This is a genomic window from Leptospira licerasiae serovar Varillal str. VAR 010 (assembly GCF_000244755.1).
Classification (GTDB): domain Bacteria; phylum Spirochaetota; class Leptospiria; order Leptospirales; family Leptospiraceae; genus Leptospira_B; species Leptospira_B licerasiae.
Map to the genome: position 1 here is coordinate 1 of NZ_AHOO02000007.1, position 103,186 is coordinate 103,186.

Genomic DNA, 103,186 nt, shown 5'->3' on the forward strand with positions numbered 1-103,186 from the left:
CATTATACGAAGTTATACGTGCTATCGTAAGCATTTTGGGAATTCATTAATTCCGAACGAGCGAGCTCTAAGGCTTTCCTTTTATCTTCTAAAACCTTATTTGCGGCTTCGAGATCCGTTAAGATACTTGTAGGACTTGTAGTTGTCGAATTTGCCGTTGTAGAAGAAGTAGAGTCTAATCCGGTTTGAGAATAGGTACTTGTTGCGCTGCTTCCATTTAATTCGGAGAGAAGTGCTAAATATGCGCTTTGCTTTGCTTCAAAATCGGCTTTTACGGATGTAAGTTCCTCCTCTAATTGTGCAGCAGTTTTGTTTCCGACATTTGCCACTGCATAATCGTAAACTGATTGTGCTCTAGTTTGATTTTCTTGTAAGACTTTTAATTCAGCCTGTGCAATACGTAGCTCCAATTCTTGGGAAGTATATATCCCGGTGGAACTTAAGAGACCGTCCGTTCCTCTAACGTCGTCGTCATGCAGAGTATTTTGAGAATTTTTTACTAAATCACGAATCCTAGTTTCTAAACCTTGCCAGTATGTAAGTTGTGATTTGTATTCTGTGACTACAGAGGCAGGATAACCGCTATTTGGTTTTTCCGCCCTAGCAATAGCTCCTTCAAAGAATTGAATATTCGATTGAATTGTAGTTAGAGTATCTGCTCCGCCAACTACAATACTTTCAATTCCTCTTACATGAGCTTGCCACTGTTCAGATTGAGTCGCAAGTGTTCTATCTAGTTCAGCAAGTGCTTGTTCTTTATTCGCTTTTAACTGCGCTTCAGATTCATCCCAGGATTGCAATCCTTTCTGAATTTGAGCATTTACAACTTGAGTCCAGTCTGCTTTTGCTTTCAAGATTTGGTTGTACGCGTTTGACCAATCTGCCTCACCTGACTTCCATTGGAGTTCTACTTCTTTATCATATCTAAGTTTTCCTAAAACCAACTGATCGATTGCATCTTGCCATTGTTTTTGACCGGATTGAAGAGCAGCTAGAAACTTAGATTGGTAGTCATCCCCATTTGTAACGATCGTATTTGGATCCACATTGGATGAATTTGGTGTTGTAACAAGCCCTGAAAGATCACCTGCACTTTTTTGAGCTTTTTCGATTAATAGTAATGCGAGTTTATTTGGATCTGTTTCTTGAGCAATTTGACCATCTATATCGTCTGCCGCATTTGCCTTAGAAACAAAGTTTGCCCGATAAGCAGCGACAATTGAATTTTCCTCATAATAATATTCAGCTAGAATACTCTTCTTTATATCTGCTAAAGCTGTCTCAAAGCCTTGTTTTTGTGTATCTGTTAAGAGATTGGAATTACTTTCAATGCCTTCTATTTTAGAGTTTAAGTCTGATTCCCAATCGGAACGAAAACTAGTAAGAAAGGTTTTCATAGTTGAGTCGAAAAGACCTGCTTTTTCACCCGCATTCGTTCCAGCTTGCGCAGCAACTCCGGCTTGTAATACAGCTTGGATGAGCGCATTTTTATCAATGGTCGCAAGAGTTTCCTCAAGGCCATTGGAAGCAACTTTAGCTTTCCATTGACCTTTACGGTTTTCTATTTCTTCTTGAACGTCTTCTTCCCATTCACTCCTGACAAGGGCCTTCTCTTGTAAAAGCTGATCTTTAAGCGTGGTATTGGAACTTCCACCGTTCTCAAGTAAGTTTTTCTCTATAGCGCTATCGGCTGCCGCTTCCCAGTCCGCGCGAAGTACGGAAAAACCTCTATTTACCGAATCATTCCAATCAGCTTCCGAATTTGAAGAGCTTGCCCTGTCGTATTGTCTTTCTAATTTTCCATCCGATCCATTTTTCCAAAGATCTCTAAAAATGGTTGGGTCCGCGCTTAGAGGTGCGACGCCAATCTCTAACATTAAAATTGTAACGAATAACTTTCGGAAAAAAGAAACTGCTAATTGAATAGCTGATCTATAAATGAGTCTTCTTGTCCTAACATTCTTAGATCTCTTTATAAATTTCAGATCTGAGGATAGAATATTATGAAAATAGAATTCCAACCTCTTGAGATTATATTTATTTAAAGCTACTTGAAATTCTTGATTCATGCTAATTGTTCCTTTTGATCTAAAGGCAAAGTTAATTTATAAATGCGATTCAAAGTCCAGGCTCGGAAAAGAGTCTGTGCCAACACGCCTACAGGGATGTAGAATTTATTGTTTCGTTGGAAACTTAAGGAAGAGAAAGATTTTAGAAAGAAACTAGATTTGAATTTGGAAGAGCAGGAAGGAGGGAAAGAAAAATTAATTTTACAACCATCCGGATCTGAATGAGTTAGTTTCGCTAAATATCTTCTAAATTTCTTAAATGATTTTAATTGATGATTCGTTTGCGAGAAATGATTACTTAGTAAGATTGAATTCGAATTAGGGAATTGGGTTCGAAAAAGAGAAGATACCTGATCTGGATTCTTTTCTTTAAAGAATTTCCCAGTTAGCATTTCAGACAAAATCAAACTAATCGATTCAAAGTCCCCTAACGAAGAGGAAGAATTCTCTTTTTCACTCGTGTTATCTAATTTAATATTATCTACTAGACTTACTGGCCTAATGCTTGCTTCTCTTTTGTGAGTTAAGTTAAATTCAAAAGCTTCCTCAGCTAAAAGAATCACAAGTGAAGTAGAGTTATCGATTCTTTTGATATCATCTTCACTAAGAACAAAAGTGGATAGATTCGAATCCTTTATCTGATTGAAGGATGCCTCAATTCGGTCTTGAGCTTCTTCTTCCCAAGAAACTCGAAGCGGACGCTCGTAATTTTCCGAAGAGGCACTTAATTGATCAATCGAAGGAAGTAAAATGGCAATTGAACAGAACGCAAATATGGCAAAAGCCAATGTCCTAAAATACCATCCTATTCTTCCCAAAATCATATAAAAACGGATTCGCCCTATAACCTTCGACTTTTATTGCAAGAATGACAAAAATAAGCAAGAAAAACTTCATAGTGACCGACAATTTTATTGTATCATTCAATTTGAAATATACACTTGTTTAGTATGTCTAGTTACTTTAGGGATAATTTTTTAACGAAAAACAGGCTTAATTGCAAAGGATTATAACGCTCGTTACGTTAGCTCCCTGTATTGATCCGTTTTGATTTGCCAATGAACAAGTTTGTCCCGACGGCTGACTAGTAATCGAGACCGCGTAAGTAGCATGATTTTCATAGGAGAAAGGGAAAGAAAAAGGGCCGTTAAAAACGAATACGGAAACTTCAAATAAGTTATTCGCTAGTGTGATAGTTTTACCACCGTCCATTCCGGAGATAGTTCCGCCGACTGTGAAGAGACTGTTGTTACTACCGGAAGAACCGCTGGAAGATGGGGTAGCGACACCATTTACGAATTCTTTAAGAAGCTTATCTGTGGAATTACTATCGTCTTTCAATTCACACTTAACGCTCAATGCCAAAACGAATATGATAAGTAAAAGTTTTATACAATCAGCTCCTTTTGTAACCGGCATGGAAATGTGTAAATTCATACTAAGTAAGATCCTTCATTTATCTTCGATTGCTAAACAAATTTTCAATCAGAAAAAATACGAACTTCCGAAAATTAACTAAATGGTAAGAAGGAATACTTTAAACGGAATATTTATGAGAACAAATAATTCAATTTCTTATTTTTTGATCTTTTTAGTCTTACTCTCCACGTCTTGTTCGAGTTATCAAACAGCCAAAGTCCGGTTCTCTTCCGAGATTATAGAAGCTAAAAATCCTTCAGAGAGATTCCCAAACATTAGACGAATCGCCATAAATAGAATTCAGACAAAACCGAATTCCTTTGCTACCTTTGCAGGCGAGAATTTCACGAATAATCTTCGTTTCTATTTGCTAAAGGAAGGCATCGAGGCCCAAGTCCAAGAGGTTCCAATAGAAACCAAACACCCTACTCAAACCACAAGTGAAACAGTCGGAAATACTATTAGTCCCTCCCCTTCGGCTACTCCCACTATGTTTTCCTCCAATTTTGTACTTGAGACAAGCGATAAGCCTATCGAGCTCAAACCCGAAGTTATTCAAAAAGTGTGCGCTCTAGCTAAGTGCGATATTTACGTCGATGGTTACATTTACGAAAAGAGATTAGGGAACATTTTAGACGAGGAAATCACAACCGGCATTTTCATCCGGATGTATTCGCAAAACGGTACTCTTTTAGGCCAATTAAAACTTAGCTCACCCGTCACAACGGAAATCTTTTCAAATAACTCGATTCTTGCCGAAATGATGGCTTCGAAAATTGCGATTACAGTTGGGGTTTCCAATAAGACCGGCTTTAAGTGGAAGTTTTGGGAATAATTAATTTTTTAATTCTATATCTTGTATATGCTTAGAATGAATAACCAATCATTAAAAGTTAAGTGCATTAGAAAAATAGTTCTTCTTTCCATTTTGTTTGGATCATTATCAATACTTGGGGAAAATGAAGTCCTTGTACTCGATCAGCAAAGAGCGGAAGATATCGCTATAGAAAATAGTCCAGAGCTACGTCTATTAGGCGGCCAACAAAAAATCAAAGCGTTACTTGTGAAGGAGAATTGGAGATCGTATTTCCCAACTGCTTCCGTTTCTTGGTTTAGAAATGCAAACGTAGTAGAAAACGATTCAGAAAGTAGGTCCCAAAGGCTTGCACTCACTATGGACCAAGTGGTTTATGACGGTGGAAGGAGATCCTTGGCCCTACAAGCTGCCTTAAACGATCTGAATTTATCGAAATACGACTTTCTTCTTGGAATTAACAATTTAAAGTTTAAGGTTCGATCCGCATTTTATACACTTTTAACCAACAAAGCCCAAATGGAGATCCAAAAAAGGTCTATTGATAGGCAAAAGGAACAGTTACGGTTCGCCAAAAGAGAGAAGCAACTAGGGGATTCAACTGAATTACAAGTTCTTCAAATAGAGAATCGTCTAAATGAAATCCAACTACAATACCAAAAATCCGAAACAGCCTTACTGAGCGGAATAGAAGAATTCAAAATCCAATTAAGACTACCAAGCACTACAAATATTATTCTCGGTGTTGATATTCTTAAAGGAATTCAATTTTCATATAAAGAGATACCTCTCGATCAATTGGTAAGCCTAGCTTTCCAATCTAGAGTAGAATTCGAACGAAACAAGGCTGCCGAATTACAAGCTTTATCCGAATTTGAAATAGCAAAGTCATTTTATATCCCGACGTTATCTGTCGGTGGATACTATGCAGGATCCGGAGATAGATTTGAGCCTAAACAAAGAGAATATGGCTTCAATTTTAAACTAAGTATGCCTATTGGAGCTAATACTCTCCAAGACACCTCCAATTATATTTCCCGTAACGACGACACAAATAAGTCCCTAACATCCACAACCACTATGAATATCATGGATAATCTTCAATATAAAAGAAAGATTGCTTCTACCGGAATAGCTGCTGAACAAGCTAAGATTACTCGAAGACAACAGGATGATATAGTAAGAAATGAAGTATTCAAAGCCCTACAAAACTATCATCAGTGTTGGAAATCTATGCTATTAGCTGACGAAAACGCAAAAACCTTCGAAAAAAGATTAAAAATTAAAGAGAAAGAAGTTTCTCTCGGGGACGCTAAGCGAGTGGACTTAGCTGAAACAGAAATCTTCTATTTGCAAGCTTTGAATACGATGATTACAAGCCGTGTTCAATATTTGACTGCAGTATCCCAGCTTGAAATGGCAGTAGGCGCAAGCCTTGATAGCCTTGAACTAATAAAGGTTAATAAATAAAGGAAAAACCAATTCAAATGATACAATCAAAAACAATTCTTGTTATTATACTTATTTCACTACAAATACTAAGCTGTGGAAAAAAGAAAAAAGATACTGTAGAAGAGGATATTACCTCTCCCTTCGAAATGGTTCCACTGGATTTGAAAAAACAACAAACGATTGTAAGCTTACTTGGAAGTGTTTCTCACTTTCAAAAGGCAGAAATTTCCTCTAAAGTATTAGGAAGGGTGGAGAAAATATTTCGCGAAGAGGGAGATAGAATTTCTAAAGGTCAACCGCTTGCAAAGATCGAAACTCTAAATCTAGAAATTCAGCTTAAAAAAGATTTAGCATCGCTAGAAGTCCAAAATAAACAAATCGAACTAAGTAGATCCAGGTATATTCAGGCCAAACAAAGAGTAGAAAGGGAAATTTCGAACATTGAGAAAGCAAGAGCCGATGTAAACGAATCGAAAGCTACTCTAGAGAACCTACAACGGACTTTCTCGAATAAACAAGAGCTATTTAAAATAGGTGCTGTTTCAGAAACCGAACTTAAGGGAGTGGAAACTGCTTTAATTTCTGCTCAGACAAATTATTTCAAAGCCCAAAAGAGTTTAGATACAATACAAATTGGATATAGAGCCGAAGATTTAAAAAAAGCAGGAATTCCAATTCCGAAAGAGCCAAGTAAGCTGAATGAAGCCCTCTTAGAGTTAAATACAATCGTTGAAAAATCCGAATTAGACATCGCTATTGCAAATCTAAGAAGTATTCAGGCAAGCATTGACTCTACAAATCTGCTTATAAAAGAGTCCACTATACTTTCACCTATCAAAGGAATCGTTGCGGCCCGTTCGATATTTGTCGGAGAGGCTGTAAAAGAAGGGCAAGCAATTTTTGTAGTCGTTGATGATTCCGAAGTTCTCTTGAAGTTCTCCGTAAACGAATCTGATCTTAGTAGAATTACACCAAACCAAGAAGTTGAATTCACTATAGATGCCTTCCCTAAAAAGAGATTTAAAGGTAAAATTCTAATCATTAGTCCTCTTGTGGATCCGCAAAGCCGGACTGCAGAAATAAAGGTCATTTATAGAAATGAAAAAGATGTATTGAAACCAGGAATGTTTGCACGGGCTGAAATTCAAGACTTACATCCAGTCCCAGCATTTTACATACCTTCTAAGAGTATCCTGTCTGGCAAAGAGAAGGATGAAGGATTCATATTTGTAGATAATAAGGGATTGTTATTCAAAAAGAGAGTAAACATTGAAGGAGTAAGCGGAGAGCTTTCTCGAATTGCAGGAGATTTATCCGTAGGAGAACTTGTGGCAATTGGTTCTGTAGGAAACATAAAAGAGGGTGAACCAACGCCCAAACCTAAAGACAAAAGCCCGGTTTCCAAATAAATCTAGTGAATTGGAATTGTCCGAAATTGTTTTTTCCTGCGAAGGAAGCTGAAAAAACTAAATCCCCCTCCCCTATTAATCGTTCTTCCTTGAAAGTGGAAGAACATTACAGGAACTATAAGCAACGTTAGAAACGTAGAAATACTAAGCCCCCAAAAGACAGTAATAGCAAGGGGTCTCCAAAGCTGACTTCCTTCTCCGAAATCAAGCATGGTAGGGATAAGGGCCGTTGTCGTAGTAAATGTGGTCATTAGTATCGGCCGTAACCTTTCTGAGGCAGATTGAACGCTAGCTCGAAGTAAGGAAAAATTCTTATTTTTTGCCAAGCTATTTCTAAAATGGTGTAAAGCCTGATCCACAAGCATAATCGAGTTATTGATTGCTATCCCCGCCAAAAGTATAAAGCCTATATAAACAGATATATTTAAACTCATCCTAAAACAAAATAGAATGATTAGATCTGCGAATATTCCAAGTGGAACGGAGATCATCAAAAGCCAAGGAAGAAGAAGATCCTCAAACAAAGAAGCTAAAATACAAAAGATTAAAAACACCGCCAAAAATATCATGAATAACATTTCGATTCTATTCTTTTGTAGCTTTTTAAAAGAACCTCCGAATTCGAAATAGTAATTGTTAGGTAATTCCAAGGAAGATAAGGAAGCTTTGATTTTCTCCACAGCCGTCCCAAGATCCAAGGACCCCAACTTTGCCGTTATAGTAACCATCCTTCTTTTATTCTTGCGATAAATTTTCGTTTCACCTTCCTTTTCTTTTTGAATGGAAAGCTCTGCTATGGAAATGGAGGTTTTATCTCCGGGGATTCTATAATTTGGAATTTGTTCGATATTCAATCGGTCTTCTTCTCGAAAACGAACCCTAATATCTACTTCCTTAGAATCCTCTATAAACTTGGTTGGAATTGAGCCTTGGATTGCTGTGCGGATATAATTTCCGACCTCTTCGGAAGTTAATCCTGTTAATGCCATTTTATCTTGATGTATATTTAAGAGAAATTCCTGCTTTCCATCCCTAAATCGTAATACAGTCTCCTGGATCCCGGGTATTTGTTTTATCGTCGAAGCTGCATTCTTGGCGATCTTCTTTAAAGCCTCTGTATCATCCCCGATAAATTCAAGGTCCAGTTCTCTGCTACTATCCATAGAGGAATTTTCAACGTAATAAACGAAAACATCCTGTAATGGAGAAGTAAGTTCCTTGAATTCAGAAATTAATTCTTCGGAAGTTTTACTCCTTTTATCCAAAGGTTTTAATTTTATATAAAGATCTGCGTGCCACTTCTCAATTTTAGAATTTATTTTCTCCACCTCAGGGATTGTTTTTAGAAGTTCTTCTATTCGCTTGACTTGCTGGCTTGTTGCATCCAAGTGAGTGCCAGTTTCCAATTCAACGCTCGCCCGAATCTCTCCGGCATCAACTGGATCGATATATTCCTGTTTCAAAAAAGGAGTGATCCCAATGCCTACTGCACAAAGGGAAATTAAAATTACATAAGTCCATTTTGGTCGTCGAAAAAACCAGGTGAGTAATCTAAGGTACTTTTTTCGAACATAGTCCAATCTGAAATATTTTCGAAATCGTTCGAAAGTTCTCATAATTTTAGAATTCGAACTTTGACGAATGTTGAAATTTAGATTAATGCCTACGGTTTTAAGAATGGAATTTATTTTATCTCTAATTTCGATAAGGCCAGTATTTTCAAAGTGTTCTGGCTTATTTAAGAACAATTTTGCTAGTTGAGGTAGAAAGAAAAGTGAAACTACTAAAGAAATTAAAATGGAAAAGCTTACCGTTAAAGCCATTCCGCCGTACAATTGCTTTAACTCTCTTGATCCAAAAAAGAACGGCAAGAATACTGCAATATTTGTTAAAGTAGATGCTGCAAGTTCCTTGTATAGACTAAGTACCGATTCGTCTGCGATTCCAGATAAATCTACTTTTTTGTTTGGTTTTTCTCCGCTAACGATTGATTGTCTAATTCGAAAAATTCGATCCAATACAACTATAGAATTGTCAATAAGTAACCCTGCCCCAAGAGCAAGACCCGCCAAGGTCATTACGTTCAATCCTATTTTCCATATAAACATAAACGCAAATGTTATTATTATGGATAATGGGATAGAAGCTCCAACGATAAGAGTCGCTCTAATGTTTTTCAGGAAAAGGAAAATTACGATTACAGCCATAATGCCACCTGTCAAAGCAGATCCCGCTACTCTATCTATAGAAACCTGAATATATTCCGATTGGTCGTATGTGATTTCTTTTTTTACTTCAGGGAAAGTTACTTGAGAGAGTTCCTCTCTTAATCCTTCGCATACCGAAATTGTATTGGCATCCCCCGCTTTTTGAACATATATCGTTACGTTTTCATTTCCGTTTTCCCTGGAAATATCTTCGCGGTCTCTATGACCATCGTAAACGCTTCCTAATTCTTTAAGCTTAACCCATTTATTTTGCGAAGGAGATCTGATGATAATTTCCTCCATAGTTCGCAGGGCGGAAAATTTACCAATTACTCGAACATTAATCCAACCGTTACCTTCCCCTATTCTACCAGCCGGAAGATCCACATTGGATGTACGAATGCTCTCCATCACTTCGGACAAGGATATTCCAAGGAAATTAAGATAGTTTCTGTTTACTTCTACGAGGATTTCGCGGTAGCGTCCTCCACCCACGCGGACTTCGCTAACTCCATCGACTCTTTCTAACCTTTTTTTAATTTTGTTTTCTGCTATTTCTCTTAGTTCTTTTAAGGAATAGGCAGATGATTCTAATTTTACAATGAATATAGGCCGATCACTTGGATCATAACGGATAACTGTGGGTTCTTGCACTTCTCTCGGGAAAGTGTGCCGAATTAAATCGATCTTGGATTTTAGTTCTACAGATTTTAGAGTAATATCTTTTACATCGGAAAAGATGACGTTAATTCGTGACTCCCCTTCCTCCGAAGTGGAGTAAATAGATTCCAAACCTCCAACTCCGACAATCTGTTCTTCCATCGGTTTAGTTAGAATTTCTTCAATTCTAGATGGAGCGACACCCGGATATTTTGTGACTATACTTAAAGCCGGAGAATCCGTCGGAGGCATTAAGGAAACAGGAAGAAGTTTTACAGAAAGTAATCCCCAAAAAAAGAATCCGCCGAATAACATGAACGTCGTTATTCTTCTTTTAAGAAAGAAAGATAAAATAGAGTTCACTTATTACTTTCTTCCCTTTAGAAATCGATTAAAGTACCATCTATAAGCCACGGGGACAAAAAGAAGAGTAAGGGCGGTAGATACTAAAAGACCACCCATAACGGAAGCTGCCATTGGACCTTGAGGAGAACGAGGCCCAAAAGTAATTAGGAGCGGAAACAATCCGAAGATCGTTGTAGCCGTAGTACTTAAAATAGGGTTTAAGCGTCTTCTTCCACCTGCTATTACAAGCTCATCGATACTTTTATAGTCTTTTTCATGCAATTGGTAATATTCGATTAGTATAATTGCGTTATTTACTACAACACCTGCGAGCAGTATTATTCCCATCAAGGAAATGATATTAAGAGTATTTCCAGTTAAAATGAGACCAATCCCTACCCCTGCCCCGGAAACAAAGATTGAGAATAAAATAATAAATGGAAGACCGAGGTTTTCCATATTCGAAGCAAGAACCATGTAAACTAGAAGAATTGAAAGTAATACTGCGAAGGTTAAAGATTGAATCGATTTTTCCATGATCTTTTGTGTTTCACCTGGAAGAATGGATATGTCTTTCTTTTTGGAGTATTTATCAATTATTGGTTCTGCAATTTTTAAAGCTTCGGAGTAAGTTATTGAGACAAGCGGAGCTCTGACAAGCCCTACTCTTTTACCATCGTATCTTAAAATTTTTCTGTTCGAATTCCCTGAAACAATCGTTGCAAAGTCTTGTAACCGAATTAGTGCTCCCGAAGAAATTTTGAAAAGTGTATTGCTTAATGAATCCGTTCCTGTCCGATCATTAAGCCGGTGACGAATTAGTACTGGTATCTCTTCATCGTTCCGTTTAAATCGAGTGGCAGCCTCCCCTTTTATTACAGACCTTAAGGTCTTAGCCACCGCCTCAACAGATAACCCAAAGGTAGCCATTTTATCTCGATCGATTAAAACTCGAATTTCCGGGGTGTCTTCACCAAAGGATGTGGTAACCTCTCCGAACTTTCCAGTCTTTTGTATTTCTGATTGGATTTCCTTACAGATCTCACGGACTAAGAATAGATCCTGACCAGAGACTTCTAATACCAAGCCTTCATTTGTTTCAGGAAGAAGATCGGAAAGTAAGTCCTTAGCTGGTATGAAAATAAGCTGGGCTCCTGTTCTTAGTTCGATCTCCTTAATTTGATCTTTGGTAGACTCAAAGAGATCTTCTGCGCTGTCATATCGAACCAATTGTAAAAAAAGTTCGGATCTATTTAATCCGAAGTCTCCTTTCGGGTTAATTACAAGATCTCTTTCTTCGTACCCTACTTTCAAAAAGGCATTTTCCACGAAGCCGGAGTTTACTAAATCATTTAGAATTTCTTTGGATACTTCTTCGGTCTTTTGCAAAGAAGATCCAGGAGGTAAAACTACCTTCGCGTTTAAATCCGCTTTTTGAACCTGGGGCATTAATTCCGTTGGAAGGAATTTGAAAAATACAATAGTTGCGAATATTAATCCTAAGATCGAAAGTAAGATCAACTTCGGTTTTTTTAATATTGTCTCTATTCCGAATACATATAGCGTTTCTAATACATTTAAAATTCTTTCTCTAAAAGCCCAGAATGGACGAAAGATTGCAAATCCTTCGGAGCTGGAAGAAAACATCGGCAACGTAGTAAGTACCGGAATAAAAGTGACGGAGACAAAAAAGGACGAAATAAGAGAGTAAGTAATAGAGAGTGCAAATTCTCTAAAGATTGAAGCCGCTATCCCTTCTAAAAATAATATAGGTGAGAAAACAACGATACTTGTTAGGGTAGATGCAAATAAGGAGCCAAAAACATCCTTCGTACCTTCCAAAGCACTCTCAAAGGCAGTTCTTTTAGTCTTTCTAAAGGCATAAATAGACTCTAACACTACAATAGAAGAGTCCACCATCATACCGACCCCGACGGACAATCCACCGAGAGACATCGTATTTAATGTCATCTTTTGAAAATAAAAGAAAACAATCGTAACTAATATCGATATAGGTATCGAAAGAGTAACAATTGCCGATTCTCGGAATGTTCCAAGAAAGAAGGACAAAACAAAAAAACAAATTACGATCGCTTGAATTCCTGCTAGTGCTACTCCTGAAATGGACTCTCGAATAAATTTACTTTGATCTGCGACTACAATTAGTTTTACTTTGTTTCCGAATTCTTTATTTAAAGAATCGATTAGTTCTCTTGCTTCATCCGCAATAATTACGCTATTTTTTCCTGCCTCTTTCTTTAGAATGATCGCAACACACTCATCAGTATTAAAATAGCTAACACTGGTTCTTTCTTTATAAGAATCTAAGACCTCAGCGATATTTCGTAAATAGACTGGAGCGCCTTTTTCGGATAAGTTAACGACAAGTTCGGAAATCGCCTCCACGTTTTCATAGGCACCCATAGTCCGAACAAGGATTTCACGATCATCTCTCTTTATATTTCCCGCGGGAAAATTGAAATTGTTCGAAGCAACTCCTCGAACGATTTCTTGTGGACTCAAACCATAAGCATCAAGTTTTCCACGATCTATATTTACGAGAATTTGCTTTTCGTATCCCCCAGTGATAGATACTGCAGCAATTCCATCTACCCGCTCGAAATAAGGTGAAAGGTTTTTCTTTATAAAACTTCTTAGTTCCTTTGGATCTAATCCAGTTGAGACAGCGGCAACTTGGAGTAAAGGAGCGTCATTCGGATCAAATTTGAGTACAATAGACTTCTTAGCATCGATGGGAAGGCTCCCCTTCACAAGATCCACTTTCTCTCGGGTCTGGATAGAAGCCGTGTCCATATTTGTACCCCAGCGAAATCTTATTTTCACTAAGGATACACCTTCTAAGGATTCAGAGGTGATACGATCCACTCCGTTAACCGAAGAGACTATTTCCTCGATAGGTTTTGTTACCAGGGTTTCGATTTCGGAAGGAGAAACATTCTCATATACCGTAACCACAGTCAAGGTTGGATAAGAAATGTCCGGTAATAGATCGATTTTAAGATCTTTTAAACTTACAAATCCAACTAAAAGGATTAAAAGTAAAACAACGAGTGTGGTAATTCGATTCTTTAAAAAATAAAGGGTCATTTATTAAAAATCAAAATCTAACCCGGACTGTATAATCCTGGTCCATAAGATTTCCAAAATTATCAGTTATTCCGGAAGACCCACCTTTTACTCGGATTAGATAAGTGCTTCCTATATCCAGACAAGCGGCCGTTGTGTTAAACACGAGAACACTGGCGGGTGTATAAGTAACGGGCGTTGCATCTGTGATATTACTTATATATTCCAAACAACCAACAGAGGTTGGCCCAAATTCCTTTTCGACAGATACTTTAAGTGAACTCAAGAATATAACAGAACCAGTTGTCAAAGTGAACGGAGAAGCCGGACAATTTCCCGTACCATCGTCATAGCAAAAATGAAGGTAAAGTTGCTGGGTACATTCTATCGCGGAACAAGTGCCAGTTGTCAACTGAGGAGCGCTAGTATTAATTTGGTTCGTAAAAAGTGAGTTTGCAAATCCAGAATCCGAAAAGATCGCTCGCATTCTGATTTTCTGAGAAAATGACCCGTTTATCTTAAAAAAGTAACTATAGTTTTTATCTAGCTTATTGTTTTGCAGATCCACTATTGAAGTTGTAATTTTGAAATTATAAACCTGATAAACATCCAATGGGTCGTCAAAAGTAATCGAATAAGAACTTCCAGGACCGTTTAATTGAGTAACACGATAACTTTGAGATGGAGAAATGGAAATTGCTTCTAGTAATGAAGAAGGTCGAACAGGCTCCGAAAAATCTAAAATTATAGAATCTGTCTTATTCATGCCAGATATCACGTTAAATTCATTGGCTACATGGTTCGTTGGAAGGCTTGAAAACTGGATAGAAGATAATGTGGGAGGTGTAAAATCATTCCCAACAGTGAAACTAATACTTTTGGATTGAGCCATTTGGTTTCCAGAAGCATCCTTTACACTCGCAGGAATAGTTACAGTATATCCAGTTCCATAAGCCAGATCGGCGGAAGGATGAAACTCAAATCGTGTATTATTATTTGTGATTACAGTAGCCGGTAATTGTAATCCCATATCTGGACTTGTGCTAATTCCGCTTAGAACGGAAGTCACATTCATTGGCTTATCAAAAATAACTGTAAAGAAGGTATTAGGGGCAACTGCAGTTGCGTTGTCCGCTGGGATTGTTTGACTTATTTTAGGCTGTGTAAGATCCGAATTATAACTAAAATTGATCCTCACATCATCCAGTAAGTTTACACCCGCTGTACTTTCAGCTCTGGATTTTGAAAGCACGTATGTGTACAATCCCGGTGAAGACAACGGTTTTGCTGGCTTAAACACCATAGTATTATCTACCCATTCGAAAGAACCGTCTATTGTCTGACCGTTATTCGTAAGAGTGAAAGAACTCTCAGTATAGTCCTTATTCATCGCCTTCGAAAACGTAACTATAACGTGGCTTCCAGGATCGACTCCAGTTGATCCTTGCACTGGAGAAGTGAATTCGACTGTAGGTGGGTTCATATCACCTAAAACATCTACTGAAGGTAAAAAGGAAAAAGGTCCATCCGCATTATCTAAGAACTGTGAGCAATTAAATATAAGCAAAACTGCAAGAATGGAAATTGCTTTTTGAAAAGATTGCATTGGCATTATAAATTTAGCTTTAGTTTCCATAAAATAAAAATTCCAAATTCTGATTTAAGAAATTTCCGTATGTATCTTGGATACCGCCGGTACCACCTTTTAAAGAGAACTTATATCTTAGTCCACTGCCTGGGTTTCCTGTGAGTAGAATTCGAAGAACTTGCGGGTTAGCTGTCGGGATATAATTAATTTGATAAATATTTAAAGCCGGAGAGGCTGGGCCGCCAAACATGTAATCTACAGACACATTTGCATTTGAGAAAACGTCCCCGTCTCCCGAAGTTTTCAATGCAACGCCACCCGCTGTATTTAGCCTTACTTCAAATTGATACACTGCAGTGCAGGCGATCTGCGGATTGATCACATTTTCAATCGATTGGCTTGGAAAGGTGGGGCCTGTGATCGTCAGGTCTGAGATTAGAGTCACACAATCCGCAATGGCATACGATCGTCCATTTACGCTACTAAATGCAATGGGAACGCTTGTGAATGGATCATCTACGACGAAATCAATCACATAGCCATTTTGTAAAAGTTGCCCTTGTGATGACTTCGCTGTTGAATCAATTTTCAACCGATACGTTTTTCCTTGAGTTAGCGGATCGTTCGGAGTAAATCGCAACAAGGACGGACCAATCCAACTATAAACGCCAGAAATAGAAGGTTCGAAAGCGATCGCATCCAGAACACTTTGTCGATCCATTGTTTCTGTGAATTGGAACGTAAAATTATCGAACTTCGAAACCCCATGATATGGAGCGTTCACTGCTGGAAGAGGACTTGGTGCAGGAGAAGTCCATGAAGTTCCAAGAGTCACGTCTGGTGCTACATCAGGTCTTGTAAAAGTAGATCCAGTGCTAAAGACAACTAAATACTCGGATGCGAGTGCTATGCCGGCACTGCTTTTAGCCGTAGTTCCTATCTTTAAAGTGTAAGTGGTCCCTATTTCTAAATCTGACTTCAATTGCAGTGTCATTTGAGTCCGATTAGCATTCCAGACAGGAATATAAAGGGCTGCTCCACCACTTAAGGAAACAGCCGAATTAGTGGTCGCCTCGTCCATTGGCTCGGAGAAGGTTACTATTAAATTTCCATTTACAGGCCAACCAGTAACTACGCTCCCGTTAGGCTGAGGACTTGAGGAGAGAATCGTAGGTACATGCCCTCCCCCTTCGGTATAAAAATGAAAAATGAAATTTTTCGGTAGGAAGTTGCCATCCGAGTCCTTTACACCAGATCGATTTAGAGTGACCTCGTATCTCTTGCCCTCTGTAAGACCACTCGGAAAATCAAGAATCAACCTGGAATCAAAAACCCAAGACGGAGTAAAGGTTGTATTTCCGCCATTTGCCGTAACGGAGACGCCACCTGCCGTGATGATTGTGTTCATTGATTTACTAAAATCGATGACGATTCTTGAATCAGAGGAGATTTCCAATGCTCCATTTGAAGGGCTAGTTAATAAGACCGCAGGGTACTGGAAAGAATCCGTCCATTGCAAGCCAAGTTTTGAAAGCATTTCAGTCTCATTCAAACCGCCTTTGCAAGTCATAAAGAGGAGAAAACAAAACATCAAGCTTACTAGTTTATTTATTTTATTAATTAAATTTCGCATAGTCCACTCGCCCTCTTCCCTTCCGCCTATTTAGAATTTTTCTTTTTCCCTTTCTTTTGATTAACCTCGGCTTCGTAACCTTCTTCCGAAGAGGATACAACTCGGTCAGACGCAGAAGTGGCGCGTAAATGTTCTTGTGCGCGTTCATCCATGCCCGATTTTTTATAAAGAACGGCCAAATCTTTATGAACTCTGCTAAGCTGGCCCCCAAGTTTTAGAGCATTATTATACTCTAATAGCGCACTAACAACATCGCTCTCATATTCAAATAGCTTTGCTAGATGATAATGCGCGTCAGGGTTAGAATCGTCCAATTGGATCGCTTTAAATAAATGTTCCTTTGCTTCTTTTACTTTCTCAGGGGTGGCATTTTCATACATTAATATCCGAGCAATCCAGACATGTGCAGATGAATTCCCAGGGTAATCTTTGAGAAAGTTCTCAAAAATCTTCTTTGACTCTTCGAATTTCTGAGTGTAATAATAAGATTTACCAAGCATAAGCCGGGCCGAAATATTCTTTTTATCAGAATCTATCGCATTTTCAAAATTCTCAGTAGCTACTTTTAGATTTCTTTCCGCGTAAGCCTTCAAGCCAGCGTTATAGAATTTTTGCGCCTCTTCCTCGGACGAACACGATATTACAACAACCGATAAAGAAACTAATAGAACCAAATGAATACGATTAAATAGTATCATTTTTCAGAACCGATCCTATTGAATTCACCTTCGCGGACTTGAACTGAGTGTCTTTTTCTTAGAGCACCAAGTATGTCTTTCTTTGATTCGTTTTTCAAATCATAGAGCTTTTTCCATTTCGCAAAACGGGCGGTATTCGAAATTCTGAGTAAGGATTCCTTTTCCGACATCCCTTTGAATGAAGATGAGTGCTCTTTATAGAACGCTTCCAATTCCTTCTCGGGAATTTGAATATCCTGGTAGTTATTGTTTAAATCGAATACACCAGACTTTTTATCTAAGTAATAGGAAACTAAGCCTTTCCTAATATAGGGCCAAAGATAGGCAGCGACCTCGGGATTATTTAGATCTAAATCGGATATAGCTTCATCTATAATCACGGATTCTTCGATATATTGATCCAAATATCTCCGTAATTCTTGAGGTGCAGGAAAATCCTGTTTTGTTTCAAAATGGCTTCGTTCAAATAATAATTCAGATCTAAAGATATCTGCGGAAAAAGCAGTTCCGTCTAAGATAAATAAATTTGGTTTGCCTTCCCTATTCTTTAGCTTCTTCTCGACGAATTTCTCTACATCTAAGCCACTATTACAGCCTATAGAAGCAAAAAGGACGAGCGTTGCTTGCACTATTATGATTATTTGTTTTCTATTCATTTTATATAATTTTACTTTTCTAGTTCCGATATTTTCAACTTAGCATCTTGTACCGGCCCAGACATTTCAGGCGAAGCGATTGCAATGAATTTTTTATAAGATAAAACTGCCTTCTTCTTGTCTCCAATTCGCGAGTATACAATTCCTAAGTTGTATAAAGCTTCCGGCCAATTAGAATTAAGCGAAACGGCTTTTTCATAATTTGAAATCGCCTTTTCATTTTCCCTTATTGCTTGATATGCAACGCCGAGATTATAGTAAGGTCTAGGAAGATTTGGCTCAACCTCTGTTGCTTTTATAAAATATTCAATCGCTTGTTCCAACTGGCCTGAGTTTAAATACGATACACCAATGTTATTCACATATTCACCTGCCACGGGATCCGTTTTGGCAGCTTTCTCAAAACTTTCTCTTGCGCCCTTGAAATTCTTTTCCTGCAAAAGCTTTATGCCATTGTAATTTAATTCTGATGCCTTTGCTCTATCTTCCATACTAGGTTGCGATTGACCAAAACAATCCACTCCAAAAAGAATAATTCCAACTAACGCTAATTTTAAATAGGAACTCAATTATTTACTCCAATGTTTCATTAATTCAATTTCAGTTTTGAATTAGTAATTACAAATTTTTATATCAAGGAACATTCGTCCTATTTTATCGCACCGGTTTATAATATTATCGATGTTTACATACAAGGGTTTGAACTTCATGAGAGAAATATTGCGCAATTCTTTTAATAAAATATTGGAACTTATCAAATCCACGAGCAAGCTATCGCTGAAACAAAATGTATTCGCACTTGTTTCGATTTCATTAATAGGTAGTCTCACATTAGCCCTCATAATCTATTTAAAATTTAGTCCTAAATGTATTTACGGAGACTGTAACATTGGCTTTGGAGCTTTGAAGCAACCTGACGATACACTGTATACCGGAAACTTCTATAAAGGCAAATATCAAGATTACGGAATATTGAAATCTCCCTACGGCTTCATTTACGAAGGAAATTGGAAACTTGGGAAAAAACATGGATATGGAAGACTTCATAATCCAGACAAAAGCTCTTTCGAAGGAAGTTTCATAGATGACCGTGCCGAAGGAAAAGGTACTTATACTTGGCCGGATAAAACAATGCTTTCAGGTGTGTTTGTGCAAGGGAAAGCTGAAGGCCCATGCCTACTTGTTTTAGGTAACGGAATATCGTTAAAAGGAATCTACAGTGGCGGCCGCATAATTGAAGGAAGCGGTTTGTATATTTTTGAAAATGGAAGCAAATACCTTGGCCAATGGAAATCAGGAAGAAGAAATGGAAAAGGGACTTTATTTGATTCTCAAGGCGGAATAATTGCAGTAGGAGAATGGAAGGAGGATCGTTTAGAAAAAAGTTATGCCGAGAAATTTTTTCAAAAGTAACTTTCGACCCTATCCGCAAGATTGCTATTTTTTCCATAATCATCAAAGAAGCAAAAGGCGAATCGTTTTCTAAAACGATTTACTTATACAAAGAACGTCATTACTTCTTGCCCATTTTCACAATGGGTAATCGAAAGTCAAATTTATTCACCCTGAATGAAGGCAAATATTAGTCATTTTTGACAATTTCGGATGAATTTCCTTAATATAATCTTTTTACTCTTAAGTGATAAAACGTAATCAAACTAAATAAGTTATCTAAATTATGTCCTAAATGGTTATTGATATTTCGTTACAGAACACAGGTAAATTTCAGTATGATTATTTTTTTTTCGTTACCTTCGATAGTGATTCTTCCTCCATCTTTATCGCATCTTTTAAAAGTGCTTTTTGGTCTTTGCCTGGAAGGACAGATATGATTGATATGAGACTTCTGAGAGCTTTTTCTTCGGGATTATTAATTAAAGAATTCGCTACTTGTATTATTATTTCCTGATCGGAAAATTCAAGAAGGCTAGACTTATGATCGATCCTGTTTAATTGAATGTTCGAATACAATTTCGATCGATCAAAACCCATGTTTTGGAGATTCTCTAAAACTTGTATATATTCCTCTTCGGATGCAATAAACCTCCCCTTCCCTGTCCGGACATAGATTATAGATAACCCAATTGAAAGTAATAGGATTTTCAATTCAGGATCTGGGATTCGATGAGATCCCATTTTCCATCTAGAAACAGTGGATTGTGATGCTCCGGTTATATTTTGTATATCATGAGAAGAATATCCTAGCTTCTTTATCCCCTCATTAAATCGCCTCGATTCTTCTAATAAATGGTCCGGATTCATTATGTCGCTTAATTCCCTTTTATTCAAAGTGGGTAAATATTGATTGCATATATTCAGAGTGAATAACTCTTGGATCTGTTATTTACTAGCTAGATTCTAAGATTTCTCAGAATTCTTGCCCGACCAGCAATATCGAACGAGGATTTTCCGGGATCAAGCTTTTAATCATGTCTAGACAGCGAAGTTTAGCTTTGCGTAATGTGAATTCTAAATTGGAACATTTTTTCTAAAGGATAAGAAATCAGAATCTTTTCGCAATAATTCGATGAAATGGCTGGATCTTACATATTTTACTTACGAAACAGGTCACTACTCAAAGTCCTCAAGAGGGCTTCGTAAGTCTGCTCTTGAAAAAGAGAAATTTCGATCCAAATGGCCTAAATTACGTTATCCGAAATCGATAAAGAGAAACTTATTTATTTGGAAACTTATAATTATTATAAAGGTCCTTAAAAATGATCTAAAGTTCGCTCGAACTGAATTAAGACTGAAATTATTTGAAATAAGAACACTAAGGGACAAAATCGAGCTACTCGAAAAGCAATGCGGAATAGAAAGGGATTGTTCTAGAGAAGAAAATGTTTAGTAGAAAGAAAATCTTAAAGTTCCTTTTATATTTGTTTCGAAAGCCATACAATTTTGGAAAATCGAAAATATTCTCTGAAATAATAAGAAAATTCAATGCTGACAATTTAGTGAGGGCTCAATTGAGATTATGCTCTGACGACTGGAAATCATTTAAAAGTGGTTCTTGTATTACGCCCATTCCTTTTCTTTTAAAGGAGCCCTTAAAAAGGGAGGGAGTCTATGTTGTCATGGAGGTATTTGAAACTCCATTGCTTGAATTTAAGGAAATAAAAGGCCAAATCATTAAAAGTACTTTCCACGGGACGGTTCTTTCCTATGAAAAACTAGGAAAAGAATTCAGCGTTGAAGAAGTCCTCGTCGATTTTAGGAAATTCACGAAGCTATTTAGTGTTCCCGGCAATTCTTTGTAACCCTCGCAATTTTAAAAACGCGGTTTTATAAAAGTTCTGAGGAAATGTGAGAATTAACGATCCCAAGGACCTTAAAGTTTTGTTTTTCTTTTCCTGAAGCAATTTATGGGAAACACTTATAATTAATTCCCGATCTTCCGAACTTAGTCTTTCGGCCAATGCAATAATTCTATTGTATTGAAAGTCCTCGCTCTCTCTGTGAGCATTGATATCATCGAGTAACAATTTCTGGTAGAGTTCAATTCGCTCTTTATCCGTTACCTTCCAATGCCCTATTCCAGTCCTTATATACTTGATCGATACTCTGTATTGAATCAAAAGCTCCCTTAAAAGAATATCCTCTATACTTTCATTATTTCGAGCCCAGCGTTGAAAAGTATGTTGTGTTATTCCAGTTTTAGCTTCAACGGCCTTCATACCAATTTCTTTAACAACGGAAAGCAATCGCTTTGCTTCGGATACCGGTTGTCCCGATTTTCTTGGTGTTACTTTGCTTTTTGTTGTCTTCATTTATTTCTCAAAAACTTAGTCGCAGCTATTTGATGACCTTACTTAGAGTTGAAAATGAAAAGCTGTCAACGTATTTAATCAATATACACCAAACCGCGATCGGGGAATCGGAATCTTAGATCTTATTAATTCATGCAAATTCGTTTTTATACTCTTATGAGAGTCATTGTAATAACTCCCTAGGTAGTAATTCCCGCTTTCGAAAACCCTTTCGGCTTTGCCATTCGAAATACTGATGTATTGAATTTCGGCGACTTCGGGAAATTTTATAACCACTGATTTTTCTTGTTTTGGATCCTCATTAGCGTTAAGAAGCAATGGTTCAAAGAACTTATCTATTTCTTCCTGGTTTGCATATAAGTTCTCTTTGTTTTCACTCTTAGTATTTATTTTATCGTTCTCTTGAGAATCTATAGTACCGGAATTTCTCATGGTATCTAGTTGCATACTTGGAACAGCAAATAATACTTTCATGGGTATTCGAACTTTTTCAGCGAAGAACTTCGTAGTAACCATTTGTAAAGTTTCCGGAAGTTCGCTACTAATAGAAATATTGTTTTCGGCGGAACTGTAGATTACTTTTTCGAGAACTTCAACACTGGATCTACTTAGATTTGATTTTGACCAATCAATAAGAGAGTCCCATGTTGGTTCGTATAATTTTGGCTTTTGCAGATCTATTTGATTTGTATTATCTCTTTTATTTGAAACTGGTCTTGCGGGTTCTTGAACAACTGGTTTTACTCTTTCGGCCTGAACATTTTTACATATCCCATTGATATAGCTTATATTTGTTCCCATTCCTTGTAAATTTGCTCTTCTTAGAGATTCAGAAAAAATTTCTATCCCATAAAGAGAAACTAAATAATCAAAGGTCAATGGGTTGCTTTTTGTTTTTTGTACTATAGTGGGATCTAAATTATTATGGGAACTAGGTACCTTGGGCGTTTGATTGGAATCAACCGATTGGGAAGTATCGATTGACTGCCGTCCATCAACTTGATTGATTCCTATCAAACTATCATTGGATTCATTCTTCGTGTCTTTGAAAAAGAATTCAGAATATTTTGATTTAATTATTCGTTGTTTCTTTCCTTTTTTATTCAAAGTGAATGTAATATTGATATCCCCGTTTTCTTTCAGGATCATAAGGTACTTAGAAACAGTTTGTTTTTTGATTTTAAATTGGTTCGCAAGATACATGTTTCTGGCGAAACATCCGGCTTCTGGCGAATTATATTTACTTTGGGCTTTCTGGTCTAAGTAAGCGATCTTTGCTAGAAGCAATCTCATCTGCGGCCAGTAATCGAGTGCATTGATTTCGGGCGGGATGTAGTCCCCCCTAACCTCTTGTTTCTCAAGGTCCATATTCGAATCCTGCTCAAATCGGTGCGGACATACCTACGGCCATAGGCGCTAACCCTAATTTTCAAGATAGCCTGAGTTGGATTCTTTCGAACCCGCAAAAACGATCCTGCGAAGATCGGACTGAAATTATGTCTCTTTCAGACGGGTACAGCTAGTCCCGTACATCAAAAGAAAATGCAAGCAAAAAATTATGTCTCTTGAGGATTATTTTTTAAAAGGGCGCCCGAGAGAGTTTCGCAGGCTCTTCTCGGGCTTTATTTGATTTGCGGGTTCGTTAAGTATTGCACTTAACAAATTCAAAATAGCATATCTTCTATTTGAGTACCAGCACTTTTTTATGAAAATAGAAGATTTTTGCATCTAAAGATTGAAACAAAATTGCGGAGCTAAAATGAAAATTTATTGTACTTAGAGCGAGTATAATAATAGTTAAAATAAATATAAGAATAGTTTCTTTGAGAGCAAAAGTGGTGAGCGCTAAGAAAAAAAAATCAGTTACAAAAGGAAGACCTAAGAATGAAAACCCGGAGCCTAAAAGAGGGATAACCATCTTCTTGCCTTTGCAGCTTTCAGAAAAGCTTGATGAAGTAGCTCGATTAAATGATCGCTCGAAAAGCCAGGAAATTATTCATACATTGAAGCAAGTCCATTTGCCGGAGGGTGTGGAATGACTATTTTAATTTGGAATTCAAAAGGAGGTGTATTAAAGACATCTTTAACTATGCTCTTTTCGTCTTTTTTATCTTCTAATAATAAAAAAGTTTTAATTATAGATACGGATCCTCAAAGCTCAACTTCTCAACTGCTTGGAGTGAATAAAGATAAAGAGAGAAATTTATACAAATTTCTTATGGGAGAAATTCCAATTTCAGAGTCGTATCTTCCAACGGAGCATAAAAATATATATATTATTCCCGGGAATATAAATGTTTTTAAAATCGATTCTAGGATTCTGCCGAATCAGTTATCTAAGGCTATTCAATTTATTAAAAAGGAATTCGATTACATATTAATCGATACGCCTAGCTCATACAATACAGTAATTATTTCCTCAATATTTGCTGCAGATAAAGTAATTATACCTACCCCATTTTCAGGCGTCGATTTATCGGAACTTTCGTTTGTGCTTAACGAGATTGCAGAACTTAAGCCTAATATGGAGAAAATTATAGTAGGAACAAGAACAACCCATGCTGACAAGCTTTCGAATGAAGAGAAGGAATATGTAGACCAATATAAAGAAATAATAGGCCCCTATTTATCGGAATATTTCATACCAGATACAAAATTAGTTAGGAGGGCTTTTGATAGGGGGGAGTCATTAAACAAAGATGATGAATCTTCTCGGAAATTCAGGCAATCCTTAAAGAGCTTAGTCGAAAAGGTGACTGGAGAGAAGTTTGGAAATGAGTTTGTGGAAGTGTGAATTATGAAGAAGCTCAAATCAGAAATTATCGAAAAATCAGCAGAATCAATAAGAGATGGGTTGCGGGAAGTTTTATTAAGTGAGATTATAGCAGACCCTAAAGCCCAGCCGAGGCAGAGCTTAAACGAAGCATTGGTTCAAGAATATGTTTTTGCTTTAAGAAATGGAGATAGATTTCCGCCAGTAGTTTTGTTTGGAGAGAATAAGCGTTTCTATTTAGCTGATGGGTTCCATCGATTAATGGCTCATAGAATAGCTGGATTGAAAACCATTGAAGCCTATGTAAAAGCGGGCGACTTGCGTGGCGCTATATTGTTTTCAACTGGAGCCAATGAGGATCATGGGCTACGACGGACGCCGGAAGATAAAAGGAAAGCGGTATTTACATTACTAAAGGACGATGAATGGTCCCAATGGTCGGACCGAGAAATTGCAAGGATCGCAAAAGTTTCGAATACGTTTGTTTCAAACCTTAGAGGCGAGCTTCGAGACTCCACCGTCAACGTTGACAGTGAAGGTTTAATCGAAGGCGCAAGAGAATTTGATATAGTCAGATTTCGGACTAAATATGGCACTGAAGCAAATATGAAGGTGTCTAGACAAAACAAAAATAAAACGAAAAAAGAAGCTGCAAATAAGAACGAAAAGACTCCATTAACTCCCAAAGAACAAAAAACGTTTTTGAGACAGGAGATAAAGAATCTGAATTCAGAAAAAGTTCAACTTAAAAAAGATTACACATCTGAAATTAAGAGAATAAATAAAGAATTAAGTTTAGCTAAAAAAAAGCTAAAGGCCATTGTCTGAGCCTTATGCAAATTTTCACTGTCAACGTTGACGGTGAAAATTTTGGATCATGTTTTGTTTAAAAATTGGTCTCATTGATGCTTTCTCTTAATAATAGAGTTCTTGCAAAGTTTGAATATTTAGGGAAACGTTGACTAAATAGTTTATAAGCGGAGTCCCTTTCTGTGTTCTTGCCCTTGTTGTCGTTTGCATTATTGTTTTGTTCAGCGTTATTCTTTTATAAACATTCAAAAAGAAATGCGTTAACTCTCTCGTTTATATTCCTGACTTTGACGATTGCTTTCTGGTGCTTCTTGCTATTTGTGATGGAATTGCCTCTTCCATACTGGCTAAGAATTCCTTTAATTAATGCGCTTCCTATTCCTACGCTTTTCTTGCCCCTCTGTTTTAATTATATTGTACTGAATTATATCCGTCCGTATGATTTAGTTTCCATTCCGATGCCGCTTAGAATATTCCATACGATTTCAATAGTTGCTTTTTCAGTCTATGCGGTAATCGGTATTGGATCCCCATACGAATTAATTGGAAACGAGGTCATGTTTCGAGGCGGAACCATTCATTATCTTTCCCTTGTTTATATCTATGGTACTTTAACCGGGGGCTTGACTCTAATAGTTAGGAATATGCTTAGAGGTAGTTATTTTGAAATTTTACATTCTATATTTCTTTTTGCAGGTATTTTGTTAGGTGCAATTGTATCTTCGATATTTGTGTTAATTCTTCCTTTAGCCGCGGACATTAATTTGCATTCCCTTGGAGCAGTTGGTTTGTTATTTTTCCTGTGGTTTACATGGGTGCCAATCGCGCATTATCGACTGTTCAATCAGGCGCTTCCAGATTTTGGTCGTGATATCAGAAGTCCCAAGTTTTCAAATATGATCTTGGAGTTTAATAGAAAGATTCTTCAAATTATAAACCCTGTTGATTATAAAAAAATGTGTGATGAATATGAGAAAGCTAAGTTGAGGGAATTGAAAGAAAAAGTGGAGAACATTCAAATTTCTTCTCTATCGATTTTCTTTTCGCATGGAAAACAAGGTCCTTTGAGATTTATAAGATCAACGTCCGAACGGATCTCTAAATTATTTTTTGGCTGATTTTTCTTCTAGCTTCTTTTTGAAGTGTGCTTTTTCTAGTTTTATACAATAACGCATACAATTTTCTCGCTCGTTATTGGGCAAATCCAAAACAATAGATAGTAACGACCATAACTGATTATTGTCATCTGTAAGTTGTAGTTCCGAGGCAATTCTTCCAAGAAGATCCAATTCGCCTTCTTTTAAGTTTTTGCATAGGTAGAACATTCTTGCAAAATTCAAATTCTCTTTAATGGATTTAGACAATCTTAGGGAATTGATGTCTTTATCAAACAAAGAGATCATCTCCGCTGCAGAAGCTTTCCAGACTCCCTTGCCTTTTGAGATGAATAGTTTTGAAATAGATTCTTTTTGGAGAAGACGGTCTAGAAAAGCTTCTGGTATAGCGGAAGCATTACGGCTATATCGATAGATAGTTGATTCACTTTTGTTGTGCTTTTTTGCAAATTCGGAAATTTCTTTATTGGAAGAGTATCCTTTCATTCGAAGTGCATACATAAACCGCCTGCCGATAGTGTCTAATTGTTCTTTAGAATTCATTTGCCTTTCGTCGACCCCTTTCTGTCATAATGACAAAAAAAATATAAAATCTGGCAAAATGAAAGAGTTTTTCTGATTGCTTGAAAAGAAAAAATTGAAAGATGAAGGCTTTCTAATATTTCCTGTCAGTCCCACAGGGGGTTGAAAAATATTCGATTATGGGATATTTTCAGAGAAATTTGTATTTTATAAAGTAAATAATACAATTCTGGCTTATTCTGTTTCCCTTGAATAGGAGTTTCTAGTTTAGAAAAAAGGCTTAGGGAACAAAGAGAAAGAGAATTGAAATTAATAATAAATCTTTGTCTTCCATTCCAATTAAAGGAATTGAAGGGGGTCTTATGCTAGAAGTTTTATTTGGATTGATATCGATAATTGCCGGTTTTTTCCTAATTTATTTTGTAAGCAACCGCATTCTAAGCAAAGAGAAAACGGAAGAGTCGATCTTGAAAAGAGTGAATAAACATTACCCGGAGAAAAAAGTTTCGGAGAGATAGAGGGCATTTTTAAGATTTCCAAAAAGTTTAGGGAATAGAAAAATTCTAAAGTACCTCTGGACGATAATATTTGAGTCTCGGTCGTAGAATTTAAAGACAAAAGGCGAACTACCTTTTGGAGAAGGACTGAAATGTTTGGATCAACCAGAGAAGAATATCATATATACCAGCACATCAAACGTGATTTTGATCGTGAGGCATGGGGAGCAACGGGCCGATTCTTTGCAGGGGCTTCAGCAAGAAGCCTTGCTATCAAAGAAGCAAAGCGGTTACAAGAGGAAGCGAGTCCGGGGGTAGAATATTCAGTCCAAATTCATCTATTTGGGATAAATGGAAATCACCGGCCTTGCAAAATAAAAATCTGGAGAAATGGGATCGAATATGAAATCCCGAAAGATAAATTCCAATCTCAATCAAATTCGTTTTCTCGCACGAAAGAAGAAACTACTCCAAAGAATTCACTAGAACTAGCCTACCGATAAACTGAAATAAAATACATTTAGGGAAGGGGAGGGGAAAGTAATCCCCCTTTTACTTCCTATGATAAAGACTCCTGCCGACCTGCAAAATAAAGTAATTGTAGGAGATGCACTTCAAGTTCTTCAAAAAATCCCCAGTAATTCTGTCCATACAGTGATCACATCGCCTCCTTATTTTAATTTAAGGGACTATGGAATGAAAGGTCAGATCGGACATGAAAACACACTCGAAGAGTATGTGGAAAAGTTAGTCCTTGTCTTCCGTGAAATTAGGAGAGTCCTAAGAGATGATGGAACTGTTTGGATAAATTTAGGAGATTCATATAATAGCAGTTGGAAAAATAAAAGAAACGTAGATTCCTGGGACAGAAATAAAGAATTTGGAAAAAGAGTTACTGAACCCTCCAAGCTTACTGGTGCTCCAAGAATTGAGACACTAAAAAGAAAGAATTTGCTTGGAGTGCCTTGGAGAGTGGCTCTTGCATTGCAGGCCGATAGCTGGATACTCAGACAAGATATTATCTGGCATAAACCAAGCACTAAGCCTAACCCCGTTCAAGATAGATGTGTAACAAATCACGAATACATTTTCCTATTATCTAAGAATCCCCTGTATTTCTACGATTTAGAAGCTGTAAGAGAACCGGCCGATACAACAAATCCAAATCACCCAAGCTATCGACCAAAAGCATTGGAGAAAAGAAGAAGTCGTATCTTAAATCAAAATACCAAATATAAAACGAACTTTAAGACAGTTTTAGAAACACGCAACAAGCGCTCTGTTTGGACAGTAACAACAAAAAGATTTAAAGGAGCGCATTTCGCAACTTTCCCTATCGATTTAATTGAACCGTGTGTGAAAGCTTCGACTTCGGAGAAGGGTGTTTGCGGTAAATGCGGAGCTCCTTGGGTTCGAAAGAAAAAGAAATTGGACGCGTGGGAAAGGGGATGTACTCACAAAGGACCGATCAAGCCAGCACTGGTTTTAGATCCCTTTGCTGGGGCTGGGACAACTGCGCTCGCCTCTAAGAAGCATGGTCGCGATTATTTGCTAATCGAGTTGAACCCAAAATACGCAAGCATGTCCCGAAGACGAATTAAAAAATACCTTAGAGGTTTAGATAAGGTTCCCTAACGAATTTCAATAAGCAAAACGCAGATTTCAGGACTAAAAATGCACTTTTTCAAATTAGGAAGTGGTGCAAGTCTCGAATGATCTAGAAGATCCTCAATTAAGAAACAATGAAAGAACTCGGATAACGGTTTCACTACCAGTAAGTTCTCTTTTTTTTCATCCAAAGAATGAAGAGCTTTTTGGAGTAAAGTCGGAAGAAACAATCTTCTCCTTAGCCGAAGATATTCGAATCAATGGACTCCAAGAACCAATCTCGGTTAAACCAACACCCGGGAATAAGTATTTAGTTTTATCAGGAGAAACAAGAGTCCGGGCAATTCGCCTTTTGGGTTGGGAATTGTGTCCGGGATACTTAGTAAGTCCGAAGGATGAACTTTCTTATCTTATATCTAGAAATGCAGGGAGACTACAGTTAGTATTTTCAATACGGCTTCGAATCTATAAAATCGTTTGTCCAGATTTCTTAGAAGGAAAGAAGATTACACAGAATAGACTTCTAGCCGTTTCGAAGAGAACGAGAATATCAATTGCGACTCTCAAGTCAGACTTGAAAAAGATTCGAAAAGGTGATGCGAAGGAAGTAACGATAGAACAGCTTCGAGAACTTTGGGATAAAAAGAGAATAAAAAATGTCCGAGTGAATATTTCGGATATGGGTGCAAGTGGTTTTGAACTTCAAATTCTCGGAAAGAACATTGAGTATAAATTTGGTCCGGGGAAATTTAAGAAAGTAGTACGAGAAGCAGCGGAAGCAGCACAGTCCGTATGGTTCGAAAAGAATTACAAACAGTCAAATTTAGAAACGGCCGGCCGAATTCGAGAAATAAGAAAAGAAGCCAAACTTACACAACTGCAGTTAGCTCAGCTTTTAGGATATTCTCAAAGTTATTTCGCGGAGTTAGAGGGGGGAAAGTGGGAATGCTCGAATACTCTCTTTAATGATATTTGCCAGGTCTGTGAAGAATATATAGAGAAGCGGGGAGGGTAGGGGTGATCCCAAAGAAATCCGTTATTCTTAACTTGGAAATTGCAGGGAACTTAAAGCTTTGAGAATAACTTCAGCGAATGGAAGAAATCTTTGCATATACGATCGTTTCCTTATTAATTATTTCTATTATATCAACCTTTGTATTTGGATTTATTGCGGTTCGAACCTTGTTGAAGCTCCGTGAAATTCATCTAAAGGCAACCGGTGTAATGGTTCCATGCACATTTCGAATCTTCGGGGACGAAGAATACTTCGCTGTAAAAGCAGACGATCTTATAGAAAATAGCAAAATTAAAGACGAAGAAGAAATATCCTTTTTTAGCGAGGATGAGTTAAAAGAAAGAATCCAAATGCTAATTCAAGAAGACTTTAAATTACCAAGAGAAAGAAAGGCTGGAGCATTGAACCTTTAGCAATGCAAGGAGAATGGTTTCCAAGCCCAAGAATACAAAATCAAAAACACTCAATCCTCAAAAACTGGATAAAGTAAAAGCCGACTATTTAAAAGGTCTATCCAGAGAAGAAATCTGTTCCTTATACAAAATCACATACAAACAATTAGACCACTATATTAGATCTCAAAACTGGAATGAGAAAAGACGGGAAATCACGAGAAAAACCGAGGAAAAATTCGCGGATTTAATCGCTGATTCGAAAGCCCGAGCGCTCGCAGAAATGAATGAAGAAGCGAGAGAGATTATTCAAAATTGCATGAAAGAATTTAGGAACGCCTCGAATTGGCAGACTAAATTTTCCACCGATGATAACGGACGAGAGACAATCACAATACCATACGCTCAATTGGCTGCTTTAGGAAAGCTTTGGAGAGATGCTTGGAATCGAAGACTTAGGTCACTCGGTGAAGCAGATTCGATCAAGGATGTATCTGACTTTCAGGGAGAAGCTACAAGACCAATCTTACAAGTACTTACGATGGTCGGGATAAAACCAGAGGCGGTGGAGAAGGTGATCCACCGTGCGGGGCAAGTCTCAGACAAAGAAGACTGAATATAAAGATCTTGAGGTTAAAGAGGAAAACGATCTTACAAAGTATTTCTCTCCAAAACAAATCACCGCTCTTATAGAGGACTGGCAAAGCGATCTTATACAAGAGATTTGTTACGACGGAGGCGCAAGAAGCGGAAAAACTTATCTCATAGTTAAAGCAATTATTTCCAGGGCATGGCTTAGTCCTGGTTCAAGACATTTAATTGCACGGTATAGACTAAACCACCTTCGAATTTCTGTTTGGAGACAAACCCTTCTTCCTTGCTTGAAGGAAATGGGGTTTATCCGTGGGAGAGATTACGAACTAAACGAATCAGAATTTCTAATACAGTTCTCAAACGGTGCAGAGATCTACGCCGCCGGTCTAGATGACTCAGACCGCGTGGAAAAGATCATGGGGACCGAGTTCAACACGATCTTTCTGAACGAGGCCACTCAGCTTTCCTTTGCGACCTTTCAAAAAATGAAAACAAGGCTCTCGCATGTTAGAGAGGGCCTTACAAACAAAATGATCGTGGATTGTAATCCTAGGAATCGTTTTCACTGGATCTATCGCTACTTTGTACTAAGACAAGATCCTGAAACAGGCGAGGCACTTCCGCTTCGCCGGATGCAAAGAATCGCAAGGAGGCACTGGACTCCTTTAGATAACCCATTCATTTCAACAGAATACAAAGAAATGCTCTCAGAGCTTACGGGAGTTGAAAGGGACCGTCTTTACTTAGGGGAGTGGGTAGACACTGAGGGCCTCGTTTACGGGGGATTTGAATCTGCAATCGTTGAACCATTCACAATACCGAAGCACTGGGATTGTGCAGGTGCGGTTGACTTTGGATATACGAACCCGTTTGCGTTTCTTTGGCTTTATTATGATAAGTCGAACGAGACTTGGTATTTAGCAGATGAATACTATGTAAGAGAAAAGACAGTCCGAGCACACTGCGAGGAATTAAGAAAGAAACGAAGACCAAATCTCTTTATAGTCGCAGACCACGACGCGGAAGACCGGGCCACAATGGCCGAGTGCGGGTTTCCGACGGTCGCCGCTGATAAGGATGTAACGACTGGAATCCAAGCAGTTCTAAAACTTCTTTTTTCAACGAAGGGAGTTAAACTTCGAATCTTTAGAAGCTGTGTCCATATCATAGAAGAACTATCTGTATATTCTTGGGAACCAGCCAAGGAAGGAAAAAATACAAAAGAGATTCCAATCAAATACCTAGACCACGCTCTTGATGCACTAAGGTATTTTGCACTTAAGATCGTAGGAAATAAAAGAAGAATTGTTACAAGGGAACTAGATAAGATAAAAGAAGAGAAGAAGGCAAAAGGAAAAACGTTGTCAGACATTCGATCCGATCGACTGAGTAAAATGGGAATCGATCCAGGTCTATTCTTAGGGAAGTCCTAAGAATTTTTAAAGAAATTGTAAAATCCGAAGAATCTCAACGAACCGATACAAAGATCTTATCTTACGATTTGGAAAACATCTGACAAAAGAGGAAATACATCCATGTCCGAAAGTTCCATAGCTCCTACAAGTATCGAGTTGCACGATGAAATAGAAGTTCCTTTTCCAAAGGGAGAAGTCGTTGCGAACAATGAATCTAATTCGACCACTATTAAATCGAAAGAAAAAATCCAAGGTGGGGGAAGAGATACAAGCTTGGCTCAGGCCGTAATGAGTCTTTCCGAAGAGGATAGGCAGTCTATCGATGATAGTATAGTTTCCTCCGTTAATAGCAAACAGGACAGAGATACAAGATTACAGATTTTCTGCTGGAAAGTCCAAACCCTTCTATTGAAACAAAAATTGATTTAAAAGAAAAAGGAATCCCCAAATGCAAAGGGAGTCACCTTTTTCAGATTATAGAGTACTTCGAGAGCTGCAATACATGTGGCTCTTTTATTTTCTAAGTCTGCAATGGAATTTAATTGGAAACTCATCCCAAGCGATCCGAATTGAAATCAGGAAAGCAAACTGGATGGATGCTATTGGATCTATTCGCAGAAAGTTCTTCGGCACTCTATTGGATCGACCAAGGTTCTTCGGTAAAACGATCAATGTAAAACTACCCGAAAGCCCATATTCGAATAAAGAAGAACGAAATAAAATTAGAAGCTTAGAGTTTCCCGAGGGGATCATCTCTCGCGATGAATTAGAAGAAGCAGACCAGGGGGTATTTGATTTCCTGGCCCAAGATTGGAATCGGATTTATAAAGAGGAAAGGGATAAAGCGACGATCCTCGGTTATATTGCGGAGTATTTACTCGGACAAGGAGAAGATCCAGACGAGTTAAAAGCTATGTCTATCCCTGAGTTTTCGCAAAAAGCAAAGGAATATAATCTTCCAGGTCTTGAGGACATCGACGAATTGGAAGAACGAACCGGACTTACTCGCGACCAAACTTACGCTTTAATCTATGGTCAAGCTAAGGGAGCCGAATGGCTAGCTATTTATGATAAGAACGGACAGAGAAGCGGAAAGGCGTATGATCTGATTACCAGAATGTACCGTGAACAAATCGCGGAAGCTCTCGTTCGGGGATCCACGATTTCAGATATTCGGTCCCTCATGGTTTCGCCGGATGACGACGAGATAAAGGAAGCTTTCGGTTTATTTGAAGAAGGTATAAGCGACTTTCAAAGGAGTCTACGAGAAAGGAGGTATGAAAAGTTAGTCACAGACCATCTAAACCGGGAAATGCAGAGATTCGCTTTCACCGAATGCAGTATCAATTTCAATAACGGGAAATTGTTGAGGCTTGTAAATGAAGGAGGAAGAGAGGCTCAATACGTTCAATTTACAAAGGGTTCGTATGCTGTAGACAGTAGTTCTCATAATCACTCGCCTGTTTCTTGCAGAAAGTGTATAGAAATGCTTGGTCAAGTTGCCCGGTTATTTCCTTCGGAAGATTCTCTTCGGGACAAAGAGTATATGAGGTCCCTTGGGCTTATATGGCTTGGCAGAGATCAATTTTTTGGAGACTCAAAGACTACAACAGCGGTATGGCCTGGAAAAACGAATGCTGAACGTTCTATGGACGAATGGTGGTTATGCTGTCCTATGCACCCAAACTGTTCTTGTGTTTATGAAGATCTTGGCGAAGAGATTTCCGAGGACCAGACTGAAATCTCGGACGAAATCCTAAATATATTCGATTCCGGACAAAGAAGAGAGAAAGAGTTTCAGGAAAGATCCAGAATTCGTTATGAAGCCGACCTGGAAGCAAATAGAGAGGCAAATCGTCTAGAAAAGATATACGGCCCTATTCACAAGGCTGGAGTTTATGAAAACGGACTTTGGGAAGAACCAACATGTGACCATTTACCCGAGGAATCTACTGATCCTTGGCTATGCTCATACATTGATTGGAGAGATGCGATTCTGAAGTTAGAAAAAACCTAATTTCAGATCTTTTCCGATAATCTGGAGATTCGGTATTTTCTCTGTATGAAAAAAACCGGCCTTGGTGGCGAAACACCTTTTCCAATATCGACAAAACCCAATATGTTCACTCCTCTTAGTAATGAGGAGTTACTGACAAGAAGAGGTGAGTCTGCTCTTTGGTATCGGCTAAGTCCTTGTCCATGTCCAAGTGGAGATAAAACCCCAGACTGCCCCTTTTGCTTTGAAGGCCAGATCCGAACCTTTCAAGAAGACTTAGAAATACGAGAAGAAGTGTCCTGGAAGGTTTCTGGAAGTTCTATCTGGACCCGTTATTCTCCAATTTCCGAAATAGAGGAAGCGATACTTGTAACGAGAGGTGAAAGAAGACCTCTACACATTAAGGATATACAAAGCGAATATTTCAATGTCGAAGAAAACCTCAAATATTGGAACATTGTAGAACTTAAATATAAAGTTTCGATGCTCGAGGAAACAGTCATTGAAGCGATTGGAGACAATGACTTTACTCTCTTTCCAAAGCTTCCTGACGGTGTGATCGTCGATGTTTTAGAGACTTACAAGATTGAAGTGGATGGAAGATCCACTCGAGTCAAGCACACTGCTTTCTCCTTAAATTCTATCACCTTTGCAAATAGAACAAACGGTTTGTATCGGATAAGAATTCGGTATTTCTCACCGATAAAAATTGCATACAGAACTTTCAATGTAGATAATAGAAAGGCTTTTGAAAAAAGCCAGATCCATTTCCAGGACGGTGAGCTCATGGGAGTTATTGGTTCCGGCTACCGCCTTGGTCAAGGAGATATATTCACGCTGTTAAAATCGACACTACGACACTCGGATTTTGTTCAACCTACGAATAAAGAGATCGATCGTCTTTCTTATTCACCTATTGCTTATATCGATAGTGTAATTTCAAAAGGACCAAACGGACTAATTGAACATAAGAAGGGTTTGGAATACGTTCAGTTCGGAGATTCTAAGATTCGCTGGATCGACGATAAGCCAAGGAATGGATACACTGTAATATATGATTATTTCCAAACTTTCAGGGTCACTGGATTTATCGAAGCCGGTTCCGGAGAAGATCGACCTAAGCCCAGAGTATTTAAAATGAAACCAGTTCCTAGTTTTAATGCTCGGGAATAAATCAATTTTGGAAGGGAATAATACTTTTACATTTTAAATTTGATGGATGGCTTTTATTGCTTCTATTCGAAATTTCCTAACTAAAGCGGTTCTATTTATCAAACACCTTTCGGGTTTTGTTGTCTTTCTCATCCAGATGCAAAGACTTTCATACCGATTATGGATTGGCAAATTAAAGTTCCAAACTGCTCCGCTCGCTCACATTATCGCTGTTTATTTCGATCCTGAAAAAATCAAAGATCCATATACACTGTCCATTGAAATTGAGCGTTCAATTAGGGAGCCATTCGAACGAATCCACGGATTTCCTCCTATCGTCATTTTCATTCCCGAAGGATTGTCGATTGAGACCGGATTCTTTGAAGACTTTGTTCGGTCTCTAAATCCTAAACAGAGAAATGAATTCAAAAACGCTCTCTATAGAGCCAAGGACATTGAAATAGTTTCTGCCTAATGCAAATTCTTTCTAAGGAGGATATAACTCCGGAACTTGCAGAGACGATCCTAGACAAGATCCACCTCGCTTTAACTAAGGAAAACCCCGATTGGCAAGAGATCGCCATGTCGGACGCGGTGACTGACGAGGATGAGAATTCTCTAAATTCATCGAGTAGGAACGCTCTGCATAAGGTTCTATTGTCTTCGGATAAGGAATTAGACAAAGAAGCAAAATTATCACTTTCAAAAGAGTTTAAGAAACTCAAATCCAATTTCTTATCTCAGTATTTAAAAGCTTGGGCAAATTACGAAATTGATCTACCCGTTGAAAAAGCATTTCTTCCTTACTTAGAATGTTTGGACGTTCAAAAATCCACTTTCACCGCTCAGATACAAACAGGACCGCGAAAGAAAATTCCAAATCTATCTTATAGAGGGCTAGAAATCCTTTTACAGAGAAAGAAAGGTTCACCTATTTCCGGAACAGACTCGAAAGGGAAAGCTTGGCATAAAAGAACTTCATGTGATTTCGGAATCCTTGAAAGAAGTAAGCCAGATGGAGAAACGGATTCCATTGGTGTTTTTGTAGGCCCGAATCCTAATTCCGAAACGGTATTCGTTGTAAATGAAGTTCTTTCAGATACTACTTTCGATGTTCACAAAGCGATTCTCGGTTTTAAAGATGAGAAAGAAGCTAGAACGGCTTACCTTTCTAGTTCAGATAAGACTGCAAAAGAGACCGGTTCTATCCTAAAACTCTCTTTCTCTCAATTCGTAAAATGGATTGAAATTGGAGATTTTTCCAAAGAGTTACAGAACCCAGAACTAGAAATAAGAAAATCAGAATTACAGTGCCTTCGTTCATCCGTTGACTTGAGCGATACATTTCAATCAGGGCAAATCTATATTTCTAAATCGGCTTTGTCTGCTGAACTAGTCCGAAAACCAATTCAAGTCCATACAAAACACGGAACCTACATTTCTAATCGGCTTGTGCGAAATGGTGAGCTCGAGCCTAAATCTGTTCCAAGAAGTATAGAAGAACCTGTAAGTAAAAGAAAACGAGGAAGACCGAGTTTTCCTGAAGGTCACAGACGAGTTTGGAGCGATGGAAAAGAAAGGGAGAAAACGCAAACAGGATGGAAGTTAACTCGAGCATCCTCACAGGTCGGAGAAGTTGTACAGAAAACGAGAAAGAAGCGGGAAAGCGTACAGTCTAAGCCTTCGAAAGGAGAAACGGTTCCTCCGACTGCTCTTTCATTCTCACAAATAAGAACTATAAATCAGTACACAGATAAAAAGGATTACGATAGAAAACAAATCGAATCTTTAAAAGTTCGGATAGATCAAGATGGCTATGACCCAGCTTTTCCAATCGTTGTCGATAAGAAAGACGGCGTTTGGACTGTCGTTGCGGGCCATCACAGATTCGAGGCTGTCAAAGAACTCATTGAGGAAGGAAAACTACCATCCGTCTTTAAAATTCCCGTAGTTACAAAAGAATTCGCTTCCGAGAACAAAAGACTCGCCGCCCAGGTCGCAGAAAACCATAGGCGCAGCGTTTTACCAACCGATGAAGCAAAAGCCTACGGGAAAATGCAGGAGAATGGTTGGGACGCTAAAACTATATCGCAAGAACTTGGAATTTCTGTTGGAGAAGTAAATAAGAGACTAGCTTTAAATAACCTAACTCCCGATCTATTTGCACTAGTTCAAAAGAAAGACAGATCCTTGCCTTTGGGTGTCGCTGAAACCATCGGCATGTTTGCCACTGACGCGAATGGTAAACCGAATTCTACGATTCAGATCAAAGCGTTTAAATGGTTTGTAGAGAACAGAAACAAATATCCCGGAAAAGGTCCAGCGGTCGTCCAGGAATATATAAAAGAATTACAATCCGGCGAACTGGAGAATTTCGATTTTGATAACGTAGCTACAGATATTCAAAGAGAAGCCCTACGTTCAATCGAGTCTATGGACAAAGCAAAAGCGAATCAGAAAATGTTAAATGTCATGCTCGATTCTCTTTCCAAAAGTTACCAGCGGATCCTCGGGGATAATATAAATTCTCTTTCACAATCCACTATGAAAGAACTGGCCGCCTCTCTGGCTCTTACAGCAGAAAAAGGGGTAAATTCTTCATCAGTTCTTGGAAGATTGGACGTAATTATCCAAGATCTTTCGATTATTAAAGATTCTATTCAAAGCAAAATGAGAGAAATCGAAGCCAATGCTTCTATCCCGACTTTGTTTGCTCGGTCTTTTCTTGCCGATATAGAATTTACAATCCAGCTTGCAGAGGAAATCCGGGTAGGTGAGAAAATTCAAATTCTAAAAGCAAGGTTACAGAGTATTGCCGCATGAGTAAAGAAAGGAGTAATCGAATTCATCCGGAAGTCTTTGAACTTCGAGCTATATTTACAGAAGCCATAGCTTTCAATCAACTCACGCACAATACTTTTGATACAATCTTTTCAGACATAGATAGGGTTTATAAAGAACGTGATAAATTTCGGAGATTTATCTCTAAACGAGAGTTACTTGGAGATTTTCAAAAGGAAGACCAATTTGGTGATCTGGATTAAAATTCTTTTTCAATATTCTAATCTAAAAGCCCTGAATTTTTTGTAAGGTCCTCTGAAATTCTCAGAATACTCCCGATCGTAGTCGCTGCCTCATTTACGGATTGGTTTGGATCAGCACCGCTTAGAATTTTTCCAAATGCCATTTGGGACATTTGTTGAAAAACTAGCGTTTGATTTAGGTTTTTAAAATTGGAAAGAAACTCTTTCGTTTTATTTAAAATGTCTTCTATTATGTTACTAGCTTCTTCGATCGCTTTGTTCGGGTCAGCACCACTTAGGATTTTCCCAATTGCTATTTGAGATAATTGCTGAAATACTAGTGTTTGATTTAAGTCTTTAAACTTCGTCGCAAATTGTTTTGATTTACTCAAAATGGAATCAATTGTTTTCTTCGCCTGCTCGGTAGATTCTTGTTCACTAAGTCCACGATGTATTCCGTTATGGGTTAGTTGAGAAGCTTGTTGGAAAATGATTTGATCTAGCATGTTATTACCTCCGCAGCACGACATTTTTATTCACCTATTACCACTTTGATAGCGGACAAGATTCGTTCTGAAATTTTGTCTTTTCTCGTACGAAACAAAAGCAAACAGAGCACTGCTCTAATTTCGGGATTAATTTCCACAGCATTTCGCAAGAGAGGCATATTCCCAATCTTTTAGAAGCAATCGAATCAATACTTTTAGGGAACTGGTCAGGCAAAGAACTGTCCTGGTATTGTGTATTCGTTTATAAGCTCCCAATTCATAAATCGGTAATGATAAACTTTGTATTTTGTATACCAGTTTGGAATGTGACAGCTATTGCATGAATGAATACAGCAAGTTGAAATACAACACTGTACGAACTGACTTCCATCGAAGCAAAGAGTTAAGTGGGGTGTTTGAGTATATCCCGAAGGACAAGAAGGACATGTGAACCAAGGCCCTAAATTAAAACAGTGATTTAATCCTCCGCATATATTACAGTCCGATACTATAGTCCCGTTGTCGATATGCTCACTAACAACATGCCATTCATCACCAATGGAATATGATCCCGAAGGAAATACATCATATCTATCACTTCCTAAATTCCCCACCCAATGTCCTGATGCTCCCGAGATAGGGGAGACGGGTCCATTAGGTGGGGTTACCCGAAAGGGTACCAGTTTTCTCCGTTTTTACTCCAATACGCATATATTCCTTGGGTTCGAAATCTAATTTGTGTATCATCGAATCCAGGGCTTGGAGATGTTCGTAAGAACTGCTTTTGTTCCATTCTTTGAAAAAGCCAGTTTATAGCATCCGCAAGTGATTCTTGGTTTAAGATTCCAGGATCTAAAGAAACATCAATCCCAATCAGTCCAGGGTCATATACTGGAAGAATTCTTTTTATTTCTGCAATCGGCCCGTCAATTACTGATCTTTTATATGAAAGTAATCCGATCCTTCCATTCGTTACTTCCGGAAGCCCGGGTGTGTTTACCCATTTCTCAAAAAGATTAATTCGATATGATTTTCTGGTCGGTCCTGTTCCAGGTTGGAATCTTTCGGACTCTGTATCCCAAAACATTAAGGTACTCTGATCGGTTAGGGACTCTTCCAGTTGGATTTCAAATATTCCCTCTAAAGAACCTGAAGTGGGTGTAATGGAGACTTCAGGGAATCGAAATACTGCGTCCTGTCGGATAATGAGTCCTGACTCTACTGTAATAATCGTTGGGTTCGTATTTGGGATCTTGAATCCAATTGCAGTATCCGTTAGACGTCCTATAGTCGCGAGGAGGGCAGTAAGGAGAGCCGGAATTCCGGAATTCTCGGGGGTTGCTCCGGACAACCGATTTATATCCTCAGCTTTAATTTTTTGAAACTGGTTTTGGAAATATACTTTTACTTCGTTTCCGTTTAAGGGAATTTGGGTTTCGTTCGCCACAATTGGTATATTAACATTAGGTAAAATATCGGCTAATCCTAAAAATTGTTCTTGAGTAGCATAAGCCCATTGATTCATTATATTCTAAATTCTTGCATAATTTCGAAAAGTGAAGGATAAAAAATCTTATGAAACCGCTAATTTTTGATTACGCAATATCTCAACAGGATACTCCTTGGCCAAATTTAAAGTACGATCGGGATCTAGGGTTGAATTTCGTAAACAATAATAAGTTCGTAGATTTGTTTTCTTCGTCGTCAGCTTTAATTACAAAAACAAATACTCGGAGAGAAACAGATGACGATTTACAATCAACAGATTCTATTAACTCAATATTTTACATAGCAACTAAGACGGACACAATTAAAGAGACAGATGATGAATTGAACAGTTTTCAGAAATCTTTATATTTATTAACCAAAACAGAACAGAGAAGAGAAGAAGATGAATAATGTCCTTATCATCACGAATAAGGAAGATATCACTGTAGATTTTGTTATCAGTAGATTAATCGAATTGGGAGTAAATTATTTCAGATTTAATACTGAGGAAATAGGTTCGGAATTATCTATAAAGATACATTCTGTTAACTTTGGAATATCGATATATGACAATATAAAGAACAAAGAGATAAATTTATCCTATTTCGATTCGGTTTACTATAGAAGACCTAAGCTACCTATAATTCCAATTAATACAAGCCCAGGTGAAGCTTTGTTTTTATCGCAAGAAATAACTGTAATATTGGAATATGTGAATCTATCCTTAGCTAACAAGAAATGGCTAAATACAGTCTCCGATCTTAAGAGAGCGGAAAATAAATTAAATCAACTAAGAATTGCGAAGGAAATCGGATTCAATATTCCAGAATCTCTGGTTACGAACATCCCAGAAATAGCCCAAAAATTTATTTCAGATCAAATAAGTGCTATTATAAAGCCGCTAAAAGTTGGGCTGATAGAAGAACCTAATGCTAATTCAAAAATTGTTTATACAAATGAAATTAATGATAAATTTATAGCCAATATAGATAGAGTATCGGTTTTTCCTGTTTATATTCAAAGAAAGGTTGAAAAAGCATTCGACATTCGGGTAACTATTGTAGCCGAAGAAATTTTCGCTGTATCCATCGACTCACAGTCCAATGAATATTCTAGAACGGATTGGAGAGCTGCAAAGGAAATTTTACCACATCAAAGCATTGATCTTCCGGAAAAAATACAGAAGTTCTGTTTTAGTATAATGAAATATTATAATCTTAATTTTGCAGCTATCGATTTGGTTCTAAGTAATGATGGGGAGTATTATTTTCTCGAAATAAATCCAAATGGTCAATGGGCATGGATAGAGCAATTGACAAATTATCCAATTAGCCAGTCGATAGCAAATTTCTTAGTAATTAATAAGAATGAAAGATAGAATTTGCAAAAGTATAAACCTTATTTGGCCTTTGCTATTAGGGGAAAAGAATCATTATAATAAATTTTTAAGCGAAGATGCTCTGAAATCGAAAAGAATAAATGAAAAGGATGTAGATAGAGCTATTAAAATGTATGAATTGCAAAGAGATAGAATTAAGACAATTGAGTCTAAATCGATCGTATTTATTGGATTCTTTGCGAGTATAGTAGCAATTATAGGAATCGCAATAAGGGAAATTATTCAATTAAAGGATAAAAGCATTTCAGATTATATTTTAATGATACTTGCTGGCATATTAATGGCTTATACATCTATGATTATTTTGTATGCGATAAGGGCTCTAGAAAGAACAAGCTATAATAGCCTAGATGAAAATGATATTTTAGAAAGTGGTCAAAGGCAGAAATTCATTTCTATAATTAATAAAGTAAAAAGAAATTATGATGCCATCAACGACAAAGTAGACTATATGAGTATGGCTCAAGAATTTGCAAAGAAGATTATTATATTAATTATCATTATAGCATTAATAATTATTATCTTTGGAATTATTCAATCAACGAAATTAGTAAGCTTAATTTATGAATATTATATTTACGAATCCGAAATATCTTCGTGGTTAAAATAATTCGGATAAAAGAAAGGAAAAACAAGGCTATGAAGTGATGAAAATGCCGAAATAAACAATCGTCCCGGCCACTTTTATTCGATTGAGTTTTATAAACAGTAAGCCTGATATTTTTGTTGGATCACTAGTCAGAACTAAAGTAAACCCCCGATCAGGTACTAGGATCGCAGAAACTCCCTTTGTCCCTGGACCAGGACGAGCAATCTCCAAATCCAGTGCAGATACATCTGAAGCAAAACCAAACTCATCGGACCTTAAAACAAAGAAGTCAGGTGATGGAAAGATTTCGGAAATTTTAGGAGTGGTCGATTGATTGGATAGGACGTATCCAATAATATAACCTATAAATTCCTCATCACTTAGGCTAGCAGGCCGAGCAATCCCAAGAAGATCCGCCCAATCTTTTAGAAAAGTCGATTGTGCATTAGAAAGAGTAGAAGAGTTTGCAGCTAGTTCTTGGTATCTTAAATGCCATTCTAAGGCGTTGAAAATCGCTCCCTTATTAATATCGTTTATGTTTGTGATTGGATTAAATTCAGGACGAGAAGGATCAACGAATAGATCCTTGAAAGATGGATCTGTGGCGTTGAATTGAGGAAGATATTCAATAAGAAGGTTTTCTCTTTTCATTATTAAGTCGGCTCTGTTCTTACTATGGTCCCGTTAACTTGACCACCGGAAGTTCCACCCGTTCTAGGAAGGTATGTATCTGGCACGGAAATATCGATTGGACTTGGAAGAGGGGAGGGGATCGGATCATTCGCAAGTTTTCCAAAGAAACTTTGAATGTTTACTCTATAGAAATCAGGATGGGATTTTAGAATTGTTGCTATGACTTGCTCTAAGAGAACATCAAATCCAACCGGTAAAGTATTTAGATAAAGAATTAAAGCATTTGTAGCTGTGTTTAAAGCATCGGTATTTGTTAGTTGTGAATCGTTAAGGATCTCTAATTCAAATTCTACAGTAATTCCAAGCACTGGAACAGGAGCCACATAAACATAGGTGCCAGCCGCTGCGTATCCTGGAAAGTTTTCTGGATCATCTAAGTCCCCTTCGATTGTCTTCCGAACTAAATTGAGTAACTCTGGCGGTGGATTTGAAGTACCGTCCGAAACATAAATATTAATCCAACCAATTTCGAAATTTCCGGATAATGGATTTACGTTCGTGGATAATTGAACTCCGGCAACTCCGGGGATTGAAGAAGCTGCGTTATAGATTCCAAGCGGAGTAGATCGTCCCAAGGAAACAATGAAGTCACGGAACCTTCTAAGCCTTGACTCTTCGGTTTCGAAATTAGTTCCACCTCCGAAGTCCGCTGTATTCCAAAGACGAACATTAGAGGGGAGTGGAATGCTTAAAGAACCGAGGCCCTCCGCTGTATCAATTGAAAGTCTACGGATATTGTAATCGGTTCCGGGCTTTGTCGCTCTGAGCTCTACTTCTACGTAGGGTTGATTTACTTGAAGATTTACAGGTGCTACCGACTCAAATCCGAGACCGAAAAGATCCAAAGAGAAAATAGGGATAGATAAAGGTTCTACTATTCCATTGTTCTCTATCCGAACAAAGCCAGAGGAAAGATTCCCAGGAAGACGACTGAAACCAAAAGCGTTGTAGACTCCTTCCCTGATTGAGTAACGAAATCCATTTAAAGTACGAATATCCCCTTCGGATAAAATAGTCGCGATTGCTCGGATGATCGTAGAGATTCGAGAGTTAGGATTAAAATTAGTAAGTCGCGATCCTTGTGCTACGAGGTAGTTAATTAATGCAGTGTTATATTCTAAAAATGTCTTTGGAATATACGGAGCTGGGGAACCCATCCCTTAGAATAAAAGGGATCCGCAACTATCGGGAAAAACCGATATGAAATAGAATCCTTAAAATCGATGAATGGTTTCGCTTGGAGGAATAACGGATTTTGCGTCTGGATCTTTTAATTCAGTAACTAGCAACGCCTTCTCTGGACCTCTAGGTTCCACATACGTTCCTAAGAATTCTTTTTCACTTGCTTTCTATAACAAAAAAGCCAACGGAGATTACGATCACACATCGAAAGGAGAACCGGAGTATTATTTCGTAAATGGACCTCTCCAATATTCTGAGAATTATAAATATCGAAGATCCATAGAACAAACTTTCGGGGCGACGGTTGTTATCGATTACGGACCTGGAAACCATGAAATTCGATTAGAAGGAGAATTTCATATTTACCATTTGGGTCTTCCAAGTAAGCCGAACTCAGACATACCAGGCTCTAGCGGACAGGGGATGTTTCAAACTGCGGTAAATGCTGGTAAGACATTTCTAACTAACAAATTTACAAGTTACTATGATAAGATTCGTTCTCAGTATTTAGCACTAGGTGGCGGAAATTTTCGTTCCGGACTACAAGAGTTTCAAGACTTTCTTTTTTTCTTACACTACTCGCAATATAACGGGAAGTACGAATCGAATGATATTCAGGCAAAGCAAATCGCAGGAAAACTTTCTGGTACTATAAATTGGAAGAAGATCGCAATCGTATTTCGTGACTATGATCGAAAGCGTACGGTCGAGGTTGTAGTACCAGGAAGTGGATTTACAATTTCCCGTTCTGTAAGCGATACGAATACTTATAAATATTCTTTAACACTCACAGTAGTCCGCGAATTAGATTTCGAGAATATCAAATCGGAATTAGTTCGTTCAAATTTTAACCCTTCCAGAACAATATCTGGTTTAATGAATGAGTTGGAAAACTTGGTCAATACTCCATTGATTTTAACCGGGACCTTACTCGGAGCTGCAAAATTTATAAGGGCTTTTGGATCATCTACGGCTCGACTAAGAACCTCCTGGGACAGGATGAGGGACCAATTCGATCAGAATGGAAAATTGGCTAGAGTAACTTTCCAAGAAGGAATCACGGATCTGGGCTTTCGTGGAAAAAAAAGAGGATTTAATGACGAAGATATTTCCTCGGCTATAGACGGAGCATATAGTCTATCCCGATCAAGGGAAGCGGAGTTTCGGCAAAACCTTACAAAAGCAAATACAGAAGCCTTAGCATTGAATTCAGCTATAGGATCCATGACAATTCCCATACCGGATAATTCTTCATTTGAATTGGAATCTTTGAAGCCAAAGGCCGACTTTTTTAATTGGATAGATAACGATCTATATTCTTTCGTAATTACTGCTTTAGAAATTCTCACGGAAATGCAAGCCGCGATAAATTATGCGAGTATAGATAACACATTTTCTATAAAGCAAATTCAAACCGGAGAAACTTACAATTCTATAGCACAAGAAGCTTTAGGGAATGAAACCCTTGGAGAAGCGTTAGCAAGATATAACGGAGATTCAGATGTAAAAAAAATAGAGAGAAAAGTTATTAAAATTCCATTCGGTTATTCAACGAATGTCGTTTCTCTATTATCGGAGAATCCTAGCGCGAGAGATCTAGAAATTGCGATACTTGGGACCGATATAAAGCTTTCGGAAAATCGCGCGATTGATATTTCCCCAACCGGCGACCTTGGAATTATTGAAGGGGAAGAGACTTTAATTAATAATACTCTAGATATAATTGATATTCCCCAAGGTTCCATCCCAGGATTACCAGAGATAGGAAATCCGATTCCTATCGGAGAAATACCAACCGAAGAACAAATTCAGGATTCTATACAAAAACTTATATCTCAAATCTCTAAGGACCCAGGTGTAAAAAGTGTTCGGTTTTTGAATATGGAACAAGTAGGAGATAAGATCTTATTTGTCTTTCGATTTGAGTCCGTCACTGGTGGAAGTTTCGTTTTATCCGTATGAATTCATTTTCAAACGATGAAGAATACTTGCAGGTGGGTCCTAATTCCATTGATGATATGCAGACTCCTCCGAACCTAGCGGTCGTAACTGCAGTATTGCCGAGATTTAAGGCAAACATTCTTACAACGGATGGAGTTGAATTTCAAAACGTAAGATACTTTGGGCCATATATTTCAGAAAACTCCGCTCATGGTCGCGCATTCGGTTTCAAGAAAAATCAAATAGTACTCGTTGAATTTATCGGAGGTAGTTTTAGAGCTCCCATAATTACGAAGACCTTTCCTTTTGCCGCTCTGGATAAAGATTTGAATAATCTATCAGAGTTTTGGAAGAAGTACTCTTTTATTAATCCAGAAACAGATATAATTGATTTTCACGAATCCGGGTACTTTGTAAGGCAAACAACGAACAAAATCCAGATTTACGACAGAGAACAAAATATCATTTCTGAGATTGATTTTATAGAACAAAAACTAAAGTGGAAAATGCAAAAAATCGAAATCGAATCGGATGTTTCGATAAAAGGTTCTTTAAGCATTGAGGGAGACAGTCAATTCACTGGAAAATTGGATGTTAGTAAGGAGATTACTTCTAATATAGATGTAAAAGCCGGGGGAATCAGTTTGAAAACTCACCCACACCAGTACAATCCAGGTCCCTTGCCGCCCGTTCCAACTGGACCTCCCGAGCCTTCACCTTAACCGATATTCCAATTTCAAATTACTTTTTGAATTAGTGACTTTCAATATTACACCGAAGAAGTTTCTAATTGAGTTAAGACTTCCTGGAAATAATCGCACCATCAATTTTCCAGTAGAGCATATTAAAACAATTCGGTCCCACAGATCTATTTCCGCTGGGTCAGGTGGAATAACTTTTTTAATACCATACCAAGAAGTATATCCGGTCCGTCTTGATTCGGAGGAAATTTCTCCAATTCGATTTGATAAGATGGATTCTGGAAATTTTACGGAACTTTCTTTTCGACAAATCTTTTTACCAAGAACTTTAGTATTCTTATTTATTGATTTAAGCGATAGCGATTCTAAAGAGTCGAATTTTCTTCAATTAAATGTCGGAAAGGTATCAAGAACTGAAAGAAGCTATTCGGGTGATGGAAAAGCTTTTGTAAACGTAACAATAGAACCTGCTGAATCAATCATTTCTAAGGCTCAGTATTTTTTAGACTACCAGAGAAAAGAGGGGGAACCTCAAAAGAGAGCAACAGATACTTTTGTTGGAGTCATCCAAAAGTCAGCGAGTTTCTTTAAAAGTGATTTGAAATCTTTACTCACAAGTATTTGGGATGATTTGATCTATGATTTGTTGACCATACCGAGATTTTCAAATACGGAGTTTGTCACAAAAAGCGGAAGTGATGACGGATTAACCCTTATTCCTCCGGAAAAAACTTATACTTCTAATTTTGCATACGAAGCGCAGATCATTTCTAGCTTTTCTATAGGACATTATATTTCTCTCTGGGACATTCTCCGATCGTATGCAACTCCTCCTTTATATGAACTGTTTTGCGATCCTCTAGAAACAAAAGAAATAGGAGGAAAATTTGGAAATGGGATCCTCTCCGGAGACTTAGGGGGAAATCCCGGTTCGAAATATGCAGTCGGAAAAAGATCATTAAAAATCATATTTCGTCCGTTACCGCTATATATGTTTAATTCGAATGGGGAATGGAGAAATTTATCTGAAGATAATATCGACGCATTTTATGAATTTACACTCGAAGATCTTATAGAATATAAAATCGAAGAACTGGAAGAGGACGTGGTTTGTGGAATTCACGTTGCACTCAATGTTTATCAAAATTTTGGAACAGTATTGTCCGAACCCAAATATAACGAAAAGATCCGTTCTATCTTTGGAACAAAACTTTTACATGTAAAACTTGCGGGTCTGACATTTAAAGAGGAAAACCTAAGGGTTGAAAATAAAGAGAAATACAAATCGGAACTAGCAAAGATTCGGGACAATTTATTTTCTATATTTTGCAATGAAGAACAGTTAAAGATCGGGAAAGGAAGTTTCCGAATGGGATTCTTTCCAATCAGGGTTGGTTTGCCTTTCCGAATAGTTTTTTCTGAAAAAAAACGATATCCGGTGCAAAAGGACGATATAGCCGAATACGGATACATTACCGATGCAATTGACGAGTTTTCTCCGAGCGAAGGGAAGGCTCATTCTACAATTCATTTTAAATGGGCTCCAACTGACTCGAGATCTATTTTTAAAGATTAAAAGATCAAGAAACTAAGCTCATACCTTTTCTTCAAAGGGACCAAAGAACCGATAATGAGCTGTCTATTTAGAATAGAAATGTGGTTACAGCGAGAGAGATCGTTAAATCCTATTTTCTAATTTCGAAAGGAAGAAAAGAACCAATAGCCAAAGAATCCATTCGTTCTGATGGAAGTGTTTGGAGAAAAGTAAAAGATATTAAAGGCGGAAAAAACAATTGGAAACAAATAAAACCACCCTCAAAAAAACAAGACTTAGATAAATTCAAAGAGGATAATAGGAAGGAACGAAAGAGTGTAACATCCTTACAAGATTCAAAGAATTCTGTTCAACAACCGAATGCCACAACGCCAGATAAAACGGGCGAGCCTTTCCGCCTGCAATCAGAGTCTTTAGCTCCGAAAAAAGGGGTTCAAAATGAACCAAACCTATTCGGGATCACACCTCAAAATGAATCTAAGTTCATAAAACAAAACTACTTACCCATATATACTCCGGAGGAAATCAGAACAATTCCGGATCTGGTCACATCAGTAAAGGACGCTCTCTTAAAAGAAGGACTTACAGCAAGGGCAAAGGAATTCGTAGATCTTGCCTATCATGGAAACAATAGAATGCAAGATATTCTAAATCTTGCTTATCGTTACGTTCGAATCTCTTCTGACTCCGTAAATAAAATAAGAAAAATGATCCTAGCAGGATCAGATCAATCTGGGAAAGAAAAGAATCTATTAGGATCAAATGCGCTTTCCGAGGCAATGCTTGGAAATCAGAATGCGGCGGGTCCAAGGGGAGATACAAAAGAAAAAATAAGAAATGCAGTCCAAGGTTCAAAGAAAGTCCTTCTTACAGGAAATAGCTTATCCGAAGTGGTTAGAGAAATTTTAGGGAGTCCACTTTCAGTAAGCGACCGTGAGTATGTCCAAAAACTCTATGATTCTATAGAAAAGCACTTAATCCCAGTATTATCCGAAAGAAAAATCAATGAGACTCTTTCTTCTCTTAGCGTAAAAGATTCGGATATAGTACTAAAACTAATACGGAATTATATTACTGAGAACCTTCTTAAATACAATGAGAAAGAAAAAGCGAATCCAAAAGAAGAGAACCTTTCCGAGATAAAAAGATCCGTCCTTGCAACTAAGTTTCGAAACCTAGCCGATAGCATGGAAAAAACAATACAAGCAAAAGAAAATCCTGCGATCGCAAATATGAATGCTACAAGAAGGAGAGCGGGAATCGCAGCGAGCATGTATGAGGATGCCAAAAGACTCAAAAAAACACAAACGGCACTTCTTGGAATGGCTTCAGCATTAGAATTAAATCAATTACCTTCATATTTAGAAACAGTTAAATCAAAGAAAGATATAGATTCTATATTAGATTATTACCGTTATATTCAAAGTCAGAAAACAAGAGGTGTAGAAAAAGGTAATTCAAAACTTAATGTAAGCTTTTCGAAATTGCGCCATTACGATGTTTATCAAAGGGATGGAGAGCCGAAAGTGCGCTCGAATGGAAGCGTTTATAATGTTTCTCTGGAATGGGCAAAAGATAATAAAATCGTTTCACCAGAAATATTTAAGCAAGCTAAAAAATTCATAATAAAAGACGGAGAAGACCCAAATACATATATTGAGACAAACTCAGCACAAGAAGCGGAAAGAATAAAGAAGATACTTGAAACTACAAAGCTAATCGACGGTTGCCTATATGTAAGACCAGCAACACCTAAAACTAAAAACCGAGTTACTATCGACGGAAAAGAATACGAAGTGTTTTTCAAAGGGAAGACGTATATGGTCTATAGTGAAACTGCACTAAGTCTTCTTCGACTTGGATTTAATTCGGTAGGAGAAGTTGAGAAAGCAGGACAATTCCTAACAGATATAATTAATCAGGGAGGAATTAATCCAGAGAGCGAGAAGAAAGCCAAGATTAAGAATCTCGAAAGAGAATTGATTGGACGAAAAATATCTGGCTTCTTTCCAACTCCAAAATCTTTAGGTGAACATCTTCTAGAGCAGGCAGACATAGAGCCTGGAATGTCGGTATTAGAGCCCTCCGCCGGGAAAGGAGACTTGGCCGATCAGATCCAAGAGAAGACAGGAATAGAGCCGGATACTATTGAAATGAATTCCAGTTTAAGGGAAATTCTCAGTGAGAAAAACCATACGCTCGTTGGATGGGATTTCTTGGAATATAACGATAAAACCTATGATCGAATAATTATGAACCCTCCTTTTGAAAACGGCCAGGACATTGAACATGTAAGACACGCTTATGATCTTTTAAATCCCGGAGGAAGACTCGTTGCTATAGTTTCGGAAGGACCTTTCTATAGATCTGATTCGAAAGCGAGATCCTTTAGAGATTGGATTTCTGAAAACGGAGGATTTTCTGAACAATTACCAGAGAATTCATTTTCTGGTAAGGACTCATTTCGCCAAACTTCTGTCCGAACAAGGCTTGTAGTTTTGGATAAACCCTTAAACCCGAATTCGTTATCTGAGGCAATGATAGGAAACAAAAATGCAGAAGGGAACCACAAAGTTGAGAATGCAAATCCTGAAAATGAAACTATAGCGGAGAAACCAAGAAGTCCAATTTCCGAAGGAGTCCAGGCTGCAAAAGAAGAATTAGAAAAACAAAAAATAAATGAAACCAATCTTTTGAAATCGGCGTTGCCGTTTGGAACTAAGGTAACTTTTAACGAAGAAAACCAAGAAAGTATAATTTTAAATTCAAAACTTATAAATGGTGAGCTTTATTATGAATTAACAAATGGGCAAACGGTATCTTCAGGCTTAGTCAAAATTCCTCCGATTGTAGATCCAAAGGAAATCGATGATAAAATCAGTTCAGCTACTCCAGAAAACCGTTCGCAAATAACAAAGACCATTTTTGGAACAACCAAAACGGAAGAGGAGGCAACCAAGGAAATAGAAAGTGAAAAAATAGTGTTCATGCCTGGTTCTGATATTCAATCCGTTCTAATTGCCCGAGGACTTGAGGAAAGAGTTATTCAGGATTATTCGAAAGCACCTGTAGACAAAATCATATTATTCAATGAGAAAACTATCTTAGAAAGAGAAAGACCACCATATATTCCAAAAGTAAACACCGCGGATTTTAATTATTTCAAATATTCCTTTCCAAAGATCAAAGTAGGGGATGATAAGTTCTTGGTTCTCTTAGCATCTTCAAAGCCAAATTTCCAGAATGGAAGCTATTCAGGAAACTCAGATCCGGAGTACGTTTTAATGAATGGAGACTCGCTTGTAGCGACAGAAAATTACTACCGAACTCTATTAAAAGCACAACTAAAGAAGAAATATGATAATGCAGGAATAAAAAAGAGGGTCGTATTAAAAGAGCTTTCTTCCAATAAGATGACTTCGGAACAGTATAGGATGATTTCTTACCAAATATTCGGAGAAAATTCTTCGAGGTATGATACAGAGAGAAACAAGAAAATCTGGGATAACTATCGTGAACTTCGTGAGACATTAGGATACAAAACGATCGATGTAAAAAGAAGAACAGCAGACCGAATAGATCAATCAACGTATTATAAAGGTCGTGAGACTTCGTACGGTGACTCTGGATTAGTAAAAGATTTATTCGAAGATTTTGGAGTATTAGTCAAAAGGCAAAACGGAGATGATATTACTCCAATAGAAATCAATCAAGTCAGGGAAGCTATTTCAGACGTTTTTTCAATATTCGGGAACCGTTCCGAGATGGCCCGAAAGTTTGGTTTAAAGTTTTCACATTCAGGGCAAGTATTAATGCACGCTATGAATGCTCATGGTTTATTTTTCCCTGCTTTTAAAGCGATTGGTGTCTCTTTCAAAGGTGGTAAAGATCATGGAGCTTTAACGTTATCCCATGAATTCGCTCACTTAATGGATTACTATGTTGGAAAACAAAAAAGTCAATATTTTGCCTCGGAGAAACTTGGGAGTATAGAGAATCAAATTGCTTCTATTTTCCGGAAAGGAATGCGAGCTAGAAAGACTTCCGAATATTATTCTCGCACTTGTGAGTGTTTCGCTAGGGCATTTGAAATGTATTATTACGAAAATAAGTACAAAGATGAGGAATTTGACGAAAAAGAAAATCCTAGCTGGGAATATTACCGAGCGAACGTTCGTCCTCTCGTTGAACAGTTCTTCGATGTGAATAACGATTATTTAAAATCTGAAATCTTTGATATAGTGTTTAGCCGGAAAAGGGAAAGAAAAATTAAAAACGTTGCTTAAGAAGACTCCCCGATTCTAAATTTTCCTTATAATTCAATAAATCTAAATGTAAGTAACTATGCCTTCTTTTCTTGGTCCATTTACTGACGATGAGATAATCTCGGAATTAGATGTGAAAAATGTTCAATTTATAGAAACTGAAATTGATTTTTCTACACCTAGCGGAGCCTATAATTTAGGGGAAGTCTTAGCTATTGGTGCAAACATTTTATATGTTTTCTTGCAGGTAAAATCTGTATTTGACGGTTTACCTAGCGTAACTATAGGGGATACGACAAATTCCACAAAATACATGGATGAAAATTCCTCAGATCTTTTTGAGGAAGGGAATTATATTGGACTAGTGTTAGACAAGTTCCAATTGATTTCCCAATGTCGAATATATTGGAACCCTGGTGATTCAACTAAAGGAAATCTAAGAGTCTGTGCTCTAATCACAGAACCCTAAACAAAATTCTAAAATAATCCAGAACGATTTAGCTTTTCATCATACAACGAGGGATGAGTGAAAAGCTTTTCCTTCATCCATTTCATATTCTAAAAGCGACTCCGGAAGAACGGACCGGAGCGATCCGAATTCTAATTCGTGCTTCATCCGAGAAAGAGGATCGTCAAGGCGAGATTATTCTTAAATCAGCCTATGACGACCCAAGTATGCGCGCTCAGTTCAAAGCGCAAGGGTATCTAGATTATAATCATTTAACGGATCTTATAGACAAGGAGATTCGAGAGAAAAAACCAAACGCCGTCGAACTTGTTGAACTCCAAAAAGCAAAATCAGCGGCTATCATCGGATCCCCGGAAGAAATCGGGACTAAGAGTGATTTTCCTTCCTCACTTGGAATCAAGGAAGAAGGGTTATACATAGTCGGGCGCTTGTTTCCTGGAAACTCCTTTGTAGAAGAAATTCGAAAAGGGTTACAAGCGGGCTTTAACGGATGGGGAGCTTCCGTATCCGGTTTCGCTAGCCCAAACGACGTTGATAAAAACCGGATCAAGCGAATTCAACTTCGAAAGTGTGCAATCGCTCCTTTACAAGAAGTTATAAACCCTGACACATCTGTGCAACTGCTAAAAGGGGCAGTGATGCTACGGGATTTGCATAAATCCGTATTAGAAAACTCGAATTTAGAATATGAAAACGAACGAGAGAAGGAGGTAGAAGATTCCAGAATTTCTGAGTTAGAAAGAAAAATCGTAGGGTTATCAAGACTAATCTACTCGGTACCTTCGATACAAGACCAAACCCTAAACCAAATATTAACCGATGTCGAAAGTTTAACTGAGACTGGAAGTATGGATCTTCGTACTTCCGCAATAAGAAATTATCTTAGAGATACATACGGCTTTGATAACAGCGATCTAGAAAGCCTTTCGGACGCGATCTTCCTAAACCTTAACGGAGGATAATGTGTTCAAGGACGCGATAGAAAGACTGAAAAGCAGAAATTCAAAACGAATTTCAGATAAAAATAAAACCATTTCCAAAAGCGAACCCCAAGGTGGTTCTCCCGATTTACCTGCGTTGGCAGGTGAGGTAACGGAGTTATTGGATTCCGGAACTGTTTCTCCGGAGACAGAAAAAGTAAAAGATTGGGCTGTCTCAAAAGGAATCTCCGAAGTCGATGCTCAGGATTTTGCAGAAGAGGTCATCAGTGCCTATTTTGAAACTCCTTCCGAAGATCAAAAGTCCGATACGAGTGTTACTAAATCCGAATTAGGAACGGAAGACGAAGATAAAGATAAGGAGAAGAAGGAAAAGAAAAATCCAGAAGAGGAAGACGAAGAAAAAGAGAAAGAAATTGAAAAAGCAGGATTTCAATTTCTGCAAAAAATCGAAAACCTCGTTCTCGCATTAAAGTCCGACATTTCTGTTCTTGCAGAAAGTCTAGAATTTGTGATGGACCAGGTTGATAAACAATCCAGTCTTTCTCGCGAGATTCAAAGATTAAAAAGCCAACTAGGCGACATCGCAAATAAGCCTGCTAGTTCAAAAACTCCAGTAACACAAGCAAATCCGATCCAAGTTGCAAAGACTGAAGGTTTAATTCCGTTCAACGAACGAGAAAAATACGGGAAATTAATCCTTAAAGGAATCGAAGCTGGAACTTGCCAAATTGAGGACATTAACTTTTTCGAAACTACGGGTCGTCTTTCCGAAAGGGCCTTAGCTTTTGCTAATGAAGCAAACGGGGTGCAAAAGTAATGAACGGCCCCCATACTTTAGATCAACTATTAGAAATTAAAAAAGCCTTTGAGGCGAACACAGCACAGAACGGAGCGTCACCTTTTATCGATTATGGATCGAGCGGTGCCACTCTGTCCATGCAATCTCTGGACAAGACTTTCGTTGCGATCGTATCCACTGACAGAGATTTTAAATTCTTAAAACAAACTCCAAAACGGCAAATTAACCAGGTTCTTGCGGAGTACAATAAGAATCGGTCACACGGTGGAGGTTGGTATAACACATCCTATATAGGCCAATCGGATGAGCCTGAGTTTAGAGACGCAGAAATCCAAAGGTTGTATGACGAGGTAAACTACGTCGCCGAAGGATTCGCATTTAACAAAGTTGTAGATACAGTAACAAACGTACAAGATCCAGAAATCATCCAATCGAACGCCGCTTTAAGACGCGGAATGGAAAACATGATGCGTTCGTATTGGTTTGGAAATAAATCCATAAACAAATACAACCAAGATGGTTTCGTTACTAAGATCTCAAATCTTGGATCGGAATTTGTAACTGATGCAAGAGGCCAACTCCCAAGTGCAGATGAAATCAAAGAGTTCACATCGAAAATCAGAACCAGGTACTTCGGCCTTGCAAACCAAATGTGGATGCACAACACCACAAAAGCGTTGTATGACCAGATCTATGATTTCGCAGGTCAGGCCAAAGTATTACAAAACAATAATCATGGTCCAAACTCAGTAGGATTAGGAAATATCGTTCCTCATATCTGGGATTCTAACGCTGCGAATAATATGGTAACGCTAGAGGACGATATCTGGATGGATCGTCACGATTGGGAAGTCCCAAAACGATTAGATTCCAATGGAAATTTAGTAGAAGGTCCAACATCCGACACAGATTCACCGGAAACTCCTGTAATTGCATTAGCCGCGATTCCATCGGTAACAGGATCTAAGTTCGACGTAAGTTATTCAGGAGCATATAAATACAGAGCATGTGCAGGTAATTTACGTCACTGGTCTGCTGCTTGCGTAGTAGATACTGAGACTGTAAACACAGGCGGCGGAGTAGAAATCACTCTTACACCGGGTAATTCCGGTCCACCTACTACTCGGTTTGCGATATTCAGAGAAACGACTCCGGCGAGCGGAATCATCCGCTACATGGTAGAAGTTGTCCGAAACAATTCAGGTCCTACCACCATCTACCAGGATTTGAATTTCGATCTTCCAGGAACTACTATTATGATCCTGGGGGATTTCAATGCACAATCTGGTACTGATGAGAATAGAACATTCATTCTTTCGGAACTCTTAGGATTTACAAAATCACTATTTCCTTATGGAGCAGGCGGAAGGTTAAGGTTACGCCAAGGACTAGTTGAGCACTATGGAGTAATGCAAATCTTAGCTCCAGAAAAGTTCCGAGTCTTTAAAAACGTTCCAGTAAAACGTTAAGAAGGAAGCCGGGGTTTAAAATCCCGGCTTTTTTATGAATTACGAAACTCTTTACGACCAAGGTAAGTTTCCAAGAACAAAAACAATCCTTGGACAAATTGCTAAACTTGCTCAAAAGTCTTGGACTCAGAATACTCTATCTGTGCGCCCTGCGTGGTGGGGTAGGCAAGCTATTTCGAATTCCACTGGTGGTGGTGGAGGGATACTCATTCGGAAAATTCCGGGAGGTTATCAAGTATATCATCCAAACAAAGGAAAATACAATTACATGAAAGTAATTGAGAAGGGAAGGTCCCGCTATAACATGAAGGAGGCTTTGTTAAGTGGGAAAAGAGCAAGGATGGGGAAAAGAGGTCCTTACGTTGTAATTCCCTTAAGTAAAAATGAGGACGGATCACCAGTTGGTCCGATGAAAAACGAAATCAATTCGGTTATTACAAAGACAGGTAGCTATAAAGAAGAAAACGCTAGGGGGCAATTAGTTCCTAGGAATAGATACAAATATCGAAAGGACCCTGGAATGACTGGCAGAGGAAATGTATTTGCCGTTGAGCAAAAATACAAGAACGGGAAGGTCCAAAGATCCTTTATGAAATTCGTTACGGTTACAGAAAGGTCTAGAGGATTTAACTATCCTCAAATACCAGCACAGCGGATCCAGGAGGGAGTTAAAAAGGATGTGGATAAAGCTTTACGTTCAAAAACTTTAAAGAAGGCAGTCGCTTCCGACATGAAAGGTTTAATCGTAGAGCTATTAAGTAAGAAAAAGTAACCGATAACAAAGATCTAAAACTACCTTAGACCAAAATGGATTATGATCTTCGGGAAGAGGAAGATAGAAAAAGAGATGGTAGGGATAAAGGTGCTATTTTAGTCACTTATGCGGTTCCGCCAGAAGACGCAGTTGTAGAATATCTTTCTTTAACTCTTCCACTTACCGGCCTTTCAGATCGTAAAATCGATGCACCAATTATCCACGGCCATCCACTATTCACAGAAGGAATTTCTCAATCAGGTACAAACTCTCAATTTCCAAAGATAGGTGTAGAGTGGGTAAGAGATATTCCAACTCAATCCCTAGGTTTGAACGAAAAACATTTCAAAAACTCAGAAGAGTTTGTTCAATATCTAAATGAAATCGTAAAAAGATCGGACTCAAAAAGAGCAGCACCTAAGTCATTAATAGATAAATTCGCTCAGGAGAAATATTTTCAGGAATTTTCCCACCATGTGGAATCAGAAATTGCGATTGTAGGATTTGCTTCCGGTCATGCAGGAAGGAAAACATCGCAATGGTTGTTTGAGACTGTCCATTCTATTCTTCTTTTAATGGAAAATGATCTTCCTATTCTTTATCCAGGTTGCCGAGTTTTACTTCCGGATTCCGCTGAACCAAATCTTAATACACAAGATTTTCCAGAGCCCCTTTGGGGATTTGAAATCACTGTAAGAATTCTCCAAGTCCGTTCGATTTTCAGAACGAAACCATCCTACCTATTTCCCGATATAAAAGGCTACGAAATACATTTGAAGGGAAGTAAGTCCAGATTCGAAGGAGGCTTCGGACTGGCGGATTACCCTTAATGGAAAAAGAGAACTCGCTATTAGATAAGAACAAAATTATATCGGATGATCGAAAGAATCTTTCGAATACAGGAAAGAAGAAGAGTAGTCCAGAGGAATTTCTATTTCAGAAAGAAAAATCACTTGGGAAGCCCATTACTCCAAGGTTCCGAGAATTATTTTACCGTAAGTTCAAAGAACTAAAAGATCCAGAGCTTGCTTGGAGTTCCATTTATGGGAACTAGAGATGTCGAGTTTTTAGGTCGAGGATATGTTCGTCCGGGAGCTCGAGGTGCATTTCGCACGGCTTCCCCTCCAAGTGGAAGCTCTCCAGATTTCAATACTTTAATTCTTATCGGCCAATCAGATAACGGATACGATGCAAACGACTCAAATCTTGAATATTCGAAAAGGGTTATGGAATTCGGAAGTACTGAAGAATCCAGATCTCTTCTTTCAAGTGGCGACATAGCGGATGCGATAGAAAACGCTTTCTCTCCATCCAGGGATTCTCGGTTCTCATCAGGACCAATCCTTATAAAAGCAATTTGTGTAAATCCGAACGTGGCCGCCGAAGCCGAGGTAGAAGCCACAGGATATAAAGTCAAAGCAGTCATACCAGGACCTAAAGGAAATCAAATCCGATTCAGAATTTCAGGTGGTGGTACAATTATACAAATCGGAGATGCAAATAATATTCAAACATCGACTGCATTAGAGTCCCGAGAATTAGAAATAGAATACTCCGGAGATGCTGCAAGTGCAGGTTTGCTTTTCGATGGAACAAACTTTTCTGTTACATTGCCCACTGGAACAGGTGCTTCTACGGACGGATCTACAAGTTTCTCTGCAAATATAAAAGATTACACGACCCTTTTTGCTTTGTCAGAGTATATAAATTCAAAATTAGGATTTACATGTAGAATTCTCTCTCAGCCGGACAGAAAGACAAATACCTTAGATCATATTATAGCTTCCGATTCTTTAGAGATTAAAGGAAGTCCGAAAGTCCTCCATTCGCTTTTAACCCAACAAGAACGATATTTCAGAGGTCAAGGACTGGCTGAAATTGTCGCAGGTCCTATAAGAAAGCCCCTTGCGGATATGGTAAGTTTTAAATATTTATCAGGTGGCGCAACTGGAGTCCCAAGTGTTACGAACTGGCTTGATGCTATCGATTTGGTTTTTGATACTGAAGTTGCAAAAGGTTTTTATATTAATGTTTGCACAGATTTGGAAGTAGTTCGTCTTTATTTAGCGGATAAACTTGCAAGGTCAAATTCTCCGGAGGGATCGGATGAGAGGTTTGGAGGGGCAGGTTTAGATACTACAAAGACAGTAGATGAAAGAATAGATGATATCAAAAATACAAATTCTGAATTCTTAACGTTAGGGTTTTCTCCTGTGATGACCCGGATGGCTGATCGGATTACAGATAAAACCTATTCCGGGTGGATGATTGCAGTAATTCATAATGCAATCAAAGCTGCTGCAAATATTCGAGAGACTCCTACAAACAAAGATCTTAATATTAAAGATTCACCCGAGAAACTAACAAAGCCCCAAATAGGCAAGGTAATCCGCGCCGGTGGTTTAATTGTGACTCGAAAAGCGAACAACGGACCGTTCCGGATTGAGTTTGCTCTTACTTCATACCAAGCAGAGAATCTAATTCTAAACCAAACCTCTACAGTTTGCACTGCTCTTGCGATTGTAAAAGATTTAAGGGAATGGTTAGATTCGACCTTAGTTGGAGAAGTTCCTACAGATCCATCCGCAATAGGATCAAATCTAACGGACGCTGATATTAGAACTGCACTGGTGCAGAGATTTAGATATGTATATATTGCTTCGAGAGGATGGCTTACCAGAAACATTTATAACAGTGCTCCCGCGTTCGATGAAAACTTCACAATTCGAGCAGATGGGGATGTAAGATATTTTATTTTCCCAGACGGAACGATTGTTAGTCCGCTGAATTTCTTATTCTTCTTACTTGGCCTAGATGTAGTTCGAGGAACAAGCACAAGTTCCCAATAAGTTAAATTTAACGATACTTGATCTTTCTCCAGAAAATGGGGAATGGCAAGTCAGAGACCAAATCCGGATATTCTAACCGGGAACGATGCGATTGTAAAACTAAATGGGATCGCTGTCGGCTTTATGAAAAGCCTTTCAGTGACCATAAACAACCATGTAGAGCGTATCCAAGCAATCGGATACAGAAAGCCCCGAGGTCTAAAGTCCCTTGATTGGCAAGGTTCCGCATCCGCTGAATTTCATATTCTTCGAAGCGCACAAGAAGGCGTTGCGTATATCAACTCAAACGACGATGCCCGAGCAGATGACCTATATGATATTTTAATAATAGATAAATCTACGGGTCGAAGAGTTGGGCTCCTTACCGGTGCAGTCCAAACCGACGGGTTCAATTTAAGTAACAACGAATTTTCTGGGCGAAATGTAGAGTTTGAACTTCTAGATTTCGAACCTCTTGAAGCGTACAACTAAGAGGTGATGAATGAATATTTTATCACCCAACCGTAAGATAATTCTTAAGGCAAGCTTAGAAGGAAAGTCTCTAACTTTTGACGCTGAACTCGCAGTACCGAGGGTACGAATCGATATTGATTTGGCAGTAGGCCGAAGACTTGGTGGGGTTTCGTTAGAATCAATTCCGTCAACTACTCTCGGATATATCTATGCAATTCAAACCTTAGATCAAGTAGTTAAAAGTTTACCTGAAGATTTTCCGGAAATTCGAACGTTTGAAGAAATTGACGATCAGAATTTCGTAATCGAACTTTTTAACGACTACGACAAACAAGACCGTGCCTTTCAGGCCGAATTAAAAAAAAATAACAACCCTAACCGCACTCGAGGATCCCGAGACAATTCTAGATCTCTTTCTACTGAAAGAATTCGGGATAATTCCGGAAGGGATGAACAAGGGGAATCTATTTTTCTCCCAGAAGAAGTTTCTACTAGAAGCGACAGCGAAAGTAGACTTCCAGAGATACAAAAGAAAGATCAATCTGATTCTCACAAAAAAGCAAATTCAAGCGATGCAAGCGAGCGAGTTCCTATCGGATATAAGCCCTTCGATGGCACATATCCTGGAAGAACACGGAGGGTATTCCGAAGAAATGCTACAGAAGGAGGGTGAGTTAAAACGAAAAGAAATCCTTCGGAAAATCCAAGATGAGCTAAGAGAATATGAATGAATCGATCGAGATAAAGGCGAAAGTCAAACCTGACCTAAATAATTTCGATAAAGAATTCGATCGAATTTCCAAACGTGGAAAGAAAGGTATCGATGTAAAAATTCGTCCTCCTAAGGAAAAGTCTAAGTCAGCCAAGAAAAAGAAAGAAAATTTAAGTTCGTACTATTCTTCGGGTTCAAGTGCCGGTTCCAATACAATTGCAGTCGGTTCTGATTTAGATGAAACTCAACGCGGTGGTTTTGCAGGGGTCATTGAACGAAAACTTTCCGCATATAAAGAGATCCGAGAGAAATTCAAAAAGAAAGAAAAGAATGAAGATAGCTCGGAATATAAATTCGGAACAGAAAACGGATTAGGTTCTCTAGGAAAATCAGGTCTTTCAAGTGGAAAGATTGATAAAGCAGAAATAAAAATCCAAACTGCTCATTTCGATAAAATTGGATCTGGATTTGGAAACTTTGGCGGTAGATCTGATCCAAACAATCCAGGAAGTCAAGTGGGTGGGGGAGGACAAGGAGATCGATTAAGTACGATCGGTCAAGCCTTACCGTATATAGGTGCTGGCATTGCGATCGCTGGGGGAATCGCAAAGATCGTTTCTGCAGTAGGTGAACAATATACCGCTGCCATGCAAAGCCAAGCCTCAACTTATGGAGCAACTGGAAGATACATTGGCGGGGGTGGAGGTTTATTTGCAAACGCGGAAGTCGCTCAATCGAATTTAGCCCGAGGAAGAATCACCGGCGAAAGTATATATGGAAAAGGAAACCTTGCAGATGAAGAGATAATGCGTTTTTCTGCCTCGCAAGGAAAAAGTCTAAACGAAATCGTTACTCAACTAGAAACGATTCGAAAAGAGAATAAGAATTTAGATATAGGTTATCTTCGAGGTGGAGCTAATGCGACAGGATTTTCTAATTTAAGACAATCCGAATATATTTCTAAACTTGCTCAAATTTCAGAGAATTTAAGGGGACGAGGTTATTCGGGAGAAACAGAAGGATTTACTAGATTTGCCGCTGGTATAACGAGAGAGAGTGGGAGCATGGACCCATCGAGAAGACTTTCCTTAGCGGATGAACTTTCAAATCAAGGAAGACAAGGTGTTTTTGGAGGTGGGATTACCGGTGCTCTAAGTATGGCGGAAGCTATAAAAGCCAATAAGGGAGATTTCTTTGCTGCAATGCGGGAATCCGAAAAAGATCCCGGCAAATATGTTTCATCCGCTTTAAATTCTTTAGATCCACTCACTCGGGGAATATTAGGAAAAATGGAAGGTCGTAGTTTTACGGAATCCGAAAACCTAAAATTTTCTCAGAATAATTTTGGAAGAGACAATAGTCCTATCCAGGCAGGTGAAAATAAAGTTACCTATTTAGACAATTTAAAGAAAGAAGAGTTTGCAGCATACGGGGGAGGGGCTGCCCAAATCGGGTACGATCTAAACAAGGCAATGCTTGATCTATTTAAAGATAATCAAGCTGTGTTCAACAAAGTCGTGGACGGAATTAAAGTTTTAGAAAATATTTCCCTACCTTTAATTGCAGGAACGATTAACGGGTTAAGGGCAACTTTAGAAATGGCCGTCGGAGGTATATCTTCTTTGAAGGATGCAGTAATTCAATCCGCAATGGGAGGAAACACCCTGAAAATTAAATCCAGATAAGATTCCTTTTTCCCCACCGATTATATGTTTTAAAACAAAATGGATGAATGGAATATCATCGCATTCATTTTGATTTACTAACTAGAGATGGAGTCGCCGTTGAAAGACTTCTCGAAAAATTCGAAAAAGAATACGCAGTTCAAGAACCTCAAAGGTTAACTAAGAATATTACGCAAACGGATAACCTAGTAGATATTCCTATTCCATTAGGAATCGAATTTAAGTACGTAATCATACTTGCGACTTACAAAGAAAATGACACTGCCATCGCAGTCAAAGCATCCGACCCCGCTCCTGTTAAAGTACGTTTAAACGGTTCCTCAGACGAAATAGAATTAACGGAAGGATTCTTAGCCTGGACTGGTAGTTTGAATTCCTTACGAGTTTCTACGCAGTACTCCACGAATAAAATTCGCGTGGAAGTTTACCTCGGATAATGGGAAAGGTCTTCGATTTTTCTCTATTTGGAGTCGGCTCCAAAATCCGATTCGGAAGACGAGGAGCACAATTAAAATATAATTCTTCATCTATAGAAGTCAGAAACCCGGATGATTCTGATTTCGCTACCTTGAAAGTTGCGTCACCTTCGGACAATAAAGATGCAGTAAATCTTGAATATTTACGAAGCGAAGTTTTAGCAAATTGGAATGTTCCTGTTCAGAACATTTCCGAACTACAAGCTATACCAGCGAATAACAGAAATGATAAACAAATTCGAGAAGTAGAAGACGAACTCGCGTTTTATCAGTTTGATGCACAATCTCTTTTAGTTGTTCCTGATCCAATAGATTCACTTCGAGTAATTAAACCTAATGATCTTTCTACCCCCTCTCCTGGAAGGTGGATAAAAACCACAGCGAGAGCTCAACAACACTCCATTCTTCTTGGATTAAGTTCCGGAAACGATCATCCACAGTATCAATTGAGATCCGAAAGAAATGTTCCTCTCGGGTATGTTGGCCTTTCTTCCGATCCAGAGAATCCAGGTATTGAAATTATTTCAGTCAACGGAAGTACAATTACTTCGAAGATAAGATCGTTAGCAACTGCAGTAAGGCAATGGTTTTTACCAGATAAGGCAGGTACTTTAGCAACGGACGATCCATTTGTTGGAGCCTCCGAATCTAGTCCAGGAGAGAAAGGACTTGTTCCTACTCCAATTGCGGGAGAACAGGAACATTTTCTTTCGGGTGATGGGACTTGGAGAGAAAACTTCGGCTCTCTAAAAAATACTCAAGTAAAAACTTCCGACTACGCAGCTTCTAAATATGAAAGAGTTCTTGCCGAAGTGACTAATGGTGGGTTTTCGATAACCTTACCTTCCTCTCCAAAAAATAATTCGGTCATTGGAATATTAGATATTGCGAACCTTTCCGAAACAAATCCGATCACTCTATTAAGAAATGGAAATAAAATCCAAGGATTCGAAGAGGATTGGCAACTGGATTTAAACGGTGGATACTGGGAGTTAACTTACTCAGAGTCCCAAGCTTCCTGGTTCTTTTTAGAAACACCAGCTTATAACAACTTAAATTCGGGTACAAGTGTAAGTGATTCCCCTTTGTTTACGGAAATATCGGTTGCTCCTTCTGCTCGATCCGTAAAGCAATATACCGAAACAAAAATCCTGGATCTTCTCCAAACAATATTTCTTTGGGTTGGAATTTCGAATGGAGTAGGACAAGCACCGACGGGAACCATTCCTCAAAAATCTTGGTTCGAAGGCATAACCGATATAACTGGAACTTGCATTCTAAATACTCCTTTAGGATCAAACATCCTTAATATTTCCGCATGGATTGAAGATGGTCTTGGAAATTGGTCTATAGCAAGAAATCAAAGCTTCGATAATTCTGGAACGATTACTATAGGAATCACAGACGATCCTATTTTTCAAGAAAAGTTTATCAGGGTTTTCGTGTGGCATAAATGAAGTCCTATAGAATTGATTTTTTAAAAGAGAATTCAATCCGCGAGTATGTGGATAATCAAATAGAGCAAGAAGCGTCCAATAGAGAAGTTGCCGAATCGAATCTTAATTCAAGAATTCAAATATTAGAAACTGATCTGCCGAACAAAATCAATAACACAGAAAAAGGGATCCCCGGAGGAATCGCAACACTCGATTTAGATGGTTTACTCTTTGAAAGTCAAAGACCGAATGCTTCGACTATAGGAGATCTTGGACTTTTCGTTTACCAACCGGGCGGTGTGGCAAGTGGGAATATATTTACAAGTTTCACAGCCTTATATTCCACCGTTTCTGGATCTTTAAAGAAATTGCCAAAGACAATCTTTTTTGATTCTAGCTTCTTGTCGAATGGAGAAAGGTTTTTAATTCCGGATGGAAACTATGAATTTAATTTAGAAACAATATTTCGATGCGACAAAGGTTCTCTAACTAAAAATAACGGCATAGATTTGAGATCGAACCAGATCCTTTTTACGGAACTTCCTTCTTTCGAAGATTGTATTTTGGATGTAATCGGTCGTACTACACCTTTAATCACAAAAGAAATCGCTTTTATTTTTGCTAGGATAAAAAATTGCCAATTCGTTTGGGACGGATCTACTTCCTGTTCTTTCATTTCTTTTTCCAAGGACCTTTCTGCCCCGATCTCCTTAGCCAGGATTGAAATTTCAAATTTATCTAATACTTATGATTCTGATTTTTCACTTTTAGAAATATTCCCTGGTATTTCCGTTTATATCGATTGTTTGAACGACACTTTAATTCAAGGACAGTTTGCTAAACCGGGAGGTGGTGGAGTAGGGGGATATTTGATTTTTCAACCGGACGCGAGTTCCTTTGTTGAACCGAGCTCAGTGGGATTATATGGCTCGAATGCTGATATATTTAGAAAATCCCTTCGGTCCCCGAATTTTGATACTGGTCTTGATAATAGTGCTACAAGTGGATCTGCAGCAGGACTACCTTCTTTGCCAGCAGGTTATATGAGGATTAAATTTCAGAATTCAGACCTTTTAATACCAGTATATAATATAGATAGTCCATAATAACGTTCAAAAAGTTAAATCATAGTCTGGTTCCATATCGAAATCTTCCTCTTTAGTATTGTAGTTTTCCTCTTCCGAAGGATATTCACCGTTTTCTCCGAACTCTTCTTCTCCAGAGTTTGAATTCATTTCGCTTTGTGCTTTTATTTGTCCAAAATACTGCTGGTATGTTGGATTTAGAATGAGAGCTCCGGACATTTTGTATTGTTCAGGATCGACTCCGTATAAGTCTGCTAAAGTATCCCCGATTAGAGGTAGGTCGTTAGCTCTTCGAATCTCATCGATTAATTTTATATTAGTTACTTCTTCTTTCCAGCGCGCAATTTTGTCTTTTTCATCCTCGGGGTCTTTTCCAGCGAATTCAGGTACGATTCCTGGAAAAACATCGTTTCTAAATTCTTTTATATTTCCAAGGGTGTGTTCGAAAGAAGTTAATAGTGCTTTTTCTGATCTAGAAATTGACATTTTGATTTTGTCTTTTGGATTGGCTTCCGAAATACCTGGAGAATTGATTAAATGCAAACCTACTTCTGCAGCATCCATTCCGTGACCCATAAGTACAAACGAAACTAGCCACTGAATAAAATCTTTAAAGACCATATCATTAGGAAGATTTAATGGTGTCCAAGATACTTCTCCAGCCGAAGTTCCAAGAATCGGAATTTTATGGGAGTCATCCATTCCTGATATCATTTCTTGCCACTGAAGTTCTAACGATTCAATTGTTTCCGGAGATAGATCCCCGAGAACCGAAAGAAACCCAGCAGGTGGTTGTCTTGTGAATCTATCTCTATTAAATTTTAAAGTATTAATAACTCCTGTAAGATCAAGCATACAGGCTTCGAGAGGTGAGAACCCGAAACCCCGCATCTGAACATCCGAGATATGATTTTTATGATTCCATAATAGATCCGAAGAAGTGAAAGTTTCGACTACGGTGTTTTCGATCATTTGAACGAAAGCCACCGATTTATCTCCCCTGTATCCTAATTTGGGATCCACAGGGTAAATCGTCGCGGGATCTAAGTAGCGGATTTCAACAAGTTTACCTAATGCGTTTCGAATTAACCAAAATGCGGTTGAGTCAAGGGTGAGAGTATCCCTTATCATCATTTCGAAAACTGGGAAAAAATGATCTCGGTTATTCCACCCATCAACCAAGTCGCCCATTCGTTCGAACCATTTGCCACAGGCTTTCATTCGCTCTAAAACTTCGTCTGTGACCTCTTCGTCCTCATCTTCCATGCGAAACCAGAGACCTTCTTTCTTTGAGATTCGAGCGAATCTAGAAAGCCCATCTACTCGAACAGTATGGATCGCAGATATGATCGAAGTTCCGTAAGAAGCGTTACGCAAAATTTCGTAGGGAATTCTCCAGATAGGTCGGAGTAATACTCCTTCTTGAATATTTTGGTACTGTTGGTAAGTGTACGTGGGATTTTTTGAAAGTCTACCTGCGACTGATTCGGTATTTACCGAATTAAAAAAGGATTTTGCTAGATGAAGTAACCTTTCGTTGATTATACTTGGTTGAATATTGTTTGCAGAAGAAGTTTGTTTAGGGTTTGAGAGCCTAAGTCGTTTTTCTAAATTCTTTTGATAATCTTTTCCACGTGGCCGTCCTGGATTTCCCATCCCGACATTCTTTCAAAGATCTAGTATATCTGAGGTTTTTTCCGGATTTTTCCGCAGGGAAAAACCAATTTGAATAAAGGAGAATATCGGAGAAAGGTAAAGTTACCTTTTCTTCCGATATTCCATTGCTTTGTAGACTTCTTTTAAATGAAGTCACTTACGTTTCAGGATCTAGCCCGTCTTCAACTTCAAAATCAATTTAATATTTTAGGAACAGAAGAATTAAAAGATCCGAAAAAACTATATTTTATTACTGCAATTCACGCAAGCGGCCCTTGGACAATTCAGGGGAAGACTTTAAATCAAGATCCAAAGTTCCGTCCGTTTGTGAAAAATGGAAGCGGGCCTATCCAATTTCTTTTTCCGTTATGCTTGGAAGAAGCGACATTTTCAGGGGCTATTGAGGTAACTGGATTCTTCATTCCCTCAACTCCGATGACATGAACGCAAATCCTCAAAAAGGTTCCGCGTCTCATAGTGGATTAATCGCAAAGAAAATTCCGGATTCTTTGGGAAGAAATATTACACATTGGGTTAAACCGGGACAAGATATTCATACACCTAGAGAAAGAAAGATCCAGCAAGCAAAGCAGGATCGGAATAGAATTCAGCATAATGTAAAGAAAGATCCGAAAGTAGAAGCTCAAATAAAGGAAATGACTGAACGCCACCTTCAATTCGAAAAAGAAGCTAAAGAACAAAGAAAATCCTATGGCTCAGGTCCGAAAATTCCAAAGCCTGGAATGATTATGAGAGTATATGCAAAAGGAAAAGTGAATGTAGGAGGAATGCTTGCAAAAGTAAAAGAAATTGCATCCGACGGGAAAACGATAGTTTGTGAGTTTACTTCTGGAAAATCTTATTCACTGCCTTTAGAACATTTAGAATTCGCTAAATCCCAAATTGCCCTTCCGATTATTCAATAAATCTTAAATTCTTTGGATGGCATTTGGCTTTTCCGGTGATTTAAACAACCAATCCGAAGACTATAATTACCATGACTTAGGGCTTCGTGTTTATCCGGAAAGAGCCTTATATCCAAATTCACCACCTCCGGAGTGGGGTTGTTTAATCCATCCGGATGAATTCCGGCGTATCATGTTCTTTGGGAATGAGCCCCTTATTTCGACAAGGGGATCCCAAATTGAAGATTTTCAACTCAAGAACTGGATCGATTTAACCGTTCGAGCATTTTCGCAAGAAATAGAATGGGATATTTATCCTAGGCTTTGGCGACACAGACCTCTCCCTAATGAAAGGGGTAGATATGATCTTTCTTCTAACGGAGAAATCGAATCCTATGCAGAATGGGAAGATTTATACGATTACGATTCTACCAAGGCAAATTACTTCCAAGTAAAACTTAGAAGAAAGCCCCTTTGTCGTCTTCATAAATGGGATCTTACATTTCCTTGGACTGGTTCAACTTTAATCGATCTCAAAGATCGAGCGGTTCCAAATTATAAGACTGGGATTTTGCGCGCAGTTTTTACACGGGTCCCTTGGTCGAATTTAGCTCCGCCAATTACTGGAATCCAAGCTTGGAGAGGAATTCAACAAGGAACAAATTCCACACCAGGTGCTTACAGAATCGATTATACAACTGGATACGATCACGCATCCCGTGTTCCAGCAGAATTAAAAGAACAAATTCTTAAACTCTTTTGTATAAGCGTAATGTCAAGCTTCGGGGAAGGAGTCATTGGAGGAGTAGCGAACTATTCTATTTCAGTTGGAGTTATTTCTGAAAGTCTTGGAACATCGATGAGTGCAACATCTTCTCTGTTTGGCGCAAGAATTATGCAGATGACAAACGAACTAAAGGAATGGTGGAAAAGGAGTAAACATCGCTATTCTCAAATTCACTTAGGAGCTCTCGGGTAAGAGTCTCACCGATATTCTAAAGTCCATGCAAATATTTAAAAAGCATGGAAGACAAAGTTTTTCTAAAGGCTTTGAAAAAAGTAAGCACAGAACTCTACGGAGTTAGCTTCGATAAAGAAGCGGTTTTAATCGGGCAGCGTGGTATTTCAATTAAAGACGGAATTGTATCTCTAAACGATGATAAGTTCGATCAATTTAACGACATTCTATTTAACATCGATAAGGGCGGAGACTCCTTCGATTGCCGAGTTGTGACTATGGACCCCGGTAGGGTATCCAAATCAGTACTGCAATCGTATGGTATTACCAAAGGAGAAGCAAGGGTAGAACCCGGAATCTACAGAGTTAAAATTGGCACTCACCGGGGTCACATAGCTTTTAACCAAGATTCGGATATAATTGTTCGTAGAGATGCTAACGGAGATTACATTTGGGACGAAAAAGATCCAGTAGAGAAAGGAAGGTTTGCGATCAATATCCATGCCCAAGGAGTGGGAAAAGATTTTGTAAGTCAGTCTTCTTTAGGATGCACAGTAACTAAAGCCACTTGGACCGAACCTGGGTGGTTAGATTTTATTTCTCACATGCAATTTTGTGAGAAGATGGCTCGTAAAGAGAATCCTTTGTTCTCTGGATTTATCTATATAGTTCTCAACCAAGATATTGCGAAGAACATTTTAGGAGTATAACAAAGTGAATACTCCTATAAAAGCAGTAGAACTTTTAGAAATAAATCCCGAGTCAGAGAAAGCCCAAGAATTAAGATCCTCGCTTCAAAACTCTATCGTTGTAACAAAAAACCCTTGGAGGCATTCGAATAAAACCTTCTTTCTCGGTCTTGCATTCACTATGTACGGTTTCTATCTACTCCGCACGTTCCCAGACGTTTCTGTTTCTGAAGGTTTTGGAGAAATCAAGTTACACGCTATCCTAACCATTTTCGGCCTCACCTTAATGTCCTGGTTTAAGCTATCTGAGATCATAAAGGTACTTGGGGATTTTATTTCAAAGCTTAGAGGGGTAGGGCAATAAGTCCTTTCTCAAAAATTAGAAATTATAAGGAGTAAATATGGATATTAAATCGTTTTCACAGAAAGTTTTAACTTGGATTCAAGGAAATTGGAAAGTTCTTTTAATCTTCCTCGTAGTTGCACTTAGTTACCTAAGCGGTTGCATAAATGCAGCCCTTTTACAGTCCCAGGAATGCAAATCCTCCGGGATTATTCAAGATCCAATTCATTTTTCTAGAGACTAGAAAAATGCGAATATTTCTAATTCTACTTTTGCTCTCTCTGCATTATAGCTGTGCCTCAGCCAGTGCATCTCTAATGCCTTACGAACCATCAAAACACTGTAAAGGACCGCTCTACCTTCCAAAGGATATTCCCAACGCAAAAGCAGTTTCGGTGAAGGGTGTTCGAATTATCGAATCAAATAATAGGGACTGCTTGGATTATATCCAAAGGGTTGCAATTAATAACACGGAATATGCAATTAAAAACAAACCGAATAGCTTTATGGAAGACTTTACTATCTTTTCCTATGGCATTTTATTTTCCCTTTGTTTAGCAATTTTCCTATTCGTTTAGATTTGTTTTTATTTCTTTCGTAAGTTATTTTTCTTTTTGATTATGCGACCTTTAATGTATTGTGATATTCGCACCGAATCACACCGGCGACATCGAATTCCAATGTATCTCGCTTTAAAATTGGCCGGAAATTTATATAGAGTCTTGTAATTGTAGCAATCTTTGCACTTCTTTTCATCCTTTAATACTTTTCGTCCAAAGACTTTAACCATTTTTTGTATAGCTTGCTTAAATCTCGGATGGTATCGGTTTGCGGAATCCTTATATTTCGCTTTCTCCATTAAATATCTTCTATACGAAATATTCTTAGAATTCTTTATAAGTTTCTTTTTCCTTCTTCGTTTAACATGGTAGAAAGTTGAATATTGTGCCGGGTTGCAAGATTTACAAGTATCAAAAAACCCCTCTTTCTCGTTTAAATATCGAAATTGTCTAAAGGATTTTCTTTGATTGCAGACTCTACATTTGATTTTCTTTTTGAATAGTTGTATTCCGAACATAGAATACGCCTGTGTATAAGCGCGAAAGGAAGATCCAGAGAACTTTCCATTTTTATTAGTAAAGGTTTTTAATATATATTTAAAGTCATACGAACTGATTCGCGGATCTCCTTTGCGTATTCGTCTCTTATTAATTGATTCTAGTTTTTTCCTCTCTGCATCGCTTAAATTATTTCTATTTTGCCTCATCGGCAACCCTCCTTTAATAATTGCGCCTAATCTGTGTTAGTCGCCATATTCGACGGAATATAGTTTTTGTCCAGAGGGAAAAGGAAAAAGGCATTTTTGACAAAGAGCAACGTATTACATTCATAATATAGTTTAGTATACTTGGGAACACATAACATTACTATTATCTGATAAACTAACGTGTTATACCGTTCCTTTTATTTTTGAATATGTGCGCTTAACTTGCATTTTTTTAATTACTTGGAACCTGCACATATTGAAAATTGGATAAAGGAGCAAGAATGCAGTCTAGCGTAACTTCGAATCCTAATCTAAAAGAATTTGTTCCAAACTGGAAACTCCCGTGGCAGAAATTTTATGCCGGGAATATCCCAAGGAAAGGGAAGCCTATATTATTTCGTGAAATATCGAATTCTTATTTTATAGGACAAATCGATTCCGAAGGACTCATTAACGTCTCAGAATCAGGGTATGTGTATTCTAAAACGGATGGTAAAATTATAAATTTTGTATATTTAGATACACTAAACGACGGAATTTTCCGTTTTCCAAACCTTCCGGAAATTGGTCGTGAATTGGCTGTAAAAGACACTTACGGAAATTATTTTATTGGCAAATTGAGTGAAGAGGGGTTAATAGAGCGCTCTGGTACAGGTTACCGGTATTCGATTCGAGACGGATTTATAGATACCTGGCTTTACATTACATGTCCTTTGCCACAGTAATTTAATTCTAAATGGGATCCCACTTTCTTTTGTTTAGGATATGAATTCAGATATGGATAGTAAAGAAATTCAGCCTTTATTTTTTATTCGCTACGATACTATTTTCGAAGATTCTGAAAAACCGGACGAGAGTGAGCTCTTAACTATGGCTGAGGTTGTTGATAGGATTCGGGAACTATCAAAGGAACAAGTAGATACTAGCCGAATTGTTATAATAGACAGCGGAAACGAAATATCTCCTGGCGAAGATCCCATACGAGAAAAACGGTTATTTTCTTTAGATTTCTCTCGGTTAGGAATCAACCCAAAGTAAGGTTTTACTTATAAAATTTTATAAAAAACCTCCTTTTAAACTGTTGACACTGTCAATATAATAAGTCTAAATTTAATAAATATGAAAAGTCGGAAACCTAGGTTTTCGCTCGAACAGATAAAGGATCTAATTCGAAGCGGAAAAGCGGTTGTGACTTCTCAGGCTCAAAAGGACGCTCTAGAAGAATTCGGTCTAAGCGAAGACGAAGTTTTAGCGGAGGTTTTAAAATTGTCTTCGGCAAATTTCGTGGAGTCAAATCCATCGAAAAATTTCCCGGACGAATTTTTGGACGTTTATAAGCAGATTATAGTAGAAAGCAAGGAGGAAGCGTACATTAAACTTCAGATTCGAGAGAATTTTGGAGTTATAGTTTCATTTCATCTATTTGGTAGAAAGTAGTTTAGCATTTGATTAGATTGAGAATCTGTTTTTCTAGCTGGAGAAGTTAGAGAAAGTCATTTTAGAATATAGATATTAGGGTTATTAAGAGAGCGGTAAGATGAAAGAGAAGGTATGGAAAGACTGTCCTTCTTGCGGGGCTTTGGATTCAATGCAGTATAGGAAGAATCTTAAATTTGCTGCAAAAGTCCATAAATCCGGTGAAACAGTGTATGTGAAGGATCTTGACGGTTATTTTTGTTCGGCCTGCAGTGATGTAATTTATACACGGCAATCCCAGGCAAAAATAAACGAAGAGGTCGCTCGAGTAAAAGCTATAATTGCTTCCAGAGAAGTCACAGTCTCAGAAGTGATCAGAGTAGAGGACCTCACGGGTTTATTAAAGACTTCGAGGCAGAATATCCATTTACTAATGAAAACAGGGAAATTACCGTATGTTCTCGTCAGTGGTGAAATGAAGCCTTATAATGCAACTTTGATGAAAGCTCGTGAGTTGGCAAAGAAAAGTAAATCCAGAGCCTTAGTAACAAAATAAGGCTCTGAACGATCTATTATTGGTTAACTTTAGTGCCCAATAGTAAAAATAGGTTTAGTTATGCGAAATAACTGGTCCTACCACCAATTACAAGAGCATGTGTAACCGTTCCTTTCCAATTCCGACTTTGCGTATTGACAGGCGACCCAGGAATCCGTACATCCATCGTATGTGTTCAATCCTTTTAAACACACCAAGTGATATTGACAACTCATCGCACTGGCCCGTGCCAGGGACATTTCATTTCCTTTGAGAGAAGGTTTCAGTGATGACGCTTCGAATTTTTTTATTTGGATTGGCTTGCCTGTACACTGTATCCCACAACACCTAGTATTATTTCCTTGTGGATCCTTGCAGTCCCAGCATGTAAAACCGCATCCCAATGGTTGAAGCATTTCTTGAAGGTCTTTCTGCAAAACAGTCTCTTCGTTTTTGCTCATTTTAAATGATACTTCTTTGTCATCTTTGTTTCTATTGCACTCGAGTATGCAACCAAGGATTAACAGCACATACATCAATTTTTTCATGATGCCAATTTAAATTGAATTTTTTGGCCTCAGTCAATTACAAAATTAACGGACGCTCTGTATTTGGCTAAATTTTTAGCGATATCTTATTCGTTTCGATACACACACGTTGTTATTTCGCATAACTTATGCTATTAAGAATTATTCCAGTGCTCAAATATAATGTCTTTAGAATTGATAAAGTGTTTTTTCGAGCAAAAAAGATCTATGGATAAAGTAGCAATTGATAAACTCTTCAGAAACAGCAGTTTCAATTTAAATTAAACCGTTAAATTCAATTGCAGAGAAAATAGAGTTTCTAAATAAATATTAGCAAAAAACATAATTGTGTTTAATGAATTAAAAGATTTGTTTTAGTAAATTCAGCAAATGGTGACGGCGAAACCTAGATAGAGAATTCTTAGTTTCCTCAAGAAATACCATTCACTTCCGATAATCGCTATTATGTCTCATTCAGTAAATATTATGTCTCGTATAGCTTGAAAACGTAATATAAACAAAAATAACGATCCGCGAAATTTGTTAAATGTGTCACTGAAGTAACAGATCCATTCTATTCTTTGTAGCAATCATACGCTTACTACTCCTACCCCGCGTTACCCACAATCCCCGAATTTCCTATACAGAATCCACTGCCTTAGCAACCTGGAACAGTGCAAGGCCACGCAATCACTCCTGTTCAATTGGAAATTCTCGCCGGAATCGATTATTCCTTTCAGCAACGTTGTATCAAAAAGCTAAAATACACCGAAGAACTCCCAAACTTCCTCGAAATCATTTTCCTAGAAAATTCCACTAATATTTACTCTGCATATATTGAATTCAGCTACGCCCACCAAGAATACTTAATCCGAATTACAAGAGAAGAACGGAACGAGAAATCAGAGAAATGGTATTCTACAAAATTGGTTGAAGAAGTCCCACTAGACGGAATAAACGAGACCCTTTTCAAAATTACTAATTACGATCCCACACAAAATATCCCTTCTCCGGAAGTTACCTAGGTTTGAATTACAAGTCCGTGGCTTTTCGGGCCGATCCATTCATTAAATACAGTGTACTTGACTTCAAAGAAGTATTTTCGATAATTTGAGTCGAATTTCTTGCCCAAAGATATGATTAATTTAGTAGAAAATTATTTCAAAGCAAAACAAGCAATCTATGACCATGTAGGATTTGAAGAAGATTGGGTTTCATGTCCACTAAGTGACCAAACAGATTTTTATTGGAATGTGGATTTGGATCGAGAAGAAGATCAAATCATTTTCTCTCTAAGCGATATCACAATTCGTAAGTACATTGCAGGAATAAATGTCTTAGAGTATGAAGAGGAAGAGCTTGTTTACTATGCCTGTTATTTATTTAAGCAACACTTTTATGATAAATGGATTTACCGCGGTGAAAAATTTACTTTAATCTTTATGGACCCTCGCACAGATGGAATGTTCTACTATGGACTGTTCGATAATTCTAAGGAGATTCGAACAAAAGAATATTTGCTAGATTAATTGTCCAGTTCTGATATTTCTCCACCTATAGCCCTTTATCATACTCCTCATAGTTAATAAGAACAACTTAATATAGCACGGTACTTGTAACCCCTCTTTATTAGGTCTTTTGTGAAAGCCTATTTCCTCTTTGGAACCCTTTGCCAATTAGGTGTTTAATGGGGAAAATTTCTGGACCTGTTGAGAAAGTGTTTGGTTCGGATGAATTAGCGTAGGGGAATTGGACTAACTCTGGTCAATTAATTGAAGCTTTTAATTTTCTCCGGCCAACCACTTACGCTGGTTTTCTTCTTCAGCCATAATTGTCTTAGCTTTCCCCATATAAGAAATAGCTGTAATAATCTCTCTTTTCGGATTCATAGAAATAGACTCGGATAGAGTCATTAACTCCATTTCTATGCTCTGGATTTTTAATAGAATTTCTTTTTGATCCATTTTAACTCAATATAGGACAATCTCATTAATTGTCAATTTACGAATCAACTCACATCGACGGTGAAAAGTTTTTATTTTAGGTATAGGATTTTGATTCAAACCGAATTTTCTTGATCTCCTACCTGCTAATTAATATTTATTCACAATGCAATATAAGGAATATTATTTGTGAAAGACCGTATATATTTTGAAACGATAAAGTCCCTTAAAACGGAATTGGAAGACCTTTCACTTGCATATATAGATCAAGCAATTAAAGATTTTGGAACCGAAGAGAACCTATCGCTTCATATTACCGACTCACGCGAACTTGAATTAGAAAGGAAAACTTATTTGTCTAGAAATCTTCATAGATTTTACGCTGCAAAGGAATTGGAAAGGTCAAAAGTAGATTTACTATTGGAAATTTGCCGTAGAATAAGTAAAATATATTAAGTGAAAACAGATTTATCTGCGTTACTTTCACTTTTTAAAATCGCACCGGGGATTTTTACCCTAAAACTTTTTTTATTTTGTTTGATAATTCCATAATCGTTTCTCGTAAGTCTTTCGCAATAGCATGTGCCATTGTAGAATAATTAATTTTATCGTCATTGTTCTTAGCTTTAATATTAACTTCTCTCGCAAGGCCACGAACACCAAATATTTCAATCTGTTTTAAAATATATTTTTTGTGAAATTCATATCCTCTATCTATCGCTTCATTAGCTTCGAGATGATTTTTAATTTCTTTCATTTCATTCTACTTTTTATAGAATCGCCCTTCCAATGAATGAAAGGGCGATTATAATTTTTAAATTCTATCAAAAATGTCCGTTAAGCAGACAATTTTGAAACACTCGTGATTTAGATCACCTTTTTCCCTGCACATTGCCCGTTCGGCTGCAATGCCATCGACGTGAATCCAACTATCTGTGCCTGAAAACACTTTGGCCTCTACGACGTATTCAAAATCTCCAAATTTTTTTAATTTTACATTTAAGTCTTCCGGGTTTGCAAGGACAACTATCTTGCGGAATTCGATCGTTTTAGGCTCTAAGTATATACCTATTCTTTCTCTAAATTGATTAATTGTATGAACAATTAACTGAAAAGCGATCTTGTCCACATCCGATTTAATGATTTTTACCTCTTTCCCAAGGTCGTCATTTACCATAATTTTTCTCCGGCGGTTTAGGGTGCCACCCTTTTGGTGGTGTCATTATTAATCATTGTTGGTAATTTGCCAACACTTAAAAATAAAAAATATCTCCACTTTTAAAAATCGAAAACGGCTCTAAGATTTTTGAGCGAGCTATTAAATCTCACAACATTGAATTTATCTTAGAATGATTTTGTTCGCTTTCTAATTATTCAAATTCCCATTCAAAATAAACCATGCGAGTTGAACCACGCGTGGTACTTGGCCGTTTCCAAGGGCTTTAATCCGGTCCAACCGACGGGCCACCCCATGAGCCATTCGACCCAATCTGGGTTCAGTGGGCCATTTTCGATTTCGTAAGAGGTTGAGAACTTTGGAAAAGAAGTCTCTCTCCTTCCCACTCCTTTAGATAGTTCGGCGAAAATCTGTTTTTCGGCCATAGACGCGGATCCCTGACTTGGTCTTGTAGACTCACTTGAATATTGTGTCCGTTCTTTCTCCGCTTTTTCTCAGAAACTTTTCTATATCCCCTTTCGATGCCAATCCTCTCATCATTTTTGTAGGAGTAGCCCAATATCCAGATTCTTTTTCGGATATGGTGAGCACCGGTGTCGTTCGCTCCGAGCACTCCCCATTCCGCATTGAACCCCACGGAGGCCAAGTCCCCGAGAACGACTTCCATTCCTCGCCTAGTAAGCATTGGGGAATTTTCCAGGAGAACGTATTTAGGTCGTACTTCGCAAATGACTCTAAACATTTCCTTCCACAATCCAGATCGTTTTCCGGATATACCGGCTCCTTTTCCGGAAACAGAAATGCCTTCGCAAGGAAAACCTCCCGAAACCAAGTCAATAATGCCCCGCCAAGGTCTTCCGTCGAAGGTTCGAATATCATCCCAAATTGGAAAAGGCGGGAGAATGCGATCATTCTGCCTTTGGATAAGGACTCCGATACAATAAGGTTCGATTTCGACTGCACACACTGTTCGAATCCCGAGGAGCTTACTTCCGAGAATTCCGCCACCAGCACCGCTGAATAATGCCAGCTCATTCAGAGGATTATCCTTTCAATAATTCTATTCCTGTGTACTGTATTGAAAATATTCCGGCGTTTCAGCATTATCCGGGATCATCGTAAATTGAAAAAGAAATTATCGGGACGGTCGAAAGGCCAATCTAAAAGGATTTCATTTATGACAGAAAGTTTTCGATATAGAATGCGTTATCAAAATGAAGGGAAAGATCCAGAGGAGTTTCCGGAGAATGAAGATGAATTCTATACTCTCCAAGAAGCTATAATCAAAATTGATAACCTTAGTGACGGAGGATATAATCCCGGAAAATTTACACTTTTCGAGAAAAAAGATCCTATTTCTGACAATGTAAGCACTTTCGAAGAATTTCAAGAAAGGCAATCCATTACCGATGGGGTTAATTGGGCTTTAGGTTTTGCGAAAATTTTAGAAATGAGGGATAGGGGTAAAAACACTTAATTTCTTACTATTTCGCTAAGTTAGCGCATTCTTAATTAGCTTACTAATTCTATAGATAGGTGGATATTTATCTCTAGTCAAGGCATTGCGAATTGTACCGGCATTCGGTGCTTCTTTCTCACCTAGTTTTTCTTTAAGGATTCTTGCTAGACCACGTAATCCATATTCTTCTATTTTTTTTTCGATATAAGCCCGATGAAAAGCACAATCAACTTCCCGATATTTGTCAGATTGCTCATGGGAAGTAATTGATATTTTCAAAGATGTACTCCTTAATTTGTTATTCTTTTTTGATCGGTCCATTGTCCGATCGCTCCTACTAGGTTAATCGGTATTATCTCGTTAATATTATTTAATAGTAAAGACATTCTCATAATACGAAAATGAGAATTTACGTTCTTCGATTCTAATTATTGCTAAAGAAATATACTCGTCTACTATGATTTTAGTAGTTTAAAGATATAGGATAAAAAGAAGCATAGCGGATCTTAATACGATCCGCAATGGAAAGAGTTTTTAATTTTCGCCTTTGCCTTTCTGAATTCATTCTATTTACCAAAGAATCCTTGAGATTTTAAGTTTTGATCCCAGGTTTTTGCAAATGATTTAATTGAAGTAATTGAATTGGGTTTACATAAAATTTTTCCGTCTTCTATCCAGACTACAGGCCCATTTAGAAAAGGTAATCCATCCTGCCAGTATTCTACGGGATGAAAGATCTGTTCGTTCTTTCCTGTTTCATCTGTTTTTTGCTCAATTTCAAAAACAATTTCCGGATCACGCATGAGATCACCATTCTGCTCATAGTAATGAGCCACCGAAATTGTATCTAAGTTTCTTGGGCCTTTTCCTACATACTCCAATACTAAGTCCATATACCCTTCTGATCGAAGGCGAAGACTATTCTTGGATTTCAGTGCTTTTATGCCTCCTAATCTTTCAATTTCCTTAACAAGATTTCTCATTTTTTTCTTCTCGGTTTAATTTGATTATGCTAATATACCATAGTGTTTTAATTATTAATACACTTTTTTAAAAATTAACCCAAAAAAATGCGAAAATTTTGATAATATAACGCCGATTAGGCGGGCCTTAGTAAAATTTAATCGGATTTAGCGTTAAAATTCGAATGAATACAGAATGTGAAGGATCAGAAATAAACAATTAATGCAGATCCTAATCCAGATCTGGCTTTGCAAATCCGGCTTTTTCATTTTTCAAAGAATGCCGAAAAGACTGCCTTTAGTCTTAAAATTATAGAAAGGCGGAGAATTTCCGGATAATTGACATAATACTATACTTATTTTATGCAGTTATATGTTTACCTTTTTTCGGGTATATGTTTAAATGCGGAAAATGGAAGAAATCATATCTCATCCTTTAAGTAATAGTGCAGTTTTATCCGGAAGCAATTCCCGGAAAATAGCACACGATCTTTTATCCCAAATATCGATGGCGGGTGAAGACATACACGTATTCGACTGCGCGATTCGTTTCAATGTATTCAGCATAACCCAAGCGACGAAGGAGAATCGTTTCGTTGCTTTACACAATATTAAAATTCAGCGTGCCTTTACTCCCTACCAGTTACTTGACTCAATTACACAACTGTTAGATCGGACAATCGATCCAAAATGTCATCCGTTGTTGCTATTTCTTTCACCTGCAAAGCAGTTTTTCGATCAGGATGTAAAACCAAAAGAAAAAGAACATATACTTTCGATACTTATCTCGAAATTCCAAAAACTACATTCGAAAGGTTTTCGATTTCTGATTGCGGAATCGATAAGAAAGGAGTCTCCACTCTACACCTCATATATTGAAAAACTAAAACACTCGTTCGGTACGATCGAACAACCGGAACCAAATAAGGAGTTAGAAGATGGGCAGAACTGTTATACCCTATTCTCAAATACTCAAGTTTGAAGAAGAAAGTCTAAAAAATTATCGTCGATCTCTTCCCGCTGCAAAGCAAGAAATCATAGACGAGATTTTTCGTATTGCAAAGAGCAACCTCGCTTCCGGCGTAATGGCTTCAAACACGGAACCATTTCATATTATACTTCTTTCACACAATATTGAATTACATCGAGAAATAGATGAACTGAAGAAGGTAGTAGCTCGACTACAGAAACAAATTAATGGAACTCTTTGAAGGATTTATCTTCGATGTTTATTCATTAGAAGAGACAATTTACATCTGGATAAAAGGAAATTACGAAATAAAACTTTTCACGGACACATTTTATCCTTCGATTTACATTTCCGGAGAACCACGTTACGAAAATTCGTTTCTTAAAAGACTATTTGATCTGAAAGCCATATATGGAAAGCCGGAACGAGTGACAAAAATTTCATTCTATGAAAACAAACCTCGGAATGTCCTAAAGATTGTTCTTACGAAACCATCTGTACTTCGCAGAATTTACAAAAACCTTTTCGCTTTCTACGAAAAACTCGAAATCTTCCATTCTGATCTAGAAATCACAAACGCGTACATGCTGGAAATGGATATTTTCCCAATCGCAAACGTAAAAGTTATACATGAGAAAGGAAGAATCCAAAGTATTCAATGTCTTTCGGATCTTAAGTCCTGCGACTACAAAATCCCCGATTTCTCTAAATTACAGATTTCGTTTAAGAACAATCATCGGATCGGGTATTCGAGATCGAATCCGATCGTATTTTCAAACGAGGAAGATTTTTATGCGGAAGTATTTGAAGATACAGCCAAAAAGTTACTCGGTCGGATCAATGAAATTTTAAAAGATCTGGATCCGGATATTATTCTGAGCGCTTATGGGGATCAGGCAATTTTTCCTTTTTTATTCTCACTTTCCGAAAGAACAAAAGTTCGACTCTTATTCGATCGGGATCCGAATGCAATTCAGAGAAAAATCATAACTAAAGGAACCACATTTGAAACCTACGGCCAAGTGATCTATAAAGCCCCTTCCTACCCTCTTTTTGGACGGCTTCATATAGATAGTTCTAATAGTTTCGTTTTTAAAGAATCATTTTTACTCGGAATACTCGAACTTGCGAGACTATCCAGACTTCCAATCCAGCGAATGGCTAGATCAAGTACAGGGACCGCGTTGACTTGCATCGAAACCGATGTCGCTATCCGTAAGAATTACTTAGTACCTTGGCAGAAAGCAGCTATTGAACGACCGAAAACTGCGTTTGAATTACTCCAAGTGGATAAAGGAGGTCTGGTTTACCTCCCCGACACATCTGTTTCAGTTCGAGAGAATGTTGCTCAGTTAGATTTTTCGCAGATGTACCCTTCCATTATGGCTAAGTATAACATTTCTCCGGAGTGTATCAATTGTCCCTGCTGTGAGAACGATACCGACAAACTTTTGGTTCCGGAGACTTCTTATCATATTTGTAAGAAACGCCGTGGTGTCGTTTCCGACGCTTTAGAGGACATTCTCGTTCGCAGAAAATTTTATAAGACTCAGATTGAAGAATCTGCGGATGAGTCTCCCATATACGACGCAAGGCAAAACGCACTTAAATGGATGCTCGTAACCTCGTTCGGTTACTTAGGATATCGAAACGCGAAATTTGGCCGTTTAGAATCTCACGAATCCGTAACCGCGATCGGCCGTGAGGTTCTACTCTTAGCAAAAGAGGTCGCCGAAGAAAGTGGGTATATCTTTCTTCACGCCATCACTGATTCTCTCTTTATAACAAAGAAAGACTCCGGAAAGTTTAGTGACGAGGAATTAAAGGAGCTCTGCTCTAAAATTACTGAGAAAACCAAAATCGAAATGAAAGTCGAAGGTGTCTATGAATGGTTAATCTTTCCCGCCTCCAAACAAGATTCAAAGATCGGCGTTGTGAATAGATATTTCGGGAAATTCACTTCTGGAAAAACCAAAATCCGCGGAATCTTTATCCGTCGCAAAGACACTCCCCTATTCGTTAAGGCATTCCAAACTCATGTTTTGGAAGTCATGGCAACGGCTTCTACAAAGGGTGAGTTAATCACCAAGAAGAATGAAATCGAAAGTATTTATGATTATTTTGTCTATCAATTGTATTCAGGCAAAGTGCCTCTTCCTGATCTTTTTCTAAGACGAAGTATTACTAAAAGCCGTGAAGAATACTCTGCAAATAACGCTTCTTCGGCAGCTTTGAATATTCTTTATTCAATTGGGATCCAAGTCGAACCTGGCGAAAAAGTGAAATACCTAGTTGTGCGAAAGGCAAAAAACAAAAGGGATTATTTACCGGAAGAAGCTGCCTTAACCTCGCCGACTTTACCAAAGATCCATTTTGAATTTTATCGAGAATTACTCGTACAGGCACTTGAGGAACTCTTAGAACATATATTTCCTCCAGAATATTTCCAATCGTTACGTGAAAATCAATTGATATTTGATCTTCTTATCGCACAGTAAATCCTATGTGCGGCCGTTACTCTCTAAATGTGGAACTTAGCCAAATCATTGAACAATTCGGTTTAAATCAAGATCTCGAACACATTGAGAGAGAATACCGACCAGAGAAAGAAATCAATCCGACAAGAATTATTCCCGTCGTTAAAGGAGTAGAGGATAAACGTACATTAGAATTTGTCGAATGGGGCGCAAAAAACCTTGAGGTATATGATAAAAGTACCGGAAAAACAAAGGTCTATAAAGCAGCAAATCCTTGTGCAAAGTATGAAAGCTTATACAAATATCCACCTTGGCTCCCTGGAATAAAATCAAATCGTTGCATTATACCAATGACATCCTACTGGGAATGGATTGAAGATGGACCAAATAAGGGTGATCGTTACGAATTTTTTTACAAAAACAATGAAATACTTGGAGTTGCAGGGATAATCTCCACCTTCAAAAACAAGGAATATGAATATTACCAAGGCGTCGTAATAGTAATGTTGCCCTCAAATCCTCACGTGTCGGTTATTCATAAAAGACAACCAGGCTTTATTTTACCAAACCATTATGATGCCTGGCTAGATTTAAAAACGAAAGAACCGCATAAATTGATTCATCAAGTGCAAGGGGAAGATTATCATTTCAAAAAAGTTGCAGATGGAAAAAAAGAAGGAACTGCATCTGGATCAAATAGAAAAGCTAAAGATAATCAAATGCTATTATTTTGAACTCTATTCACCTGGAGTAAATGGGGAGAATTCTATTTGAAAAACCGTAGTAGAAATGGCAACTCCTACTTTATACGACACTATTTTTGGTTCGATTGCGATCATTTCTCCCGGGTTAAACATATCTAAATAATAAGTTTTACCAGGTACTAATGTTCTTCGAAAAATGTCTGCAATGCGGCCTTCGGAAATTATTAAACAATAATTCTCATTGATGACTTTAACAACCAACCCGATACTACCCGATCGATTTTGTGCTGTTAAAATTACAGATCCATGTGATTCAAAGACCCAACTTCCTTCTTTTATTTCAGGAGGATAACGGCGTACTTTTACGTTATTTAGATTAATATTACTAGCGATTGCAAAATAGTTCTCTATTTCTTTAGCAAACACTTCATTAGTTCTTCTTTCTAAATCAACGGAATCCGAAATCTGCGATATTCTAGATTGATAACTACTTTTTAATAAATTTGATTGTTCACTAGTTAACCTATAATAATTTTCATATTGTTCTTTGCTTTCTTTTATTTTCTTCGTAGTCCAACTTGTGAATTTAACAATATATATTTTAAAGAAAGGATAAATAAAGGTATAAAATAAAGAGATGGAAAAAGGAGGGACTATGCTCCATAGCCTATCCAAAGCATTAGAATAATATGCTGTGAGAATATAATTAATCCGTAAAACGATATTTTCTTCACCAAATAGCAATATTGAAATGGGTTGCCAGTTCCAAAATAGCGAGGCACTCAAAAAGGATCCTAATAAAGGATCTCGAATTCTTTCATACAGAGCAGCTTTAATTTCCTTTGATATTTCTTCTAACATGGTATTTTCAGATAAGATGGCGAAATAAATTCCATCCTGCTCCCAATCAAATGCGATGCCTCCATTTAATTGGAAATGCGTAATCAGTATGACCTTTACTTAAGATTGTGAATAAATCACGATGGTTTTCTAGAACTTCAATTTTTAAATAATCGCCAGGCCATAATTGATTATAAGTAATTTGAATATAGGCTGAAACACGAACTAATTTTGCTTCATTCGTATGTAAAATAATCTCTCTACCATCAGGCTTTATTACTGTTATTGAGCGAACAAATTCGAAGTTTAAACCGGTAAAGGTATTAGGAATAAAAAACGAAGTATTATTATTCTTAAATTGATGAGAGATAAAGTTATAAGGGGCAGTTGAAATTGTATCCATTCTATTCATAATATTAGTTAATATTGAAATTTTCGATATAAGTAGTTTTTCCCAAGGCAAAGCACAGAATTCTTTTTGGATTAAATTTTTTTTCTATTACAAGTTTACAAGCGTCAAACGTTTGACGAGAAGAAACAACATCGTCGAAAAGTATAATAACTTTCTTCTCAAAATCATTTCCTCTTTTAAGTCTCAAAGTTTTCGCCTGTTCTTCTACACCCATTCTTGTTTTTTTCGGTTTTCGAATAATTCTTTCGATACCATTACAATAAATTAATTTTGTACTCTCAAGGCATACCTTTTCTAAAAATATTTCTCCCCGATTGTCCCTGTTTTTTTCGCTTCCAAAAGGTTGTGGTTCTGTTGTGTAATCAGAGTCACTTACTGGAACAGATGAAGGTACAGGAATTAAGACTGCGGATCGAATTCTCAAATCATCCAAAACGGCTTCAGCAAATTCGCGGAATGTTTCTACGAAATAATCGATAGATCGCTGTGAGCCCAGTTTAAAATCCAAGATTTCAGGCGAATATGTTTTTGATTTATGATATTTCTTTGTAAAATAATCGTTATAAGGTGCGTTTTTGAATGGAACATATCTTGCGAGGTATCCTAACTCTAAATCAAAATTAAAAGTTGGTGTATCAACTCGTAATTTGGGATTCGGGTAAGATATAATACCATTCATTAATATATATTCAATGATTGTAATATGCTTCTAAGATCAGCTGAACCATTAATAACAGTAGCACTCGCAGATCGCATAAAGCGATTTACCCATTCATGATTTTGCTCTGCTAATACCTTTGAAAATATTAACTTTCTATTTAATCTAGCGCACTCGGCAGCTTGATGGACCACTCCGGACGTTTCGCCAGCTTCTACGATTATCGTAGCCTTAGTAAGTAAGGCCATCAGTCGATTTCGACGAGGAAAAACGTATGGATTGCCTCCTTCTTCGGGTCGAGAAATGGAAAGCAATAATCCTTTATCTGTTATTTCTTCACCTAACTTTTTGTTTTGTGCTGGGTAAATTTGGTGGATTGGAGTACCTAAAACTCCGATTGTTTTTCCACCTAACGAAAGCGTACAAGAGTGAGCAACGCTATCAATTCCTTTCGCTAATCCAGAAACTACTACAAATCCTTCTTTTACTAAAGTTTCAGTTATAATTTTTGCCGCAGCGATTCCTCTTTCTGTCGGGTTTCTAGTACCTACAACTGCCACTGCAGGTTGATTTATAAAATCAATATTCCCTTTCCAGAAAATGGGAATTATACCATCCTTCCAATCTTTTGAAGATATTTCGTTTAAATGGTAAGGGTAAGTATTTGCAGAATTCTTAATTAAGTATTCTTTTAAGGCTGGATCGATATTAAGATTTAACGTTTCACCATCAGGGACCTGAAAATCGAATAGAAGCCGTTGGCCTTTTGAATCTATTTTTTTAGCCATTGCAATCATAGGATCATTTTCCGACTAGCCAGGCTATATTTTATCTTCTAACCCGGACAAAAAGGTTAACTTGTATATAGTAATCCAAGTCGCTAAGTCAAGCGATTATGTCTTATTTATATAGAATTGCCTTAAAATTTTCCAATCCTAAGAACGACTGTACTGTTATTTAAGAGACATATTGATACGTTATCGGTAGATCCCCCTACCCCCTCCCTGGATTCGGAGTAAAAGCCTAAACAAGGCAAAAGATTGCTCCCTCAACCACTTTTTAGACCTCCGAATTCCTATCCCAGGTCCTTATTTTAAAAGTCCCCCTAAACACTAAAAAGGGATCCGCATTTCGAACATGTGTCCCTTAGCGACCAGAGGATACCAATCCGATCTTTGCCGTCCTCTTTCTCCTCTGGGGTGCCTTTGTAGTCCGTCCCCTGCCGACCTTGGAGCGATCTTTGGTCTGCATCCTCTTCTTGATCCTCGCCTCTTCCGCTCTCTTTTTCTTTTTCCTTGCCTCGGCGCGTCTAGTGGCTTGGTCGATCGCAGTACAAACCCTGCACTTGAAATATATCTTCTTTTTCTTATATTCCGGTGTGAAAAGCGCTAGTATTTTTCTATCTGCACAATACTTGCAGTCCCTTTCTTCCCTTAGAACCTTCTTACCGAAAACTTGGATCATTTTCTGGATTGCTCTTTGGATATGAGGATTGAGATATCCAAATCTAGTATGGTACGTTTTCTTTAACTTCTTATATGCAGCCAGGGTGAGTTCCGGTAATCCAGCTTGAACTCGTCTTTTGTTGAATTTAATAAAACCTTGATAGTCCGTAATCCCGCATTCTTTACAAACCTCGTAAAACCCATTGATACTTTCCGAATATCTAAAATGGGTGAAGTCTTTTTTATCCTCGCACAAAGGACATTCAAACTTCATAGAGAAGAGCCGAATCCCCTCTTTTCTAAGTGCCGGTCTGTATGAAGCAAAAACAGTAGGCTGGAACTTTCCTTCCTTTGCAGTGAAGAATTGAAGAATAAGTTTGTGAACTTTACCAGAAACAGGTTTTTCACCTGCACGAACTTGTAAGCGATTCAATATTTCCAAGGAAGGAGGTTTCATATACTTTTCCTTTATCCAGACATTGCTATAAATTGAAAAGCTAGTTCCGCCTAACTCACGTTATTTTGTTTATTGCAGATTCAAGTTTTTCGAAAGCAATAGATCTAAGACCACGATTCCCGGTAGCAAACCTATATATTTCATGCTGACTAATGCCTGTCATTTTACCTAATATTGAATACGTGTATTTAGTTCTAAGTTTGAGTATTTTACTTCTTAATACCCTTACCCTCTTCTTGTCTTCCGGGCTATCCATTTGGTGGCCCTTTACCTTATATTCTAACTTGACCTTATCTTTCTTGTTTGATTTGTATTGAATGATTCCAAGATCCTTATTCGTTCTTGCAATCTTACCAGAAAGTTTTTTTGCAGCTAAGTCATACTTGATCGCCGCTTCCTTTGCCGTATTAAAGGACCCTAAATAGTATTTTCTTCCATTCTTTGAAATAGCTGCGATATACTTCCTTGTCCTTTTGTTATAATAAACACCTTTATATAGCTTTGAAGTATAATTTTTCTTTCTCCGAGCGTTCTGTTCTCCCTTCTTTATAACGAGCAGGTTTTTCTTTTGATGGTCGAACCACTCACCACCCTTACGAACTACTACTTGCTTTTTGCTTTTTACACCCATGATTTCTCTTTGCATTAAAATCATTAGTTGGCGGCCTTCTTTCGTTCGTTCCGTCCTATATGCTGTAGTGTAGTAGGGGTTGTATTTTACAGACCAAGTAAATTGGCTAAGGTAAATGTAGTCTTCATTGTCTACGAAGAGTTCTTCTCCGTTGATCGCATGGATGATTTTCATTCTATTTTAATTTTTTATTAATAAAATCCTCTTATGGTGAACAATTGGAAGTATTGTTCTTTCGAAGACCTTCCAATTGTTGAAGAAATATAACCCTATCAATTTAGTAAATGGAATCCTGAGAATTTGAACTCCATTTATAAGTTCATTTAGTCATTGATTCTTTTTCTGTTTAATTAGTTCCAAAGCTTTTTCAGCCCAGTATCCTTCTTTTTGTCTTTTGACAAATTCATTTAGAAAGTGAATCTCTGCACCTTTAGCAGTCATACCTTCAGAACCGAAATATTTGCTCTCTAATCCTACAGCAGATAGTGAATGATTTTTAATAAAATCCGCTAAGAATTCCTCTCCACGAGAAACGGTGACTTTCGTTTCATAAGTAGTTGTCCTTCCTTCTTTCTTCGGATTTATTAAATCTACTTTTACTAAAATCACACCCGCGTACTTAATTCTATTTCTTTCCGGTTTAAGATCAATGGCTTTTGAAAATTCGAAAGGATCTAAGTTTACGTTTCCAACAAAAGCGCCAAGTTCTCTTGTTTGAATAGGAAGACTCGATATTGTAAATTGGTCTTTTCTTTCCTCGCCTGAAATTGCCATAAATGCGGAGTCAATCGGGAAGTCCGATACCCGGCTCTGTATTATTTCATACATTCCTTCATCGTGCGATTTTATATCACCAAAATCTATTTTGCCATAGTACTCAATTTTTTTGGCAGTGTAATCGATGCTCTTTATATTTTTTAATTCGAGAGCTACCGTAGGATAATAATAAACTTTCTCATTCATATATAAGAATAGAGAAAAGCCGACAATTCCCGAAGTGTTTTTTTCTCCGGCAAATCTGTTTACATCGATCCGTCTTTGTGGTATTGAACAATTTGATATACTCAATATCGTTAATAATATTAATGTAGTATATTTTAATTTTCTACTTTTCATTATCATAAATAAATCTACCTTATTTTACTTTTTCTTTGTTGATATTACTCCGCTCGATGAGAAGTCGCATTCCTCAAAGGCCGAATAAGTTATGTAAGAACTAATTCTCAAAAGGACCCCATAGGTTTCCAGTGAGAATTCACATTCGCTAATTTTACTCTTAGGATAGAATTTAGAGTTATCTAAATCAAATAACGTAAGGTTTATTGCAGTAGCAGCTAAAACTTCTTCGTTCGTTCTCGATTCCAGCGTTGCCCCTGTTAAACCTTGCTCTGTGAAAACTTCTTTGTACGCAGCATAGTCTCCAATTTCAGCAGCCAGTATTAATTTAGCCTTAGCTTCGTTTCCTCGAAATGAATTTGGCTGACCTATCTCCGAACAATAGTAAAAGGAATTTAACAATATAATCACAGCTATAATTCGCATACATATCCTCAGTTGCTGATCTTGATTTAGTAAAAGGACTTGTAGAACAAAAGAATCAAATTATACACTATTGCGAAGTAGCCAATTAAAAGAAATCGCTTCTTGTATGTTAGAGGCCACTGAAAGAATCTATAAATATTAGATTTTTTGTCCTCAGGAATTTCGATCCAACCTTCGTTATGTATTTCTGGACCAAACCATAGTGATTTAACTTTAGTTATCTCTTTTCCAAAGACTTCTATCGAGATTCTATTTGTGTCCGAAAATTCGCTTACGACTGTCTGACATTTTTGGCAATGATTCAAATGCTTATAAAGCAATAGAGGAATTCGCTTTTCCTTTGTTAAATAGGAAATTAAATACTTATCTTCGAAACAGCTTTGGTTGGATAAATCGTTCATAATTAATTTCCTATTTAACTACCCTTTTCCTGGTGTATAATTGCTATACTAAATACAATATTTTAGAATTGATAATAATACCAACGAGGAAAAAGAGAGTCTTAATTCTATTTGCGGAATAGGACCCTCCATACCAAAGGACTAGTATTTTTATTCCAATATGGTTTACTTTTTCTTATTTGGTTTCTTCTCTGCGATTTCTTTTACCGGAGTTCCTTCGACTTCGACACAACTCAAGAAAAAGTAGTGATAAGACTTAGCCTTAACATCCACGTCTTTTAATCCAGTTGCTCCCGGCGAAGCGTTTAATGCGTCTCTTACAGCTTCGGCAATACTATTCGCATACCAGTTTGAAGGCAAGAATCCACAATCACGACCTATTACTCTTTCTCCACTTCCAATTACTTCTAAGTTAGAAGGAGCAATAACGGCGTATCTATTAAACTGACCCCAGTTATATGAACAATTTGTGGTTAGAGCGAAAATCAGAAAAAAAGCAGAACTTATAATTCTATTTTTCATATTATTTCAAGCTCCTTGTCTGCGCACAATTTCCAGAAGTAAATTTAAGTCCAACTTTTGAAAGGTCAGTCTTACTCTTATTTTCCAAATCCTTGTTCATATCGTTAAGGATGTTAGTTACAACCATGCTGCAATTCTCTCCAATTACTTCATCGGAAAGTTGTGCGGTGTCTGATTGTGCAGGAACTATATAACCCACACGTCCTATTGTAAAACAGCCGGTCAGTAGAACCATGGCCGTACCCAATGTTAATGTTCTTATCATTTTTGCCTCGTTTTTGATTTTTATCTTAGCTTTTTTTAATATTTCGCATAATTTTCAACCGATTCAGTGTAGTGTCAACTGGCACAAATTGTAAATTAACTTAAAGCTTCATAAATAATTTACATGTAATAAAATAAGAAAACAGAATTCTGAGATTTTACGAATTAATATAAATGAAGAAATAGAGCTATCCACGACTGTACTTCCAAATATAACATTTTAATTTAATACCTTGCGGACATCTCAAATGTAGGTATAGCAAATTTTGAGATTCCTCATAACGATTGTTTGGTATTTTTCTTGAAAAATAGATTGCCTTGCCTTTTCCATATTCAGTTAAATAGATCCAATCAGATATCCTAGGATAGTCGACTACTGACAATGTTAAATTATCAATAAAATCGTCTGATTTAAAAACTCCTTTCTTAACTAAAGCGGTTCGAAAAGTTTGTGTATCAAAAAAGACCGCGCACACTGAAGAATTTGAGGTACTATCTATATAATTATCTTTCTTGCGAAAGCTTAATGCTTCGTAACCGTTGAATTCCACCAAGAACTCTTCATTCATCATTGTTTTAAGACTGTTACAATTTTTTTCTCTAATAGCATTTAGAAAATCCGAGATTTCATCGAAAGTACCAAAATTTGGATCAAAATCAACTTGAGCCCCGTCGAAGCTTTTTTGAATTTCTTTTCCCGATTTTGATGAACCTTCTTTACAGAGAAATATCAAAAGCGCACTGAGAATAATAATAACCCTGTTCAAATTCGTTGCTTTTCTTTTTGTATTCCTACTTTTTTTTGCATGCGAATAACATACGAACGACAGTTAATAACTTTCTTCTTGTATCGGCCAAAGGTAGCTCCTTAATATTACCCCCGCGAAAATTTACGAATAAAACACTTTTGATTGAGTCCTGCTGGACAATCTAAGTACAAACTTAACAATAAATCAATTCCTCCTTTTCCTCGTTCTCTAGAAAAATAAATCACTTTTATTTTCGATCCATCATTCCCTTCATCCGTAGTTGCATTTATAGTTCGAGATATCGATAAATAGTCACGAACAGATAGCAAATTATCATCAACTACTTCCAGCGAAGGATACATTCCTTTCTGAACGAGTATAGTCCTCAAAGCAAGAGTGTCGAAAAAAACTTGGCATACAGAAAAATCTGATTTCTGAATTTTAAATTCATTCTTTGCTAAAAATGTAAATACTTCATAACCATTGAACTCTACAGAGAATTCATTTCCTAAATCAGACTTTAATTTTTCACAATCCTTTTCTCTTAATATTTTTAAAAAGGAGTTAAATTCATCTTTAGAACCAAATTCCGTATCTACGACTACTTTTATATTATCATAATTAAATTCGTTCTCATTCTTTAATCGATCATCCGCTTTCGGAGATGCTTCTTTGCAAAATATAACTAATATAATTGAGGCTAATGCTAATGAATATTTCATAATTTAACTTCCGTATTTATATTCTTTTAAATTTCTATCGCTATTGTCCATTCCAATAGGGATAAAAATCCCAGCGTTTCATGGTCACAGGGTTACCTTTTTTAGTTAAATCGCCTTGGAAAGATTGTATATGCAAATGCGGACCCGTAGAACCACCTACTTTTTTTGGAGTTGCTCCCAACCAGGTTCCGGCAGGAAGCGCGGACCCGGAATTAAAGGCATCAATGAGAGTTTTATTAACTATAGTCATGTGAACTAAGTCTGCACGAGCTTGAATATTTCCATTGGAATCTAAGAGCCCTATTTGGATGTTCGTTCCATGGATTCGATCAGCTCCATTTTCTTGGCCTAATTTTACGTCTAAGACTTTAAAGTTAGCATTCGGGCCAAACCATAACATGTCCTTATTAGAATTGTCTGGTCCTCTTAAATCAAATTTACTTGTATCATCACTATCAGGTTTATAATGATAATTATCTCTAAAATCACCCATGCTAATTGCTTGCGAAGTATCTGGAGCGATATTCGCTTCTACTATTTTTATGTTTGTACCAAATACATCGGAAACTTTTTTATCATTTTTAAAGAAGTCTCCTATGTCCGTTGGAACATCACCTGCATAATTTCCTTTATGGGAAGCAATAGTTTCTACGACATTCATTCCATATTTACTTATTAAAGCTTGTTCAAATGCAGCTTGCTGACCTTCGACACTTAGCTTTTTATAGATGCTAACTTCATCCTTTAAGCCTTTTATAAGTTCAGCTTTTTCTTCCGGACTGAAGTTACCTTTATTTATATATTCTAATGCTGCCTTCTCATTTCCTAAAACATATATATTTTTTACTTTCTCACTATTAGATATTTCCGAATTAATTCCCGAGTCTGATCCGGATCTTTTTTGAGTATCATTTGAATTGCTCTCCTGATTCGCAGAAGAGTTTCCATTAAAAAAGGATTTAAGACTTTCAAATAAACTCGTTCCTTTGAAAGGTGCTCCACTTGGAGCTTCCGCTTGTAAAGATCCGTCTCCAAAAATATTGAGTAATCCACCGTCACCAATTTGACCGATCCCCAACAATAGATCTTTGAAGAGATTCCTATTCGCCGAACCTAAATCAGATTTTCCGAATATGTCAGAATTAATTGGTTGAGATTCGAAGGAAAATATATCTTCAAAGATAGATGTGGTTTTATCCCACAGTCCCTGAGAATCCGCTCTCAACGCAGCTTGGTTTTTAACATGTTCGTTATATTCCTCTTCGGTCATGCCCCCGAGCGATAGAGCTTGCGCCTTACCTACGTCTCCAAAGAAGTTTTTATTATAAACTGCATCTCCGCTGATCGAGTCGTATGTGAGGGCAGTCGCACTATTCGCATTAAGTGAGGCAGTATAACCTTGAGTTATATCGTTATAGGAGTAGGTTCCAGTCATACCAATAACAGACGGAGTTGTTACGCTATACGTATTTCCACCAAAGGCAGTGTGGCTATAATCCAAACTTGATTGAGGAAGATATTTATTAGTATTCTCAGAGAAGCCAGCGGATTGTCCGAAACCGTTATTCACGTCATAGTTTACACCTAAGTTTAAGGATGCCGCATAGTTGCCACTTGCTTTTGTTCCTAAACCGATTCCTAATCCGGCATCAACTCCGGTAAATCCATTTTGATTAAAGGACATTCCCAAGTTACCTGTCAATCTACCGCTTGTTCCTAAAGTAGTTTGCAAGCCTAAACTTCCAGTTATATCCCCTGTCTTCGCATTCCAAGAGATACTTCCCCCGACTCCCAATCCAGCTTTACCGTAACCTCCCCCAACACTCACTCCAAAGCCTTCTTTATAGCTATAGGACATCTCGTAAGATACGGCTCCTGCTGTTAACCCTTGTAAGTAAGCATTTCCTACGTTAGCCGCTCCGGCAACTGCACCTAAGACTCCGCCTTCATAGGCTCCTTGGACTGATTTGTAAGCCGCAAAGGCAATAAGAGACGCTCCTCCTGAGAAAGGTGCTCCTACAATCGCCGCGACAGCGGTCACTGCATCTACGACTTCTCTATTTTCATGGTAAGCTTTGGAAACAGAGTTCGAAATCGCTTTAGTATCTACTACATATCCTAACGGAGTAATTTGGACTGCAAAGGCTACAGTATCACCAACAGCACTTGCAAATCCGTCGCTCTTCAAGGATTCGCCTTCCGCTTTCATTTGATCGTACTTTTCTTTTAGTTTAAGAGCAGTATAGAATTGCGTGAAATGGTGGTCTCCAAATACACCACCCTCCGTCGCTCCGACCAAATAACCGGAGGACATGGCACTTTGTTCCATGAGCCTTTTGTCCGATGCGTTAGCAGTCATATACTTAGGGTCGCTAAGCAGGTTTCTTAGTGCTCCTTGAGAAGCTTGCATGACTTTTGCCATTGCCATTGGATCTAAAGCCGCAATTTTCTCTTCTCGGTTCTCTTGGTTTACTGGATCGTAAGTTTTCTTGAAGTCCTTATCCAACACGCTAATTGCGAGCTTAACCATTTGTTGGAGTTCAGTGGTAGATGGTCCACCATCAGCCGCTAACGCGTTATAATTACTTAAATCCCATTCTTTTCCTTGGCTATCTTTTACCTTCGGAAGTTGCTTTGGTCCTTCATAACCATAGATAGCGTAATTTGGAAGGATCTGCTGCTGAGGCTGCCCGTCTGGTCCAACTGTTTGTCTTATGAGTAGATCACCCACTGGCATAAATCCGTCTTGGATTACTTTCTGGACAAGTTGTTTACCAAGATCCTTATTCGCTGCACCGATTGTTTCTTCGTAAGTTTTTGGAATATTGTATAAGCCGTCTAATGATTGTAATACTACAAGCTTCTGTGACCTTTCTTCCATTTCCTTACTCATTTCTTGGAATTGTTTCAGATTTGAATCGTTCAGTTTTTGAGTTTTTACCTGGTCAATGAAGAACTGAACATCTTGATAAGAACCTTGATTAATTAAGTTATCATCAAACTTGCTTGGAGCACCAGCTAAGACTTTATTCAAGATCGCATTAGCGTTCAGTTCCACTCCGACTTCGGTTGGAAGGTCTTTTTTATAGCTTTCTATCAAGCTTTGGATTTGCTTATAAGCTTGTGCAAGTTTGTCCGAATCGCTTTGGTCCTTATATGTGGATATAAAGTCCTTTTCCCAAGCGGCTTTTTCGGAAATCATAGTCGCAATTTGATCGATGTGAGCTTTTTCACCTTCAGCGGCTTTCTTTTTGAAATCCGTTCTCCAACTATCCCAGCTTTGGAGAATAGTATTTGTCATTTCATTAAATTTCGATAAGCCAGCATTTTGAAGGAATTGGATATTCTCTATCCACTCTTGTTTCTTTTGATAGAAGTCTTGTTCCTTTTGATCCCATACGGCCGTTTGCAAAGCGTATTGTTGTTGCTGGTTTGCTATAAAGAGTTGATCGATAATTTTTCCTTTCCCCATGTAATCTTCGGCGACTTTCTTATACATATCGTATTCAATGTTTTCGCCGTTGTTATTAGAAAGGTTCTTTAAGAGATCCGAGTAGAATTGCTCTCTTGAATCCAAGATTGTTTTTTGGTCTGCCTTTTGACCGCCAGCTCCAATATATTTATCTTGAGCTGCAAAGTATTCATCTCTTTCAATCTCGTATTGAGATTGAGAAAGTACTGCCAATGCGGAAACGAATTCATCCGCACTTGTCATTGTAGCTGTTTTTAATCCATCAGTTGATCCAGTTATAGTAGCAGATACACCTCCGGCGTTATCCCCGTCATCTCGTACAAGAAGTCCATAAGCATCGTGGACATATCTTTTCTGAACCACAGAATTTCCGTTCTTACCGGCAATCTTATCCATGTTTAGAGGTTCTTTACCTCCATTCCATGAAAGCGTACCGTTATCGAAAGTTCCAGTCCCAGTTAAATAGTTTAAGTCACTTGCAAGCAAACCTGTATTAAGGGTGTATTTCCCTTGTTCATTTCCGGAACCTAACAGAACCGATTTCAATTGGTCGTTGCTCGAAATATCCGTGTAATAATTGAGTTCTGCCTGTAAGTCTTTTAATTTTTGAGCGGATGCTTGCGCGGAATCCAGATTTGATTGCAATGCAGCTTTCTGAGTTACCCAGGTATTTGTTCTATTGATCGCTTCCAAGCCTACGGTTGGATTTCCCCATCCCATAATTGCAATTAATAAAGCCTCAGCACCCATTTGGTTCGAAAGGCTTGTTTCCATCTTGGAGGCATATTGAGAATACGTTGTAGAACTTAATCGATTATTCGCCGCCGCAGTTGCCCCCGCATAAGGATCTAACCACCATACACCATCAAAAGCGTTCATCGTTGCTTTCATTTGAGGAGCAAGATCTGAGCTTCCACCGTGAGATTTAACAAAATCTAAAATACTATACTGCGGATACTGAGAATTTAATCCTCCGCCATAAGTTAAGGCTCCACTTGTAGAGCCTCTTCCGCCATTAATAAAATCCCAAAGACCAATATTGCCACCAAGAACTCCTTCCATAATTTGATATTCTTGGCGTAGATCTGATTCTAGGGAGATATAATCAGATTTTTGATAATCGATCTTTCCATCTAGACCATTAGCATTCAATTTAGATTGGTAACTTGCAGGAACTAAGACATTATTCAAATAGCCTTGTAGATTTGCCCGTTCAGAATCGATCTGATTTTTGAGATCGGTCATTCTATCTTTTATCGTTTTCTCTGCCTGACTAAATCTTAGAGCTCTTTCTGCCCATTCTTCGGTTTGTTTTTGGTTCTCCTGAACTTGTGGATCCGAATTAATACTAGCTAGAGTCGTTTGCTTGGAAATTAGGCTTTGTAAGTCAGTAATTTCTTTTAGTTTCGCTGTGACCGCGGCGTTTGCATCGGCAAGCCTTGTTTTTGAAAGTTCAGTCGCATTAAGATTACTTACACCAGCACTATATTCCTGAAGAGTTGCGAAATCATAAACGGCGCTTTTCTCGGAGAGTGCAGCGGAAGCAGTTTCCATCGTGTTATACGCTGCGGTTACTTCGGCTTGCTTTGCGGCATATTGAGTTTGAATACCTTTTACAACAGTTTGTTGTGCAGTGAAAGCAGCTTCCGCATCTTCGAACGCTTGTTGATTTAGATCGTATTGCGTTTTAACAATTCCAAGTTCACTACCTAAGGCTGATTTAAGTGCATCTCCGGAAAGACCATTATATTTATTTGCAATATCAGTTAGGATTCCAATCTTTTTACCGGAATCCATAATATTGTCAGCATAACTATACATTGCCCCCGTTGCTTTACTGGTTTCTGCGTATGGATCATTGATCGCTACTCTACCCGGCAAGTTATTGTCTACGTAATTGTCTATGATGCCTTTTAGGTTATTAATTCCAGGAATAAAATTATAGGTCCCGGTCGTTTGGTCTTTCTCATATACGTCATCGGAAATCTCATATCCGGAGTCTTGGATTTCTTTCAATGCCTGACGAATAGAAGGATTTGCTTCAGTTTTATCCGGATCGAAAGAATAAGACTTATAACTTTCGATTAAAGAAAGTAAATTTCCTAAGCGTTGTTCTGCCTGGTATTCAAGTTCTCTTTCTTTGTTGGTTATTTGAGTTTCAAGTGTCGGAGCCGTTTGGCCTTGAGAACCAATATTTATGTAACTCAAATAACTCTCAATTACAACGTTACCTTTAACAACGTCGTATGCGTATTTTGCTTTTCTCTCACTAGCTTGTGCGTTTGTAATTTCTAAAGTTAAATTTAAGTTCTCTTTGCCTAATGAAGAGACAAGATCAGAAAACCCTGATTCATGTTGGTAATTCTTTAAATAGAAATCAGTCTGAATATTAGAGAGAGGATCTAAATATCCGAACGGAGTATAAATCCCCGCTTTATAGAGGAGGAACCCTTGTTTTTCAGAATCAGATACTCCTCCTTGTAGTTTACTATTTGCAAAACTCAAATATTCATCGTCGCTCTCACCTGAATAATTACTTAGCACGAAATCCATTCTGACACTTTTATTTAAGGAAGTGACAAGCCCTGGTTCGTATTTTTTATCCTTTAACCAAGCAGTTAGGGATTCCAAATCATCCGGACTTAAGTTTTCTGTTGCCGAACGATTATAATAAGCATAAGCCAAATCCCTTTCTTTCAGCGAATCTGGTAAATAGTATGAGGAATTTCTAGAGTCATAATTTGAGACAAAGTTCTCAAGCAGTGATTGACCGTCTGAAGAAATGCCGTAATTCAAAAGGAAATCTCTCAATACCTGGTTCTTATCGACTGTCTCGTTTTTCGTACTAGCCGCGTAAGTCATCGCTCCCAAGTATGCAGAGAAATTACTGACTAAAGCGTAATTTGCTAGTTCCGGAGGATAGGTGCTCGAATTTGCGAATACACCTTGGCTTAAACTGTTATTTATTCTCTCGTAACCTAATGCCAAGGCTTGTTCATTTAGTGCCGCTTTTACTTCCGGATCGGAAGACAGTATAATGCTAGAAATTCCTTGGCTAAGATCCGCGTTTTGAACTTTTGCTTGGTCTCTATATACTTTTAAATACTCAAATATTTCAGTTATTTGGGATTCGGTTAATGACTGTCCTAAAAACTTCGCCTCTGTGTTCTTTGATAGAGCATATATATTCGTAGAACTTGCATTAGAATCAACATTCCATTTCTTTCCTGAACGAACCTCCGCCATAAACTGGTCTAGGGAAGTATTACTTGCAAGCTCTGAAAGGAAGGCTTCGCCTAATTCTTCTTTTCTAATTTCCCAAGCATATTCTTTCAAAGATTGCATTCCGGAAACAAGTTCGGAATCTAATTCATAATCTGTACCAGATAGTTTTGCTTGTAAGGTCGCAAATTTTGTTAAGCTAGATTCAATTTGACCCATCGCGTTATATACTGGCTGACCGGATGCTTGTAACGCTTTTAGTGTGGATTGTAAATCAGCGAATATTGCTTTTGCTTCTGTTACAGTGGATGTATAATCCTTCGCATTCGAATAGGTAGTATTTAGATTACTTTCTGTTCTATCGGCGACCGGAATAGAACTGAAATATTTTAGATTTTCTATTTGGTCGGTATAAGTTCCTGCATTTTCAAGGGCAGTAAGGATAGCGCTATTTACTTCTTCTCCGTTTTGTTGTTTTGTTATAAAGAAGTCCCTTAGCTGCTTAACGTATGAAATGAGATCATCTTGGCTAATTTGATTCTTAGAACCTTCGCCTAAATATACGATAATCTTATCGGATAAACCGTCTTTAAAATCTTCTACTTGTCCTTTTGTAGTTTGTAATGCAGCGTAAGTTTTAGATACCGATTGCAGGCTATTAGAGATTGCATCTAAGCCGCCGGACAGAGCAAAAACACTACTTAGATTGCTTTGATCTGTCGCAAGACCAAGCATTCCAAGTGTTACACCCATTTCTTGGGAGATAAGGAGTTCGATTGGACTACTCTGTAATGTATCAAAATAGGTAAAATTGGACGGTGTAGTATTATATTGGTCCAGAATTCCGGATGGAGCTAGTGCAAGTGTCGTCGCATTTAAGAGGAATGTGGAAGGAAGATTTTCCTCTAGCTTCATTTGAGATACTAAGTTTCTTCCTTCTGTATATGCACTTTGAGAATTTCCAGTGATAACTTGGAGTAACCCTTGAGAATTTAAGTATGCAGATTTTAAATCATTGAATTTGGAAAGAACTACATCGGATTGATTTAGGAAAGCATCACTTCCTGGAGTAAGAGAAGAAAGTGCGGTTTTTGCATCGTTATACGCGCTAAATGCAGATTCTAAATTCGTTCTCGTAGAGTTCCAACTAGAAAGATTCGTCGAAACAGTAGAGATATAGTTTCCAAGGCTTGTAAAATCTTCGGCAGTAAAAACATTTACACCCGGATTTGCTGGGTCTTGGTAATCTTTTAAGTTATAGATTCCTTGTAGGGAGTTTATTTGACCTGAGAAATAATTAAACCTATCATCTGATAATAAAGATAATGCGGCGTTTACAGGAGAATCAGCACTATTTAGAGAAGAAACAAGATTGGAAGAAGCTAAATTATAATCTGATAAGTTTGTATTGTATTTGGAATTTAATTTGGAAGCATCCGAATATACTGAGGATGCGATACCTGTTCCGAAGATATTCGAAATTTGCGATAGATCGCTCATCGCTAAGAAGAAATCTTCCGTAGTGGATTTGCCAGTTAAGTATTCAGCCAAAAGATTTTTTCTAAAATCTTCTTCTTCTGTATTGTGATCCTGGTTTGTTCCTAGGTTAAAGGAATCCTGCAATAGATCGGACGCCGTTAAATCGGATAACCCACTTACCTTCGATCTGATTTCAGAAAGTAAACCTGTTGTTTTATTCTCTTGAGATTCGAAATAGTCGTCTGTTAATGCGGACAATACACCGTTTGTGGATACTTGATTTGCGAAAGCACTTATGGATTTGGATGCTTGGTCTAGTGAAGACACTTTCGAAACTACAGCAGAACCAAAGAAGAAAGTGCTTCCGAAACCATAGGATTCATTAAGGAGCCTTTTCTCATCGGCCGTTCCACTTTCTCGAATAGCTGCTCTTTGTTCGGCGCTAAATTTTCCACCATCCTCATAGAAAGAAACTGCATTTCCGGCGGCATCAATTTCCTTTTCTAAGCTCGAAATCCAATCTTCATAGTCAGCCGAAGCCAATTGATTCGAGATAGAATTTCCATTGTTTCGAAAGAAACTTAAAACTACTTCTAAAGCTTTTCTCTGAACTAAAGCATCAGGATCTAAATCCAAATTCAACGAGTTAGAATCAGAGTCCTTCAATACTTGCAAGTAAATCGTACTAAAATTTCTTTTATCCGAAGGCAAATCGGCTAAATAACCATGCAAGATCTCTAATGCCTTTTCGTTAATTTTTGCACCTTCAATATTTTTGCGATTTTCTGCGTTTTGTTTTAATGCCTGAAGACTTTCCGAATTACCATCCGGATCTAAAAGGAAATTCAGTTCGTCTTTTCTAACTAAATATTCGGTTTGGAAACTTTCGTAATAAGATAGGAGTTTCCCGGACACAGAAGATGCCACACTATTTCGGGTCTCTATACTGTTCTTAAACGCCTGAATAGAATTCCCAAAATTTCCGAAAAGACTAGAGATATCACCAAACGAGGTTCCCATACCGGAAATCACTGGCGACCAAGCTTGAGTACTAGAATCCAAAATAGATCTAAATCCTGCTAAATCATTCTTAGCATTTGTTCTATCAGTTCCGGTTAGACTTGAATCGATAACAGTTCCGCCTCTTTGAAATACGTCCAATAGAACGGTATTCAAATAGGTTGTTGTTTGATTTAAATCTGAGACAAAAGATTGGAACTGCCCTATTTGAACAGCAGAGCCTTGGATATCATTTACAAGAGTTAAAATCCGATTAGAATACTCGGTTGTTCCTTTCAAATTTGAATTCGCACTTACATAAGCATTGTATTCGGAAGTTTTATCCTGAATTTTGGAAAACCCATCTTCCATAGAAGAAGAATTGGAATTCCATTGTCCAAGTAAGTTCTCCAAATATGCAATTCCCTGGTCCACACGATCTAGTCCAAGATAGGTTGTATCGTAAGAAGAAACGGAACCGAAACCGCTTCTAATATTCTTTAACTGGTTTAAGTAGTTTGTTAATTCTGATTTCTTTGCGGTTAAGTCATCGACCGGGAAACTTGTACTCGCTGTATTCAATAGCTGAACTTGGCTATCAAAAGAACTGCTCGAATCGACAACTGGAGTATCCAAATTAGCCAATTGCGATTTCATGTCTGTTAATTCCTTTTGGATTTGAACTGCAACAGTATTTCCATAAAGAGACACAAGAGTGTTTCCACTTAAGAGGGAATCGATTTTCTCACTTAATGTACCGTCACCGTTAAGGACTTTCTCTAGTGCGGCCTTTTTCTCTTTAACGTCTTCGAAAGCTAAAATTTGGCTCAGACTTTGATTATAAAAACTTTGTGTTCTTAGAGCATTTTCTCTTTCATACGTTAGTTTGTACATTTCAGCTTCTTGCTGACGTAAAACTTCTCTTTGACGCTCTATCTCTTCGTTTGCCTGCTCTATTTCGTAACGTAAGCCAGAATCGGTTTTATTCGTACCGTCCGTCTTTAATTCTCCAATCGATCCAAGCAATTCAGGGTTTTGAATTAAAACCTGCATTTTGATCGTGCTATCGTAAGCATTTTGGGAATTCATTAATTCCGAACGAGCGAGCTCTAAGGCTTTCCTTTTATCTTCTAAAACCTTATTTGCGGCTTCGAGATCCGTTAAGATACTTGTAGGACTTGTAGTTGTCGAATTTGCCGTTGTAGAAGAAGTAGAGTCTAATCCGGTTTGAGAAT

General features: G+C 37.8%; 96 protein-coding genes and 2 pseudogenes. 58 read left to right on the plus strand and 40 right to left on the minus strand.

From position 1 onward, the window contains the following. Window positions 1–2 precede the first annotated feature (2 nt). From LEP1GSC185_RS09875 to LEP1GSC185_RS09885, 3 genes are all read right to left on the minus strand, one after another. Window positions 3–2,069, minus strand: coding sequence for a hypothetical protein (locus LEP1GSC185_RS09875; RefSeq protein ID WP_008596651.1), 2,067 nt, complete (start codon window positions 2,067–2,069; stop codon window positions 3–5). Then, window positions 2,066–2,857: a hypothetical protein gene (locus LEP1GSC185_RS09880; RefSeq protein ID WP_232298439.1), complete on the minus strand. Its 792-nt coding sequence runs from the start codon at window positions 2,855–2,857 to the stop codon at window positions 2,066–2,068. The genes LEP1GSC185_RS09875 and LEP1GSC185_RS09880 overlap by 4 nt, the downstream gene beginning before the upstream one ends. Before the next feature lie 205 nt (window positions 2,858–3,062). Then, on the minus strand, window positions 3,063–3,506 hold the full coding sequence (locus LEP1GSC185_RS09885) for a hypothetical protein (RefSeq protein WP_010513352.1): 444 nt from the start codon (window positions 3,504–3,506) through the stop codon (window positions 3,063–3,065). Window positions 3,507–3,621: 115 nt separating this feature from the next. Between LEP1GSC185_RS09885 and LEP1GSC185_RS09890 the strand changes: the two genes are divergently transcribed. The 3 genes from LEP1GSC185_RS09890 to LEP1GSC185_RS09900 are packed head-to-tail and all read left to right on the plus strand — an operon-like array spanning window position 3,622 to window position 7,163. Then, complete coding sequence (locus LEP1GSC185_RS09890) at window positions 3,622–4,323, plus strand: lipoprotein (RefSeq protein ID WP_008591900.1); 702 nt, start codon at window positions 3,622–3,624, stop codon at window positions 4,321–4,323. Window positions 4,324–4,359: 36 nt separating this feature from the next. Then, window positions 4,360–5,772, plus strand: a complete 1,413-nt coding sequence (locus LEP1GSC185_RS09895) for a TolC family protein (RefSeq protein WP_232298440.1) — start codon at window positions 4,360–4,362, stop codon at window positions 5,770–5,772. Between the two features lie 17 nt (window positions 5,773–5,789). Continuing rightward, window positions 5,790–7,163: an efflux RND transporter periplasmic adaptor subunit gene (locus LEP1GSC185_RS09900; protein ID WP_008591905.1), complete on the plus strand. Its 1,374-nt coding sequence runs from the start codon at window positions 5,790–5,792 to the stop codon at window positions 7,161–7,163. 2 nt (window positions 7,164–7,165) lie between these two features. Here the strand turns inward: LEP1GSC185_RS09900 and LEP1GSC185_RS09905 are convergent, their stop codons facing one another. The 7 genes from LEP1GSC185_RS09905 to LEP1GSC185_RS09935 form a co-directional block, all read right to left on the minus strand. Beyond that, window positions 7,166–10,393, minus strand: coding sequence for an efflux RND transporter permease subunit (locus LEP1GSC185_RS09905; protein ID WP_008596666.1), 3,228 nt, complete (start codon window positions 10,391–10,393; stop codon window positions 7,166–7,168). Window positions 10,394–10,396: 3 nt separating this feature from the next. Next, window positions 10,397–13,483: an efflux RND transporter permease subunit gene (locus LEP1GSC185_RS09910; RefSeq protein WP_008591845.1), complete on the minus strand. Its 3,087-nt coding sequence runs from the start codon at window positions 13,481–13,483 to the stop codon at window positions 10,397–10,399. Between the two features lie 10 nt (window positions 13,484–13,493). Next, the gene (locus tag LEP1GSC185_RS09915; protein ID WP_008591906.1) at window positions 13,494–15,098 is read right to left on the minus strand and encodes an Ig-like domain-containing domain; all 1,605 of its coding nucleotides are present in this window, start codon (window positions 15,096–15,098) and stop codon (window positions 13,494–13,496) included. Next, window positions 15,088–16,683 carry an Ig-like domain-containing domain gene (locus tag LEP1GSC185_RS09920; RefSeq protein WP_008591858.1) on the minus strand — a complete coding sequence of 532 codons (1,596 nt, stop codon included), beginning with the start codon at window positions 16,681–16,683 and terminating at the stop codon, window positions 15,088–15,090. The genes LEP1GSC185_RS09915 and LEP1GSC185_RS09920 overlap by 11 nt, the downstream gene beginning before the upstream one ends. A 26-nt stretch (window positions 16,684–16,709) precedes the next feature. Next, complete coding sequence (locus tag LEP1GSC185_RS09925; RefSeq protein ID WP_008591831.1) at window positions 16,710–17,381, minus strand: tetratricopeptide repeat protein; 672 nt, start codon at window positions 17,379–17,381, stop codon at window positions 16,710–16,712. Beyond that, complete coding sequence (locus LEP1GSC185_RS20165) at window positions 17,378–17,785, minus strand: hypothetical protein (RefSeq protein WP_232298442.1); 408 nt, start codon at window positions 17,783–17,785, stop codon at window positions 17,378–17,380. Before LEP1GSC185_RS20165 ends, LEP1GSC185_RS09925 begins: the two co-directional genes overlap by 4 nt. Before the next feature lie 263 nt (window positions 17,786–18,048). Continuing rightward, a complete protein-coding gene (locus tag LEP1GSC185_RS09935) occupies window positions 18,049–18,606 on the minus strand; it encodes a tetratricopeptide repeat protein (RefSeq protein ID WP_008591881.1) in 558 nt (185 codons plus the stop codon). 139 nt (window positions 18,607–18,745) lie between these two features. On the opposite strand from LEP1GSC185_RS09935, the gene LEP1GSC185_RS09940 reads away from it, so the two are divergent. Continuing rightward, entirely contained in the window at window positions 18,746–19,450 is a 705-nt protein-coding gene (locus LEP1GSC185_RS09940) for an MORN repeat-containing protein (RefSeq protein WP_008596642.1), read from the plus strand. A gap of 321 nt (window positions 19,451–19,771) precedes the next feature. On the opposite strand, the gene LEP1GSC185_RS09945 is transcribed toward LEP1GSC185_RS09940, so the two are convergent. Beyond that, window positions 19,772–20,299, minus strand: a complete 528-nt coding sequence (locus LEP1GSC185_RS09945; RefSeq protein WP_008591813.1) for a hypothetical protein — start codon at window positions 20,297–20,299, stop codon at window positions 19,772–19,774. Between the two features lie 578 nt (window positions 20,300–20,877). Between LEP1GSC185_RS09945 and LEP1GSC185_RS09955 the strand changes: the two genes are divergently transcribed. Further along, window positions 20,878–21,297, plus strand: a complete 420-nt coding sequence (locus LEP1GSC185_RS09955) for a hypothetical protein (protein ID WP_008596658.1) — start codon at window positions 20,878–20,880, stop codon at window positions 21,295–21,297. On the opposite strand, the gene LEP1GSC185_RS09960 is transcribed toward LEP1GSC185_RS09955, so the two are convergent. Then, window positions 21,268–21,807: a hypothetical protein gene (locus LEP1GSC185_RS09960; protein ID WP_008596659.1), complete on the minus strand. Its 540-nt coding sequence runs from the start codon at window positions 21,805–21,807 to the stop codon at window positions 21,268–21,270. The genes LEP1GSC185_RS09955 and LEP1GSC185_RS09960 overlap by 30 nt on opposite strands. Window positions 21,808–21,885: 78 nt before the next feature. Then, window positions 21,886–23,175: a hypothetical protein gene (locus LEP1GSC185_RS09965; protein WP_008591857.1), complete on the minus strand. Its 1,290-nt coding sequence runs from the start codon at window positions 23,173–23,175 to the stop codon at window positions 21,886–21,888. 455 nt (window positions 23,176–23,630) lie between these two features. Here LEP1GSC185_RS09965 and LEP1GSC185_RS09970 point away from each other — a divergent pair, with 455 nt between their 5' ends. The 4 genes from LEP1GSC185_RS09970 to LEP1GSC185_RS09985 all read left to right on the plus strand — a co-directional run bounded on the left by LEP1GSC185_RS09970 (window position 23,631) and on the right by LEP1GSC185_RS09985 (window position 26,508). Beyond that, window positions 23,631–23,846 carry a hypothetical protein gene (locus LEP1GSC185_RS09970; protein ID WP_010513394.1) on the plus strand — a complete coding sequence of 72 codons (216 nt, stop codon included), beginning with the start codon at window positions 23,631–23,633 and terminating at the stop codon, window positions 23,844–23,846. Next, entirely contained in the window at window positions 23,843–24,601 is a 759-nt protein-coding gene (locus tag LEP1GSC185_RS09975; RefSeq protein WP_008591849.1) for a ParA family protein, read from the plus strand. The genes LEP1GSC185_RS09970 and LEP1GSC185_RS09975 overlap by 4 nt, the downstream gene beginning before the upstream one ends. A 3-nt stretch (window positions 24,602–24,604) precedes the next feature. Continuing rightward, a complete protein-coding gene (locus tag LEP1GSC185_RS09980) occupies window positions 24,605–25,408 on the plus strand; it encodes a ParB/RepB/Spo0J family partition protein (protein ID WP_008591868.1) in 804 nt (267 codons plus the stop codon). A 305-nt stretch (window positions 25,409–25,713) separates the two neighbouring features. Then, window positions 25,714–26,508 (plus strand): hypothetical protein, encoded by a 795-nt coding sequence (locus LEP1GSC185_RS09985; protein WP_008596679.1) that lies wholly within the window; start codon window positions 25,714–25,716, stop codon window positions 26,506–26,508. Here the strand turns inward: LEP1GSC185_RS09985 and LEP1GSC185_RS09990 are convergent. Continuing rightward, window positions 26,494–27,048, minus strand: a complete 555-nt coding sequence (locus tag LEP1GSC185_RS09990; protein ID WP_008596690.1) for a hypothetical protein — start codon at window positions 27,046–27,048, stop codon at window positions 26,494–26,496. The two genes, LEP1GSC185_RS09985 and LEP1GSC185_RS09990, sit on opposite strands and share 15 nt — an antisense overlap. Window positions 27,049–27,676: 628 nt before the next feature. On the opposite strand from LEP1GSC185_RS09990, the gene LEP1GSC185_RS10000 reads away from it, so the two are divergent. The 8 genes and pseudogenes from LEP1GSC185_RS10000 (at window position 27,677) to LEP1GSC185_RS10030 (ending at window position 32,977) form a co-directional block, all read left to right on the plus strand. Continuing rightward, entirely contained in the window at window positions 27,677–28,027 is a 351-nt protein-coding gene (locus LEP1GSC185_RS10000) for a hypothetical protein (protein ID WP_008596663.1), read from the plus strand. Window positions 28,028–28,085: 58 nt separating this feature from the next. Then, window positions 28,086–29,159 (plus strand): DNA-methyltransferase, encoded by a 1,074-nt coding sequence (locus LEP1GSC185_RS10005; RefSeq protein ID WP_008591907.1) that lies wholly within the window; start codon window positions 28,086–28,088, stop codon window positions 29,157–29,159. A gap of 64 nt (window positions 29,160–29,223) precedes the next feature. Continuing rightward, a pseudogene (locus LEP1GSC185_RS20170) lies at window positions 29,224–29,520 on the plus strand (ParB/Srx family N-terminal domain-containing protein); the annotation flags it as partial. 186 nt (window positions 29,521–29,706) lie between these two features. Continuing rightward, on the plus strand, window positions 29,707–30,147 hold the full coding sequence (locus LEP1GSC185_RS20175) for a helix-turn-helix domain-containing protein (RefSeq protein WP_232298445.1): 441 nt from the start codon (window positions 29,707–29,709) through the stop codon (window positions 30,145–30,147). Window positions 30,148–30,224: 77 nt separating this feature from the next. Next, window positions 30,225–30,560 (plus strand): hypothetical protein, encoded by a 336-nt coding sequence (locus tag LEP1GSC185_RS10015; RefSeq protein ID WP_008591875.1) that lies wholly within the window; start codon window positions 30,225–30,227, stop codon window positions 30,558–30,560. Window positions 30,561–30,573: 13 nt separating this feature from the next. Continuing rightward, a complete protein-coding gene (locus tag LEP1GSC185_RS10020; protein WP_008591880.1) occupies window positions 30,574–31,155 on the plus strand; it encodes a hypothetical protein in 582 nt (193 codons plus the stop codon). After that, a complete protein-coding gene (locus LEP1GSC185_RS10025) occupies window positions 31,124–32,566 on the plus strand; it encodes a PBSX family phage terminase large subunit (protein ID WP_008591891.1) in 1,443 nt (480 codons plus the stop codon). Before LEP1GSC185_RS10020 ends, LEP1GSC185_RS10025 begins: the two co-directional genes overlap by 32 nt. A 102-nt stretch (window positions 32,567–32,668) precedes the next feature. After that, on the plus strand, window positions 32,669–32,977 hold the full coding sequence (locus LEP1GSC185_RS10030; RefSeq protein WP_008591903.1) for a hypothetical protein: 309 nt from the start codon (window positions 32,669–32,671) through the stop codon (window positions 32,975–32,977). On the opposite strand, the gene LEP1GSC185_RS20255 is transcribed toward LEP1GSC185_RS10030, so the two are convergent. Then, a complete protein-coding gene (locus tag LEP1GSC185_RS20255; protein WP_008591874.1) occupies window positions 32,974–33,102 on the minus strand; it encodes a hypothetical protein in 129 nt (42 codons plus the stop codon). The two genes, LEP1GSC185_RS10030 and LEP1GSC185_RS20255, sit on opposite strands and share 4 nt — an antisense overlap. Between LEP1GSC185_RS20255 and LEP1GSC185_RS20180 the strand changes: the two are divergent. From LEP1GSC185_RS20180 to LEP1GSC185_RS10050, 4 genes and pseudogenes are all read left to right on the plus strand, one after another. Continuing rightward, window positions 33,051–33,977 (plus strand): annotated as a pseudogene (locus LEP1GSC185_RS20180) (hypothetical protein); the annotation flags it as partial. The gene LEP1GSC185_RS20255 and the pseudogene LEP1GSC185_RS20180 overlap by 52 nt on opposite strands. Before the next feature lie 633 nt (window positions 33,978–34,610). Next, window positions 34,611–35,717 carry a hypothetical protein gene (locus tag LEP1GSC185_RS10040; RefSeq protein ID WP_008591856.1) on the plus strand — a complete coding sequence of 369 codons (1,107 nt, stop codon included), beginning with the start codon at window positions 34,611–34,613 and terminating at the stop codon, window positions 35,715–35,717. 46 nt (window positions 35,718–35,763) lie between these two features. Then, entirely contained in the window at window positions 35,764–36,171 is a 408-nt protein-coding gene (locus LEP1GSC185_RS10045; protein ID WP_008591830.1) for a hypothetical protein, read from the plus strand. Further along, window positions 36,171–38,519 carry a ParB N-terminal domain-containing protein gene (locus LEP1GSC185_RS10050; protein ID WP_008591893.1) on the plus strand — a complete coding sequence of 783 codons (2,349 nt, stop codon included), beginning with the start codon at window positions 36,171–36,173 and terminating at the stop codon, window positions 38,517–38,519. The genes LEP1GSC185_RS10045 and LEP1GSC185_RS10050 overlap by 1 nt, the downstream gene beginning before the upstream one ends. Before the next feature lie 238 nt (window positions 38,520–38,757). Here LEP1GSC185_RS10050 and LEP1GSC185_RS10060 read toward each other — a convergent pair whose 3' ends face one another. Together LEP1GSC185_RS10060 and LEP1GSC185_RS10065 are read right to left on the minus strand one after the other, a co-directional pair. Next, the gene (locus tag LEP1GSC185_RS10060) at window positions 38,758–39,225 is read right to left on the minus strand and encodes a hypothetical protein (protein WP_008591908.1); all 468 of its coding nucleotides are present in this window, start codon (window positions 39,223–39,225) and stop codon (window positions 38,758–38,760) included. A 646-nt stretch (window positions 39,226–39,871) separates the two neighbouring features. Beyond that, window positions 39,872–40,732: a hypothetical protein gene (locus LEP1GSC185_RS10065; protein WP_008591822.1), complete on the minus strand. Its 861-nt coding sequence runs from the start codon at window positions 40,730–40,732 to the stop codon at window positions 39,872–39,874. 50 nt (window positions 40,733–40,782) lie between these two features. Between LEP1GSC185_RS10065 and LEP1GSC185_RS10070 the strand changes: the two genes are divergently transcribed. Genes LEP1GSC185_RS10070 through LEP1GSC185_RS10080 form a run of 3 tightly spaced genes read left to right on the plus strand, consistent with a single transcriptional unit; the run spans window position 40,783 to window position 42,704 of the window. Next, the gene (locus tag LEP1GSC185_RS10070) at window positions 40,783–41,106 is read left to right on the plus strand and encodes a hypothetical protein (RefSeq protein WP_008596657.1); all 324 of its coding nucleotides are present in this window, start codon (window positions 40,783–40,785) and stop codon (window positions 41,104–41,106) included. After that, window positions 41,099–42,073 (plus strand): MvdC/MvdD family ATP grasp protein, encoded by a 975-nt coding sequence (locus LEP1GSC185_RS10075; protein WP_008591876.1) that lies wholly within the window; start codon window positions 41,099–41,101, stop codon window positions 42,071–42,073. The genes LEP1GSC185_RS10070 and LEP1GSC185_RS10075 overlap by 8 nt, the downstream gene beginning before the upstream one ends. Next, window positions 42,063–42,704, plus strand: a complete 642-nt coding sequence (locus LEP1GSC185_RS10080) for a hypothetical protein (protein ID WP_008591860.1) — start codon at window positions 42,063–42,065, stop codon at window positions 42,702–42,704. Before LEP1GSC185_RS10075 ends, LEP1GSC185_RS10080 begins: the two co-directional genes overlap by 11 nt. 27 nt (window positions 42,705–42,731) lie before the next feature. Here LEP1GSC185_RS10080 and LEP1GSC185_RS10085 read toward each other — a convergent pair whose 3' ends face one another. Together LEP1GSC185_RS10085 and LEP1GSC185_RS10090 are read right to left on the minus strand one after the other, a co-directional pair. Next, on the minus strand, window positions 42,732–43,334 hold the full coding sequence (locus LEP1GSC185_RS10085; protein ID WP_008591810.1) for a hypothetical protein: 603 nt from the start codon (window positions 43,332–43,334) through the stop codon (window positions 42,732–42,734). Between the two features lie 2 nt (window positions 43,335–43,336). Beyond that, window positions 43,337–44,533, minus strand: coding sequence for a baseplate J/gp47 family protein (locus LEP1GSC185_RS10090; RefSeq protein WP_008591852.1), 1,197 nt, complete (start codon window positions 44,531–44,533; stop codon window positions 43,337–43,339). A gap of 70 nt (window positions 44,534–44,603) precedes the next feature. On the opposite strand from LEP1GSC185_RS10090, the gene LEP1GSC185_RS10095 reads away from it, so the two are divergent. The 17 genes from LEP1GSC185_RS10095 (at window position 44,604) to LEP1GSC185_RS10180 (ending at window position 66,169) form a co-directional block, all read left to right on the plus strand. Next, window positions 44,604–46,520: a hypothetical protein gene (locus tag LEP1GSC185_RS10095; RefSeq protein WP_008591885.1), complete on the plus strand. Its 1,917-nt coding sequence runs from the start codon at window positions 44,604–44,606 to the stop codon at window positions 46,518–46,520. After that, a complete protein-coding gene (locus LEP1GSC185_RS10100; RefSeq protein ID WP_008591823.1) occupies window positions 46,517–47,221 on the plus strand; it encodes a baseplate assembly protein in 705 nt (234 codons plus the stop codon). Before LEP1GSC185_RS10095 ends, LEP1GSC185_RS10100 begins: the two co-directional genes overlap by 4 nt. 250 nt (window positions 47,222–47,471) lie before the next feature. Beyond that, window positions 47,472–48,776 (plus strand): hypothetical protein, encoded by a 1,305-nt coding sequence (locus tag LEP1GSC185_RS10105; protein ID WP_232298444.1) that lies wholly within the window; start codon window positions 47,472–47,474, stop codon window positions 48,774–48,776. A gap of 80 nt (window positions 48,777–48,856) precedes the next feature. Next, window positions 48,857–53,041: a methyltransferase gene (locus LEP1GSC185_RS10110; protein WP_008591825.1), complete on the plus strand. Its 4,185-nt coding sequence runs from the start codon at window positions 48,857–48,859 to the stop codon at window positions 53,039–53,041. A gap of 58 nt (window positions 53,042–53,099) precedes the next feature. Beyond that, window positions 53,100–53,489 carry a hypothetical protein gene (locus LEP1GSC185_RS10115; RefSeq protein ID WP_008596685.1) on the plus strand — a complete coding sequence of 130 codons (390 nt, stop codon included), beginning with the start codon at window positions 53,100–53,102 and terminating at the stop codon, window positions 53,487–53,489. A 53-nt stretch (window positions 53,490–53,542) separates the two neighbouring features. Beyond that, window positions 53,543–54,451 (plus strand): hypothetical protein, encoded by a 909-nt coding sequence (locus LEP1GSC185_RS10120; protein WP_008591890.1) that lies wholly within the window; start codon window positions 53,543–53,545, stop codon window positions 54,449–54,451. 1 nt (window position 54,452) lies between these two features. Next, complete coding sequence (locus LEP1GSC185_RS10125) at window positions 54,453–55,247, plus strand: hypothetical protein (protein ID WP_008591871.1); 795 nt, start codon at window positions 54,453–54,455, stop codon at window positions 55,245–55,247. Next, window positions 55,247–56,698 carry a hypothetical protein gene (locus LEP1GSC185_RS10130; protein ID WP_008591855.1) on the plus strand — a complete coding sequence of 484 codons (1,452 nt, stop codon included), beginning with the start codon at window positions 55,247–55,249 and terminating at the stop codon, window positions 56,696–56,698. Before LEP1GSC185_RS10125 ends, LEP1GSC185_RS10130 begins: the two co-directional genes overlap by 1 nt. 34 nt (window positions 56,699–56,732) lie before the next feature. Then, entirely contained in the window at window positions 56,733–57,470 is a 738-nt protein-coding gene (locus tag LEP1GSC185_RS10135) for a hypothetical protein (RefSeq protein ID WP_008591864.1), read from the plus strand. Between the two features lie 35 nt (window positions 57,471–57,505). After that, entirely contained in the window at window positions 57,506–58,282 is a 777-nt protein-coding gene (locus tag LEP1GSC185_RS10140; RefSeq protein ID WP_008591909.1) for a hypothetical protein, read from the plus strand. A 213-nt stretch (window positions 58,283–58,495) separates the two neighbouring features. Beyond that, the gene (locus LEP1GSC185_RS10150) at window positions 58,496–60,301 is read left to right on the plus strand and encodes a hypothetical protein (RefSeq protein ID WP_008591870.1); all 1,806 of its coding nucleotides are present in this window, start codon (window positions 58,496–58,498) and stop codon (window positions 60,299–60,301) included. A 42-nt stretch (window positions 60,302–60,343) separates the two neighbouring features. After that, entirely contained in the window at window positions 60,344–60,772 is a 429-nt protein-coding gene (locus LEP1GSC185_RS10155; RefSeq protein WP_008591883.1) for a hypothetical protein, read from the plus strand. Between the two features lie 10 nt (window positions 60,773–60,782). Next, a complete protein-coding gene (locus LEP1GSC185_RS10160) occupies window positions 60,783–61,427 on the plus strand; it encodes a hypothetical protein (RefSeq protein ID WP_008591850.1) in 645 nt (214 codons plus the stop codon). Window positions 61,428–61,477: 50 nt separating this feature from the next. Next, entirely contained in the window at window positions 61,478–63,151 is a 1,674-nt protein-coding gene (locus LEP1GSC185_RS10165; RefSeq protein WP_008591836.1) for a hypothetical protein, read from the plus strand. Between the two features lie 47 nt (window positions 63,152–63,198). Continuing rightward, a complete protein-coding gene (locus tag LEP1GSC185_RS10170; RefSeq protein WP_008591847.1) occupies window positions 63,199–63,588 on the plus strand; it encodes a hypothetical protein in 390 nt (129 codons plus the stop codon). Next, on the plus strand, window positions 63,588–65,084 hold the full coding sequence (locus tag LEP1GSC185_RS10175; protein WP_008591838.1) for a hypothetical protein: 1,497 nt from the start codon (window positions 63,588–63,590) through the stop codon (window positions 65,082–65,084). The genes LEP1GSC185_RS10170 and LEP1GSC185_RS10175 overlap by 1 nt, the downstream gene beginning before the upstream one ends. Continuing rightward, complete coding sequence (locus tag LEP1GSC185_RS10180; protein ID WP_008591842.1) at window positions 65,081–66,169, plus strand: hypothetical protein; 1,089 nt, start codon at window positions 65,081–65,083, stop codon at window positions 66,167–66,169. The genes LEP1GSC185_RS10175 and LEP1GSC185_RS10180 overlap by 4 nt, the downstream gene beginning before the upstream one ends. A 6-nt stretch (window positions 66,170–66,175) precedes the next feature. Here LEP1GSC185_RS10180 and LEP1GSC185_RS10185 read toward each other — a convergent pair whose 3' ends face one another. Beyond that, window positions 66,176–67,804 carry a phage portal protein gene (locus tag LEP1GSC185_RS10185; RefSeq protein ID WP_008591811.1) on the minus strand — a complete coding sequence of 543 codons (1,629 nt, stop codon included), beginning with the start codon at window positions 67,802–67,804 and terminating at the stop codon, window positions 66,176–66,178. A 147-nt stretch (window positions 67,805–67,951) separates the two neighbouring features. Between LEP1GSC185_RS10185 and LEP1GSC185_RS10190 the strand changes: the two genes are divergently transcribed. The 5 genes from LEP1GSC185_RS10190 to LEP1GSC185_RS10210 are packed head-to-tail and all read left to right on the plus strand — an operon-like array spanning window position 67,952 to window position 70,720. Further along, window positions 67,952–68,248: a hypothetical protein gene (locus LEP1GSC185_RS10190; protein ID WP_008591887.1), complete on the plus strand. Its 297-nt coding sequence runs from the start codon at window positions 67,952–67,954 to the stop codon at window positions 68,246–68,248. Further along, on the plus strand, window positions 68,245–68,730 hold the full coding sequence (locus tag LEP1GSC185_RS10195; RefSeq protein WP_008591846.1) for a hypothetical protein: 486 nt from the start codon (window positions 68,245–68,247) through the stop codon (window positions 68,728–68,730). Before LEP1GSC185_RS10190 ends, LEP1GSC185_RS10195 begins: the two co-directional genes overlap by 4 nt. A 16-nt stretch (window positions 68,731–68,746) precedes the next feature. After that, window positions 68,747–69,688: a hypothetical protein gene (locus tag LEP1GSC185_RS10200; protein ID WP_008591854.1), complete on the plus strand. Its 942-nt coding sequence runs from the start codon at window positions 68,747–68,749 to the stop codon at window positions 69,686–69,688. A 44-nt stretch (window positions 69,689–69,732) separates the two neighbouring features. After that, window positions 69,733–70,377, plus strand: a complete 645-nt coding sequence (locus LEP1GSC185_RS10205; RefSeq protein WP_008591853.1) for a hypothetical protein — start codon at window positions 69,733–69,735, stop codon at window positions 70,375–70,377. Window positions 70,378–70,381: 4 nt separating this feature from the next. Continuing rightward, window positions 70,382–70,720, plus strand: a complete 339-nt coding sequence (locus tag LEP1GSC185_RS10210; protein WP_008591896.1) for a hypothetical protein — start codon at window positions 70,382–70,384, stop codon at window positions 70,718–70,720. A gap of 219 nt (window positions 70,721–70,939) precedes the next feature. Here LEP1GSC185_RS10210 and LEP1GSC185_RS19940 read toward each other — a convergent pair whose 3' ends face one another. Then, on the minus strand, window positions 70,940–71,083 hold the full coding sequence (locus LEP1GSC185_RS19940) for a hypothetical protein (RefSeq protein ID WP_155832440.1): 144 nt from the start codon (window positions 71,081–71,083) through the stop codon (window positions 70,940–70,942). Between the two features lie 1,164 nt (window positions 71,084–72,247). On the opposite strand from LEP1GSC185_RS19940, the gene LEP1GSC185_RS10225 reads away from it, so the two are divergent. The 6 genes from LEP1GSC185_RS10225 to LEP1GSC185_RS10255 all read left to right on the plus strand — a co-directional run bounded on the left by LEP1GSC185_RS10225 (window position 72,248) and on the right by LEP1GSC185_RS10255 (window position 75,973). After that, the gene (locus tag LEP1GSC185_RS10225; protein WP_008591884.1) at window positions 72,248–72,691 is read left to right on the plus strand and encodes a hypothetical protein; all 444 of its coding nucleotides are present in this window, start codon (window positions 72,248–72,250) and stop codon (window positions 72,689–72,691) included. 52 nt (window positions 72,692–72,743) lie between these two features. Continuing rightward, window positions 72,744–73,004 (plus strand): hypothetical protein, encoded by a 261-nt coding sequence (locus tag LEP1GSC185_RS10230; RefSeq protein WP_008596668.1) that lies wholly within the window; start codon window positions 72,744–72,746, stop codon window positions 73,002–73,004. 81 nt (window positions 73,005–73,085) lie between these two features. Next, window positions 73,086–73,403: a type II toxin-antitoxin system MqsR family toxin gene (locus LEP1GSC185_RS20310; protein WP_008596670.1), complete on the plus strand. Its 318-nt coding sequence runs from the start codon at window positions 73,086–73,088 to the stop codon at window positions 73,401–73,403. A 100-nt stretch (window positions 73,404–73,503) separates the two neighbouring features. After that, window positions 73,504–73,938: a type II toxin-antitoxin system MqsA family antitoxin gene (locus tag LEP1GSC185_RS10240; RefSeq protein ID WP_008591814.1), complete on the plus strand. Its 435-nt coding sequence runs from the start codon at window positions 73,504–73,506 to the stop codon at window positions 73,936–73,938. A 1,180-nt stretch (window positions 73,939–75,118) separates the two neighbouring features. Further along, the gene (locus LEP1GSC185_RS10250; RefSeq protein WP_008591913.1) at window positions 75,119–75,469 is read left to right on the plus strand and encodes a hypothetical protein; all 351 of its coding nucleotides are present in this window, start codon (window positions 75,119–75,121) and stop codon (window positions 75,467–75,469) included. Between the two features lie 111 nt (window positions 75,470–75,580). Continuing rightward, window positions 75,581–75,973 carry a hypothetical protein gene (locus tag LEP1GSC185_RS10255; RefSeq protein ID WP_008591892.1) on the plus strand — a complete coding sequence of 131 codons (393 nt, stop codon included), beginning with the start codon at window positions 75,581–75,583 and terminating at the stop codon, window positions 75,971–75,973. Window positions 75,974–76,225: 252 nt separating this feature from the next. Here the strand turns inward: LEP1GSC185_RS10255 and LEP1GSC185_RS10260 are convergent, their stop codons facing one another. Then, window positions 76,226–76,408 (minus strand): hypothetical protein, encoded by a 183-nt coding sequence (locus tag LEP1GSC185_RS10260; RefSeq protein ID WP_008591873.1) that lies wholly within the window; start codon window positions 76,406–76,408, stop codon window positions 76,226–76,228. Between the two features lie 168 nt (window positions 76,409–76,576). Here LEP1GSC185_RS10260 and LEP1GSC185_RS10265 point away from each other — a divergent pair, with 168 nt between their 5' ends. Then, window positions 76,577–76,843, plus strand: coding sequence for a hypothetical protein (locus tag LEP1GSC185_RS10265; protein ID WP_008591862.1), 267 nt, complete (start codon window positions 76,577–76,579; stop codon window positions 76,841–76,843). A 55-nt stretch (window positions 76,844–76,898) separates the two neighbouring features. On the opposite strand, the gene LEP1GSC185_RS10270 is transcribed toward LEP1GSC185_RS10265, so the two are convergent. From LEP1GSC185_RS10270 to LEP1GSC185_RS10285, 3 genes are all read right to left on the minus strand, one after another. Continuing rightward, complete coding sequence (locus LEP1GSC185_RS10270) at window positions 76,899–77,144, minus strand: hypothetical protein (protein ID WP_008591832.1); 246 nt, start codon at window positions 77,142–77,144, stop codon at window positions 76,899–76,901. 57 nt (window positions 77,145–77,201) lie between these two features. Beyond that, window positions 77,202–77,564 carry an LIC_13246 family protein gene (locus LEP1GSC185_RS10275; RefSeq protein ID WP_008591818.1) on the minus strand — a complete coding sequence of 121 codons (363 nt, stop codon included), beginning with the start codon at window positions 77,562–77,564 and terminating at the stop codon, window positions 77,202–77,204. A 319-nt stretch (window positions 77,565–77,883) separates the two neighbouring features. Further along, complete coding sequence (locus LEP1GSC185_RS10285) at window positions 77,884–78,531, minus strand: DNA cytosine methyltransferase (RefSeq protein ID WP_232298434.1); 648 nt, start codon at window positions 78,529–78,531, stop codon at window positions 77,884–77,886. Window positions 78,532–78,741: 210 nt separating this feature from the next. Here LEP1GSC185_RS10285 and LEP1GSC185_RS10290 point away from each other — a divergent pair, with 210 nt between their 5' ends. Then, on the plus strand, window positions 78,742–79,041 hold the full coding sequence (locus LEP1GSC185_RS10290) for a hypothetical protein (protein WP_008591894.1): 300 nt from the start codon (window positions 78,742–78,744) through the stop codon (window positions 79,039–79,041). Between the two features lie 15 nt (window positions 79,042–79,056). On the opposite strand, the gene LEP1GSC185_RS10295 is transcribed toward LEP1GSC185_RS10290, so the two are convergent. Then, complete coding sequence (locus LEP1GSC185_RS10295; protein WP_232298435.1) at window positions 79,057–79,302, minus strand: hypothetical protein; 246 nt, start codon at window positions 79,300–79,302, stop codon at window positions 79,057–79,059. Window positions 79,303–79,589: 287 nt separating this feature from the next. After that, window positions 79,590–80,006 (minus strand): DUF6908 domain-containing protein, encoded by a 417-nt coding sequence (locus tag LEP1GSC185_RS10300; RefSeq protein ID WP_008591877.1) that lies wholly within the window; start codon window positions 80,004–80,006, stop codon window positions 79,590–79,592. 391 nt (window positions 80,007–80,397) lie between these two features. On the opposite strand from LEP1GSC185_RS10300, the gene LEP1GSC185_RS10305 reads away from it, so the two are divergent. Genes LEP1GSC185_RS10305 through LEP1GSC185_RS10320 form a run of 4 tightly spaced genes read left to right on the plus strand, consistent with a single transcriptional unit; the run spans window position 80,398 to window position 84,166 of the window. Continuing rightward, a complete protein-coding gene (locus LEP1GSC185_RS10305; RefSeq protein ID WP_024864103.1) occupies window positions 80,398–80,967 on the plus strand; it encodes a hypothetical protein in 570 nt (189 codons plus the stop codon). Beyond that, the gene (locus LEP1GSC185_RS20365) at window positions 80,924–81,196 is read left to right on the plus strand and encodes a DUF8156 family protein (protein WP_008591859.1); all 273 of its coding nucleotides are present in this window, start codon (window positions 80,924–80,926) and stop codon (window positions 81,194–81,196) included. Before LEP1GSC185_RS10305 ends, LEP1GSC185_RS20365 begins: the two co-directional genes overlap by 44 nt. Then, window positions 81,183–83,453 (plus strand): DNA polymerase domain-containing protein, encoded by a 2,271-nt coding sequence (locus LEP1GSC185_RS10315; protein WP_008591843.1) that lies wholly within the window; start codon window positions 81,183–81,185, stop codon window positions 83,451–83,453. Before LEP1GSC185_RS20365 ends, LEP1GSC185_RS10315 begins: the two co-directional genes overlap by 14 nt. Window positions 83,454–83,458: 5 nt before the next feature. Then, window positions 83,459–84,166, plus strand: coding sequence for an SOS response-associated peptidase (locus LEP1GSC185_RS10320; RefSeq protein ID WP_008591824.1), 708 nt, complete (start codon window positions 83,459–83,461; stop codon window positions 84,164–84,166). Between the two features lie 3 nt (window positions 84,167–84,169). On the opposite strand, the gene LEP1GSC185_RS10325 is transcribed toward LEP1GSC185_RS10320, so the two are convergent. The 13 genes from LEP1GSC185_RS10325 to LEP1GSC185_RS10390 all read right to left on the minus strand — a co-directional run bounded on the left by LEP1GSC185_RS10325 (window position 84,170) and on the right by LEP1GSC185_RS10390 (window position 102,251). Further along, window positions 84,170–84,997: a hypothetical protein gene (locus LEP1GSC185_RS10325; protein WP_008596676.1), complete on the minus strand. Its 828-nt coding sequence runs from the start codon at window positions 84,995–84,997 to the stop codon at window positions 84,170–84,172. A gap of 46 nt (window positions 84,998–85,043) precedes the next feature. Further along, a complete protein-coding gene (locus LEP1GSC185_RS10330; protein WP_232298438.1) occupies window positions 85,044–85,379 on the minus strand; it encodes a hypothetical protein in 336 nt (111 codons plus the stop codon). A gap of 13 nt (window positions 85,380–85,392) precedes the next feature. Then, window positions 85,393–86,067 (minus strand): phosphoribosyltransferase, encoded by a 675-nt coding sequence (locus LEP1GSC185_RS10335; RefSeq protein ID WP_008591828.1) that lies wholly within the window; start codon window positions 86,065–86,067, stop codon window positions 85,393–85,395. Continuing rightward, window positions 86,067–86,843: a DNA processing protein DprA gene (locus LEP1GSC185_RS10340; protein ID WP_008591911.1), complete on the minus strand. Its 777-nt coding sequence runs from the start codon at window positions 86,841–86,843 to the stop codon at window positions 86,067–86,069. Before LEP1GSC185_RS10340 ends, LEP1GSC185_RS10335 begins: the two co-directional genes overlap by 1 nt. 349 nt (window positions 86,844–87,192) lie before the next feature. Next, a complete protein-coding gene (locus LEP1GSC185_RS10345) occupies window positions 87,193–87,948 on the minus strand; it encodes a hypothetical protein (protein WP_008591837.1) in 756 nt (251 codons plus the stop codon). A gap of 55 nt (window positions 87,949–88,003) precedes the next feature. Beyond that, entirely contained in the window at window positions 88,004–88,753 is a 750-nt protein-coding gene (locus LEP1GSC185_RS10350; protein WP_008596653.1) for an AP2 domain-containing protein, read from the minus strand. A 153-nt stretch (window positions 88,754–88,906) separates the two neighbouring features. After that, complete coding sequence (locus tag LEP1GSC185_RS10355) at window positions 88,907–89,695, minus strand: hypothetical protein (protein ID WP_010513365.1); 789 nt, start codon at window positions 89,693–89,695, stop codon at window positions 88,907–88,909. 24 nt (window positions 89,696–89,719) lie between these two features. Beyond that, window positions 89,720–90,121: a TIGR04452 family lipoprotein gene (locus tag LEP1GSC185_RS10360; RefSeq protein ID WP_008596672.1), complete on the minus strand. Its 402-nt coding sequence runs from the start codon at window positions 90,119–90,121 to the stop codon at window positions 89,720–89,722. 566 nt (window positions 90,122–90,687) lie between these two features. Further along, window positions 90,688–91,044 carry a hypothetical protein gene (locus LEP1GSC185_RS10370; RefSeq protein ID WP_008596687.1) on the minus strand — a complete coding sequence of 119 codons (357 nt, stop codon included), beginning with the start codon at window positions 91,042–91,044 and terminating at the stop codon, window positions 90,688–90,690. Between the two features lies 1 nt (window position 91,045). Then, window positions 91,046–91,309, minus strand: coding sequence for a hypothetical protein (locus tag LEP1GSC185_RS10375; protein ID WP_010513358.1), 264 nt, complete (start codon window positions 91,307–91,309; stop codon window positions 91,046–91,048). Window positions 91,310–91,496: 187 nt separating this feature from the next. After that, window positions 91,497–92,075, minus strand: coding sequence for a hypothetical protein (locus LEP1GSC185_RS10380; protein WP_008591869.1), 579 nt, complete (start codon window positions 92,073–92,075; stop codon window positions 91,497–91,499). A gap of 107 nt (window positions 92,076–92,182) precedes the next feature. After that, on the minus strand, window positions 92,183–92,779 hold the full coding sequence (locus tag LEP1GSC185_RS10385) for a hypothetical protein (RefSeq protein ID WP_008591816.1): 597 nt from the start codon (window positions 92,777–92,779) through the stop codon (window positions 92,183–92,185). A 40-nt stretch (window positions 92,780–92,819) separates the two neighbouring features. Beyond that, window positions 92,820–102,251, minus strand: a complete 9,432-nt coding sequence (locus LEP1GSC185_RS10390; RefSeq protein ID WP_244264631.1) for a hypothetical protein — start codon at window positions 102,249–102,251, stop codon at window positions 92,820–92,822. Between the last annotated feature and the right edge of the window lie 935 nt (window positions 102,252–103,186).

Excerpts from the sequence above, each read along its gene's own strand:
- LEP1GSC185_RS09875 (WP_008596651.1), bottom strand. The coding sequence starts at position 2,069 with ATGAATCAAGAATTTCAAGTAGCTTTAAATAAATATAATCTCAAGAGG.
- LEP1GSC185_RS09885 (WP_010513352.1), bottom strand. The coding sequence starts at position 3,506 with ATGAATTTACACATTTCCATGCCGGTTACAAAAGGAGCTGATTGTATA.
- LEP1GSC185_RS09890 (WP_008591900.1), top strand. The coding sequence starts at position 3,622 with ATGAGAACAAATAATTCAATTTCTTATTTTTTGATCTTTTTAGTCTTA.
- LEP1GSC185_RS09895 (WP_232298440.1), top strand. The coding sequence starts at position 4,360 with ATGAATAACCAATCATTAAAAGTTAAGTGCATTAGAAAAATAGTTCTT.
- LEP1GSC185_RS09900 (WP_008591905.1), top strand. The coding sequence starts at position 5,790 with ATGATACAATCAAAAACAATTCTTGTTATTATACTTATTTCACTACAA.
- LEP1GSC185_RS09910 (WP_008591845.1), bottom strand. The coding sequence starts at position 13,483 with ATGACCCTTTATTTTTTAAAGAATCGAATTACCACACTCGTTGTTTTA.
- LEP1GSC185_RS09915 (WP_008591906.1), bottom strand. The coding sequence starts at position 15,098 with ATGGAAACTAAAGCTAAATTTATAATGCCAATGCAATCTTTTCAAAAA.
- LEP1GSC185_RS09920 (WP_008591858.1), bottom strand. The coding sequence starts at position 16,683 with ATGCGAAATTTAATTAATAAAATAAATAAACTAGTAAGCTTGATGTTT.
- LEP1GSC185_RS09925 (WP_008591831.1), bottom strand. The coding sequence starts at position 17,381 with ATGATACTATTTAATCGTATTCATTTGGTTCTATTAGTTTCTTTATCG.
- LEP1GSC185_RS09940 (WP_008596642.1), top strand. The coding sequence starts at position 18,746 with ATGAGAGAAATATTGCGCAATTCTTTTAATAAAATATTGGAACTTATC.
- LEP1GSC185_RS09945 (WP_008591813.1), bottom strand. The coding sequence starts at position 20,299 with ATGAATCCGGACCATTTATTAGAAGAATCGAGGCGATTTAATGAGGGG.
- LEP1GSC185_RS09955 (WP_008596658.1), top strand. The coding sequence starts at position 20,878 with ATGTTTAGTAGAAAGAAAATCTTAAAGTTCCTTTTATATTTGTTTCGA.
- LEP1GSC185_RS09960 (WP_008596659.1), bottom strand. The coding sequence starts at position 21,807 with ATGAAGACAACAAAAAGCAAAGTAACACCAAGAAAATCGGGACAACCG.
- LEP1GSC185_RS09965 (WP_008591857.1), bottom strand. The coding sequence starts at position 23,175 with ATGGACCTTGAGAAACAAGAGGTTAGGGGGGACTACATCCCGCCCGAA.
- LEP1GSC185_RS09975 (WP_008591849.1), top strand. The coding sequence starts at position 23,843 with ATGACTATTTTAATTTGGAATTCAAAAGGAGGTGTATTAAAGACATCT.
- LEP1GSC185_RS09980 (WP_008591868.1), top strand. The coding sequence starts at position 24,605 with ATGAAGAAGCTCAAATCAGAAATTATCGAAAAATCAGCAGAATCAATA.
- LEP1GSC185_RS09985 (WP_008596679.1), top strand. The coding sequence starts at position 25,714 with ATGGAATTGCCTCTTCCATACTGGCTAAGAATTCCTTTAATTAATGCG.
- LEP1GSC185_RS09990 (WP_008596690.1), bottom strand. The coding sequence starts at position 27,048 with ATGAATTCTAAAGAACAATTAGACACTATCGGCAGGCGGTTTATGTAT.
- LEP1GSC185_RS10000 (WP_008596663.1), top strand. The coding sequence starts at position 27,677 with ATGTTTGGATCAACCAGAGAAGAATATCATATATACCAGCACATCAAA.
- LEP1GSC185_RS10005 (WP_008591907.1), top strand. The coding sequence starts at position 28,086 with ATGATAAAGACTCCTGCCGACCTGCAAAATAAAGTAATTGTAGGAGAT.
- LEP1GSC185_RS10015 (WP_008591875.1), top strand. The coding sequence starts at position 30,225 with ATGGAAGAAATCTTTGCATATACGATCGTTTCCTTATTAATTATTTCT.
- LEP1GSC185_RS10020 (WP_008591880.1), top strand. The coding sequence starts at position 30,574 with ATGGTTTCCAAGCCCAAGAATACAAAATCAAAAACACTCAATCCTCAA.
- LEP1GSC185_RS10030 (WP_008591903.1), top strand. The coding sequence starts at position 32,669 with ATGTCCGAAAGTTCCATAGCTCCTACAAGTATCGAGTTGCACGATGAA.
- LEP1GSC185_RS20255 (WP_008591874.1), bottom strand. The coding sequence starts at position 33,102 with ATGAGTTTCCAATTAAATTCCATTGCAGACTTAGAAAATAAAAGAGCC.
- LEP1GSC185_RS10040 (WP_008591856.1), top strand. The coding sequence starts at position 34,611 with ATGAAAAAAACCGGCCTTGGTGGCGAAACACCTTTTCCAATATCGACA.
- LEP1GSC185_RS10045 (WP_008591830.1), top strand. The coding sequence starts at position 35,764 with ATGGCTTTTATTGCTTCTATTCGAAATTTCCTAACTAAAGCGGTTCTA.
- LEP1GSC185_RS10050 (WP_008591893.1), top strand. The coding sequence starts at position 36,171 with ATGCAAATTCTTTCTAAGGAGGATATAACTCCGGAACTTGCAGAGACG.
- LEP1GSC185_RS10060 (WP_008591908.1), bottom strand. The coding sequence starts at position 39,225 with ATGCTAGATCAAATCATTTTCCAACAAGCTTCTCAACTAACCCATAAC.
- LEP1GSC185_RS10065 (WP_008591822.1), bottom strand. The coding sequence starts at position 40,732 with ATGAATCAATGGGCTTATGCTACTCAAGAACAATTTTTAGGATTAGCC.
- LEP1GSC185_RS10070 (WP_008596657.1), top strand. The coding sequence starts at position 40,783 with ATGAAACCGCTAATTTTTGATTACGCAATATCTCAACAGGATACTCCT.
- LEP1GSC185_RS10075 (WP_008591876.1), top strand. The coding sequence starts at position 41,099 with ATGAATAATGTCCTTATCATCACGAATAAGGAAGATATCACTGTAGAT.
- LEP1GSC185_RS10080 (WP_008591860.1), top strand. The coding sequence starts at position 42,063 with ATGAAAGATAGAATTTGCAAAAGTATAAACCTTATTTGGCCTTTGCTA.
- LEP1GSC185_RS10085 (WP_008591810.1), bottom strand. The coding sequence starts at position 43,334 with ATGAAAAGAGAAAACCTTCTTATTGAATATCTTCCTCAATTCAACGCC.
- LEP1GSC185_RS10090 (WP_008591852.1), bottom strand. The coding sequence starts at position 44,533 with ATGGGTTCCCCAGCTCCGTATATTCCAAAGACATTTTTAGAATATAAC.
- LEP1GSC185_RS10095 (WP_008591885.1), top strand. The coding sequence starts at position 44,604 with ATGGTTTCGCTTGGAGGAATAACGGATTTTGCGTCTGGATCTTTTAAT.
- LEP1GSC185_RS10100 (WP_008591823.1), top strand. The coding sequence starts at position 46,517 with ATGAATTCATTTTCAAACGATGAAGAATACTTGCAGGTGGGTCCTAAT.
- LEP1GSC185_RS10105 (WP_232298444.1), top strand. The coding sequence starts at position 47,472 with ATGGATTCTGGAAATTTTACGGAACTTTCTTTTCGACAAATCTTTTTA.
- LEP1GSC185_RS10115 (WP_008596685.1), top strand. The coding sequence starts at position 53,100 with ATGCCTTCTTTTCTTGGTCCATTTACTGACGATGAGATAATCTCGGAA.
- LEP1GSC185_RS10120 (WP_008591890.1), top strand. The coding sequence starts at position 53,543 with ATGAGTGAAAAGCTTTTCCTTCATCCATTTCATATTCTAAAAGCGACT.
- LEP1GSC185_RS10130 (WP_008591855.1), top strand. The coding sequence starts at position 55,247 with ATGAACGGCCCCCATACTTTAGATCAACTATTAGAAATTAAAAAAGCC.
- LEP1GSC185_RS10135 (WP_008591864.1), top strand. The coding sequence starts at position 56,733 with ATGAATTACGAAACTCTTTACGACCAAGGTAAGTTTCCAAGAACAAAA.
- LEP1GSC185_RS10140 (WP_008591909.1), top strand. The coding sequence starts at position 57,506 with ATGGATTATGATCTTCGGGAAGAGGAAGATAGAAAAAGAGATGGTAGG.
- LEP1GSC185_RS10150 (WP_008591870.1), top strand. The coding sequence starts at position 58,496 with ATGGGAACTAGAGATGTCGAGTTTTTAGGTCGAGGATATGTTCGTCCG.
- LEP1GSC185_RS10155 (WP_008591883.1), top strand. The coding sequence starts at position 60,344 with ATGGCAAGTCAGAGACCAAATCCGGATATTCTAACCGGGAACGATGCG.
- LEP1GSC185_RS10160 (WP_008591850.1), top strand. The coding sequence starts at position 60,783 with ATGAATATTTTATCACCCAACCGTAAGATAATTCTTAAGGCAAGCTTA.
- LEP1GSC185_RS10165 (WP_008591836.1), top strand. The coding sequence starts at position 61,478 with ATGAATGAATCGATCGAGATAAAGGCGAAAGTCAAACCTGACCTAAAT.
- LEP1GSC185_RS10170 (WP_008591847.1), top strand. The coding sequence starts at position 63,199 with ATGGAATATCATCGCATTCATTTTGATTTACTAACTAGAGATGGAGTC.
- LEP1GSC185_RS10175 (WP_008591838.1), top strand. The coding sequence starts at position 63,588 with ATGGGAAAGGTCTTCGATTTTTCTCTATTTGGAGTCGGCTCCAAAATC.
- LEP1GSC185_RS10180 (WP_008591842.1), top strand. The coding sequence starts at position 65,081 with ATGAAGTCCTATAGAATTGATTTTTTAAAAGAGAATTCAATCCGCGAG.
- LEP1GSC185_RS10185 (WP_008591811.1), bottom strand. The coding sequence starts at position 67,804 with ATGGGAAATCCAGGACGGCCACGTGGAAAAGATTATCAAAAGAATTTA.
- LEP1GSC185_RS10190 (WP_008591887.1), top strand. The coding sequence starts at position 67,952 with ATGAAGTCACTTACGTTTCAGGATCTAGCCCGTCTTCAACTTCAAAAT.
- LEP1GSC185_RS10195 (WP_008591846.1), top strand. The coding sequence starts at position 68,245 with ATGAACGCAAATCCTCAAAAAGGTTCCGCGTCTCATAGTGGATTAATC.
- LEP1GSC185_RS10200 (WP_008591854.1), top strand. The coding sequence starts at position 68,747 with ATGGCATTTGGCTTTTCCGGTGATTTAAACAACCAATCCGAAGACTAT.
- LEP1GSC185_RS10205 (WP_008591853.1), top strand. The coding sequence starts at position 69,733 with ATGGAAGACAAAGTTTTTCTAAAGGCTTTGAAAAAAGTAAGCACAGAA.
- LEP1GSC185_RS10225 (WP_008591884.1), top strand. The coding sequence starts at position 72,248 with ATGCAGTCTAGCGTAACTTCGAATCCTAATCTAAAAGAATTTGTTCCA.
- LEP1GSC185_RS10230 (WP_008596668.1), top strand. The coding sequence starts at position 72,744 with ATGGATAGTAAAGAAATTCAGCCTTTATTTTTTATTCGCTACGATACT.
- LEP1GSC185_RS20310 (WP_008596670.1), top strand. The coding sequence starts at position 73,086 with ATGAAAAGTCGGAAACCTAGGTTTTCGCTCGAACAGATAAAGGATCTA.
- LEP1GSC185_RS10240 (WP_008591814.1), top strand. The coding sequence starts at position 73,504 with ATGAAAGAGAAGGTATGGAAAGACTGTCCTTCTTGCGGGGCTTTGGAT.
- LEP1GSC185_RS10255 (WP_008591892.1), top strand. The coding sequence starts at position 75,581 with ATGATTAATTTAGTAGAAAATTATTTCAAAGCAAAACAAGCAATCTAT.
- LEP1GSC185_RS10260 (WP_008591873.1), bottom strand. The coding sequence starts at position 76,408 with ATGGATCAAAAAGAAATTCTATTAAAAATCCAGAGCATAGAAATGGAG.
- LEP1GSC185_RS10270 (WP_008591832.1), bottom strand. The coding sequence starts at position 77,144 with ATGAAAGAAATTAAAAATCATCTCGAAGCTAATGAAGCGATAGATAGA.
- LEP1GSC185_RS10275 (WP_008591818.1), bottom strand. The coding sequence starts at position 77,564 with ATGGTAAATGACGACCTTGGGAAAGAGGTAAAAATCATTAAATCGGAT.
- LEP1GSC185_RS10290 (WP_008591894.1), top strand. The coding sequence starts at position 78,742 with ATGACAGAAAGTTTTCGATATAGAATGCGTTATCAAAATGAAGGGAAA.
- LEP1GSC185_RS10300 (WP_008591877.1), bottom strand. The coding sequence starts at position 80,006 with ATGAGAAATCTTGTTAAGGAAATTGAAAGATTAGGAGGCATAAAAGCA.
- LEP1GSC185_RS10305 (WP_024864103.1), top strand. The coding sequence starts at position 80,398 with ATGGAAGAAATCATATCTCATCCTTTAAGTAATAGTGCAGTTTTATCC.
- LEP1GSC185_RS20365 (WP_008591859.1), top strand. The coding sequence starts at position 80,924 with ATGGGCAGAACTGTTATACCCTATTCTCAAATACTCAAGTTTGAAGAA.
- LEP1GSC185_RS10315 (WP_008591843.1), top strand. The coding sequence starts at position 81,183 with ATGGAACTCTTTGAAGGATTTATCTTCGATGTTTATTCATTAGAAGAG.
- LEP1GSC185_RS10320 (WP_008591824.1), top strand. The coding sequence starts at position 83,459 with ATGTGCGGCCGTTACTCTCTAAATGTGGAACTTAGCCAAATCATTGAA.
- LEP1GSC185_RS10325 (WP_008596676.1), bottom strand. The coding sequence starts at position 84,997 with ATGTTAGAAGAAATATCAAAGGAAATTAAAGCTGCTCTGTATGAAAGA.
- LEP1GSC185_RS10330 (WP_232298438.1), bottom strand. The coding sequence starts at position 85,379 with ATGGATACAATTTCAACTGCCCCTTATAACTTTATCTCTCATCAATTT.
- LEP1GSC185_RS10335 (WP_008591828.1), bottom strand. The coding sequence starts at position 86,067 with ATGAATGGTATTATATCTTACCCGAATCCCAAATTACGAGTTGATACA.
- LEP1GSC185_RS10340 (WP_008591911.1), bottom strand. The coding sequence starts at position 86,843 with ATGATTGCAATGGCTAAAAAAATAGATTCAAAAGGCCAACGGCTTCTA.
- LEP1GSC185_RS10345 (WP_008591837.1), bottom strand. The coding sequence starts at position 87,948 with ATGAAACCTCCTTCCTTGGAAATATTGAATCGCTTACAAGTTCGTGCA.
- LEP1GSC185_RS10350 (WP_008596653.1), bottom strand. The coding sequence starts at position 88,753 with ATGAAAATCATCCATGCGATCAACGGAGAAGAACTCTTCGTAGACAAT.
- LEP1GSC185_RS10355 (WP_010513365.1), bottom strand. The coding sequence starts at position 89,695 with ATGAAAAGTAGAAAATTAAAATATACTACATTAATATTATTAACGATA.
- LEP1GSC185_RS10360 (WP_008596672.1), bottom strand. The coding sequence starts at position 90,121 with ATGCGAATTATAGCTGTGATTATATTGTTAAATTCCTTTTACTATTGT.
- LEP1GSC185_RS10370 (WP_008596687.1), bottom strand. The coding sequence starts at position 91,044 with ATGAAAAATAGAATTATAAGTTCTGCTTTTTTTCTGATTTTCGCTCTA.
- LEP1GSC185_RS10375 (WP_010513358.1), bottom strand. The coding sequence starts at position 91,309 with ATGATAAGAACATTAACATTGGGTACGGCCATGGTTCTACTGACCGGC.
- LEP1GSC185_RS10385 (WP_008591816.1), bottom strand. The coding sequence starts at position 92,779 with ATGAAATATTCATTAGCATTAGCCTCAATTATATTAGTTATATTTTGC.